This is a genomic window from Rhodococcus sp. IEGM 1366, assembly GCF_033142425.1.
In the GTDB taxonomy this organism is placed as follows: Bacteria; Actinomycetota; Actinomycetes; order Mycobacteriales; family Mycobacteriaceae; genus Rhodococcus_F; species Rhodococcus_F globerula.
Genome location: NZ_JAWLRZ010000001.1, coordinates 511,882 through 624,066 on the forward strand (window position 1 = coordinate 511,882; position 112,185 = coordinate 624,066).

Consider the following 112,185-nt stretch of genomic DNA (forward strand, 5'->3'; position numbering starts at 1 on the left):
TCTACGGAACGCTGAGTCACCAGATCACTTCACGAGTGCGTGGCCGTGTGGCGCGGGTCCAGTTGCTCAGCTTGCGATACCGGCGAGAACCCGACAGTCACAGGTGGGCGATCGTGCCAGGACACCGCTCACTGCGCGACGTCACTGAATCGCCCCGGTTCTTCGACAGAGAGGAGTCGATGCGTGACGACGTATACGAGGTGGATCGCGAAAGCGGGGCATGGATCGAACTCGACCTCGACGACGTCCCACCCCACAATGTTCGGCCGCGTTTCGTTCCGGGTGATGTGAGTGCGGCGGGAGATGTGCTGTGGACGGTCGACAGTGGACTCCCAATCGTGGCCAGTATCGACTCCGAACATGTTGCCACCGAACATGTCCTACCCGGGCCCATCGGAGTCTCACGGCACGTGTGGGCCACCCCGGGCGGATGCTGGGTGGCCGGTACAGACGGAACCTATCAATGCACAACAGGATTCGAACCTTGCCGCGTCAGCGACGTCCCGGTACACGCCGGTGCTGTCGTCGGGGAAATCTTGCTGGCCTGCTCACCGGGCGGACGGTGGTGGTTGCACACACCGGGGGCGGATCCGATTGCAGTGAAGGCTCCGGACGAGTACGTCAACAGTATTGCTGTAGAGGGTGATTCGTTTCTCGTACTACTCGAGGCGAGAGTATCCGATCGAGAATCGAGCAGACGGCTGATGCGGGTTACCACTGCTGGTGACGTCACCACAGGGCCCGTCCTGTCATCGGTTCCAGGCCCGCGTCGGCAGCGTCTCTTCCTCGCTGGATCCCCGCTGCGGCTGTTCAATCACGGTACGGCGTCGACGATCCTTCCCGACCTGTCACTGGGCGACGAGTACGATCTCGGTTGGGAACCGTTCCACGTCAAGCAGGTTGGCACCTATGTCTGTACGGTGGCTCATCCATCGAGCGACGCCTCTCCGATCGGACAGCGGCCGGGTGACTGTGATCCGACACGACGGTATCGACTGCTCACGCTCCTGGATGCCGCCACCCTCGAACCGGTGAAAAGCGCACCGATCTTCGCAATCCGACCGGCAATCACGGTCGACGCAACGGGCACAGTGTGGATCATCGCCGACGGCTTGCAGTCCCTTCCTGAGCAATCCATGCAGTGGCCGAATCCGCTGGATGTCGCGGCGCTACTCGACCACCCGTAGCGGCAATATTTCCACATCGGTGAAGGTGTCCGATCCGGACCCTAGCCGGCGTGTGTGGGTAATTCTGCACACAAGTCGTTCCCGGATGGCGGGGTGCGCCTCCCTGAGAGTGCTTGGGTGCATTCCGGCGCACTGATCTAGCGGACGTTGATCGGATCACGGCTCGCGAAGCCTGGCTGGGCAAGTCTCCACCAGAAGCCATCCGCCCTGCGACAATGACAACCTCACCACGAGCCGAGGAGATTTCCACCGATGACCGCCCGCACCTACACCTCACATGTCATCGTCCGGTGGTCCGACATGGACATCTTCAAACACGTCAACCACGCCCGCATGGTGACGCTCCTCGAGGAAGCCCGCATCGACTCTCTGCTCTCCGCCGGCCCCGAGATCGCGCACCTTTTCGAGACGTCCGTCGTCGCCGGGATCGAGGTCCGGTACCGCACCCCTCTCAAGCACTCCGACAGCCCACTCGCGGTCACCATGTGGATCGAGAAGCTCCGCGCCGTCGATGTCACCCTCCGCTACGAGGTTCGTTCCGCACACGCCGCGCCGGACTCGAAGCCCGCGGTCACCGCCACAACCCAACTCGCGTTCGCCGACCCTGACGCCGGTACGCTGCGTCGCCTGTCCGCGGACGAGCGGGCCGCGCTCTCGGCGTGGACCACCGAAGACTGACCCACGCATCATCGTTGAGCCCGGTTGCGAATCGCACGAGGCACGCCCAGACAATGACTTTCAGCGACATCTACGACACCACCGCATCGTCGCCGCTCAGGTGATCTCAACAACTTGACGGTGCCGCGTCGATACTTCCGGGCTGACGTAGCGTCTTCGCCCAGAAGTACGGCGGCGCGAGAACTCACTCTAGTAAGTGCTGACGTTCTCGAAGTAGCGGCGGGGAACTTCGAACAACATCGCCGTGATCTGCTCCTCGGTGACGCCTTGCTCACGCACGTACGGGAGGACCTCCTTTTCGATATGCAGGTAGTCGAACCCCGGCATCATGTCCTTGAGCGCAGGGTCCATCCAGTCGAAGAAGCAGTTCGCGTCGTGCGAGAGCACCATCTGCTCGGCGTACCCCCGTCGACACATCTCGACCAGCGTGTCCGCCCGCTCTTCGAAAGAGACATTGACGTTGAGACCGAATCGATCCATTCCTAGTATGAATCCGCTCTCCGCCAGTTCAGTCAAATGATCTAGATCCGTGCTATCGCCACTGTGGCCCAACACAATCCGCTCGGGCTTGACGCCTTCCTCGTCACACATCACTCGCTTGACGTCGAGGGCCGTCTTACTCTCCGGATGAGTGTGCACCGTAATCGGGGCGCCGGTCAGGTGGTGCGCCTTCGCCACTGCGCGCATTACCCGTTCCACACCCGGCCTGAGCCCTTCAGCATCGATCGCACACTTGAGCAATGCGGCACGGACTCCGGTGTCGGCAATGCCCACGGTGATGTCCTTGACGAAAAGATCGACCATCGGGTCAGGAACCTCCGCGCCCATCACTGCATTGAGTGCCGGCCCCCGATGTTGGAAGTAGAACGGGACGTCGGTGAAGGTGTAGCAGCCAGTGGCTACCACAATGTTCAACTCGGGTACCTGTTCGGCGATACGCTGGACCCGCGGTATGTAACGGCCCAGTCCCACCACTGTTGGATCTACAATTGTCTGCACACCTTGCGCCGCCAGGGCCCGCAACTTCGCGACCGCGTCCGCGACGCGATCGTCTTCGTCTCCCCATTCCTCTGGAAAGTTCTGTTGCATCTCTGTATTGAGAATGAAGATGTGCTCGTGCATATAGGTTCGTCCGAGCGCGGACGTATCAATCGAACCTCGAACGGTCTCAACCTGTGCCATTTCTGACTCCTCATCGGGGAATTACGCCGCACCTATTCATTTCAAGTGCAGGATTGAATACTTGTGCATGTGTTTGTTTCACCGGAGACAAGGCGAAGGAACGCAAACTTCGTCCAGACCTGGGAGCAAAATGCGGGTTCCGCTGTGCCGGAGCGGTTTTCACATTTTTGTGCTATCGAGACGGCGGATCCAACAGGAAGGGCCTGGCAGCAGCGAGTCGGCCACATCCGATCCGTAACTACAACCACCGCGCACACATGGACAGCAGCATCAGTCTCCATGAACTAGTACATAACGAGCCGAAACACCGCCATTCGCACAGACACTGGCGATCCGTCTGCGTCATGATTACGATCCAACGCATACCAGGGTGTCCCAGGTCTCACTCAGTGAGAACATGCCGCTAGGCCGGCCGGTCCGAGCATCAACCAACTGCCTTGAACGCTTTTGCCGGGGGCGCGCCCGAACGCCACCGTCGAGGTTGGTGACCACCAGGTCGCACGACGCCTCAGCTGGCACCCCGCGACGACGGCCGGTCTCAGCACGGCCATCGCACACACTTAGGCAGTCACTGGATTCGGTTCGGTCTTTCGCCTCGTTCAGGGACAGCTGTCCTGTCGAAAGTCGCTGCGCCCCGCACGGAATGGGAAACAACCCGCAGGCGATCGGGTCGTGCATGGGCAATTGCGTAGTTGAAGATTCGCCCTGACACGTCTCGGATGGTTTGTTCCAACAACAGCAAGGGCGCCCCCTCGGTGGTTCTCAATACCGACGCCAGAGTTTCATCTGAGAGCACCGCACTGACCGTGAAATCGGACCCGCCGATTTTCACTCCGGCACTCGAGAGGTAGGCATACCAGTCGACTACGAAGGGAGTGTCGATCAATCGCTGCGCTTCCGGGAACAAAACGTAGTTGGTGGCCGCAGCGTCTACGTCTCCACTGATCGTGCCCGCCGCGTAGTCCACGCGCAAACACGGTGTGCCGGTTTCCACCTCGAGCGCCCTCGATGCAGCAGCGGGCGCTGAGATCACTGTGCTCTCGAAGGATGTCAGAAGCAACCTCCCATTGAAGTGATTGCCGCTCTTCAATTCTGCGATGCCTTGAATGTCTTCGAGTCGCCTGTGAGCGGTAGGGGCGACGACGTGTGTCCCCACGCCCTGAGTCCGTGCGATCAACCCTTCGTCCCGAAGGAGCGTCAGAACTTCGCGGACGATCCCCCGGCTCACCGAATAGGAACCTACGAGTTCGCGCTCGCCCGGAAGGATGCCGTCGACGAAATCTCCACGCAGCACCGCTGCCCGGAGAAGATCCCTTGTTCGTCGAACCGAATCAGGTCTTGCCTTCATCCAACCTACCTCGCGCTCCAACTCTGACGAGTCTCGACGAAGTGTAGTACAGATTTTCAATTATATTGTTGCCCAGCATATTACGCCGTTGATGTATTTTTCATAACGCTGCGAGCTGGTGTTTTGATTCTCAGTTTCGCCGATACGCCGAAACTGTTCGGCGCAGCGCACTGAGCATTCCCATGCCGCTTCGGAGTTCGCTTGTCGCAATAGGTGTGATCACCTATTGTCGGCGTGAGGCGCTGCAGGAAGTGAACCCATCTGCCGAGAAATTTGACTGCGACACAACGATTTCCGAGAGATATTCTCTATAGAGTTTTGGCGGGGTTGCCATGGCATGCAATTCATCTTCTTGTATGAACTCTTCTGCGACGGTTTCCCAACCGATGCGCTGAGACGCTCCTCGCCTGTCGACACAACACCCGGGGCGTTGGCCCTCTTCCATCAAAATCAGTATCAATCGAAAGGACAGTGACGATGGTCAACTGGAACGAAGAATGCGACGTGTTGATAGCGGGTTCGGGTGGCGGCGGCCTCACCGGCGCATATACCGCGGCGAGAGAAGGACTCGAGGTGTTCTTGGTCGAGGCCACCGACAAGTTCGGGGGCACCACCGCCTACTCCGGCGGGGGCGGTGTGTGGTTCCCATGCAACCCGTCCTGCAGCGTGCCGGCACTGACGACACGATCGAAGACGCGCTCGAGTACTACCACGCGGTAGTTGGCGACCGCACCCCGCGCGAATTGCAGGACACGTACGTCCGGGGTGGAGCACCGCTGATCGAATACCTCGAACAGGATGAGAACCTCGAGTTCGAAATGCGGCCGTGGCCTGATTATTTCGGTAAAGCGCCGAAGGCCCGACTCGACGGCCAGCGACACATCGTCCCGACGCCGATTCCGGCAGTAGAGGTGGCAGACCTCCGCGCGTCCATGCGAGGACCTCTCGACACGGAACGTCTCGGGGCTCCGCTACCCGACATGCTGGTCGGGGCCCAGTCGCTCATCGGTCGACTCCTCAAAGCAATTGCGAAGTATCCGAACGCCGACCTGCGTTTGAACACACCACTTGTCGAGCTCGTAGTCGAGGAGGGTGTTGTCGTCGGCGCAAATGTCGATCACCACGGCGAGCGCCGCGCCATCCGGGCCCGCAAAGGCGTGTTGCTCGCGGCCGGCGGCTTCGAGTGCAACGATGAGCTTCGCCTGAAATACGGTGTGCCCGGCACCGCCCGCGACACCGTGAGCCCCCGGGGCAACCTCGGCGCGGCGCACCAGGCTGGAATGGCAGTCGGTGCCGACATCGACCTGATGAGTGAAGCCTGGTGGGCTCCGGGGATGACTCATCCGGACGGCCGCTCGGTGTTTGCACTGTGGTTCACCGGCGGCATCTTTGTCAATCAGGACGGTGAGCGGTTCGTCAACGAGTCGTCGGCCTACGACCGCCTCGGCCGTGATGTCATCGACCAGATGGAGGATGGCTCGATCACCCTGCCGTACTGGATGATCTACGACAACAAGGAGGGCGAGCGTCCACCGGTTCGGGCAACCAACGTCTCCATGGTCGAGACCGAGAAGTACGAGGCGGCCGGCCTCTGGCACACAGCTGACACCCTCGAGGAACTGGCCGAAAAGATCGGTGTGCCAGCCGATCACCTGGTCACGACCGTTGCCCGGTTCAATGCAATGGTCGCCAAGGGTGTCGATGAAGACTTCGGCCGCGGCGACAAGGCCTACGACCGTGCGTTCACGAACGGTGAATCACCCTTGGTGGCAATTGACCTCGGCCCGTACCACGCAGCCACCTTCGGCATCTCCGACCTCGGCACGAAGGGAGGGCTACGGACCGACACCGCAGCGCGGGTACTCGACACCGGCGGCAATCCGATTAAGGGCCTCTACGCGGCAGGCAACACGATGGCCGCACCCAGCGGCACCGTCTATCCCGGCGGCGGAAACCCGATCGGAACCAGCATGCTCTTCAGTCACCTCGCCGCTCTCGACATGGTCGGCCGTCAAGCTTGAGAACGGATCCCTCCGCCAACTGAACCATTTCGAATGAGAACGCGCTGGGGCCGCAAACGTCGCGACCCCAGCAATCTGCGAACGAAACCTGCGCCACATGATCACAGGAGCGTCGATAGGACGGCCAGTACACAGGCGAGGCCGGCGAGCTCGTGGTGGGTGTTCACGCTGAAAGCATTGTCTCATAACACTGTTCGTCCTTCCTGGAATCGGTATCGCAACCGATATTCACCCAGAATAAACTAGAACATGTTACATTTCGAAATATTCGAGCAGACGAGATGAACTGAAAAGGAAGTCGGCAACGATGGTCAGTTTCTTCACCAAACGCGGGGAGCTACTCATAGCGGAGCAGTTGGCGGTCAGCGCCTGGGCACCGACCCAGGTCGGCGGTCATGCCGTATGTGGTTTACTCGCTCGCCAGCTCGAGACTCACTGTCCGACCGGCTTCGTTCCGGCCCGGCTGACAGTGGACTTGTTCAAGCCGGTCTCGACTGCCCCGATCGAGGTACGCAGCGAGGTTGTCCGCCAAGGCACACGAATCACCGCCGCGGATGCTTTCATCGTGCAGGACGAGCAAGTGCGGGCACGAGCCTCGGTGGTGTTCCTGACTACTGGATCGGAGCCGGCCGGTCGTGTCTGGAGTCCGGTACTGGACCTTCCGGTGCCTCCGGAAGGATGCGTTTCGCCGCTGGGGTCGCCGCCGCTGTTCAAGAGTAGCGACCGTGAGTGGACACACGATTTTGCGACGAATCAGAATGGCGACCGCAAAAATGCGTGGCACAGCCTGCCTGCGCTCGTGGACGGGGAACCGATCTCGCCGTTCCAACGCGCCGCGGTGCTCGGTGACACCGCAAACCTCATATGCCATTGGGGATCCGAGGGTGCCGGGTACATCAATGCGGACATGACCCTCACGTTGTCGCGACTGCCTCTCGGTTACGAACTGGGTATTCGCGCAGACAATACTGTTGCCTCCGAAGAAATTTCGATCGGTACTGCGACCCTCTACGACAGGACCGGCCCGCTCGGCACCTGCGTGGTCACTGCGCTGTCCAACGCTCGCCGGCAGATCGACTTCGCTGCTTTTTCTCCACTTTAAGAGGTCATCGTCCACCAACGTGGTGGAGGTCCGACGCACTCGGCAGCAACGCACACCGGAAATTTTCCAGCGGCGGCAAGGCAGTTGTAAGTTCCGGGTCTGCTAGTCCGATCGACCCGCGACTTTCGAGAAATTCCGCGACAGTTGTCGGCGAAATTCCGGGCAAAGATGGCCTTGTCCATAGCTGAGAACAATCCCAGCAGCAGGCGGTCAACGCTGACCACTCTCCCTGGACCCGACGTGATGAATCCGTTAGGACGGAGCAATCAATGAGGCACGGAGTGTCAGGATTAACCAGTGGTCGATCCACCCGGGAGTGACTGCCGATAAAAACCGCTAAGCAAAACAATCAGATAACATCCAACGACGAAAACGAAACTACTGCAACAATATTCAAGTTAACCCAAATCGGGACTCACACCGCTCCGCCGGGCGCGCACGACTCCCCCACACTGCCAAGCCGGAGCCTCCGCGGCCCCAACCGTCGGCCCCTCAATTCGCCGGCGCCCCAAACCCCTACAACCACCCAGGGAATTGTCATCACCACAGTTCAAACCCTAAAACAGCCACCCAGAACCCACCCCTTCACATAAGGTTTCTAGGTGTCCACCAAGAACACGAACGAACCGCAACAGGTCGAACTCATCGGTTTCACCGCCGGGATGATGACGTACTCGATCGCCGGTGGCCTCATCCTGGCCGGGCCGATCGCCGGGTTGATCGACGGTTCACTCGCGACCGGCCTGTGGTGGGGAGTCTTCACCTTCCCGATCGGAATCGGGCTTGCAGTCAGTACCTACGGGTGGCGCTGGGATGAAAAGCGATTCCAGGCAGCCGGGATCGCAGCGACCGCAGAAATCCTCGCCGTCAACCGCATCCGAGACAGCGATGAGGGCCAAGACACCGCCGAACTGACCGTCCGTATCAGCGGCCCGGGTTTCGACACGTTCGACGCTGACTGCGAGGTGCCCACAGGTAGCGTGCGACCCCAGGTCGGTGACCGGCGCACGGTGATGGTGAATCCATCCGACCTCACCTTCGCCATCGGCTATGACCACCTATTCCAACAGGACTAGCACCGATCGTCCGTGCTCGATGATCCGTGGTGCTCCACTAAGCTCTCCTCCAGAAACGAGAAGTCCTGCTTCACTTTCCAGGCAGGTCAGTTCAAACTCGAAACACTTTGCAATAAAACGAGAAAGTGAGCGACGGACAGTACGCCACAGCCGCGCACGCCGGCAGGCTCTCGTGAATCGGGTACGGCTGTGGCACAACTGTATTCACAGCAGAAGAGTGACAGTCGCCGACAGGGATTTTTCCAGTCGGTGGTTCAGAGTTTTTCAGCGAGAACGTCGAGATGGCTGATTTCGGGCGGCGCAGCAAAGAGTTCGTCGGCGCGTTCGCCGAGGGCCTTGCCGACCGGACCATTGAGATGTGTCTCGCGGGCGGCCTGGTCGGGGAATGCGTCGATGATGCCGAATGACGAGGGCCCGAACCGCACCGCGAACCAGGGTTTCGTGCCTGGCTCCTGTTCGACGAGCGGCAGTGCCGATCGGAGGAATTCCTCGACCGCTTCTTCCTTGCCGGGCTTGGCTTCAAGTCGGACCAGCAGCGCCTTGGTGGCCATGTCGAGTCTCCTCTTCGAGGTGGTGAACACTGTCAAGCATCACACCATCCATGGGCTAATGGAAGGAACCCGAGCCCACCGATCGAGGAAAACCGATCCCGCCCCCTAGCGATCGTGGAGCCGAAAGAGGAGACTCCATGGTGAGGGAATGCGACGCCTGGAATACAGCCTCAGCTGCGGGCCGCGGCGGGAAAAATGTTGGTGCGCCGATATTTTGGCACGGTCTTGAGTTCCGTGCGCCGTGGGCCTACCCCGAACAGCACGATTCATTCGGTCGGTCGCTCACGCGTAATCACCTGTGACCGGACGACATCAACCGGAAATGCCGCAGCTAAGGGAGTGTCGCCATGAAAGCGCTTGTGTACGACGGGCCTCGTGAGGTTCGTGTGAAGGATGTGCCCGACGCGAGGATCGAGGCACCGACAGATGTGCTGGTGAAGATCACGAGCACCAATATATGTGGGTCGGATCTACACATGTACGAGGGCCGCACCGATCTGGAGCCGGGAATGGTCCTCGGTCACGAAAACTTGGGCATTGTCGCCGAAGTGGGCAATGCGGTGGTCAAAGTATCGCCCGGGGATCGAGTGTGTCTGCCGTTCAACATCGGCTGTGGTTTCTGCCGAAACTGCGAGGAAGGGTTGACCGCGTTCTGTCTGACGGTGCACCCCGATCCGAAGATGGCCGGTGCCGCATTCGGTTTCGCGGGGATGGGTCCGTTCTGGGGTGGACAGGCGGAATATCTGCGGGTGCCGTTCGGCGACTTCAACTGTCTGCGACTGCCCGAGGATGCCCAAGACAAGGAAACCGATTACGTGATGCTGTCGGACATCTTCCCGACCGGATGGCATTGCACCCGCCTGGCCGACATGCAACCCGGCGATTCGATGGTGGTCTACGGCGCTGGCCCAGTCGGTTTGATGGCCGCGTATTCGGCGATGATCCAGGGAGCGAGCAAGGTGATGATCGTCGACCGTCACCCCGACCGGCTGCGCCTGGCCGAAGAGATCGGCGTCGTACCCATCGACGACTCGAAGGGCGACCCCGTCGAGCAGGTCCTCGAGCAGACCAACGGTCACGGCGCCGACAAGGGGTGCGAGTGTGTCGGGTATCAGGCACACGACCCGCAAGGTCACGAGGACGCCGCTATGACGATGAACCGGCTCGTGGATTCGGTGCGCTTCACCGGCCACATCGGGGTGGTCGGCATCTTCCTGCCCCAGGACCAGAACGGCCCCGACGAACTCGAGCGCAACGGCAAGATCGCCTTCGACATGGGCAAATTCTGGTTCAAGGGCCAGAAGATCGGCACCGGACAAGCGAACGTCAAACACTACAACCGGCAGTTGCGCGACCTCATCCACGAAGACCGGGCAAAGCCCTCCTGGATCGTCTCTCACGAGCTCCCGCTGACCGAGGCCGAGTCCGGCTACCAGCACTTCGACGCCCGCGACGACGGTTGGACCAAAGTCATCCTGCATCCCTGAGGCGGCTCCGGACCGAGACAAACACAACCACGGCCAGACCTGGCACACCTGCGCCACGACGGGGGAGAGAGCAAACCGACCCTCGACCGAGTTCCTGCCAAACGATGTCGCACAGGAACAGACGAGATCCCACGTAAGTCCCGATCATGCGCGGTGATCGAAACTTGTTGAATTGCAAGCGTTCCCGATCATGTGGCCTGCTGATCAGTCCCAGAACTGGATGTTGATCTGTGCAGCACGCGAGCTGTCGCCCCCACTCGTAACCAGCTGGAACCGTCGAGATGTAGGTCATTGCCTCTCTACCACAACGAAATTCGACAGAGCCACAATGAATCTCGTCCAGGTTCAACGAAGCTACTGCCCACTGGCTGCGAAGATCTTTCACAAAGGGAGTTCTACTTGTGGATGCGCCGCGGTAGTGTGGACGTACCGCAGTAGCGGCCGACATTCGAGTTTTCGTGTAGCGGCCGATACTCGGAGTTTCGTGCGATGGCCGCCTCGATCGGGTTCCGGCGGGCATCTTCGACCAAGGGCAGGTGTGGTCGCCACTGCCCTGTTGCACCCCACCTATCAGGCGAATGTTGTTGGCGCCCTTTAGATGGACGAAAAGACTCATCATGGCTGGGCCGTTCGTGAGCTCAACCGGTTGACCGGCGGTCGGCCCTGTCGGTACGCACAGGCCCGGCGAACCCCACAACATCAACGCTGAGGGGCGTGATGTCAAAGCTCAGAATCCCCGCTGCGGCTGCTCTTGGGCCTCACGCCCGTCGTCCATGAATTGGCGTCGGGTGCCGTTGTCGGCGACCTGCTCGGCCCGCTCCTGCATGGGATGCAGGAGCAGGCAGCGTGATTCACCTCAATCCAGTCCTCAATCCAGTCTGCAATCCAGTCCTCAATCCAGTCATTGAAACCAGGTCACCACGAAGTCCTTGCCGACATCGAGGTCGCGGGCGGAACCGTGCACTTGCTCACCGGCCAGGCGATCGAAAGGAATGAGTCATGACAACTGCTGTAGGCATCGACTTGGGCACAACCAACTCGGTCATCGCAAGCTGGCAAGGCGGCGAGCCGGTGGTGATCTCCAATGTAGAGGGAGCACGGACGACGCCTTCGGTGGTGGCGTTCACCGAGAACGGTGAGCGTCTGGTGGGCCAGCTTGCCCGACGGCAGGCGATCTTGAATCCGAAGGGCACGATCTACTCGGCGAAACGCTTCATCGGACGTCACTACGACGAGATCTCCGAGGAGGCCAAAGCGGTCAGCTTCGACGTCGTACCGGGTGACAACGGTGAGGCCCGATTTGACGTGCGCGGCAAGAAATACGCACCAGAGGAGATCAGCGCTCTCGTGCTGCGCAAGCTCGTCGACGACGCGAGCAAGTTCCTCGGTGAGAAGGTGAAGGAAGCGGTCATCACCGTTCCTGCTTACTTCAACGACGCGCAACGAAACGCCACCAAGGACGCCGGCCGTATCGCGGGCCTCGAGGTTTTGCGGATTATCAACGAACCGACCGCTGCGGCACTCGCGTACGGCATGGACAAACAGACCCACGAAACCGTATTGGTCTTCGACCTCGGCGGCGGAACCTTCGATGTGAGCCTGCTAGACGTCGGCGAGGGGGTAGTCGAGGTTCGTTCCACGGCCGGCGACTCCCACTTGGGCGGCGACGACTTCGACCGACGCATAGTGGACTACCTTGCCGACGAATTCCAGAGCACGGAGAACATCGATCTGCGTAAGGATGCACAGGCGTTGCAGCGACTGTTCGAAGCCGCGGAGAAAGCCAAGGTCGAGTTGTCCTCAGTGACCCAGGCCCAGGTCAACCTGCCCTTCGTCACCGCCGACGCGAATGGTCCCAAGCATCTCACCACTACGATCATGCGATCGAAGTTCGATGATTTGACTGCGGATCTGGTGGAACGCTGCCTCGGCCCGGTGAAGCAGGCGATGAGTGATGCCAAGGTCGCCGCCAACGACATCGACGAAGTGATCCTGGTCGGCGGTTCGACACGTATTCCGGCTGTTCAGGCACTGGTTCGCCGGCTGACCGGCGGTAAGGACCCCCATATGGGCGTCAACCCGGACGAGGTCGTTGCACTCGGCGCCGCAGTCCAGGCGGGCGTGCTCAAGGGCGAGGTTTCCGATGTGTTGTTACTCGATGTCACCCCACTGTCCCTCGGCGTCGAGACGCAGGGCGGGGTGATGACCAAGATCATCGAGCGCAACACGACGATCCCGGCCCGGCGCAGCGAAGTGTTCTCCACGGCGGAAGACAATCAGTCCGCCGTGGACGTCGTGGTGCTGCAAGGCGAACGCGAACGTGCCGCCGACAACCGGGTGCTGGGTCGGTTCCGGCTGGAAGACATCCGCCCCGCGCCACGTGGCGAGGCCCAGGTGGAAGTTATTTTCGATATCGACGCCAACGGCATCCTGAACGTCACCGCTCGAGACAAGGACACCGGCAAGGAACAGAGCATCACGATCAGTGAACAGGGCAACCTGGATCAGGGTGAGGTCGAGCGCATGTTGGCGGAGGCCGAACGGAACCGGGGTGAGGACGAGGCGCTGCGCAAGGCGGTCGACGCGCGCAACGGGCTCGATTCGGTTGCGTATCAAGTGGAGCGGCGACTCGCCGAACTCGGTGACAGTGCCCCGCCGCATGAGAAGGCGCGGGCCGAGATGCTGATTGCCGACGCCCGAAAGGCCGTGCAGGACGGCGCTTCACCCGCGGAGGTTCAGCCACTCACCTCGGAGCTGCAACAGCTGCTCTACGGACTTGTGCCGGACCAGTCGGACGACGGCCAAGCAGGCGGCGCTGATGCTGCGTCGTCGGATGACGGCGACGTGATCGACGCCGAATTCGATCGAAGCTGAGGCGCACGATGGAAATGTCTGCAGATCATTCGACGACTGAGCCGACTACCAACAGCGCCGACACGGATCAGAGCAAGACCGCGTCCGATCGCGCCGAGACGGCAGACGAGCTGTCCCAACTCGAGGACCGTTGGCGCAGGGCCCTCGCAGATCTGGACAACCTGCGCAAGCGATACGCCAAAGATCTGGACCGTGAACGCGCCGCGGAAGTAGCGAAGGTTTCGGCGGCGTGGCTGCCGATACTGGACAACTTGGAGCTTGCGCTTGCACACGCAGGCAGCGATCCGCAGGCCGTCGTCGAAGGTGTGAAGGCGATCCGGGACCAGGCGGTACAGGTGCTCTCACGACTCGGCTTCGAGCGCCACGACGAGGTCGGTGTGCCGTTCTCCCCGGAACTCCACGAAGTGGTCAGTGTGGTAACCCAACCCGACCTTCCGTCCGGGACCGTGGTCGAGGTCTTGCGCCCGGGTTATGGAGAGGACGGGCGACAGTTGCGGCCCGCCGCGGTGGTCGTCAGCCGCCCAGAGGGGTGAGCACCGATGGCCCGTGACTACTACGAAGTACTCGGCGTACCGAAGGGCGCCGGCACCGACGAAATTCAGCAGGCGTACCGCAAGCTTGCCCGCAAGTACCACCCCGATGTGAACAAGGATCCCACTGCGGAGGACAGGTTCAAGGAGGTCAACGAGGCCTATCAGGTGTTGTCCGACCCGGACACCCGGAAACGCTATGACCGATTCGGTGACGACTTCCGGCATGTACCCGAGGACTACGACGAACGGGTGCGGGCAAACGCCGCCGGGTACGGCGGTGGCGGGAGAAGGGTGCACTTCGGCCACGGTGTCGGTGGTGAGGGTGCCGTCGACTTCGAAGACCTCTTCGGGCAGATGTTCGGCGGAGGCGGTGGGTTCGGACCGATTCCCGGCGCCGATCAGGAAGCCGAACTGGAACTGGCTCTGGAAGAGGCCTATCAGGGCGGAAAACGCACTCTCAGACTGGACGGACGGCAGTATGACGTCGACATTCCAGCCGGCGTCCTGGACGGCCAGCGAATCCGGTTGGCCGGGCAAGGAGGCCGAGGCAACGGTGACGCGCCGCCTGGGGATCTGTACCTCGTGGTGCGGATCAAACCGCATTCACGGTTCCGCGTGCAGGGTCGGGACATCTACGTCGATCTGCCCGTATCGCCATGGGAGGCGGTTCTCGGGTCGACAGTCGTCGTTCCCACACCGGGTGGAGAGGCGAAAGTCAAAGTGGTGCCTGGCTCTTCGACTGGTAGGAAGCTGCGCCTGCGCGGAGAGGGAATGCCCAATCCGCGCGGTGCCAACGGCAACCTCTACGCCGAAATCAAGGTGATGGTTCCGTCGAAACCGACAGCACGCGAACGTGAACTGTTCGAGCAGTTGGGCGCCGAATCGAACTTCAATCCGAGGAAAGAGACATGAGCACCTCAACGCCGATCACTCAGTACGTATTGGTTCGCCGTACCGGATTGTCGCCAGACGCCTTCGCCGAACGTACTGGGCTGCACCCGGATCTGGCACGAAAACTCGTGGCTCTCGGACTGCTCGACGCCCACCGCTACGCCGGCGGTGAGATGTCGTTCGACCCATCCGAAGTAACCCACGCCGCACGCATCCAACGGCTGCGGACGGGTCTGGGCCTTAACTACTCGGCAATCGGGCTCGTGCTCGATCTGCTGGATCGAATCGAAAGACTCGAAGCAGCGGCCCGCAGAAGGAGGACGTCCTCATGGACACCGGCAGCTTGACTGAAAAGTCACGAGAAGCCTTGCAGGAAGCCCAGAATGTTGCAACCAGAATGGGCCACACCGAGGTCGACGGAGAGCACCTGCTTCTCGCATTGGTCGATCAGCAGGATGGGTTGGTGCCCCGACTGCTCGAACAGGCCGGCGCGAACGTCGACGCACTGCGATCCGATCTGGATCGTGAACTGTCGCGTAGGCCGAAGGTCAGCGGCCCCGGCGCAACTCCCGGTCAGGTGATGATCACCCAGCGTCTGGCCAAGCTGCTCGATGCCGCAGAGCGGGAGGCGAAGAGACTCAAGGATTCCTACGTGTCGGTGGAGCATCTTGTGATGGCCCTCTCCGAGGAAGGGTCGGCAAGTGCGGCCGGGCGGGTCCTCGCCAGTCATGGGGTCACACGAGACGCCTTCCTCACAGCGCTGACGAAAGTGCGCGGCAATCAGCGTGTCACGTCGGCGACCCCGGAGGGGGCGTACGAGGCATTGGAGAAGTACGGGCGCGACCTCGTCTCCGAGGGGCGGGCAGGCAAACTCGATCCGGTCATCGGCCGGGATGCCGAGATACGCAGGGTAACTCAGATCTTGAGCCGGAAAACGAAGAACAACCCGGTGCTGATCGGCGACCCCGGTGTAGGTAAGACTGCGATTGTCGAGGGTCTCGCCCAACGGATCGTCCGCGGCGACGTGCCCGAGGGCCTGCGCGACAAAACGATCTTCTCGCTCGACATGGGTTCACTGGTGGCCGGTGCGAAGTACCGCGGCGAGTTCGAGGAGCGGCTGCAGGCCGTGCTGTCCGAGGTGAAGGCGGCCGAGGGGCGCATCCTGTTGTTCGTCGACGAGTTGCATACCGTGGTCGGCGCAGGATCAGTAGGCGGCGAGGGGTCTCTCGACGCCGGCAACATGCTCAAACCGATGCTCGCCCGCGGCGAACTGCACATGATCGGTGCCACCACTCTTGACGAGTATCGCAAGCACATCGAATCCGATGCGGCACTGGAGCGTCGATTCCAGACCGTTCTCGTCGACGAGCCCAGCGCCGAGGATGCGATCTCGATTCTGCGCGGACTTCGCGAACGCCTCGAGGTGTTCCACGGCGTGAAGATTCAGGACGGTGCATTGGTGGCCGCCGTGACCCTCTCGCACCGATACATCACCGACCGATTCCTTCCGGACAAGGCGATCGATCTCGTCGATGAGGCGTGCGCTCGGCTCCGTACCGAAATCGATTCGATGCCCGCCGAACTCGACGAGCTCACCCGGAAGGTGACCCGTCTGGAGATCGAAGAGGCCGCACTGTCCAAGGAAACGGACGCGGCTAGCAAGGCGCGCCTCGAAGAATTGCGCAAGGAGCTGGCCGACCTGCGGGCCGAGGCAGACGCCCGGCACGCTCAATGGGAGGCGGAACGGCAGGCAATCCGGCGGGTGCAGGAGCTGCGAGGAGATCTGGAACGGTTGCGCCTCGCAGCCGAGGAAGCCGAACGCAACTACGACCTCAATCGGGCAGCCGAGTTGCGATACGGCGAGATTACCGAGCTGGAACGCCGGCTAGAGGCGGCGGAGGAGCAACTGACCACCAGACAGGGCCAAAATCCGTTGCTACGTGAAGTGGTCACCGAAGACGAGATCGCCGAGATCGTGGCCGCATGGACGGGCATCCCGGTCGCCCGGCTGCAGGAAGGCGAACGGGAGAAGTTGTTGAAGCTCGACGAGATCCTCCACGAGAGGGTCGTCGGTCAGGACGAGGCGGTGCAACTGGTCGCGGACGCGGTGATCCGGGCAAGGTCCGGTATCCGTGATCCGCGTCGGCCGATCGGTTCGTTCATCTTCCTGGGCCCGACGGGCGTCGGAAAGACCGAGCTCGCAAAGACGTTGGCCAGCGCCCTATTCGACAGCGAAGACAACATGGTGCGCCTCGATATGAGCGAGTACCAGGAGCGGCACACGGTGAGTCGGCTCATCGGTGCACCTCCCGGGTACGTCGGGTACGACGAAGGTGGCCAGCTCACCGAGGCGGTGCGGCGCAAGCCGTACTCCGTGGTGCTCTTCGACGAGATCGAGAAGGCCCACGCCGACGTCTTCAATACCCTGCTGCAGGTGCTCGATGACGGCCGGATCACCGATTCTCAAGGGAGGCAAGTCGATTTCCGGAACACGGTGATCATCATGACCTCCAACATCGGATCCCAACATCTCCTCGAGGGGGTCACAGTCGACGGCGAAATCAAGCCGGATGCCAGGGAACGGGTGATGGCAGAACTGCGCGGGCACTTCCGCCCCGAATTCCTCAACCGGGTCGACGACATCGTGCTGTTCTCCCCACTCACCCTGCCCCAGATCGAGCACATAGTGGAACTGCAACTCACCGACCTGCGAAACAGGCTGTCGGAGAGGCAGATACACCTGGAAATCACGCCGGAGGCGCGCCGACTGATCGCCGAACACGGGTTCGACCCTGTCTACGGTGCTCGGCCGCTGCGCCGATACATCGCACACGAGGTTGAAACCAAGATCGGCCGTGCACTGTTGCGCGGCGAGATCAAACCGGACGGCACCATCAGCGTCACGGTGGACGGCGGCGAGCTTGCCGTCGCGTATGCCGAACCCGCCTTCGCGGCGGCCTGAGAAGAGGTAACTGGTCATGGGATCCGAAAAGGTGAAGTGCCCGAACTGCGGCAAGACCAACAACATCCCGGCAGCAGGGGAAGGAAGACCTCGCTGTGGGAACTGCCACGAGCCGCTGCCCTGGATCGCCGCAGCGGGAGACGGCGACTTCGCGGAGATCGTCGAAAAATCCTCGGTGCCTGTGCTCGTGGATCTGTGGGCGACGTGGTGCGGCCCGTGCCGCATGGTCAGCCCCGCGCTCGAGCAGCTCGCCAGAGAACACGCCGGCCAGATCAAGCTGGTCAAGGTCGACGTGGATGCCGCACCCCGGACGGCCGAACGATTCACCGTCCGCGCCGTGCCGACTCTGCTGGTGATGGACCGGGGTGAGGTTCTCGCTCGTCAGTCGGGCGCGGCTCCCGTGCCCCAGTTGCGCACGTGGCTCGATCAGGCGCTCTCGGAAAATGCCGGCGAGGAGGCGAAGTCATGAGTCCTGTCCACGCGGACCCACATGTAACCGCGATCCGGGCCGTGGTGCCCCGTACCCCGCAGGGTTGCGAGGAATGTCTTCGCCTCGGCACCCCGTGGGTGCATCTGAGGCTGTGTCTGACGTGCGGACACGTCGGTTGCTGCGATTCTTCGCCGGGCAGGCACGCGAGTGCTCACGCTCACGCCATCGGCCATCCGATCGTCCAGTCGATGGAGCCCGGTGAAGATTGGCGGTGGTGTTATGTCGACCAGAACTTCGTCTGAGCGCGCCTCACCCGTTGGGGACAGTCCGCCGGTCGACGACGAGACCGCGGACGAGGAGGGTGCTTTCCCGCGTCTGACGGACGACCAGGTCGCGACGCTCGAGCTCGGAGGCTCGCGTCGGTCGGTTCGCGCCGGCGAGGTGCTGATCCGAGAAGGCGTGCCCTGCAACGATTTCGTCGTGGTCCTTTCCGGCAAGGTCGCAGTCGTCGACGAGGGCGACGGGGACGGCGAGCGCCGGATACTGCGCGTCCACGGGCCCGGGCGCTTCCTGGGCGAACTCGGACTGTTGGAAGGCCAGGTGGCGTTCTTCACCGCCGAAGCGATCGAGGACGGCGAGATACTCGTCGTCCCGGCCGAGCAGGTGCGCGAGCTGATTACCCACGATCCCGTGCTCAGCGATCTGATCCTGCGCGCCTACCTGGTGCGTCGACACCTGCTGATCGGGCTCGGCTCGGGGTTCCGGATCATCGGCTCCTGTTTCTCCCCCGATACATTGCGGCTTCGCGAGTTTGCCATGCGAAATCGTTTGCCCCACAGGTGGTTCGACTTGGAGCAGGACGAACGGGCGGAGCAGCTGCTACGCAGCCTGAACGTCGCCCCCGAGGACACACCCGTCGTGATCTGGCACGGCGAGAAGGTGCTGCGCAATCCGACGAATGCGGAACTCGCACGCGTCGTCGGGCTTGCCGTCCCGGCATCCGTCGCGGACGCAGCCAAGGACGTATACAACCTCGTCGTCGTGGGTGCCGGACCGGCCGGTCTGGCCGCGTCGGTGTACGGCGCCTCGGACGGGTTGAACACGGTGACGTTGGAGCGGATCGCCGCGGGCGGCCAGGCCAGTACCTCCTCCCGGATCGAGAACTATCTGGGCTTCCCCGCCGGGGTCTCCGGCTCCGAATTGGCCGAGCGAGCCGTGCTTCAGGCCGGGAAGTTCGGCGCCCGCATCCTGGTGTCGGCAGAAGTGACCGGTTTGGGATCCGACGCCGGGAACCATGTGCTCCGACTGGCGGACGGCGGCACGGTTCACGCCCGGGCCGTTGTGCTCGCCGCCGGGGCGCGATACCGCAAGTTGGCCGTTCAGGGGATCGAGGCGCTGGAAGGAACGAGCGTGTACTACGCCGCAACCCACCAGGAAGCGCGGATATGCGGCACCGACCCGATAGCCATCGTCGGTGGCGGCAACTCCGCCGGCCAGGCTGCCGTCTTCCTCGCCGAGCATGTCTCACACGTGCACCTGCTCATCCGCGGCGATGACCTCGGAAAGAGCATGTCCCGTTACCTGGTCGACCAGATCGAACACCACCCGCGCGTAACCGTGCACCGGAACACCGAGATTCGTGCGGTCCACGGCGAGAAATACCTCGACGAAATTGCGGTCGAGGACAATCGCAGCGGCGAGCAGGACACGATCCGGGTGCGCGCCCTGTTCGTCTTCATCGGGGCAGTACCGCACACCGGGTGGCTGGCCGAAGCGATCGCACTCGACGACCACGGCTTCGTCCTCACCGGCATGGACGCGATCCACTCCCGAGCAGACGGCAACCTGCCGATCAGCGATGGCCTGTCCAGGACGCTCGAAACCAGCCTGCCCGGCCTGTTCGCGGCGGGCGACATCCGCCGAGGCTCGGTGAAACGAGTCGCATCCGCCGTCGGTGAAGGAGCGATGGCCGTACGCCAAATCCATGAATACTTCGAAAGGAGCTGACGACATGCCAGTAATGGGCACCGTGAAATTCCAGCGGTTCTTCAGGGCAGCAGCTGGACTGCAGGTCGACCGGAACGACCTCAAGCGCTATACCGATTTCATCGACGACAAGATCTACGACGTGCTCCTGATCGGCAAAGCCTCCGCAAAAGCAAACTTGCGCGACGTGATCGAACCGTGGGACCTGCCGATCACCAAGGGATTACAGGAGAGCATCCACCGGTTCGAAAAACTCGACGAGGAGATCGAACTTCAGCCGCTGCTCGATCAGCTCACGGCCCACCCACCCTTGGACGTGGCCCTCTCGGAAGAGACCGAGCAACGACTGCCGCTGATCGCAGGAGGCTTGAGCGTAGCGCTGGCGCATACCTTCGCCACGGTCGAACCGGACCGCAAGAACCCCGGCACAGCCCAATGGACCGTCGCCTTCGACATCTTCCACCTACTGCTGTGACTACCACCCGTCCCGGCGAACCAGTAGATCGCCGGGACACCACACCGTGGTCGGGAATCACGAACCACGGTTGTCGACACCACGCTTCCTGAAGCAGAGATGAAAATACGCAGTTCAGGGGCTTGCTTCGGTCGAAACCCTTGTTAATCTAGCGTCGCACTTTGTTAACTTCGCTGCATCTCGACAGGCAGTTGCTAGCCTCGCGCCATGTCCACGAACTTGGACAGGTGAAGTTGGTGCGCCACAGTGATTGTGGCGGTCGGACCGTTACGGTGCTTACCGAGAATCAGGTCGGCTTCACCGCCGCGAGGATCGTCGCGCTCAGTCGCATCGGGGCGGTACAGCAGGATGACCATATCGGCATCCTGCTCCAGCGAGCCCGATTCACGAAGGTCGGCAACCTGGGGGCGCTTGTCGGTTCGCTGCTCAGGACCACGGTTGAGCTGACAGATTGCGACAACCGGAACTTCGAGCTCCTTCGCCAAAAGCTTTAGGCTACGGGAGAATTCGGAAACTTCCTGCTGACGCGATTCGACCTTTTTACCCGAGCTCATCAGCTGCAGGTAGTCGATGACGATCAGGCGAATATCGTGTTTCTGCTTGAGCCGCCGAGCTTTTGCGCGAATCTCCATCATCGTAAGGTTGGGGGAGTCGTCGATGAACAGCGGCGCCTCACTGATCTCACTCATACGACGCGCGAGCTTGGTCCAGTCGTCGTCGGTCATCTTGCCGGAACGCATGTCACCGAGCTTGATCTTTGCCTCGGCGGAGAGCAGACGCATGACGATTTCGGTTTTGCTCATTTCCAGGGAGAACATGACGCTGGCCATGCCATGGGTGATGGAGCAGGAACGCAAAAAATCCATTCCTAGGGTGGATTTCCCGACTCCAGGTCTAGCCGCAACGATGATCATCTGACCAGCGTGAAGACCGTTGGTGATTTCGTCGAGATCCTTGAACCCGGTGGGCACGCCGAGCGAGATTCCGCCGCGGCTGGCGATGGAGTCGATCTCATCCATCGTGGGCTGGAGGAGTTCGGTGAGGGGCACGAAGTCCTCGGTGGTACGACGCTCGGTGACCTCGAAGATTTCGGCCTGCGCGCGGTCGACAACCTCGGCGACATCCTGGCCGTCGGTGCCGGCGTAGCCGTATTGAACGATCCGGGTGCCGGCGTCGACGAGGCGTCGTAGCACCGATTTCTCGGCCACGATCTCGGCATAGTAGGCGGCATTGGCAGCGGTGGGCACTGTCTGGGTGAGAGTCACCAGATACGAAGCGCCACCGATTTTGCGGAGCTCACCGCGACGGTCCAGTTCAGCCGAGACGGTCACCGGGTCGGCAGGCTCGCCGCGGCTGTAGAGGTCCAGGATCACGTCGTAGACGGACTGATGGGCCGGCCGGTAGAAGTCGCCCGGCCGCAGGACCTCGAGGACGTCAGCGATGGCATCCTTGCTCAGCAGCATGCCGCCGAGGACGGACTGCTCGGCAACCATGTCCTGGGGTGGTTGGCGGCCGAATTCCTGATCGGGCTCGGACTCGGGCGGCCCCGGGTAATCCTGTCCGGAGTAGTCGGAAGGCCCTCGATCATCCACAACAGCCATCAGAGAGACCTTCCCGTAAAACATTCGATGACACTGCGAGAAAAACGCAGGGCCCTCACTATTTGTACCTGCCCCCACCGACATCGTGCTGGTGGAAAATCACCGGTCGGTAGATAGACGCCGAGACGACGTTAGGGACTTGCCAGCCCACAAACAAACGGACCTGTGGATGAATCTGTGGAGCAATTGTGGAAACTCCTGAAAAACTGTGTGCACCATCTGGGGATAACCTGGGGACAACTTTTGGTGTTTCCCATAAAACCCCAGCTAGAGATACATGTGCAATTTCACACACCTGTTGATGAAAAAACTATCTCCGCAGTCGGCGCGTCGGCGTGTCGGGCGTGTTGCGGAGCCCAAATGATCATGGATCAACAAGTTGAACGTCACACTGTGACAGTTATCCCCAACCCCGGATCGAGTCGCTATGTGCACAAAAAGGTCGAGCCCCACACACCGAAGTGTGCGGGGCTCGCCCGGAGAACGAATCGACTATGCGCCGACGACGTTCAGGTTGAACTTGGCAACCACATCGGGATGCAGGTTCACGGACACGGCATGCTTGCCCGTGTTCTTGATGTGAGCCTTCGGCAACGCAATGGTGCGCTTGTCGATAACCGGTCCACCGGCAGCCTTGATCGCAGCAGCGACGTCAGCAGCGGTAACGGAACCGAAGAGCTTGCCCGAACCACCAGCGGTCTTGACCGACAGCGTTACGGACTCGAGTCCCTCGATAGCGGCCTTGAGCTCCTTGGCGTGGTCCAGGCCGCGCACTGCGCGCAGTTCCTGTGCACGACGGATTCCTTCGACCTGCTTCTCGGCGCCACGAGTAGCGACGATTGCCAGCCGGCGGGGGAGCAGGTAGTTACGGCCGTAGCCGTCCTTGACCTCGACGGTGTCGCCAGGCGCACCGAGGTTGTCCACGTCAGCGGTGAGGATGAGCTTCATGTTCTTTCCTCCCTTTCCTTAGCGAGCCACGGTGGCGTAAGGCAGCAGTGCTACCTCACGTGAGTTCTTGACGGCAATGGCAACGTCGCGCTGGTGCTGGACGCAATTGCCGGTGACACGACGAGCACGGATCTTTCCGCGGTCGCTGACGTACTTACGCAGCAACGTCGTGTCCTTGTAGTTGATCTGCGTGTTCTTCTCTTTGCAGAAGGTGCAGACCTTCTTCTTCATAACCTTGTCGCGCAAGGGCGGCTTCGGCATGTCTTTGCTCTTTTCTGGATGTCCCTGATCAGGTACGGATCAGAAAGGCGGTTCGTCGTTGCCGCCGCCACCGAAGGAGCCCGAAGCCGGAGGGGCACTGCCCCACGGATCGTCTCCACCGGAAGGTGCAGCGCTCGGACGTCCGCCGCCCGATCCGCCGGAGGAACCTCCGAAGTTGCCGCCGCCACCGCCGCCACCACGGTTGGCCTTGTTGACCTTTGCCGTGGCGTACTTCAGTGAAGGACCGATTTCATCAACTTCGAGCTCGACGACAGTTCGCTTTTCGCCCTCACGAGTTTCGTACGAACGCTGCTTGAGCCGGCCGCTCACGATTACTCGTGAGCCACGGGTCAAGCTCTCCGCGACGTTCTCGGCTGCTTCGCGCCAGATGTTGCAACGCATGAACAGCGCATCGCCGTCTTTCCATTCATTGGAATTACGGTCGAAGGTGCGGGGTGTGGAAGCAACCGTGAAGTTTGCCACCGCAGCACCCGCCGGGGTGAAACGAAGCTCAGGATCAGCCGTCAGGTTTCCGATGACGGTGATGATGGTGTCGCCAGCCATGTGGTTCCTCCTGCTTTTGATGTAAGTCTGTTGGGTGCGAGGTTAGAGTTCGCTACCGACAGAAATCACTTGTTGTGGCGCAGAACCTTCGTGCGCAGAACCGACTCGTTCAGACCGAGCTGACGATCGAGCTCAGCAACGGTGGCGGGAGTGGCGTTGATGTCGATCACCGCGTAGATACCTTCAGCATGCTTCAGGATCTCGTAGGCGAGACGACGCTTACCCCAGACATCGACCTTATCGATCGTGCCGCCGTGCTGGCGCACAACATTGAGGAACGTATCCAGCGAAGGAGCGACAGTGCGCTCGTCCAGGCTGGGGTCAAGGATGACCATCAATTCGTAATGACGCATAAGACCTCATCACCTCCTGTGGACTAAGTGAAAACGGCCACGGACTATCCGTGGCAGGAGGGTCGTTGCGTCAGCAACCCTCGTAGGTTACACGAGGTGCCCCTGACCAGCGAAATCGCGTCCCCGATCACAGGAAACGCCCAGAACGCTTACGGGCGCTCGTCGAACCGTCTTGCAGCGCGAGCCCCTAGGGTGGGCTTCATGCGAACGGACCGGAAAACCTCGGCGTCGATCCTGACGCTTGTCGTCGGTCTCTGCGGGCTGGCAATGACCCTGGGCTACTTCAACAAGGCACGGTGCGCCGGCGCGCCCTTTGCGCCGGACGGCCGGAGCCTTGCCTTCGATGTCGATAAGAACGTCCGTGTCTGTTACTCCGACATCCAGCTTCTGTGGCTCGGACGCGGCATCGACCAACACCTCTTTCCGTTTGTCACCGGCGGCATCACGCCAGAAGGTTTCCTCTACGGCGGAACCGTCGAGTATCCGGTGCTCAGCGGAATCCTGATGTGGCTGGGCGGAATCGGATCCCACAACGATGCCGAGTTCCTGCTGCATTCCGCGTTGATCCTGGCCCCGTTCGGCTTGCTGACGGCATGGATGCTTGGCCGGATGAGCGGCGCGTACGCGTTGATCTGGTCGGCCACCCCGCCACTGGTGTTGTACGCGTTCCACAACTGGGAGCTGCCCGTCGTTGCAACCAGCGTCGGCGCGATCTTCGTGATGACGTTCGAGCGCATACCTTTTCGGACGCGGGCGATACTGGCGTCGATCATCCTGGCCATCGGTTTCTGCCTGAAGTTGTATCCGGGAATCTTTGTTCTTCCGCTTCTCGCGTATGTCCTGACACGCGGCCGAGACGGCAAGAAGTACGACGTACGCGGCGCGCTGATGACGGGTGGTGCCGCGGTGGCGACGGTGGTTCTCGTCAACCTTCCGTTTGCCCTCATCTCGTACGACGGTTGGCGTGCGTCCTTCAGTTTCCAGGAGAAGCGCAGCGCCGACATCACCACCAATTCGCTGTGGTTCTGGGGTCTTCGACCGTTCTACGGCTTCGGTGTACGCGAACTCAACGCGGACTACGACGCATTGGTGAGCATCCTGTCCCCCCTGATGATCCTGTTGTCGTTCGCGTTGGCGATGTATCTGGGCTGGCGACGCTTTGTGCGCGACGGTTATTTCCCGTGGATCGCGGTGAGCGCGGCAATGTTGTGCGGATTCATCTTGCTGCACAAGGTGAACTCGCCGCAGTACACCTTGTGGCTGCTGCCGTTCCTGGTTCTGTTTCAGATCCGCTGGTTCTGGATCGCCGCGTATCTCGTGGCCGATGCCGCCTTGGGAATCGGGATCTTCCGCTACTTCTACCAACTCGACATGAATCTCGATCCGAGCAAGTACGAAGCCGTCGTACAGGCCAGTGTGTGGGGTCATGTCGTGTTACTGGCCGTGTTCTTCTTCCTGTTCTTGCGGGTACCGCTGCGCTATCCACTCGCCGGGATGGCTGTCGAGAAAATCCCACCGATACCGGAGCTCAGCAGATGACCGAAAGCTGGTTTCAATCACCGACATTGACCGGCACGCATGTCCGGCTCGAACCGTTGGTCCGTGAGCACGCCGACGCACTCATTGCCGCGTCGGACGATCCGAGCATCTTCCGCTGGACAGCCGCCCCGATCAACACTCACGCAGAGGCGGTCGCCTACATCGAGGCGGCCGAGTCGAATCCGGATCGGGTAGCGTTCGCCCAGATCGACACGCGCACCGACGCCGTAGTGGGCAGCACCTCGCTGTATCAAATCGCCCCGGCGTATCGCAGTCTTGCGATCGGATACACGTGGCTGTCGAAGTCCGCTCAGGGAACCCGGATCAATCCGGAGGCAAAACTTCTCCTGCTGCGTCGGGCATTCGACGATCTCGGCGCCGTCCGCGTCGAATGGCACACGGACGAGTTCAACGAACAATCCCGGGCCGCCATCGCCAAGCTGGGCGCGCACTACGAGGGCTTGCTCCGCAAGCACCGCCAGCGAACGGATGGCAGTTGGCGCACCACCGCCCTCTTTTCCATGACGGACGAGGATTGGCCGACGATCGCACCGCAGTTGGAGCGACGCGTCCGCAGCTAACCAACCGCCTGCGCGGTTTGCCTGACTTCGTACCGCAAAATCAGTGCATGAGCGAACCGGGCCCGTACGGATACCAGCAGCAGTACCCACAACAGAACTGGCAGCAACCGCAGCCAACGAACGTCTTGGCGGTCCTGGCGCTGGTATTCGCGTTCCTCTTTGCCCCACTGGGAATCGTGTTCGGCCACATCGCGCGCAGTCAGATCAAACGGACCGGTGAGCAGGGCGACGGCTTGGCACTCGCCGGCCTGATCCTCGGTTACATCTTCACCGCGATCGGCATACTCTTCTTCATCGCGTGGATCGCCTTCTGGGGACTGTTCGCGACCGCTGTCACGGAGGCTGCTGACGACGCCCGGTCGAACACCTACAGCTACACCACCGCGCAGTCGTACGCAGCGACCACGGCACCCCGGACCACAACGGTTCCACAAACAACCACCGCGCCCCGGGTAACCACGACCGTGTCCGGCCCCCTTCCCACCGTCACCGGGACGGACCGGCAAGGTTTCATCTCGAACGGTCCCCGCTGCAATGCGTCCAACCCCGCCGTTGCTGTTGCGATCACTACCGGTTCACGAATCGTCGTCTGTGAAACCGGTGTCGGCCGCTACTACTACAAGGGTGAAAGACTCAGTGACGGAGCAACAATCGAGATCGACGATCCGATCCGTACCAGGGAAGGCTTTGCCGCCCGCAACGACGACGTCACCTACCAACTCAGCCCCAGTGGATTACTTGTCCTGGACGGCGGAAGTGAACTGGGCAGCGAACCGGCCGTCGAGGTCTGGTTGAACTGAGAGGCTTCTAGGCCTCGCACAGATCTCGGTACGGCACACCGGGGAGGTATCGCTCCCATTCGGCCTCGGTGATGAGAGTTCCGGCGGTACTGCATATCCGCGCGGAGACAGCATCCGGATCGGTGCCCCACACGCGAATTGTCTTCTCGGTGCCACTACCCGCAATCAGGTCGGCCGCACCCGCGAATTGTGCATCGTTGACTCGCACGGGTTGCGCCGTCAACACTGCAAACCGCTCGGGGTCCTGCGGCGCCGTGATGTCCCACAACCACACCGTGCCATCACCCACGCCGGCCGAGAGCAACTCACCTGCCCGATTGAAGGACACTGAGTAGATCGCCGATTCGGGACCGACTATTCGTGCGAGTTGCCTTGGTTCCGAAGGATTCTCGACATTCCACAACTGCACACTGTGGTCCGCACTACCGGTCGCCATGAGCGTACCGTCCGGACTGAACATCACCGCCTGGGCATAACTTTCGAAACCGCCGACGCTGGCAACAATCCGCGGAGCAGCTCGATCGGATATGTCCCACAGATCGACCTCGTTCTTGGCGTTGGCAACGGCCAGCGTGGTTTCACCCGGCCGGAACGCCATCATCTGCGGGTACGACCCGGCATCGGTCCTCGACAGAAGCTCGGGCGCCGCAGGATCGGAGACGTCGACCAAGGCAAAGACGTTGTCATCCTGTGACGACACCGCCAACAGCGTTCCCGACGGGTCGAGTGCAACAACGGCCACGATGCCATCGACGTACTCCTGCCGGTCACTGGCGAGTCTCGGCGTCGTCGGATCGCTGATGTCCCACAAATACGCTCCACCCGTACCTGTTCCGGCCACCGCCAGCCGGCCATCTGCCGATATCGCCGACGCCCCGGTGAACCTGTCCTCACCGCGGGGTGTCATCTCGGGCATCAACACCGGATTGTCGAAATCCTCGGTGTTCCACGCCAGCAACGCACTACCCTTGGCGCCGACGCCAGCCAGAAGTCGCGAACCGTCACCGGCAAAAGGACTGGTGTAGATGGTGTCTCGTGCTCCCGCCCACACGGGCCCCGGCATCGACCACACGCGTGTCACCCCGTTGAGTCCGCCGGTGACCAGAATCTGCCCGTCCTCGCTGTAGTCGACCGTGGTGATGGCGCCGGAATCCGGCAGCACCTCGATCAGCGCTGCGGTACGCGGATCCCACACTCGCACGGTGTTGTCGGAACTACCTGCAGCAAAACGGGTTCCGTCGTTGCTGTAGTTGATTTCGTTGACGTAGCTGGAAAACCCGGTGAGCGCAGCCAATGGGCGCGGGCGAGCCGGATCTGCCATGTCCCAGCGCACCACTTCTCGCGCCGTAGATCCCGCAGCAAATTCCCGCCCGTCGGCGCTGAACGCAACACCCAGATAGTGATTGGTGGTGCCGTCGGGTTCGGTTGCAAAAATCGGTGGCGCAGTGGGATTGTCCCACTGCGTCACATCCCACACCCGCAGAGTGCTCTGGCGCCCACCGGCCACGAGCAAACGGCCGTCGGGACTGAACGTGGCAGTGACGGTTCCCGAAGCCGGATGCGGAAGCGGTGGCAGTGCAACCGCGTCGGCAGTGTCGTCGATGTTCCATCGCAACACGTCCGGCGTCGACGTGCCGGCAATCAACTTGGTTCCGTCCGGACTGAACTCCATGTCCTGCACCACGTGATCCGCGTCGACGAACAGTGTTCCGCGCACCGGGTTGGCCGGGTCCGACACATCCCACAGCGCGCCGCCGCCTGCTCCACCGGTCGACAGCAAACGCCCGTCCGGACTGAACGACGCCGCAAACAGAGCCGTCCCTTCCGCCACCCCGAAGAATTCCGACACCGGCGTTACCGACGCGGCACCCTCGACTATCGGATACAGGCGGACCATTCCGTCGGAACTTGCCACGGCCACAATGGTTCCCGCGGGATTGATTCGAGCTTTCATGGCACCGGGCGGGCCGACGATGCGCGTCGCCGCATGCACACCCGACGCGTCGAGCAGCGCCGAGCGGGCTTCCGTGGTCTCGCTGACGTCATACGCGGCCAGCGCAAGCTGCGCCGCCAACGACGGATCCTTGGCGCGCATCCGCGTCGCCTCGGTGGCAACCTGACGGGACATCGCTTCGTCACGGGCCGTATCTGCCTCGGCGCGTTGATGATTGGCACTGAACCCGGCGACCATCGCGACCACGGCCAGCACCAAGGCAATCACCGACGCGGCAGCCAGCGCCGAGACAAGCCGTCGTAGCACGCGGGTCCGTCGCCGATCTGCACTTTCCTGCTGATCCCGATACGCGATACTTGCGGCGAGAAATTCTCGCTCGGTCGCGTTGAGATCGGCGATGCGGGTCTCGCTTGGTTCCAGTTCGAGGCCCAATTCACCGGTACGTAGCCATTCTTCGGTCAGATGTAGGCGGGCAGCCCCGAGCAAAGCACCGGGGTCGCGGCCACTGTCTTCCCACACCTGCGCCGCATAGGTGAATCGGCGGTGGACCGCCAGACCGGCGCGATCCGAATCGATCCAATCGCGCAGCCGACTCCACGCCGACAGCAATACCTCATGCGAAACCTCGACGGTCTCCTCGTCCACAGTCAACAGACGCCTCAGCGCAAAAAGGTCGATGACGGTATTGACGTCGCCGAAGTTGTCGCCGAGAAAAAGCTCGGTACGGGGAGCTCGTCGACGCGTCTGCGTAACCTCGTCGACGTTGACCAACCGGAGGAAGATCCTGCGCGCCAACTTCTGCTGCCGCTCGGTCAGCTCGCCGTACACTTCCTCGGCGCTCTGCTGAACTGCACCCGCGATGCCGTCGGTTGCGTAGTAGTCGGACACCGTCAGGGTCTTACGCGTGGAGCGCTGCCAGGTTCCCAGCAGTGCGTGGGACAGGAGGGGGAGTGCCCCCGGGTCACTTGCCGTGTGCGAACCGCGCGGCGTCAGCTCACCGACCAGAACCTGAACCAGCTCACTCTGAACCGTCATCCCGGCCTTCACTGCCGGCTCGACGATCACGTCACGCAACTGCTCCTCGGTGAGCGGACCGACCACCATCGGCGAATCGTCGAGCAACGGAAGCAGCAACGGCTCCTCGGCCGCAAGCCCGTAGAAATCGGCCCGCATCCCGATCACGACGATCGTGTTCTCACCCAGATCAGCGAGCGCCCGAAGGAATTCCTCGCGACGATCACGATCGCGCTGCGTCCACAGTTCCTCGAACTGATCGACGATCAGGACCGTGGGAGTGTCGCCGATCGACGACGGAATGTCCTGCGAACCCGGGTGCAGAACCTCCACGTGCCAACCGTCGAACCGCGGATCGCGGTCGGCAATCTTCGGAGCCAAACCGGCCCGCAGCAACGACGACTTACCGGAGCCAGACGCTCCGATGACCATGAACTGACGGCTGCCCTCACCCCGCGTCGCCGCCGCGACTCGTTCCACCAGAGCAGTGGTGAGTTCACCTCGCCCGAAGAACCACTCGGCGTCCTCCTGACGGAAGGATTCGAGTCCGCGATACGGAACGACGGTGTCGCCGCGGCGGCGGGCAGTCAGTTGCCGCACGCGCTGGACCGCGCTGATCCAGCTCTCCTGTTGCTCGCCCGAATCGACTCCGCACGCTTTCAACAGCGCAACGAACTTCGGCATGCTGTTCGGTGTCGGAAGGTGCTGCCCGGAAAACCACCCGGCCACGGTTCCGTGGAGACCGCCTGACCGTTCGACGGCGTCGCGGACTGTCAGCCCCGCGGCCTTCCGCAACGCAGTTAGCGATTCAGCAAACTGCCCCCGCGACTCGATATTTGCGGGATCGACATGATTTTCGGTGCCGGATTCCGCCTTCGAGTTCATAGCGAGGCACTTTATCCGACCAGGTCAGAGAATCGCGCGTTGTATGGACTGTGTATTGATCGCGCCTTCGACCGGAATTTCGAGCGAACGCCTGGACATACTGATCACGTCGCATTTCGGCCCGCCCGCAGCCCTTCTGCAAAGTTGCGCCGATGCAGGCACTTCCTCCCTTGGAACCTCAGCCGAAAGGTGTCTTTGTCATGGAGCTTGTCCAGTCGACGCGAATGGCCCCAACGTGCATGGCTCACGTCAGGGGACGCCGCGTGAACTCCCGTACACCGCGCTTGAGCGCCCGCGAAATCGAAGTCCTGCTTACCTGGCTTCGGGCAGATTCCAAACAGGAAGTTGCGCTCGAGCTGAGAGTGGGCGTCGGCACTGTCAACACGCACATCTCCCGGATCAGAACCAAGTACATCAACGTCGGGCGCCCCGCACCGACCAAGGCGGCACTGTTCGCGCGCGCCATCCAGGACGGTCACACCACTCTCGACGAATGGTGATTCAGACGGGCGAAAGCTCCGGCTCTCGCACCGGTTTCGGACGCAGCCACCCCGGGAACCACGACGGCTGCTTGTCCGGTGCCTGATCGAGAACACCACCGGCCGGGTCGTCGATGAACCCGTACCGCACGAGGTCTTCGTCGGGGCGGTAGATCTGGCGAAGAATGACCGCGCACAGCACCAGAACCGCGATATCGCGCAGCACAACAGTTCCCGTGAACCACTGCTCGGGCAGACCCTTGTTCGAGACCCCGAGGTAGTACATCATCCGCGGAACCCACACCAACGCGTCGATGGTCATCCAGGCAAGAAGCAGTCTGCGATGCGGCAGCGCAAGAACCGCGAGCGGCACCAGCCACAGCGAATACTGCGGACTCCACACCTTGTTGGTCAGTAGGAATCCCGCGACAAGCAGGAAACACAGTTGCGCGACGCGGGGGCGGCGCTGCGCCGTCAAAGCGACGTAACCGATTCCCACGCAGACCACAGCAAAGAGAATGAACGACACGGCATTGAGATTCGACGGCGATTCACCCTGCGCCAGGGGACCGTCGAGGCCCGTCCACGACGTGAACGACGCGATTACGTTGTAGATCGAGTCCGGATCGGCGCCGCGCTCGGAGTTGAGCCGGAAGAACTCGTACCAACCGTGCGGGTAGAGCGCTGCGATCGGAAGATTCACCGCCAGCCACGCCGCGGCCGCGCTGAGCGCCGTCACCAGCCACTCACGCGTCTTGCCCGCCCGCAGGCACAGAACCAGCAGCGGGCCGAGCAACAACAGCGGATACAACTTCGCGGCGCCGCCCAACCCCAACAAAATGCCCGCGAGGACCGGTCGCTTACGCGCCCATGCCAACAAACCGCCCATGGCAAATGCCGTCGCCAACGGATCGAAGTTGGTGAACACATGCACGATCACGAGCGGCGAACACGCGACCAACGCGCCGTCCCACACCCGCCTGCCGGCTAAGAGCGTCGTCGCCCACACTGTCACCAACCACGCCAACGCCAAGCCGAACGCAACGACGTTGAAGTACAGGGCAACTTGAATTGCGCCCGGCAGCCACGTGATCGAATCCCACGCCTTTGCGACCTTCATGGAGCCGTACTGATAGAGCCCCGAGAGAACCGGATACTCCATGTACCGCGTCTGCACGGAACCGTCGGATCGGGTTTCCTCCCACGACTTCTTGTACGGGAACGCACCCTGATCGAGGCGCTCCGCACCGTACAGAGGAACCGTGTCCGAGTAACACAGGGCGACATACTGGCGGGAGCCTCCCCAGTCCAGACCCAGCTGCCCCTGCTCACCGAACGGCGCCTGTTGAATACACGCAGCCTTGGTCGACCACCCCAACGCCAGGAACACGACGGCCAACAGCAAGATGACCCGCATCGGGGTGAAAAAACGGGTCCGGCCGATCAGCGCATGCCGACCGACCGGACCACCTACCGTGCCTGACAACGCAGACACCATTACATCGTTACGACTGGGAACGTCACGCCAATCTGCCGACCGCGTGTCCTCCGCCAACGGCGCAGGAGACTCGATCGCCTGCGACTCCGCATCGTCTGTCACAGAAGTCGCATCGGCATCATCTACATTGGCGGCCACTCCGCGAGGCTACCGCCTTAGCGGCCGGGACTGACACCCGCCGGAGCCTCTTCCGTCGTGGTGACGGCGCCCGGTTCCTCGGTTTCCGTGGTCGGCCTCGAGATTCCCGGAATCGGAATCGTGATGCCCGGCAGGATCTCCACGTCCGTCGTGGTCACGACAACCGGCGGCGCCGTAGTCGTACTGGGCTCTGCCGTGGTTGTCGGCGGCGCCGACGTCTTCGGAGCAGCGGGAGCCGTGTACTCGGGAACACCACCGGCCTGGCCGTTGATCTTGCCCGGCTTGGGGAACGTCTCGTTGTCCGTACCGTCCAACGCACCGTCCATCGTGTCCTTCCAGATATCGGAAGGTAGCCCGGAACCGTAGATCAATCCGCCGTTCGAGTTGGTGATCGCCTGACCGTCCGCGGTACCGACCCACACAGCAGTCGACAGCGACGGCGTGTAGCCGACCATCCAGGCGTCCTTGTTCTGACCTGTGTCACCGAGCTGAGCGGTACCCGTCTTCGATGCGGACAGACGTCCACCGGCCAGGTTGTGGCCACGTGAGTACGCTGCGATCGGCTGCATCGCCGCAGTCACATTGTCCGCGACGGCCGGATCGATCCGCTGCTCACCGGTCGGCGTGCCACGGTCCAGGAGAACCGTTCCGTCTGCGGCAACAACCTTTTCCACGAAGTGCGGAGCGTGGAACGTGCCTGACGCCGCGAGAGTTGCATATGCCGACGCCATATCCAGTACCCGAGACTGGTACTGACCCAACACGATTCCGTTGTTCGGGCCGGAACCGTCGGGCTCGGTCAGCGACTCGCCGATACCCGGAATGTTCTCCGGGATACCTGCCTTGTGCGCGATGTCCGCAATTTCCTGCGGCCCGTTGCCGTCGAGGCTGAGCATCTGACGGTAGAAGCTGGTGTTCAGCGAACGCTTGAGAGCCTCTGCGATGGTGCAGGTTCCACAGCTTTCGCCTTCGACGTTGCCGATCGAGATGCCGTTGATCGTCAGCGGCGAGCTGTCGTACATCTGCGAGAGCGGAATTCCCTGGTCGAGTGCTGCCGCCAGACCGAAAACCTTGAACGACGAACCGGTCTGCAAGCCCGCATTTGCGTAGTCGAAGCCGATTCCGTCATCGCCGCCGTAGTACGCGCGGACGCCTCCGGTACGTGGATCGACGGAGACAACGGCGGTCCGAAGTTCCTCGTTCTCACCCTCCATATTGGTGCGCACGGCGTCCATCGCCGCGGCCTGAGCCTGCGGATCGATGGTCGTAGTGATCTGCAGGCCTTCGGTATTGAGCGACTGCTCAGTGATCCCGGCATCCGCGATCTCGCGGAGTACCTGGTTCTTGATCAGGCCCTCGGGCCCCGTTGTACCCTGACTTCCGTTCTCCACCTGGGAAAGTGGAATGAAACCTGGGTACTTCATGGGCGCACGGGCGGCTTGATCCAGCGTCCCCGCAGACACCATGCCGTCGAGCACATAGTTCCAACGCGATTCCGCGCCAGTCGGATTGGTCTCCGGATCGAGAAGCGACGGCAGCTGGATCGACGACGCCAGGACGGCGCCTTCCTCGACGGTCAGCTGGTCGACAGGCTTACCGAAATACGCGTTCGACGCGGCTTCGATGCCGTACGCACCACGACCGAAGTAAATGGTGTTCAGGTACGCGGCAAGAATGTCGTCCTTGGACCACTCGTTTGCCATCTTCGACGAGATGACAAGTTCCTTCATCTTTCGCGTCAGCGAACGCTCCGAACCGACAACCGCCGTCTTCACGTACTGCTGCGTGATCGTCGATCCACCACCCGCACTGTCTCGGCCGAGGACATTGTCACGGGCCGCGCGTGCAAAACCTGAAATCGAGAATCCGGGGTTCGTGTAGAAATCCCGGTCCTCGGCAGCAAGCACTGCGTTACGCACGTGCACCGGAATCTGATCGAGCGCCACCTCGCGACGGTTGCCTTCTTCCGGCGGAACAACGGTACTGAGCACCGAACTTCCGTCCGACGCGTAAATCGTCGCAACCTGATTGGTCGGGAGGTCGCCGGGTTTCGGTACGTCCTGCACGATGTACGCCGCCATGAAGGCCAGCACCGGCAGCACCAGGCCGAGCGCCACCAACACGTACGCCGAGCGGCGAACTGTGCGCCACTTCGACTTCTTCTTCACTGCTTTCTGTCCCTTCGGGGGCTCTCCACCATTGCCGTCGCCACCACCGGGACCGCCTGTCGGCGGCTTCGTCGGCGGGGGTCCAGCGGGCGGACGGGAACCGGCATCAGTGCGAGGCAGTGCCGCAGCGGCTGCGACGCGCTGTGTGGGTTCGGCACCGGGTGCCGGTCGATTCTGGGGTGCGCCCTGCTGCGGACGGCCCTGCTGCGGGCCTTGCGGCGGCGGGCCCATCGGGCGGCCCTGCGGCGGGCGTCCTTGCTGGGGCCCTTGCGGGGGTGGGCCCATCGGGCGACCCTGCGGGGGCGGGCCCATCGGGCGACCCTGCTGCGGCGGGCCCATCGGACGGCCCTGCTGAGGCGGGCGTCCTTGTGGGGGTGGACCCATCGGGCGGCCCTGCGGCGGACCTTGAGGCGGACGGCCTTGCGGGGGGCGCCCCTGCGGCGGACCGCTCGGACCACCTGGTCCCGAGGGACGGTCGCCGGGGGTGTTGTCGGGGGAACTCACGAAATCAAATCTCCAGTGGTCATGGACCGATCACATGGGACTTCGATCGGGCCCTTTTTCGGGTGTGGCGTTACTCGCTGGCGGTGCGCCGGCTCGCAGACTGCGTTCGTCTGCTCGGTGGACGTGCTCTCCGCGGGCGCGGCGGCGCAGGCACTGCGCCGAGCACATAGGACTGCACCAAATGGTTCCAGCTGCAGGAACGGCACACTTCTACGTCGTGCACCGTGAACTCCTCTGCTGTCTCCGCAAGCCGAGCGAGCTCGTCCGTCGTTCGGGCTGATCCCGAAACCTGGCCGAGCTTCTCGCCGAACACCCAGGACACGAGCGTCAACTGTTCCTTACGGCAGATGGGGCAGAGAACGTCACTGCCCCGGCCGTGGAACTTCGCGGCTCTGAGTAGGTAGGGATCGGCGTCGCATACCTGCTTGACGCCAGTCCTACCCGCAGACACTTCGGCCAGCACAGACCGACGCGCGAGCGCGTAGTCCACAACTTGCCGCTGTATCCGCACTTGACCAGAGTACGTGCGTCCAACCGGTCACGGACGGTTCGGGAGGGTCACGATGAACACATTTTGTGGTCCGGAGGCATGGCGACCAGCCATTACGATCACTTCCTGTGAAGTCATCCCGTTCCCCGATGACGCGTGCTCGTGATCTCGATCGCGTCGAAACGTGCAATGTGTTGGACGCCGCGTACGCCGAAGGGCAGTTGAGCGCGGAGGACTACTTCGAACGGACCGGGAAGGCGAAGTCCGCGAAGACCCTGCTCGAGCTCGCGCGCCTGGTCAACGATCTGCAGGTGCCGAAGATCGATACGACAACGGCACCTCGGACGTCGGTGACGCGCAAGGCTGTGTACATCGGTGGCGCTGCTCTGATCGTCGTCGGCGCCGTCGCCGCTGTGGCCTGGAGTCGCTCACCGTTGACGCCTTCGGAACACATCACCGCCAGTTATGCCAGCAGCACTTCGCTCGCGCCACCGTTGCCGACCACCACCCTGGTGCCGGAGCCGACCGTCGAACCGATCCTGATCGCACACATCGACACGTTGACTCCCGAGGGTATCGGCGCATTTATCGAGAGGTATCGAGACGAGTTCGGCGACATGTTCATCGATGACGCCAGCTTCCACGGCGACCACTCTCTGGTGAGCCGGGCGGTCCCCGATGCTCCAGCTCTCACCGAATCCATCAGTTTTCGCGACGGCTTCGAGCGAGATGTGACGTCCATTCCGCGGCGAACGGACCAGCCGACCTTCGATCTCGGTTCCATCCAGATCGACAAGCTCGCGCCGTACATGGTGAACATCGGCGGCTACATCAATGTGCCGGACGCCGCGATCACGCACTTGATCGTGGACGTGAACAACGGCGTACCGAAGATCAGGATCTACGGCGAGAACGGACTTGGCCACAAAGGTCGCATCGAGGTCACGCCATGGGGCGAGATCGCTCGTTCGTACCCGTACGAGAACTAGGGTGGGTGGGTGAGCGGGACATGACTACTAACTCTTCGCGTACGCGAGCGCGTGACATCGATCGTTCCGATACCTGCGCTGTGCTCGATGCCGCCCTGTCCGACGGCCAGATCACGGTCGACGAGCACACGACCCGAACGGCGTCGGCCATGACCGCGACCACGCTCGGACAGCTCGACCTATTGGTCCACGATCTGCAGAAAGCGACGCTGCGGAACGCCGTCGCGAAAGTTCGTCGTATCGACAAGATCTGGTACGTCGCGGCCGCGTCGGTTGTCCTCGCGGGCCTGGTCGGCTTCCTCACCGTGTCCGCCGACGATTCGTCCCCGGCGCCGTTGCCGCTTGCAGCCCAGGGGGCCGAACCACTTGCCCCCATCGTGAGTTCGACGCTGAACACGGTCACCGCAAGCGGAATACGGGAGTTCATAACCCGGTACAACAACAAGTTCGGCACAACGGTGATCGATTCTGCGAACTTCTTCGACGACCATGCAAGCGTCACTCGCGCAGCCGCCATCTCGCCGGATTTTGAGGAGGACATCGACTTTCGAGGCGGTTTCACGACCACCGAGGGCTCCACCTCCCGATTGGCCAGCACCACAACATTCGACCTCGCTACCGTCGACATCGACAAACTCGCCGGGTATCTGGCGGGAGCGTCGACAAATCTCAACGTCCCCGACGCCAAGGTCTCACACATCGGCATGAGTTCGTCAAACAAAGAGCCACGCATTTCCATCTACGCCAGCAACGACCTCGGCGCGAGCGGATCGATGGAGTTGACCCCGGATGGCCGCCCGATCCGCTTGTCTCCCTTCACTCCTCGATAGGCCCCGGACATGCCGAACGATCTGACCAGGACCACCCGTGCTCGCAATGCCGATCGCGAGGCCACTTGCGCAGTGCTGGACACCGCCTTCGCCGACGGGCAACTCACGGCGACCGAGCACGACGAATTGACCGAACTCGCCGCGGTTGCAGTCACTCTCGGCGATCTCGAAGATTTGACGTCCGATCTGCAGACCGAGGCGTCTCTGCCTGTTCTCCGGAAAGAACCTTCGCTCGACACGCGTTGGATCGCCCTTGCGATCATCGCTCTGTCACTGGTCTCGGCTATCGGTTTCGGAATCAAATACGCCGCGTCCGACGCCACGATCTTCTCGAGCCCCCAGCCACAGTTGCACACCGTGGACGGCCTGGGTGCGATGTTCCGTGCCATCGAAACGGAGTACGGCAGCGGACTGGTCGACGAGATGACCATCTATCCCACTTACGCACGCGTAACGCGCGCCGATCCTGCCGCACCTCGCAAGGCCCTCGACAGCTACTACCGAGGCGACCTCGAGGACACGACTTCGGGAGGATCGCGCGAACCCGACGTGGCACAGATCGACGTCACACAGCTCGATCCTCGCATCGTGATCGCACTGCTCGACGGCGCCGGAACCACGACGTCGGTGCAAAATCCGTCCACTCGGTACGTCTCTGTCGACGGCACCGAAACTGTGCCGACCATCGAGATTCACGTCCGCAACGACCTCGACGAAAGCGGGTCCCTGACCGCTGCCCTCGATGGGGAAATCATGTCGATCAACCCGTTCACCCCCTGATCTAGCCGTGACACCTTGGTACACGTATCGGGCCGCAGTATGGTTTTATATATCGGCGCGATATAGTTGGGTATCGCATCAAGCGGTTAGATCCACAGACTCGGGAGGTGTCAGTTGCTCGAACTCGCAATTCTCGGGCTACTCCTCGAGTCACCGATGCACGGATACGAGCTGCGTAAGCGGCTCACCGGTCTGCTCGGCGCATTCCGTGCGTTCTCGTACGGATCGCTGTACCCGGCACTACGGCGCATGCAGGCCGACGGCTTGATCTCGGAAGACATCGACAACACCACCGGCCCACTCAAGCGTCGGGCCCGTCGCGTCTACCAGCTCACCCCGGAAGGCCGGCAAAGGTTCACAGAATTGGTTGCCGACACGGGACCGCAGAACTACACCGACGACGGCTTCGGCGTTCACCTCGCCTTCTTCAGCCGCACCCCCGCAGAAGCGCGGATGCGGATCCTGGAAGGCAGACGACGCCAAGTCGAGGAGCGCCGCGAAGGCCTTCGCGACGCCGTCGGCCGGGCCAGCGGATCGCTGGACCGATATACCCGCCAGCTCCACCAGCTCGGACTCGAGTCGAGTGAACGCGAAGTGCGTTGGCTCAACGAATTGATCGCAGCCGAGCAATCGATACCAGGAACATCCAAGAAAGAAGGAGAGCCCGACCATGGGTGAGAACAGCACCGCGGTGCGCGTAGCAATTGTGGGCGTGGGTAACTGTGCCTCGTCCCTGGTTCAGGGCGTCCACTACTACAAGGATGCAGACGAGACCGGCACCGTTCCCGGCCTCATGCACGTCAAGTTCGGTAAGTACCACGTCCGCGACGTGCAGTTCGTCGCTGCTTTCGACGTGGACGCCAAGAAGGTCGGCTTCGACCTCTCCGAGGCAATCCTCGCCAGCGAGAACAACACCATGAAGATCGCTGACGTCCCGCCGCTCGACATCCCCGTCCAGCGCGGCCCGACACTCGACGGCATCGGCAAGTACTACGCCGAGACCATCGAACTGTCCGACGCCGAGCCCGTCGACGTAGTCCAGGCACTCAAGGACGCCAAGGTAGACGTCCTCGTGTCCTACCTGCCCGTCGGCTCCGAAGCCGCTGACAAGTTCTACGCACAGTGCTGCATCGACGCGGGCGTCGCGTTCGTCAACGCGCTTCCCGTGTTCATCGCCTCCGACCCGGAGTGGGCTGCCAAGTTCAAGGACGCCGGCGTCCCGATCGTGGGTGACGACATCAAGAGCCAGGTCGGCGCCACCATCACCCACCGCGTGATGGCGAAGCTGTTCGAAGACCGTGGCGTCGTGCTCGACCGCACGTACCAGCTCAACGTCGGCGGCAACATGGACTTCAAGAACATGCTCGAGCGCGATCGCCTGGAGTCCAAGAAGGTCTCCAAGACTCAGGCCGTCACGTCGAACCTCACCGGTTCCCTCGCCGGCAAGGTCCACGACCGCAACGTCCACATCGGTCCCTCGGACTACGTGGAGTGGCTCGACGACCGCAAGTGGGCATACGTGCGCCTCGAAGGCCGTGCCTTCGGTGACGCTCCCCTCAACCTGGAGTACAAGCTCGAGGTCTGGGATTCGCCCAACTCCGCAGGCATCATCATCGACGCCGTCCGCGCAGCCAAGATCGCCAAGGACCGCGGCATCGGCGGACCGGTTTACCCGGCATCCGCTTACCTGATGAAGTCCCCGCCGGTTCAGATGGCCGACGACAAGGCTCGCACCGAGCTCGAAGCGTTCATCATCGGAGCCGATGAGGCGTAGCTAGACGCCGGGCTGACGAGGCGTAGGTCTTTTCAGCTCACACGGATTCGGGGTCTTGCGCCACTGGCGCAGGGCCCCGATTTCTGTATCCCGCAGGGCGTTTCCGCAGCCACGCGGCTGATCACGCCTGCGGATGCGGAATCGCCGCGCGGGGCCAGGTGCCGGGCTGCGTGGAATGATGGACGGTAAGGACCATCACACGAATCGAGGACCCCATGTCGATTGCGTCCCTGCCTGTTCTCGACCTCGCACTGGCGGAGAATCCCGAGACTGCCGAGCAGTTCCGGACTCAGCTCCGCGACGCGACCCACGACATGGGCTTTTTCTACCTCGTCGGCCATGGAATTCCCGACGCTTTGCAACGACGCCTCCTCACGGTCGCTCGCGAGTTCTTTGCTCTCCCTTTGACGGAGAAGCTGGCGATCGAGAATCTGCGCAGCCCACACTTTCGTGGATACACACGCCTGGGCGGTGAACTCACCGAAGGTAAGCAGGACTGGCGTGAGCAGATCGACATCGGCGCCGAGCAACCTGCTGCCACGCGGACTGCCACGTCGCCGGACTGGGAGATCCTGCAGGGGCCCAATCAATGGCCAGACGCCCTTCCCGAATTACGCGAAGTCATCACCGAATGGAATGACGAACTCACCGGCGTCGCATTGCGACTGCTCCGGGAGTGGGCTGTCGCTCTGGGGCAGGATCCGCACATTTTCGATGCCGCGTTTGCGAAGGATCCGTCGATCCTGATCAAAGTGGTGCGCTATCCAGGCCGCCCGAAGGACGCGGGAACTCAGGGAGTCGGCGGCCACAAGGACGCCGGCGTACTGACCCTGCTGTACGTCGAACCCGGTAAAGCCGGCCTGCAGGTGGAGCACAACGGCGACTGGATCGACGCACCGCCACTCGAAGGCGCGCTGGTGGTCAACATCGGCGAACTACTCGAGGTCGCAACGGGCGGATATCTGAAAGCCACTGTGCACCGGGTTATTTCACCGGAAGGCGCAGGCGAGCGAATCTCCGTGCCGTTCTTCTTCAATCCGAACTACGCCACCCAGGTCCCGGAGTTCGATCTCCCACCGGAATTGGCGAAGCACGCTACCGGCGTCACCGTCGATGCGAACAACCCGATCCACGATTCCTATGGCGCCAACGCGCTCAAGAGTCGCTTGCGGGCGCATCCCGATGTTGCCGCACGATGGTGGCCGGACATTGTTGCTGTGCGCCTTTATTAACCGCCCGCGGTTACTAAAGGCGCACAGCAGAGGGCTCAGATATCCATCGCAGCTTTCCACGCGGTGTGCATGGCGCCCTCGATGTAGTCGACCTCGGAGGCGTCACCGACAACACGTACGTCAGGCACCACACCTGCCAATGCGTCGGCCAGCGGCGCCTGAGCCGACACACCCGAGGCGACGACAACCATGTCGGCCGGAGCTGTCAGTGTCTTGTCACCGGAACGGAATTCGACGTGTTCCTTGGTGATTCGCTGCACCGTCGAATTGCGGTGAATGTTCACACCGACATGCTTGGCGTGGCGCACAGCGGTCCAGCGGCGCGGCATCGCCATCGGAATGCCCAACTGCTGGCCTTCTTCGATCAGCGTCACGTTGCGACCGCGCTCGGCCAGGAACTCCGCAAGTTCAAGTCCGACAAGCGAACCACCGATGACCACGACGTCCTTGCCCATAGGCAGGAACTTGCGGGTCACCGCACGAATCGCGGCGGGGCTCTTGGTGATTCCGGAGAGCTTGCCCAGCTTGGCCATGGTCCGCAGGAACGGCGGAACCTGCGAGGTGTCGCCGGCCCCGGTCATCAAGGCGCGCAACGTATCACCGGTGTGCACGTGCGGCAGGTCGCCGCCGGGAACGGACGGGCGGTCACGAACAGCGCCGGTGGCCACCACAACCACGTCGGCGCCCAGGGCCTTGATCGAAGCGACCGTGGCCTCGGTGTTCAGCCGGATATCGACGCCCAGGCGCGAGGTTTCCACCTTGAGCCAATCCAGCAGACGACCGTTGTCCGGCGTCGTGAGGCTCGAGAACCAGAGCGTGCCGCCGAGTCGATCTGCCTTGTCCACCAAGGTGACTCGATGTCCACGTTCACTGGCGACTCGTGCCGTCTCGAGGCCACCCGGTCCGGCACCGACAATCACGACGTGCTTGGGTGTCGTCGACTTGACGAAAGGTACGAGCGCCTCGTTGCCGAGCGCGGGGTTGACAGCGCACAGCGGAGTCTCGTCCCAGAAGTTCTCCTGCACGCAGACGTAGCAATTGATGCAAGGTCGAACCCGCTCGGGTGTCCCGTCTTTGAGTTTGTTCACCAACTGTGGGTCTGCCAGGAGCTGACGGCCCATTGCGGCGAAGTCCGTGCGTCCTTCCGCGATCATCTTCTCGCCGACCTCGGGGAGCATACGTCCGACGGTGATCACGGGGATCGATATCGCCTGCTTGATTCGCGTTGCATTGTCGGTGTAATAGCCGACCTTGTCTGGCAGGGGGCCGTCTGTGAAGTTGGCAAAAGCATTCAGTGCGGTACCGGTGACGTGGATGGCGTCAGCGCCGGCATCTTCGAACATCTTGGCGGCAGCAACAGCCTCGTCGACGGTTAGCCCGTCGGTTTCGCCGTACTCTTGACCGGCCAGACGCACGATGACGGCAAGCGAACCGCCGACCTCCGCCTTGACTGCGCGAATAACTTCACAGGCCAGGCGAGCCCGATTCTCCATCGAACCGCCGTACTCGTCGCTGCGCTGATTCGTGTACCGACTCAGGAACGCTCCGAGGACGTAGTTGTGGGCGCAGTGAATCTCGACTGCGTCGCCGCCCGCCGCCTTCACTCGTCCGGCAGCCTCGGCGAACATGCGGACCAGCCAATCAAGATCTTCCTGGTCGGCCTCGTGGTAGGTCGCCCTCTTGCCCTCGTTGATGGCAGCCATCTTGCCCAGTTCTTCGGGTGTGCAATCGGCCATCGCACTCATGTCACCCGGCGGCTTCGGCATGGACGGCACCAGCTGCGGTCGGCCGTCAAGGGTGTCGATTCGCGCGACCTTGCCGTGGTGCGTCATCTGCACACACAGCTTGCTGCCGGCGTCGTGCACCGCGTCGGCCAATGCCTTGAGTCCGGGGATGAACCGGTCTTCCGAGAGCCCCGGTTCCTTGCGGCTGGTGCAGCCCAACGGATACGCAACAGCGCAGCAGCCGGTGATGATCAGCCCGGTTCCACCGGCCGCACGCGCCACGAAATGGTCGATGTCGCCCGTCTCGATTTCACCGTCTTCGCAGAGGTTCATGTCCATGGCGGGCAGAACAACGCGGTTGGGCACGGTGATGGGACCGATGGTCCCGGGTGCGAGCAAGTGCGGGAAGGTCTGGTTGCGGATCACGAGCAAACGCTAGAACCGAGAGCCGCACCTCGGGGCGCCGTTCCCGATCAACGGGATTCAACGCCGTGATCTGCGAGACAGTTAGCGATCACCTCGAGTGCATATTCCAGGTCGCGTGCGTCCACTCTGCCGTATCCGATCACGAGTCCGCCCGGGTTTTTGTGACTGCGCGCAGACTCCGTCAGAGTCGGTACCTCCACTCCGTATTCAAGCGCATGACGTGCGACGGTCTCGGCCACATCCGCATCCAACACCAGCGTCGTGTGCATGCCGGCTCCCAGCCCGCGCAGTTCCCCGAAGCGGGACAGCGCAGCGTGTACCAACCGATCGCGCTCCCGATATCGCCGACGCGCAGCCCGTACCGTTCTGTCCCATTCACCGTCCCGCAGGAGTGAAAGCAGAGCCCGTTGCAGCGGAAGAGACGGGAAATCCCCGATGCGAACCCGATGCGCCGCAATTCGACGGGCAAGCTCTTCCGGCGCAACCAACCAACCCAGCCGAATTCCGGCGCCGAGCGTCTTGGCGACCGTACCCAGATACACCACCCGATCCGGCGCGAGTTGCGCCAGCGCTGGCAAAGGCGCTACGTCGTAACGGAATTCGGAGTCATAGTCGTCCTCGAAGAGGAGGACGTCCCGAGCCCGCGCAAAGTCGATCAACTGATTTCGCCGACTCACCGGCAAAAGTCCACCGGTCGGATACTGATGTGACGGCGTCACGTACACACCACGAACATTCCGGGGCGCCGATTCCAGCTCGTCGACGCAAAGTCCGTGTGCATCTACCGGCACGTCGAGCAGTGACCATCCGGTGGCAAGCGCCGCCGTCGACGCGCTTCGATAGCCCGGATCTTCCATTGCCAGTAGAGCGTTGGGGGAGCGCAGCGCTGACAACGCCAGTCCGAGGCCGTGTGTAGCCCCGGAGGTAATGACGATGCGCTCGGGTTCGACGGCCATGCCGCGAGCCCGGCCCAACAGTTGCGACAGCGCAGAGCGCAATTCGACGTCGCCCGCCGGGTCAGGATCTCCGAAAGGTGGTGGCATGGAACCGACATCTCGCCAGGCCCGACGCCAGGCCGCACTCGCCCGCGGCGGAGTCCATGGCACTCCGGGGCGCAATTGAACCTGCGGCGGTGCGGGAGCGACTACCTTTGTAGGCTTGGGAGTAGACAGCACAACGGATGAAGGAGCTTCTGCCACAAAGGTTCCCGAGCCGCGCACCGCTACGAGCCAGCCCTCGGCAATCAGTTGCTCGTAGGCTCGTTCCACCACGGCGCGTGCAACGCCGAGTTCGGCAGCCAGTTTCCGCGAACTCGGCAGCCGCAATCCCACAACAGCCGATCCACCGCGAATGTCTGCTCGCAGGTGATCGGCAACCTGGATCGGCAAAGGTCGCCGATCGGTCCGGTCGAGCACTACCGCTACCGCCGAGGGCAGAAGCATCGTTTCCCTTTCCCTAAGTGGCCTACCAAAGTGCCCACAAATTGGACCATGACGCAAAGCCACTTGGCTAGGAGTATTGCTCACATGACACACACCGTCGCACTCGCCCCACTGTCCCCAACAGCACGTACAACCCATAAGCGCGCGCGTCATCACGGTGTCACCGATCGAGCAGCGCTCTTCGGCGTCCTGCGCTCCGCCAAGCTGTGCCACTTGGGCGTGTCCACCGACGGTGTGCCTCTCGTGCTGCCGACGGCGTACGGATTTGATCCCGAGGGCCCGGATCAAGACGGCACCCTCTACCTGCACGGTTCGGTAGCGTCACGTAGCCTCGCGCCCGACAGCGAGATCTGCGTAACCGTCACAGTGCTCGACGGACTTGTTCTGGCGCGCTCCGGTTTTCACCATTCGATGAACTACCGCAGCGCCGCGATTCTCGGTCGACCCCGGATCGTCACGGATCCGGACGAACGGCTCAGTGCACTGAATTTGATTGTCGATCAAGTAGTTCCCGACCGTTCCGGACACCTGCGGGCGTCAACACGCAAAGAACTGGCGGCAACAGTGGTGCTTGCACTGCCCCTGTTCGAGGCGTCGGTGAAGGCACGAACCGGCGGCCCCGGCGACGACGAATCAGATATCGGTGTCGAAAAGGTCTGGGCAGGTGTCATTCCGGCATCCGTACAGTTCGGTGAACCCATCCGAGCCGAAGACCTCGATGCGGATATCACGCTGCCGGAACATGTCTCGGCAATGATGTAGCCGAAGCAACGCTACCGCGGGATCGGCGGGGACAACGGCGGGCGAATATCCAGACCATTAGGTCGCGGCTCGGAAGTCACCGGCGTGGCCGATCCGGACTCGTCCTGCTTGTCCTCGCCCCGGTTCCCCAGGAACGGACGAACCAGGTCGAGGGGCAGCGGGAATACGACGGTCGAATTGTTCTCGGCCCCAATCGCGTGCAACGTCTGCAGGTAACGCAATTGCAGGGTGGTCGGGTTGCGGCTGATCACGTCGGCTGCGTCGGCGAGCGTAGCCGACGCCTGGAATTCGGCTTGCGCGTTGATGATCTTGGCTCGCCGTTCTCGTTCGGCCTCCGCCTGACGGGCGATGGCGCGCTGCATGTTGGCAGGAATCTCGACGTCCTTGATCTCCACCGTGGTGACCTTGACTCCCCACGGTTCCGTCTGTTGATCGATCACTTTCTGCAGGTCTTCGTTGAGACGTTCACGTTCGGAGAGCAAGGCGTCGAGGTCGGCCTTGCCGAGGATCGACCGCAGAGTTGTCTGCGCAATCTGCGACGTAGCTGCCAGGAAATCTTCGACCTCGACGATTGCGCGATCGGCATCGACCACTCGGAAATAGGTTACGGCTGTGACTTTTGCCGGCACGTTGTCGCGCGTAATGACTTCCTGCACCGGAATTTTCAGTGTCACGGTCCGTAGGCCGACCCGCTCCATCCGATCAATTGCCGGAATGAGGATTACCAGACCCGGCCCCTTCAACGCGATCAACCGTCCGAGCCGGAACACCACTGCACGCTCGTACTCTCGCAAGACCCGAATCGACATGCCGACCAGCGTCACGAGAAGCAGAACAACGATGCACAGGGAAATGAGAATGGTGGTCATAGCAACTCCCACGGTTCACGACGGCGCACTGTCAGGGTCAGACCCCGGACCTGCTCCACTACGACAGGATCGCCGGCCTTCGGAACAGAATCGTCACTGAACCCGAAATCCATTCGGGCGTTCCACAATCCACCCGCAGCCTCGACCTGTCCGCGCGAGCCGTCCCAACTGCGAACCGTCGCATCGGATCCGATCAGCGATTCCACTCCGGTGCGCACGGGCGCATGCCGGGCGGTCAGAACTTTCCGGCTCGCCACCGCGGTAACACCCAGGCCGACCACTGCAACCCCTGCCGTCACCGGAATTGCAATCACCTGGCCCGCATCGCCGGAGGTGAAGAGCAACCAGACACCCGCCCCGATCAGGAGCGCACCAAGACCGCCGAGCACCCCCGCAGTCGGGGCATGTGCCTCGACCACCATCAACAAGACACCCAACAGCAGGGCCGCGATACCCAATGTCGTCATCACTCGTCTCCACGCTCACGAGGACTCGGTCGCGTCGCGTAGCCATCGTGCGATCGGGCCCTCGACATCAACGGTAATCACGTTTGTCCGGATCTGCCACAACCTGAAGTGATCCACGTGACAGATACCGGACGGTCTGCCATTGTGAAGGCATGCGGCGGCGTGTGGGTGAGAGTTGGTCCACGCGACCAGTCTCAGGGGTAACCCCTGGGTCGGCCAGAAGAATTGGATACTGCGTCCGACGGCATTCGGCACGCTCCGCGTGCTCCCCGCCGCCCCGGACAAAGGATTTGGTCACCCCGCGCCGCCGCATCCCGGATATACCTCATGAGTGACTTCGAACTCGACGCCGAATTGGCGCGTCGGCTGGCAGACGCAGCCGACGACGCACCATGGACCCTCGGTGGCCTCGAGGAGGCATTCGGATCCGTCTTCGGTGTGTCCCCGACACTCCTGGCGGTCCGAGTCCTCGATCTCATGCCCGCCCCACCGTTCGAACCTCAGACTCTGTACCGATTGCTGCGCGAACTACCTCGCCTGCGACCTGTTCCTCTCTCACTGGACACCAATGAATCTTCGGTGTGGCGGTTCGACGTTCCCCGCTACAACACCAGTGCGGACCTGGCTCGTTCACTGGATCTGACGATCTCCGAACTCGAGTGGTTCGCCGATCGCGGTGAATGGCTACGCACGAAACCTCTCCCGCTGCGCCACTACCGGCCCATGCAGATCAGCAAGAAGGCCGGCGCGCGACTACTCGAGATACCCAAACCAAGGCTGCGCGAAATTCAGCGGAAGATCCTGCGCCGCATACTCGATCAAGTACCAGCACACGACGCGGCACACGGATTTGTCCGTGGTCGAAGTCCTCTGACTTTTGCAGCGCCGCACGCACAGTCGGAAATCGTGATCGGTGTGGACCTCGCTCAGTTCTTCCCGTCCATCACCGGCGACCGTGTTCACGCGATCTTCACCGCCCTCGGCTACCCGCCCGCCGTCGCCGGAGTTCTCACCGGATTGTGCACTGTTGCAACGCCTGCCGATACCCTGCGCGGAGTGCCATACGCACAGGCGTCACAGTTGCGAACGGCGCACCTGCCTCAGGGTGCGCCGACGTCGCCTGCGCTCGCGAATCTTGTAGCGCGGGGGCTCGATATCCGGTTGAGTGGGCTGGCGAAGACGAACTGGCTCACCTACACCCGCTACGCCGACGACCTGGCGTTCTCCGGAATCGAAGTGACTGACGTCGGCACCCTCCTGTGGACGGTCGAACAGATCGCCGGAGACGAAGGGTTCGCCGTCCATCCACGGAAGACAAAAGTGATGCGTCCGCACCGGCGCCAGCACCTCACCGGCCTGGTCATCAACAACCAACCGTCGTATCCGCGTGACGAATACGACCGATTGCGCGCCCTGCTCCACAACGCCGCCAATACCTCTGCCCAGGAACAGAATCGAGAGGGAGTCGGGAACTTTCGCGCTCACATCTACGGCCGGATCGCGCACATCGGCGAAACCAGCCCTACGCGCCGACGCACGCTATTGCGGTTGGCCGACCGTGTCGATTGGGGCGCCGAGATTCTCGAGTCGGACTGACCCATGAATTTCAGCGATTCGCGACCAACTCGGCGGCCGAGGCCAGAGGGACGATCGGATACAGCGGCGGCTCGTCCTCGGGCACCAGGGCGGTCGGCCCGTAAATCCAGTCGGTGTAGGTGTAGTCCTGTGTGCCGCGGGCTCGCAGCAACAGATTTCGCTGCTGCCGTTCCTCGCCGTCGAGGTGCCACAACTCGCCCCAGACGCGTGCCGTCGTCAGTACCCGGCGGCAGTGCTCAGGGCGAACGGCCTCATAGGCCGCGAGAGCTGCGTCCCAGTCGATCACGCCGTCGGCACTCCGCAGACGGGCAACATGTTCGGCGAGCACCCAGCCGTCTTCGATCGCCATGATCGCGCCCTGCGCCATGTACTGCAACGGCGGGTGTGCCGCGTCGCCGAGCAAAGCGATCCGGCCCGAAACCCACGTCATGATCGGGTCTCGGTCGTACATCCGCCACCACTTGTCACGCCACATGAACGGGATACCCTCGCGCACCTCCGAACAAGAATCAGCGAATGCCGCGTCGAGTTCATCAGGTGTGCCCCAGTCCTCCTCACCTGCAATTGCTTTGGGTGACTCGAAGACGGCAACCTGGTTGAGCATCTCGCCGCCGCGCAGGCCATAGTGCACAAAGTGATGCCCTGGCCCGACGTAGACCACGACCTCCGACAGATCGACGGGACGGTCGGCCAAATCCGCCACCGGCACCGTGCCACGGTAAGCGACGTAGGCGGACGACACAGGTTCGTCGTCGATCAACAGTTTGCGTGCAACCGAGTGCAGACCGTCAGCCGCGATGACCACACCGGCCTCGTGCACTTCACCACTCGAAAGACGCACCTGCGCACCGGTATCGGAGTTCTCGTAGGAAACGGCCTTGGCGTCGGTGACAAGCTCGACTCCGGCACGCTCGCACGCACGCAGGAACAGTCCGTGCAAGTCGCTGCGGTGGATGACCAGGTACGGAAACCCGTACCGGCGTTCGAGATCGGTCAGGTCCAGCTTCGTCAGCTCCGACGCGTCGACGGCATCACGCATCACCATCGACGTGGGCACAACCCCAAGGCTTTTGGCCTCGTCCAGTAGGCCGTACTCGTTCAAGATGCGGGTGCAGTTCGGTGCGAGCTGCAGGCCGGCGCCGACCTCACCGAACTCGGCGGACCGCTCGAGCACTCGCACGGTAAGACCCTTGCGCGTCAGGGCAAATGCAGCGCTGAGGCCGCCGATACCGCCACCGACAACAATGACGTCAGGTGTGTTCATGATTGCTCCGTTCACAGCCACGCAGGCAGTACCGGCACAGGAGATCCGTCAGTGGTCGACAGATCGTGAGGGCGGCCGCTCAGATAGGCGACAAGGTCGGCAAGCGGACCGGCGACGCCAACCGGTGCATCCACGCCGGGAAGGTCCCAGATCGCTGACGCGTCGGTGGCTTCGAGCCGAAGCGCCACGCCGGGCACCGCGCCGCGCTTGCCCACGATGTCATTGCCAAGTGCCACAAGGAAATCGGCCGGAAGATCGGCGAAGGTGACGCCCGTACCGAGATCAACGGCATGGACGCACACCTCCCGCGCCCGCATCCACGGGATCTCCGTGGCTGGGACGGTCCGACCCTGGGCCGTCACGATCAGCTGGGTCCACTGCTCGTCGGAGAGTGACGCCATTGCAACGTCAAGTTTCTCGGCTGAGGACCGCGGCCACGCAAGCAGAGTGGCCGCCGGCAACTGGGAACCTTCCTCGATCCCACGGGCGCGGGCGTCGGAGGAGGCGTACATCGGTGTCTCCTCGCCGGTTTCGGCCCAATGGACGAGATTACCGAGCGCTTCTGCGTTGGCGGCGACGTGCGCAAGGAGGTGGCGCCGACTCCAGCCCGGAAGCCCAGACGGCGCAGCCACACCGGCGTCATCGAGGCCGTCGACGCCGCTCAGGAACAGCTGCGTTCCGTGCTCCATCCAGCGCCGGGCGTCAGTCATTCCTTCACTACCTTGTTGGTGCACGCACCGAGGCCCGAGATAGCGGTTACGACGGTCTCGCCTCCGAGCAGGTAGACCTTCGGATCGCGGGCATGACCCACGCCTGCGGGTGTTCCGGTTGCGATCATGTCGCCCGGGTTGAGGCGCGTGATGGTCGAGATGTACTTCACGAGCGTGATCGGATCGAAAAGCAGTGTGCCGGTGTCGTCACGCTGCATGACCTCACCGTCGACGGTTGTCGTGACCTCGAGAGCCGGGCGGACTCCGCCGACCTCGTCCGGCGTCACGAGGAACGGCCCAACCGGAGTCGTGGAATCCCAGATCTTGCCCTGGGTCCACTCGATCGTGCGGAACTGCCAGTCGCGCACCGACACATCGTTCATGACGGTGAAACCGGCAATCGCAGCCTCGGCCTGAGCGTCGTCGGCGCGGCGCACCTGCTTGCCGATGACGATGACCAGCTCGACCTCCCAGTCGAAGGCCTCGGTCTCGTCGGGCCGGACGATATCGTCGTTCGCGCCGATCAGGCTGTCGGCGAACTTCGGGAACAGCGTCGGATACGACGGGAGTTCGCGGCCCATCTCCTTGATGTGATTCGTGTAGTTGTGACCGACGCAAATGACCTTCGACGGCTGCGGAACTACCGGCGCGAAGTCGGCACCTTCGAGCGGGTACGTGGTGGCATCGTCGGCGGACACAGCTTCTGCACGACGTTTCCAATCCTCATGGGCAAGAAAGATTCCCAGATCGCTCTCACCGAGGTCGACCAGGCGGTCGCCGTCGAGCTTGACTGCGCGCGTCGCTGCGCCGGTGCGAATTGTCGTGAGCCTCATCGTGAAATCTCCATTCGGTTGAGCTGCAGTGCTTCGAAGACGGGTGCGTCGCCGAAGCGGAAAAGGTCGAGTGCGCCGGAATCCGAGTCCGTTTTTCCCGCTTCGGATTTCGCGGAGAACGGCGTCCAGGACGGAACGACGAAGAGGTCGCCGCGGGTCACTGTCCAGGTGCGGTCGCCAACAGTCACCGTGCCGGAACCGTCGAACACCTGGTAGACGCTCGAACCGGTCTCCTTCACCGGAGCGGTTTCGGCGCCGCGGACGATGCGGTGGAACTCGGTGCGCATCGTCGGCAGGACGTCGCCGCCGGTGTGCGGGTTGGTGTAGCGAACCGCCGCGTGGCCGGGTTCGACTGTGCCGCCGTAACCTTCGGCTTCGATCGCGAGCTGATCGCGCAGTGCGCGGTCGGTGAACTCCCACTTGTACGAGAGCAGTGGGCTGCCGGGAGCGACCTGCGTGGCACTGAGCGGGCGCAGTCCGGGGTGACCCCACAACCGCTCGGACCGGGAGCGCTCGGGAGTGATGCGCTCGGCGTCACTGATCTCGTCGCGGCCGAACTCGAAGAACTGCGCTTCCGTCAGGTACTGGAACGGGATGTCCAGGCCGTCGATCCACGCCATCGGCTTGTCGGTGGCATTGTGGTGGGCGTGCCAGTTCCAGCCCGCCTGCGGCAGGAAATCGCCGCGGTTCATCGAGACGGCGTCACCGCCGACGACCGTCCAGACGCCGGAGCCTTCGACGACAAATCGGAATGCGTGCTGGGTGTGGCGGTGCTCGGGAGCATCTTCGCCCGGCATCAAGTACTGGATCGCCGCCCACAAGGTGGGGGTGGCGAAGGGTCGACCACCCAGCGACGGGTTCGCCAGCGCAATCGCACGACGCTCACCACCGCGGCCGACCGGGACGATCTCGCCGGCTTGCTCGGCAAGGCGTACCAGGTTCTCCCACTTCCACAGGTGCGGGACAGCGCGCGAGCGCGGATGAGCCGGCATGAGATCGCCGATCTCAGTCCACAACGGCACCAACAGTTCTGACTCGAAGCCGCGGTAAAGCTCCTCGAGCGCTGGGGTCACATCCGGCTGGCCTGGCGCGTCGACGGCGTGGAGCCGGACGGGGGAGTCGGTCGAAGTCATGACATAAGAGTGACTGGATTATTCAAGACAGAACACTAGATTCTGCTATACAGAATCATGGAGAAGCCACAGAAGACCCCGCCGGCGTATGCGATCGCCAGCGTCGACCATGCACTGAGATTGGCGACAATCCTGCAACTGGAGGGAAACCTGACCGTCGCGGAAGCGGCAGAGCGACTCGGGGTCGCCAGATCGACAGCACACCGGCTACTGCAAATGCTGGTCTACCGGGACTTCGCGGTGCAGCACCCCGGCCGTCAGTACGGCGCCGGACCAGTCCTGGAACTTGCCGAACACTCGCGCTCTGCGACCTCGTTGCTGCGATCGGCCGCGCTGCCGCACATGGAACTCCTGGTCCAGGCTGTCGGAGAGTCTGCCAATCTGACCATTCGCACCGGCATCGAGGCCCGGTTCATCGTCTCGGTGGAGTCCGCCCAGGTACTGCGCGTCGGATCACGCGAGGGCATGGTCTTTCCGGCACACCGCCTTTCCGGCGGGTTGCTATTGCTCGCCGAACTCTCCGCCGACGAACTGGGCCAGGCCTACGAGAGCAGGTCAGACGCGGATGTGACCGACCAGCCGGACCTGCCGAAACTACGTACCGAGCTGGCGCGGATCCACAAGCAAGGGTTTGCGGTCAACCAGGGCCGCTCCGAGCGCGGTGTCGTGGCCGTCGGAGTACCGGTGCGTGATGCCAACGGCAAAGCCCTTGCCGGACTGTCTGTTTCAATCCCGTCTGTGCGCTACGACCGGCAGCAGCTGCCGTCCCTGGTAGCGACCCTGCGCATGGCTGCCGATCGCATCGAGGCGGACCTGGCTCACTGAACATCAATTTGATGCATGTTTCTCTATGCAAAATATGAGTTGGATTTATGTGACTGCAGTCACTTCACTGGGTGTATGCCCAATTCTCCCGCCACTTCCACCGTCGACTTGTTCGCCGACGACGTCCTGACCGATCCTTATCCGATGTACGCCGAACTCCGCGAACTCGGCGCAGTGGTGCATCTGACCACCAATGACGTCTACGCCCTGACGCGCTACGACGCGATCCGCGACGCGTTGGCTGATCCCGGCACGTTCTCGTCCCGCAGCATCGGATTCAATCCGATGGTCAACGAGGCATTACAAGGCACGTCGCTGGCGTCGGATCCACCTGTTCACACCGAACTACGGGCGACACTGACGGAGAACCTCTCCCCGCGGGCGTTGCGCGGGCTCGCGGGCCAGATCCAGACCAAGGCCGACGCCCTGGTCGCGGACCTGGTTACCCAGGGATCGTTCGACGCCATCGATGCGCTGGCACGCGCATTTCCCCTCGAGATCGTCGCTGACCTGATCGGCTTCACCGGCTCGGTGCGCAACGACATGCTGCGCTGGGGACAAGCCGCGATGGAGGTTATCGGCCCGATGAACCAACGGACTGCCGAGAACTTCCCCATTGCCGGAGAGCTCTACGGCTGGTGCGCGCAAGTCCGCGCCGAGGATCTGGCACCAGAATCTGTGGGCCGCGGCATATTCGATGCCGAGGCCCGGGGAGCGATCCCGCCCGATACTGCCGGCAAGATCATCCACCAGTATCTGGGCGCGGGAGTCGATACGACGATCGCCGCGATCGGCAACATCGTCGCGCTGTTCTCAGCCTTTCCGAACCAATTCGATCTAGTCCATCAGAATCCCGAGCTGGCACCGGCAGCATTCAACGAGACGCTCCGATTCTGGGCGCCGGTGCATGCATGGGGGCGCTTTGTCACCAAGGATGTAGAGATCGACGGAACGCTGGTCCCGGCCGGATCCCAGGTTGCGATTCTCTTCGGCGCTGGCAATCGCGACTCACGGCATTACGAGAATCCCGACGCCTTTTCGGTCGAACGGAATCCGGTGGACCATCTCTCCTTCGGTTACGGCTCGCACGGCTGCGCCGGGCAAGGGCTGGCTCGCCTGGAAGGCCAGGCTGTCATCAGGGCACTGGCCAAGCACGCTCGACGGATTGTGGCTGCCGATCCGATTCTGTTGCCCAGCAACATTACTCGCTCTATCAATCAACTCGACGTCCTGAAAGTGATCCCCGCATGAGAATCGTGCTCGATCGGCCCCGTTGCGAAGGCCATGGTCTATGCGAAAGTGTTGCCCCCGCGTTGATGCACCTCGACGACGAGGGTGAACTGGTCCTCGACCTCGAAGAGTTCGCCGAGGGAAGCCGCGAGCTCGCCGACGCCGGCGCAGCTGTCCGGGTCTGCCCCGTCGCCGCACTCAAACTGGTATGAACGGCACTAACGCTCGTCGACGAATTCTAGTGGTCGGCAATGGAATTGCAGGCCAGACCGCCTGCGACAGCCTTCGGGCCGCTGGTTTCGACGGCAGCCTGACCATCGTGGGGGACGAACCCCGGACGGCATATTCACGGCCGGCACTCTCCAAGGCACTCCTGGTCGACGGCGGCTCCCCCGAACTGGCTTCGCCGATGCACCAGGCCACCGAGCTACTCGGGGTGGCGGCAGTCGGTCTCGACGTCGAATCACGCCGGGTACACCTCGACGACGGTACAAATTTGCCGTACGACGGACTGGTCATCGCGTCCGGTTCACGGGCTCGCCGGCTGGGAGGCGTGGATAGTGCGGAGCTGACGCTGCGCACGCTCGACGATGCCTGGGTTCTGCGCGAACGACTGGCCGCCCAGCCGTCCGTCGTAGTCGTCGGGGCCGGCCCGCTGGGCATGGAGATCGCATCAGCGGCCATGGCCGCGCGTTGCCAGGTCACAGTGGTGGCCGACGGCAGGCCGATGCTCTCGCATCTGGGTCCACACCTGTCTGAAGCGTTCACCGCGACCGCGATAGCGCAGGGACTGACCATCGTCGACGGGTCGGCCGCTCGCATCGACAGCCCTCGCGGAGTGATCCTGCGAGACGGAACGCGGATCGAGGCCGAGCTGATCGTCACTGCGATCGGCGACATACCCAACACGGAATGGTTGGCTACCAGTGGACTCGCAGACGGCCGTCTCGAAGCAGATTCACGAGGGCGGATTCGGCCGAACATCGTGGCAGCCGGGGACGTCACGGCCATCCCCACGCGTCAAGGAATGCGACGGATTCCGTTGTGGAGCAGCGCAATAGAACAGGCAAAAGTTGCCGCCGTCGCACTCTTGAGCGGCGATGACGCGCCGGAGCTCGACCTCGATCCGTACTTCTGGACCGAGCAGTTCGGGTTGAACCTCAAGGCCACCGGTCACCTGCCGGTGGTGGGCGAACCGGAGTTCCTCGTCGGCGAGCGCCCAGAAGGACCGTCGGTGATGCGCTGGACTCACGACGACGGCCGCGGTGTCGCCGTCGCGGTCAACCACCGCATTGCAATCCCGAGACTGCGACGCATGGCCTCGACCGCCGGATGACGCAGGCCGCGTAACTTCGTGTGGATGAACCAACCCCGGAACCACGAGGGCGATCTCGGCCTGGAGCGCCTCGGCGGGGTCAACCTCAACCTGCTGGTACCGCTTCTTGCACTGCTCGAAGAGGGTTCGGTCACGCGAGCCGCCGCAAGGGTGGGCATGACCCAACCCGCGATGCGTCATGCCCTTGGCAGGATGCGCCGGATGATCGGGGACGATCTGGTTGTGCGGCAGGGGAGCGGACTGGTGCTCACTCCGCGCGCGCTGGAGCTGATCGATCCATTGCGTGAAGTGCTACGCCAGACTGCGCGAGTGGTGAACTTCCCGGGCTTCGACCCCGCTCACGACAGCCGCACCATCACAGTTGCGATGACTACCAGCACCGCCTTCGTGGTCGGGGCGGAGTTGGCGAGACTGATCGCCGAGCGGGCCCCGAATGCGACGCTGCGCATCCGCAATTTTGTCGCGCCGCAGGCTGCCGACTTCACCGACAACGGTGTGGACGTCGTACTTCTGTCAGAAGCCTTTCATTCGCCGTACCCGCGCGAGCGTCTGTACGAGAACCGGTGGGTGGTGATCGCCCACCGAGACAGCGACCCCGAGGCATCTGCACTGGACCTGCTGACGTCATTGCCTCATGTCACCTACGACTCCCGTCACCGCGTGCCGCCGTACGCCTCGATGGACGCGCACGGAGTGGACTACCGCATCGGGACGTTGATCTCCGATCACCTGCTCATCCCGCACCTGGTGGCAACGGCCGGTGGCGTTGCCTTGCACACCTATCGCGTCGCGGTCGCGATGGCGGAGCGGGTTGACCTGCGGATCGAGGAGTTCCCGCTACCGGTCGCACCGCTCGTCGTCGACATGGTGTGGAACCCACGCCTGGCTGATGCCGAGTTCAAATCCTGGTTGCGGGGGATTCTCGTCGAAGTAGCCGCGCCCAGCTAGCACCCTTTTCCTCGAGTTCACACCCCTTTCAGCGCACTGGAAGGGGTGTGAACTTTGCCGAAAACATGCTCGCTCTGTCCACCATTACCCGCGATACAGAATTCGCTTGACAGAGAGTAAACCGATGTGACACCTTGCTCACTCAGTGCGTGACACGTATCACAAGCGCGCTCGGACTGCCGATCCGGCGGTTCGGAATCCTCGAGCAAGGAGCTCACAGAAATGAGTAACCCGACTGCGCGGCCATCGCGCTACGTAGCGACTCTCGTAGCCGCATGCCTGGCCGTCATGGTGGCCCAGGTGGCGTACTCGCTGCCCGGCGCCCTGAACGGAACCTTCCAGCAGGACTTCAACATCTCCGGCGCAGAACTCACGTGGATCAGCGCCGCTTTTGCCACGACGATGGTGGTGTTCGAACTGACCTTCGGCGTGCTCGGTGACATGTTCGGCCGCAAACGACTGCTACTCGGCGGAGCACTGCTGATCGTCGTCGGCGCAGCCCTGTGTGCAAGTGCGCAGGAAGTCCACCTGATGTGGATCGGCCAGGCCATCGCGGGCATCGGCGCCGGCGCGCTCTACCCGATCTCGCTGGCGATGATCGCCGCTGCAGCGCCCGACGCCCAGGCCCGCGCCAGGGCGATCGCACTGTGGGCGGGCTTCCTGTCCCTCGGTGCCGCACTCTCACCGATGATGGCCGCCATGCTCACCGAATTCGGCAGCTGGCGTTGGGCTTTCGGTGCAGTGATCGCCGCAGCACTGATCTCATTTGTCGTTTCACTGGGAGCGCAGGACTCGTCGTCGCCGGAAGGCCGCAAGCTCGACCTCCCTGGTCAGGCAACGTTGGCGGTCGGCCTGATCGCCCTCCTCTGGGCACTGACGCAGGGATCCGAGATCGGGTGGGGCAACACCACGATCGTCGTCGGCTTTGTCATCGGCGCCGTATCCCTGGCCGCGTTTGTCGTCATCGAATTGCGCACCGAAGTGCCACTGCTGCACCTGAATCTGTTTGCCAACCGGGTCTTCGCGATCTCGGGTATCACCGCCGTCGTCGGCATGTTCGCGTTCCTGGGCCTCTGCTTCTCGATGAGCATTTGGCTCGGTGCGGTTCAGCATGTCTCACCGCTCAAAATCGGCGTGTTGTTCCTGGTCATCCAGGGTCCCGCGTTCCTGCTGGTGCCGCTCGTATCCCGCCTGATCCACAGCGTTTCACCGCGTTGGGTGCTGACGTCGGGCTTTGCACTGATCGCGATCGCCGGCTTCATCTGCTCGCAGTTCGACGTCCAGACCTCGACGTGGACGGACTTCATCGTGCCGATGCTGCTGCTCGGCGTCGGGTTCGCCTTCACGGTCGCGTCGATCACCGCGGTGGCCATCAACACCGTGCCGTTGCGCTTGGCCGGCATGGCCAGCGCCACGACAAACCTGTTGCGTGACTTCGGCTTTGCCCTCGGACCCGTTCTCGTCGCCGCTATCGCGAACAGTGTCGCCAACAACGAAGTCAGGGACGGCCTTGGCGCGGCCGTCGGTGAGTCCGATCTCGGTCAGGCTCATGCAGGCGCTGTCATGGGGATCGGCGAGCAGGGCGGCGCGATGGCGCTCAACTCGATGCCGGTCATTCCGGTGCCGACCGATCCGAGCCTGGCACCCGGACCCGACAATCCAATGCTTGCAATGCCTTCCGCGATCAGCGATCTGGCGTTCTCGTCGCTCGGTAGCGGTTACAGCCTGGCGTTCCTGGTGTGTGCGCTGTGCGCTGCCGCGTCCGGTGTCCTGACCCTGTTCGGACTCTTCGGAAGCCGCCCGGAGTCCGAAGCCGCAGTCGATCTGGGCACCGACGTACTGCATGAGATCGCCAATGTGGCCGACGACGTCAACGTCCGATAAGGCCGGTGAACCTCAGTTGTCCGCTGCGAGCAGGTAGCACCAGGATTCGGTGATTTCGTCGAGGCAGATCTCGCGCGGGGTCCGCCAGCCGATGGAGAAGTAGCGCCGCGAGAGGTGCTCGAGCTGACCGAAAGCCAGCACGCAGCGGATCCGGCGCCGGTCGGCCGGCAGACGCTTTGCCGAGTCCAGCCCCGCGGTCATGTCCTCGACGGCGGACTCGAACCACTGCTCGGTCTTGGCCTCGACGTCCGGCTCGTACGACGCCTCGTAGGACGCGGTGAGGTAGGGCTTGATCTCGTCCCATTGGGAGAACTTGCGGTCGAGCCACGCGTGGATCTCGCCTCGCGAGCCGGAGGCAACCACCGCGGTCAGCGTGGGGTTGTCGGCCGCGGTGAGGATCGCGTCGACCTTTGTCAGCAGCGCACTCATCACGTCGGCCTTGGACGAGAAGTGCAGGTAGAAGGTAGTCCGGGTCGAACCTGCGGCCGACGCGATGTCGTCGATCGTGGTCGCGGAGTAACCCTTCTCGCCGAACAGTTCCAGCGCCTTGGCAAGGAAGAGCTCGTAGGTCATCTGTTTTTGAGCGGCGCGAAGCGACATGGCCACAGATTCTAGCCGCAGCAAAGCCACAAACCAGCGCGACAAGTCAGATGTCTGTTAACCAACTCACTTGACGCTTTGTAATGTTAATGGCTACTGTGATCGCTACCACGTCATGCCGGCATGACGATGACGAAAGGAAATGCCGATGAAGGTCGACCAGATCGCTGAAGGCAACACCGTCAACACCGTTCTCGGCCCCGTTCCCGCCGACCAGTTGGGTGTTGTCGCGGTCCACGAAGCACTGCTGTCAGTGCTTCCGGGTGCGGAATACGCATTCGACATCACGCTGGACCGCGCCGACATCTTCGAGACCCTGGCGGACAAACTGAAGGATTTCCGAGATCACGGCGGAGCGACGATCGTCGACGCCACCGGCATGTTCCACGGTCGCGACGTCAAACTGTACGAGGCTCTCTCACGCACCACCGGCGTGCACATCGTCACGTCGACGGGCCTCGGCCCGGAGGAGATGCTCGGCGGTTATTTCCTTACGCCGCAGACCAATCCGCCGACGCCCTGGCCGGCGGAGAAGTTCGCCGAGCTTTTCACTCAGGAAATCACCGATGGCATGGTGATTCCGCGCGTAGAGCGTCGCGGCATCCCCGGATTGGTGGCTACCGCCGCGAATCACGAGGGAATGACCGCCACCGAGGAAAGCCTGTTCCGCGGAGCGGCCCGCGCCGCGCTCGCCACCGGCGCCCCTGTCTCCATTCGCTACGGCAACGATGCGGTTGCCGACCTCGAGATCCTCGCGGACGAGAAGCTACCGGCAGAGCGCGTCATCGTCGGCGGACTCGACCGCAAGGATGCCGTCGCCGCCGGCGCCCCGGCCGAAATCGCCCGCCGCGGCGCCTATGTCGCGCTGGACCACGTAGGCACAGCAGATGACGTCCACATCACCGACGCCGAGCGTGCCGCTTTGGTTGGCGAGCTGGTCGAGGCCGGCTACGGAAACCGGATTCTGCTCTCCAGCAACGCAACCGGCGTCGCCAAGGGTCATCCCGGAAACGATCTGCCGTTCAGCTACATCCTGTCGACGTTTGTCCCCGCCCTCACTGCGCAGGGACTGAGCGAGCTGGATGTGCAGCGCATCCTCGTCGACAACCCGCGCGACTTGCTCAGTGCGTCAGGGGCTACGCCGACGCGAGCCGTGGGCTGACCCCACCGCGACAACGGATAACCATCCAATTTTCGAATCTTCTTAGAGGTGAGTGTTGTGTCGAGAGTGAACACCGTTCTGGGGTCGATCCCCGCCGAGGAACTCGGGATCGTGGCCATCCACGAGCACATCGGGTATGGCATGCCGGGCTCGGAGCTGGACACGAAGTGGTGGAAGACCCCCGAGGAGCGGTACTCCGAGACCGTCCCCAAGCTTCGGAAATTCCACGAGTACGGCGGCGGAACCTTCGTCGACGTCACCGGAATCTGCAACGGCCGTGACGTCGACTACTACAAGTCACTGTCCGCCAAGACCGGCGTCCACATCATCGCGTGCACCGGCTTTGTCGGCGGCGACACCGCACTTCCGTTCTTCGAACGAGCAAGCGTCGAGTACCTCACCAGTCAGTTCGTTCACGAGATCACCGTCGGTATCGGCAATACCGGCAGCAAGGCCGGTGTCATCAAGGTCGGCGTAAGCCGCGGTGGCCGGATGACGGATCTGGACAAGCGCATCTACCGCGCGGCCGCTCGCGCTGCGCTGAGCACCGGCGTGCCGATCCTGACGCACCTGGCTATCGACGCCGAGAACGCAATCAAAATCTTCAACGACGAGGGCTTGCCGCTGGATCGGGTGCTGTTCGGGCACGTCGACGACGGTGTGAACGCCGACAAGACGCGTGACACCTGGATTGCCGAACAGGGTGGACGGGTCGGCTTCGACACGTTCGGCTACGAGACCGAACTCCCGGACCCCCCGTTTTGGGCGCGCCCCCGCAAGGAGCGTCTTGACCACTTCCTGCGCTTCCTCGGCAAAGGCCACTTGGATCAGGCACTCGCGGGCGTCGACGCCAACTGCAGCCCGCTCGGATGGCCCGGCGTCAAGGGCCACACCCTGAACTACCTCTTCGAAGACCTCATTCCCGACCTGCGCGAAGCCGGGTTGGACGAAGCCACCATCACCAAGTTGTTCGTCGAGAACCCGGCCGACTTCTTGACCATCCAGAACTGACAAGGACAAGAACAATGCAGTCTTCAGAGCTCGAGAACCTGAAAATCGCCATCGTCGGCGCGGGATACGCCGGTGCTGCGGCAGCCAAGGCCCTGAGCCTGCTCGGCGCCGATGTCAACGTGTACGAGCAAGCAAGCCAGATCCGGGAGGTCGGCGCCGGCATCGGTCTGCGTCCGTCCACCATGGATCGCTTCCGCCAGTGGGGCATCTTCGACGCCGTCGCGCAGGTCAGCTCACCGAGTGACTACTTCGAAATCCTCACGGGCACAAATGATCCGATCATGAAGGAGGAGTGGCCCGCTGTCCCCGGCGACACCGAGGGCACCAAGACTCACCTGATCCACCGCGGCGACTTCATCGACGCTCTACTCGGCGTACTCCCCGAAGGCATGGTGCATCTCGGCCACAAACTCGAGACTCTCGAGGACAAGGGCGATCGCTCCGTCCTCACCTTCACCAACGGCACCATCGTCGAAGCCGACCTGGTCATCGGCGCCGACGGCATCAAGTCGGTTGTGCGTCAACAGCTTTTCAGCGACAAGGGCCCCGTGTTCTCCGGTGAGCACGCGTACCGCACGGTCATCTCGGTTGACGACGCCTACGGGATGGCAACGGACGACAACCTCCGCATGTACATCGGACGGGGCACCAAGGTCTACCTGCTGCCGCTGCGCCACCGCGGCCAGGTCTCCTTCGACATCACCGCGCTGTGCCCGGACAGCACGTGGGCGCCGACGATCACCAAGGAAGACATCCTGGCGACACTCGAAGGTTTCGACGAGCGGATCGTGAACATCGCTCGCGACCTCGACATGGACACGGTGAGCATTCGCGCGGTCTACGACATCGACCCGGTTGACGTGTGGCACACCGACTCTGTTGCCCTCGTGGGCGACGCTGCCCACTCGATGCTGCATCACCAGGGCCAGGGCGCGAACTCGGCGATCCTGGACGCCGGCGGTCTCGCCGACGCTCTGAAGGAAGCAGATTCCGTCAAGGAAGCACTGGCGTTGTACCAGGCAAACCGCAAGCCGGTGACGGACGAGCTGCAGCGCATCTCGCGTCAGGGCTGGACCGAAGACGAAGTCAACGACGTGTTCCCCGGCCAGAAGACGGCAGCTCAGCCGGCTGCGACCAAGTAAGGAAGCCACGACATGCCATTGCATCCCCAGATCGCTGAGCTCATCGCCACCCTGCCGGCCCCGCCCGAGGGACCGCTCGACCCGGCGCTCATGCGCGCCGGCGATGAGACGCACGTAGCTCCGCTGAACGAACGTCTGCCACTGCACGCTGTCGAGGACACGACCGCGGGCGATGTGCCCGTCCGGATCTACACACCGGTGGACGCCGATGCGTACGGACTGTTGGTGTACTTCCACGGCGGCGCGTTCTTCCTCGGCAGCCTGAACACGCATGACCACGTTGCGCGCAACCTCGCGAAGGAGACCGGACTCAAGGTCATCTCCGTCGACTACCGTCTCGCTCCCGAGGCGGCCTTCCCGGCCGGGCTCGAGGATTGCCACGCGGTAGTGCGCTGGGCAGCGGAGAACGGCGAGGCTCTGAAGTGGGACGGGAAGACGCTCGCACTGGCCGGCGACAGTTCTGGTGGCACTTTTGTTGCCGCCGTCGCCGCACTGGCACACGACGAGGGATTCGACCGCATCACGCACCAGGTACTGCTCTACCCCTCGCTGGATCTGGACTTCGACGTCGATCGCTACGAATCCCTGCGGGTGAACGCCGAAGGGTACGGCGTGGAGACGGCAGGACTGAAGGGCTTCAACAGTTTCTACTTCGAGAGCGGTGCGGACGCGGCGAACCCGCTCGTCTCACCGATCAAGCGTGAGGATCTTTCCGGGCTACCCCCGGCACTGATCGTCACGGCCGAGTACGACCCGATGCGTGATGAGGGCGAGTTGTACGGCCAGCGCCTGAAGGAAGCCGGCGTCGAGGTGACGGTGAGCCGTTATGCCGGTGCCAACCACGGGTTCGCGCAGAACTTCTCCTGGATCCCGGAGTACCACAAGGTGTTCGGGGAGACTGCTGCCTTCATTCGTTCCACCGGTGAGTGACATGACAGACGACGTGAAGATTCATCCGCTCGTCTCGCCGTGGGGCCGATTCGGCCTCTACAGCTTCCTGATCGACGCCCCCGAACTCGCAATCGTCGACACCGGGATCGCGTCGTCGCCGGCGCAGGGAATGGCCCCGGCGCTCGAGGCAATCGGACGCCGAATCGAGGATGTTCGCTGGATCCTGCTGACTCACGGCCACATTGACCACATCGGTGGCGCTCACGCTCTGTGGGAACTCACGGGCAGGCGTGCGCAGGTTGTGATCCACGAGGCCGACGCACACCTGTTGCGCTCGCGGCAGGCGCACGTCGACGAGTATCTGACGGGGCGTGGGCGATACCTCGACGACCCGCAGGGTGTGGAGAAGCAGATGGCGTCGACGAAAGCAGTCATCTCCGGCGAGATGGAGCCGTCCATCCTGGTTCGAGGCGGCGAAACCCTCTCCCTCGGTGGCGGTGTCACCGTATCGGTGCATTCCATCCCCGGCCACACGGCCGGATCTGTTGCCTACGTGGTTGACGGCCAGAACGATGTGTTCGTCGGCGACGCCGTGCAGGTCCACGGAGCGGCCAACGGCTTCCCCGGCTACGAAGATCCTCTCGCGTACCGGTCGAGTCTTCAGTACCTGCGTGACGAGATCCGCCCGAACCACCTGTATCTGGGGCATCCGTACCGTCGGGCCGACGGCGTCGCCTACGGCGTCGAACTCGACCGCGACCAGGCGTCGGAGGCACTGCGCGAGAGTGTCGACATCGAGGTCGGCGTCCGCGGCGCAGCGCACCAGTGCCTGTGCGGCGGTCTGCCGGAGACGGACTCGGCGTACTCACCGTTTGAACCTGTCGCCGACAAACTCGGCTACGAGGGCGACCCGACCCTCGAACCGTCCCCGTTCTTCACGACGATGCACGGCTACCGCACTCAGTACGACGAAGAAGAATAGGAGTCGTTGACCCATGGCCGAATTCGAAACATTCAACGCAGGTGGACAGGCAATCCACATCCGCAAAGATATCCGGATCCCGATGCGCGACGGGATCGAGTTGGCGGCAGACGCCTACGAGGGCGTCGACGGAAAACCGCGGCCGGCACTCGTTGCACTGAGCCCATACGGCAAAGAGCTGCAGGCGCTTGCCCTGACCACGCCGCCGCAACGACGCCCCAGTCCGATGTGGGACGGCTGCATCGAAGCCGGCGACATCGCGCGCATCGTCAGCGAGGACTACGTTCACGTCATCGGTGACCTACGCGGCTCCGGTGCGTCCGAAGGCGAGCACATCGGCAACTACAACGCCGGTGGCGTCTCGCTCGGACAGGATGCCTACGACTTCATCGAATGGGTTGCGGCACAGCCGTGGTGCGACGGAAACGTCGGCATGGTCGGCATCTCGTACTTCGGCTCGATGCAGGTGCTGGCCGCCGCCGAGCGTCCGCCGCATCTGAAGGCGATCTTCGTGAGCGGCGGCCACTACGACTTCTACGAGACCACCTACCACGGTGGCATCATGTGGTTCATGCCGCGCGCAGCCCGTGAAGGTCGCGGCGGCGACTCCGGCTGGGCATTCACCGACAACGTCAAGTCCCGCATGCTCGAGGCGTACAGCCCCGAAGAGGTCAAGAAGCGCGTCGCCGAGCGCCTCCAGGATCCCGACGTCGCCGCCTGGCCGAATCTGGTTCACGTGCTGAACTATCCGAAGAACCACGAAGCCTGGTTCGACATCGTGATGAACGAGTTGGACGGCGACTGGTACGAAGAGCGCAACCCGATCACCCTGGCCCCCAACATCGATATCCCGGTTTACCTGCAGATCGACCAGGGCCGCGGCTGGACGATGGACGGCACGATCGAGCTCTTCGACGCGTTGAAGGGTCCCAAGAAGCTGGATATCGGCCCGTACCCGCCGATGCAGTCGCGCCCCTTCATCGAAGAGCACGACAAGATGTTCCGCTGGTACGACTACTGGATCAAGGGCATCGACAACGGTGTCATGGACGAGCCGGCCGTGAGCGTCTTCGTCGAAGGCTCACGCGAACTGGCCACCGGAAACCAGTGGCCACCAAAGGATATCGAGTACAAGTCGCTGTACCTGCGCCCGCGTCACAAACTCGCTACCGAACCGGAGCCCATGGGCGCCGAGTACGCCGCCCCTGACGGCTTCTACCAGGCCCCACTCACCGTGACCGACAAGGTCGAGATCCTGGCCTGGAGCACACCGGTTTTCGAGGAGTCGACGGAGATGATCGGCACCGGAGCCGCGCACATCTTTGCGGAGATCGACCAGATCGATTCGAATTTCATTCTGCGCCTGTGGGATTACGCCCCGAACGGAAAGCGTCAGCTGATCACCTCCGGCTATCTGAAGGCCTCGCACCGCGAACTGGACGAGCGAACCACCGAGGGCAACCCGCACCACCCACACACCCGTGCAGTGCCGGTCGAGCCGGGCAAGATCGAGGAGTACGTGCTGCGCCTCTACCCGTTCGCGAATACCTTCAAGCCGGGCCACAAGCTCACAGTGGAGTTGTCCAACGCAGAGCCGTTGGCAGACGAGCACAACGCGCTACTCCCGCCGGACGCGTTCCACCTGCCCGTCGGTCGTCCCGTCACTCATAAGATCTACCGCGACGCGGCGCATCGCTCACGGCTCGTGCTTCCGTTCACGACCACGACTAGTTAGCCGCGCACGGCCAGCGCGATTGGCCAGCGCTGATTGGCCGAGTGAGCACCCTTTTCATCAAGCTCGCACCCCTTCCAGAGAGCTGGAAGGGGTGCGAACTTTGCAGAAGGGGTGCTCACTTCAGCAGGCTCTGACGGCTGCTTGATCCGACCACGCACTAGTAACAGAGCAGACGCTCTGTTACTGTGCGTTCATGCCTCGGCCACGCGTCCACGATCTCGACACACTGCTCGATGCTGCCGAAAATCTCGCCGCCACTGCCGGGCCGGCCGCAGTCACGGTCAGAGCCGTATCCGATACAACCGGCGTTTCCAACGGCGCGATCTATCACGCATTCGGTTCTCGCAGTGGCCTGGTCGGTAGCGCGTGGCTACGCGCCGCACAGCGATTTCTCGCACTCCAGCAGTCGAGAGTGGATGACACCCTGCGTAATCCCTCACCGTCCGCCGCAGTCGACGCAGTGGTCGCCGCCGCGGAAGTGCCGGCGATCTTCGCGCTGGATTACCCACATTCCGCACTCCTTCTGTTGACGATCAGGCGCGACGAACTACTCGGCACCGACGTCCCTGCCGATATCGCAGAGCAACTCACACAACTCGACCGGGCGCTCGTCGAGTTGTTCATCCGGTTGTCGACGGCACTCTGGGGCCGTAAAGACGGAAGAGCAGTCGAAGCAATCGAAGCCTGTGTTGTCGGCCTACCTACCGGACTGCTCATCCACCCGGCCAAACGCGCCGACGGTTGGCGAGTACCCGATACAGCAGCACGCGCGCGGTTGGATGCTGCTGTTCGAGCCGTTCTGCGTCTCGACCCACCACTCCCCAAGTCCCGCAACACGAAAGGCCAATCATGACCCCTACGCTCGGCTTCGAAAACAAGATCGCCGTCCTCGATCTCGGCGACGACGAAAATCGCTTCTCCCCGGATTGGCTCGACTCCGTCGACAAGCTGCTCGACCAGGCTCTGAGCGAAGGCGCACACGCACTGGTCACCACGGCAACGGGCAAGTTCTATTCCAACGGACTCGACCTCGACTGGCTTGGCGCACACACTGACAAGGCAAATTGGTATGTGCAGCAAGTGCAATCATTGTTCGCGCGGATGCTGACGTACCCGATGCCGACCGTCGCTGCAGTCAACGGTCATGCCTTCGGAGCGGGCGCAATGCTCGGGGTCGCGCACGACTACCGCGTCATGCGCGACGATCGAGGCTATTACTGCTTCCCGGAAGTTGACATCAACATCCCTTTCACCGAAGGAATGGCAGCGCTCATTCAGGCCAAACTCAGTCCTGCCTCGGCAGTCGTCGCCATGACCACCGGGCGGCGGTACGGCGGAAGCGACGCGCTTGCTGCAGGTCTGGTGGACGCCACGGCTTCCGCCGAAGCGCTGACCACCAAGGCAATCGACATCGTCGCACCGATCGGCCCGAAGAATCCGGGCACACTTGGCTCCATCAAATCGACGATGTTCGCTTCAGTGGTCACCGCTCTGCACACTGAGCGCCCGTAACGACGGATAATGCTCTCGCAGAGACGCTTCCACGTCATCGGCAACACTTTCGGGGTCTCGACCTTCGGTGCTGAGAACCAGGTCAACTCCGATCAACGACGGCATCGAACCGGCCAGGAGTCGTGACGCTTCCACCAGCTGCTCCAACCCTGCCCAGTTGGCCGGTTCACGCTCGATGATCCTGTTGCGCAACGTATCCGGATCGGCCTCTAGCCGTACCAGCAGGTGCCCGTCAGCCGCGGTCGCGGCCAGCAGAGCACGCCCGTAGTCGTCGTCTTCGACGGTGGCAGTGAGGAACAGGAGTTCATAACCCACCTCACGGTACGACGTGCACAGCATCTCGACGTGCGCGATGGCTCGTTCGGTTCCCAGTGGCGGGTAACACCGCTCCAGTTCGTCAACCTCGATCATCGCGTTTCTCACGCCGGCCACGCCGAGTCGATCGTGAAGCGCGGTCGAGACGGAACTCTTCCCCGCGCCCGGCGGGCCTGTCAGCAGCAGTACATACACGTCCTCCACTATTCCAGAGCCTTGTGCCCGGACTGAGCGACGAGAAAGCTGGAGATCACGGAATTACAGCCCTGATCGGAGCACAGCGATGAGCACAACGATCACCGAGATCGCCCCGGATATCTACCGACTCTCGACCTTCGTTCCGGAAGCGAACCTCGCGATGAACCAATTTCTTGTGGACGGTGAAGAACCACTGCTCTTCCACACCGGGCAGAGAGCACTGTTCACATCGTCGTCCGACGCACTGTCCCGTCTCCTCGACCCAGCCCGGCTGAAATGGATCACGTTCGGTCATGTCGAGGCCGACGAGTGTGGGGCGATGAATTCGTGGCTCGCCGCAGCCCCTGGCGCGCAGGTCGCGCATTGCGCAATGGGGTGCTTCGTCCAGGTCAACGATCTAGCCGACCGAATGCCAGTTCCGTTGCAGGACGGCGATGTTCTCGAAACAGGCCGCCGACGCGTACGCCATATCGACACTCCACACGTCCCGCACGGCTGGGACGCAGGTCTGATGTTCGAGGAGACAACGTCGACGTTGTTCTGCGGTGACCTGTTCACCGCGTTCGGACCCCCGCCCGCAACAACCGAACAGGAAATCGTCGGCCCCGCACTTGCGGCCGAGGATCTGGGGCATGCAACAGCCCTGACGCCGGCGCTCGCACCCACCATCCGCGCCCTCGCCGACCTCGAACCACGAATTCTTGCCACCATGCACGCACCGACCTTCTACGGCGACTGCGTCGGCGCCCTCCACGATCTGGCGACGGCCTACAAAGAACGATTCGACAACGAAACCGAAAAATTTTCTCGGATGGACTAAGCGCCTCGCTGAAGTTGTCGGCCCCAACCGCTACTCTCACGCCAAGGGCTTGACGGCAGGGGTTCACAAAACGTCGGCAAGCCCCTTGCCCGGTAAGAACCCCACCCGTGAAGGAGCGTCGATGTCGGAGCACACTTTCGATCTCGAGATCACTGCCGCATGGACTGCATTCGGGGCTCGTGTGTCTCGATACATCGCGGCAATGCAGGACAACGACACCCTGGTCGTGGAGTCGCAGCACGACTCGCAAGACAACCTCGACTACGCCCCCGCCTGCATCCAGTTCTTCGCGTGGGACCAGACCCGCGTCAGGTGCGAGGTACCGTCCAATCAGTTCCTGCACCCCTTGCGGATGCTTGAACCCGAGGATCACGAGTCGCTGATCGGCTGGGGATTCAATCGCCCAGACCAATGCGAGCACGACGCCACCGGCAACGGCTCCATGTCCTTCTACATCGACGTCGATCGTTCCCGGCCCGACGGCGTGGTCGCCCAAGCACTGCGGGTGCTCGGCGACATGTGGAGCATCGCGCACCCAAGTTTTCTCCGCGTACAGGTGAGCGGCCGCGAAGATATTCCAGCCTTCGACAGCGGTCAGACTCAGGCCAGCGAATACGATTCGCTGAACGAGTTGGTCGACAACGCCCTTGGCCGGCTTCTCGACTACACCCCCGAGCGTGACGACGACGGCGACATCCCGCTCGTTCGCGGCGAGCAGATCACGTATATCCGCGTGCTCGAAGACGACCAGTACGTAGAAGTGTTTTCGCGGGTTGTTCACTCGATACCCGACACAAACCATGCCGCTCTTGTTCTGTCCCAGCTCAATCGACAGTGGCCCACCATCAAGCTCATCCTGGTGGAACAGAGCGTCCTCGGCGTCGCCCGGGTCGATGCTGCTCCGTTTGCACCCGATCATCTACTGCGAACGATCCGATCCTTTGCCGAACTGGCCGACGCATCGGAAGAGCTCGCCGAAGAGCTTGGCGGGCAACCTATTCGAGCAGACGGGGAGTTCGCCGCCACCGATGGATCGGACAGCGACGGACTCAGCGCGGTTTTTGACGGATCGGCCGTCGAATGGCACGAGTGCTTCGAGTTTCCGCCCGCACTCATGTCCATCCTCGAACTCGACGCCGACCAAAGCGGGGGACTCACCGCCGACGACGTCGCAGAAATCTGCGGACGCGACCGCGACACCATCCTCGAGTATCTGCGCATCAGTCAGGAACAGGAAGCCGAGTGGCATAACGCCCTGACAAACGCTGTCGCAGTCGGCGGCGAAGATATCGAACTGTGCACCGGCGAGAAACTCGCGTGGACTAACACGATTGCCCACCTACGCCAAGCACTGCGCGTTGTCGTTCTTCCGCGAAAAGGTAGCGGCACGCAGTAACTCAGACGGAATCACTTGATGACCGAACCAGCGTCAACCGGCAATTGAACCCCGGTGACGTAGCGTGCGGCATCACTGACCAACCACAGAATGGCGTTGCTGACGTCGCTTGATTCGACCCACCGGACAGGGAGCGCATTCGAACTTCGGAACGCGTCACTGACATCATCGAGAGTGATCTCGGATGGCTTCTTGTCCGGGCGGAAAAGCGCGTACGTGTACTCGTTGTGAATCATGTCGGTGTTGACGCCCGTCGGGTGTACCGAATTGACCCTGATCATGTGCGGCGCAAGCTCGTTCGCCAGCGACTTCATCAGGCCAACCACGCCGTGCTTGGCAGCGGCATAGTGTGCCAGGTTTCCCAGGCCCTTGATCCCGGCAGTGGAACTGGTGAGGACGATCGCGCCACCGTCGCCGTGTGCCTCGAGGTGCGGCAGCGCGGCCCTCACTGTCTTGAACACACCGGTGAGGTTGATCGCGATCATGTCGTCCCACATGTCGTCGGTGAGGTTCTCGGCCGGAGCGAAACTCGCGATGCCCGCGTTTGCGAGCACGATGTCGAGGCGTCCGAGTTTCGACACACCATCGTCGACTGCGGCTCTCAAACCGGCTGAATCACGAACATCGGTGTGGGTGGCAATAATTCGACGACCCAGTGCTTCGACCTGCCGAACCGTCTCGTTCAAATCTTCGGCAGTGGCCAGGGGATATCCCACTGATCCCACCTGATCGCACAGGTCGATCGCGATGATATCCGCGCCCTCCTGCGCCAATGTTGTTGCATGAGAGCGTCCCTGACCCCGCGCGGCACCGGTGATGAAGGCAACTTTGCCGTCCAGCTGACCCATTCGACTGCTCCTTCGACCGTGCGACGACGCCCGAGTGCATTCTGCAACTCGCGCATCACGTTACGTCACCGCCTGTCGCCAGGTAGGCGATCTGCGAAGATCGCCGCTCTGCAAAAGGTCAGCCGGGCAACGGAATGACGATGCCGGGAAGGATCTCGATCGAACGGGGCCGCTGCGGGATCTGCGGAATCTCCACCGGCGGCAACCCCGGAATGTTCAGCGTGGTGGAAGGCGGGGTAGCTGCCCCAGTGCTGCGGTCGTTCGGCGACGTCGCACCGGAGTTGGCGGGAACACCGGCCTGTCCACCGATCGGATCCGGCCACGGGAAGGTCTCGACGTCGGACCCCTTGAGAGCGCCGTCCATAGTGCTCTTCCAAATATCGGCCGGAAGCCCCGAACCGTAGATCAAGCCGCCGTTGTAGTTGGTGATGGCTTGGGCATCGGAAGTGCCGATCCACACCGCCGTGGACAAGGACGGTGTGTAACCGACCATCCAGGCGTCCTTGTTCTGACCGGTGTCACCGAGCTGAGCGGTTCCGGTCTTCGAAGCAACGGCGCGACCACCGGCCAGCGCGTGTCCATTGGAGTACGACGCGATCGGCAGCATCGCCTGCGTGACGTTTTCGGCGACGGCAGCGTCGAGTCGACGCTCACCGGGGGAGACCGGACGATCGAGTAGAACTTCACCTTCCGCCGTCACCACCTTCTGGATGAAGTGCGGCTGCTGGTAGACCCCGGAGTTGGCAAGAGTTGCGTAAGCGGACGCCATGTCGATGACGCGGGACTGATACTGCCCGAGCACAATTCCGTTCTCCGGCGGGTCACCCTCCTGGGTCAGGGTGGGGTAGTCGAGCCCGGGAATTCGCTCGGGGATACCGGCCAGGTGAGCCGCGTCGGCGATCTTCTGCGGACCGTTCTCCATCGACAGCATCAGGCGGTAGAAGCTGGTGTTGAGCGAACGCTTCAGCGCTTCCGCGATGGTGCAGGTTCCGCAGGATTCACCGCCGACGTTTCCGATGGTCACACCATTGATCGTGAGCGGCGAACTGTCGAAGCGGGCCGAGAGCGGGATGTCTTCCATCAACGCGGCCACCAGTCCGAAGACCTTGAACGCCGAACCCGTCTGCAACGGCGCCTGGGCGTAGTCGAAACCAGCGCCGTCCGTGCCGCCGTAGTAGGCGGAAACTCCACCGGTCCGTGGGTTGATGGATACCGCCGCGGTGCGCAGTTCCTCCGGTTCTCCGTCGAGGTTCTTGCTCACCGCGTTGAGCGCGGCTTCCTGCGCCTGAGGATCGATAGTGGTCGTGATCTGTAGGCCTGCCGTGTTCAGCGTCTCGTCACTGATACCGGCTTCGGCAAGTTCCTTGAGGACCTGCGTCTTGATGTGGCCTTCCGGGCCGGGAGCCTGATTCAGATCAGTGGGGCGGTTGGCCGCGGCGACAACGGGAAACGTCATCGCGTCACGATCCGCCTTGGCGAGTGTCCCCAAGTCGGCCATTCCGTTGAGCACGTAGTTCCATCGCGCTTCGAGCGCGGGGAGATTGGTCTCCGGATCGAGGAAGGAGGGACTCTGGATCACGGAAGCGAGAACAGCGCCTTCGCCGACGGTCAGGTCGCTGACCGGCTTGTCGAAGTACGCATTCGACGCCGCTGCGATGCCGTACGCACCGCGTCCGAAGTAGATGGTGTTCAGGTACGCCGCAAGGATGTCGTCCTTGGACCACTCCCGCGCCATCTTGGCGGAGATGACAAGCTCACGCATCTTTCTGTCGATACTGCGCTTGTCGCCGACCAACACGTTCTTCACGTATTGCTGGGTGATGGTGGATCCACCGCCGGCGCTTTCCTTGCCCATGATGTTGTCGCGGGCCGCGCGCGCGAATCCCGAAATCGAGAAGCCAGGGTTGGTGTAGAAATTGCGGTCCTCGGCGGAGAGGACGGCGTCGCGAACATGAATCGGAATGGCCGACAACGCAACTTCGGTGCGGTTGCCCTCCGGGGGGACCACCTTCCCGAGCACGGTGGTGCCGTCGGCCATGTAGATGGTGGAGACCTGCTTGGTCTGCATGTCAGCGGGACGAGGAACCTCCGTGCGGCTGTAGGCAACAGCAAACACCGACGCGGGCACGATGATCATGAGCAGTACGAGCACGTAGATCGTCCGCCGGACGAACCGCCACTTGGAGCGCTTCTTCTTGGCCGGTTTCCCCGGGTTGCCGGAGCGACGCGAAGTCGATGCAGCACCACCTGCCGCATTCGATCTGTTCGATGGACTCACTTACACACTCCCGGTCGGGGACATGACCTCACAGCATCATTGCACCAGGGTGTTGTCTCGATCAGATAACTCCCGGCAACTGCGATACCGAAACGTCACACTACCGGGAGCTCTACTGCCGACGCTCCGCGCGAACCGCTTTCCGGTATCCGCGGTACGCAAAGCCCAGCGCAATGACGCAACCGAGCAGCACCAGCGATGGGGTCACCCCTGGGTCACCTTTGACGATTGCGACCACAGCGCTGATCAACGCCATGAGAGCAAACACCGAGATGAAGCCGGCGATGAGCTCCATTCGCTGGGCGCGCGAAGCCCGCCTCATATGCACCACGCGCGCGAAGCCCGCCTCATATGCACCACGCGCGCGAAGCTCGCATCACGACTTGACGCCGCCTGCGGTCAGGCCTGCGATGATCCGTCGCTGGAAGATCAGCACCATGATCACGAGGGGGATCATCACGAGGGTGCCACCAGCCATGATGGAGGTGTACGGCGTGACAAAGGGATCGGTGCCGGAGAATTTGGCCATCGCCACGGTGACGGGCGCTGTTTTGTCGCTCGAGAGCTGCAGTGCCAGCAGGTACTCGTTGACCGTCGCGATGAACGCGAGGATCGCGGTGGTGAACAGTGCCGGCGCGGCGAGCGGCAGCATGATCAGCCGGAAAGCCTGGCCGCGGGTGGCACCGTCGATGCGTGCGGCTTCTTCGAGTTCCCAGGGGAGTTCGGAGAAGAAGGAGGTCAGCGTGTACACCGTGAGCGGTAGGACAAACGAGATGTTGGGAATGATCAGCGCTTTGTAGCTGCCGATCCACCCGAGGTCCGTGAACATCTGGAACAACGGTGTCACGAGTGCGACGACGGGAAACATGGACGCGCCGAGGATGATTCCGGTGACGAAGTATTTGCCACGGAAGTCGAACCGTGAGAGTGCGTACGCCGTGAAGACACCGACGACCAGAGCGACAAGAGTGGTAGCGCCGGCGATGATGAGGCTGTTCATCAGAGCCCGGGTGAAGTTCACCTTGGCGTCTGGATCAAGCGCTGCCGTGAAGTTGGAGAATGTGAGGTTCTCGGGCCACAGTGAGGTCGAGAAGGTCTCAGACGGGTCACGCAGAGCCGTCACGATCATCCAGTAGCAAGGAGCCAGTCCCCACACGATGATCAGGACGACGCCGATGTAGGTGCCGATCTTGCCGCGTAGTGCCTTGTTCATACCGGCTCCCCTTTCCGCTGCTTTTCCTGCGTGCTGACCGCGTTGGCTCCGAGGAATCGGACCAGGATGAAGGCCACAGCGAAGATGATGAGGAACGTGATGGTGGACAGTGCCGATGCCGAATTGGCGCCGACGCGCATCTGATCGACCACCAGGACCGAGATGGTGGACGTGGCGGGATTGGATCCCATCATGATTGCGGGTAGGTCGTACATGCGCAGGGCGTCCATCGTGCGGAAGAGCACGGCCACCATGAGCGCGGGCTTGACCAACGGCAACGTGATCATGCGGAAGCGCTGCCACGCCGTTGCGCCGTCGACCTTGGCTGCTTCGTAGACGTCTGCGGGAATCATCTGCAGACCGGCGAGGATGAGCAGAGCCATGAACGGCGCTGTTTTCCAGACGTCGGCGACGACGATCGCGAATCGAGCCGGCCACGGATCGGCCGTCCACAGGATGTTGGTGCCGAGAATCTTGTTGGCGATGCCGTCGTTGGCAAAGATGAAGAACCACAACTTCGCGGTGACAGCGGTGGGGATGGCCCACGGAATCAGGACCGAGGCGCGCAGCAGACCGCGTCCACGGAAAGTCTTGGCCATGATCAACGCCATCGAGAGGCCGATCAGCGTCTCGAGCAGAACCGTCACGATCGTGAAACCGAAGGTATTGCCGATCGACTGCCAGAACTGCGAGCCGAGCGTGCCGGGAGGACACGGAATCGCGCCGTTCGCAGTGTTGCAGGACTGGGTGATCCAGTTCTTGTAGTTGTCGAACCACGTGAACTGACCGGTGACGAACATGCCGGTCTCTGGATCGAGCTTCTTGCCGTCGCTGTGCATCGACATCCAGATCGCGCGCCCGAGCGGGTACACGATGATGACTGCGAGCACGATCAACGACGGAGCGACAAACGCCCACGGCGGGACGCGTCGACGCTTTTTCGGCTTGTCGGCCGACGGTGGCGCCGGCATATCCGGAGGGGGCGGAGGTGTATCTGCAGAGTCAGGCAGAACCTTGGTCAGGGACATCCCTGTGCCCTCGGATACCGACGGCTCTTCGAGAGGTTCCGGCGCTCGGTGTCTCCCACCAACGCCCGAACGGTCGGGACCGGTTGACCCGGCCCCGACCGTGGGGTTGGCAGGCACAGCCGCGGAAGGATCCTGCGGTTCTGCCATTGCTTATTGCTCCTGGTAGATCAGTTACCGGCGGTTTCGATGCCGGCCTTGGTGTCCGCCAAAGCCTGCTCGACGGTCTTCTCGCCGCGAATAGCAGCGTAGGTGTTGTCGGAAATCGACTTCGACACCTGCGTGTAGTACGGCGTGACGGGACGCGGCTGCGCGGTGGCAAGCGCTTCCTTCAGTGTCGCGAAGTACGGGAACTCTGCAAGTACTGCCGGGTCGTCGTAGACAGCCGAGAGGACGGGCGCGCCGCCGACCGCGGTGAAGTACGTCTGCGACTTCTTGGTCTGCATGAATTCGAGGAAGTCGCGTGCCGTGGCCGGAGCGTCCGAGAAGGCACTGATGCCGACGTTGTAGCCGCCGACCGTCGACGCGCCCGGTCCGTCGACACCCGGAAGGACGGTGTAGCCGTACTTGCCGGCGACCGACGTCTCTTCGCCGTCGACCGAGAAGCCGGACCAGCTACGCATGAACAGGGCCTTGCCTTCACCGAAGGCGCTCTGCGACTCACCCTCGGAGTACGTCAGTGCTTCCTGCGGGATCGTGTTGTCGGCGAAGGAATCGACGATGAACTGCACGCCTTCCTTCGTCTTGTCGTCGATCGCCGGGGTGATGCCGTCAGCAGCGACCCACGGTCCGTCGTAGGCATTGGTGATCTCGGTGGTGTTGACCGTCAGGCCTTCGTAGTTCTTGAACTGACCGACGTAGCAGGAGATGCCGGCTTCGACAGCCTTCGGGCAGTTTTCCTTGAGCTCGGCCCACGTGGTGGGAGCCTTCTCGACGAGGTCCTTGCGGTAGTACAGGAACGCGGCGTTGGTGTTCTTGGGCGCTGCGTAGAGCTTGCCGTTGTACGTGCCCGACGCGACCGTGGACTCGAGGAGGCCCGACGTGTCGATCTTCAGGTCACCCTCGAGCGGAGCCAGCCAGCCGTTGGCAGCAAACTGCGCGGTGTTGACGACGTCGACGCCGATGAGGTCGTACTCGTCGCTCTTGGCCTGCATGCGCTGGGTGATGTCGTCGACCTGCGCGTTGGCTTCCTTCGCCAGTGGCTTCAGGGTGACCTTCTCGTCCGGATGCTCGGCATTCCAGTCGGAGATGATGTTTTCGAGCGCCTCATTCAGGGCATCCTGGCCCTCGACGATCGTGATGGGGCCGCGGCCTTCGCTGGAGGACGATCCCCCGGATGCGGCTGTGGTGGTGGTGTCGCCGCCGTTGTCCGAATCGGACGAACAACCGGCCAGTACCAGCATCGACACTGCCGACGCTGCAATTGCAGCCCGACGCATCGCCTTCGAGTTCAGAACCATGGATTCGCTCCCCGCTTGTATACGACAAAAGACATCCCGGTAGCCGACGTCACGGCATGCGCCATGAGTGCCGGCTCCCGGCATCGGCCCCTACTGTGGCACGAGACACCCCTACTTGTTGGTATTACGGCGAACCTGAATCGTTCATGTGTCGGATTAGAACGTCGAATCAGCCGAGGCGACGGCCGTCGCTGGATGCAAAAATGTGCACCTTGCCCGGGTCGACTCGAAGATTCACGCGATCACCCTTCTGCGGCGGATTACGCCAATCACCTCGCGCCACGATCTGTTGTGGGCTGCCACCGATAGTCGTGCGGCCGTAGACGTAGGCGTCGGACCCGAGTTCTTCGACGACGTCGACGTCCATCGGAATTCCCGCAGCGGCAATCTCGAGGTGTTCCGGACGAATTCCGAGCACAACTTCGGTCTCGGGTGTTCCGTTCAATGTTTCACGGGAAACAGGAACAACCACGTCACCGAACGCCACACCGCCGTCGGTGAGCGGAAGGGTGAAGAGATTCATCGCGGGCGAGCCCATGAAACCGGCAACAAACACGTTCTTCGGCCGGTTGTAGAGCTCCCGCGGCGACGCACACTGCTGCAGGATTCCCTTGTCGAGGACGGCGACGCGGTCACCCATGGTCATGGCCTCGACCTGATCGTGCGTCACGTAGACCATCGTGGTCGCGAGGCGTCGCTGCAATTGCGCGATCTGCGTACGCGTCTGCACCCGCAGTTTTGCGTCGAGGTTGGAGAGCGGCTCGTCCATCAGAAACACCTGCGGTTGGCGGACGATGGCGCGGCCCATCGCAACTCGCTGACGCTGGCCACCGGACAGCGCTTTCGGCTTGCGATCCAGGTACGGCTCCAGGTCGAGCATCTTGGCAACTTCCTCGACGCGAGCCCGGGTTTCCGTCTTGTTGGTGCCCGCCAACTTGAGCGCAAATCCCATGTTCTCGGCGACCGTCATGTGCGGGTACAGGGCGTAGTTCTGGAACACCATCGCGATGTCGCGTTCCTTGGGTTCCTGACCCGTGACGTCGCGGTCACCGATGAGAATGCGGCCACTGTGGACCTCCTCGAGACCCGCCAGCATGCGGAGCGTCGTCGACTTTCCACAACCGGACGGTCCGACGAGAACAAGGAACTCGCCGTCCTCGATCTGGAGGTCGAGCTTGTCGACTGCGGGGGAATTCGATCCGGGAAACAGGCAGGTAGTTCCCTCGAATGTCACTGAAGCCATGACGGGTTGATCCCTTCTACCGGCAGGAACGTGCCGGACGATCCAAGTTGAGGGTGAGTGTGTGCCCCAGCAGCATAAGCGCCGCTGTCGGTATCCGGGAGTACCCTTCTGCGGTGAGTTCGGAGAAGATGTTGACCCGCATCGGCGCTCTGCTTCGTCAGGCAGAATCCACCGATAATCCCCACGAAGGTGAAGCCTTCATGGCGGCCGCACAGCGGTTGGCCACCAACTCGGCCATCGACCTGGCGGTGGCCCGTGCACACACGGCGTCGTCCGAAAAACGGGCGACGCCCACCCAACGGCTCATCACGATCGGTGAGCCCGGCAAGCGTGGCTTGCGGACCTATGCTCAGCTGTTCATCGCCATCGCTGCCGCCAATGACGTGCAGTGCGACATCGCGCAGACGTCTGCGGTCATCTTCGCGTACGGATTTGCCGGCGACATCGACGTGTGTGAGGCCCTGTACTCGAGCCTTCTGTTCCAGATGGTGCGAGATTCCGACGCGTATGTGCGCTCCGGTGCGTACCGCGGTGAAACGTCCGTGCGGACGGTCGTCGAAACTCGCGGACGACGACGCGTCAGCACTCAGGTCCGCAAGCCTGTTGCCGGAGTGACCGCACGGCTCAATTTCCAGATGGCCTATGCGGCGCGCATCGGTGCCCGGTTGGCGGAAACGAAGAAGGAGACGGAAACAGTGTCGACTGCGTCATCCTCGGAAACCGCACTGGTGTTGCGTAACAAGGAAATCGAACTCAAGGACTACTATTCGTCAAATTCCAAGGCACGCGGTACATGGCAGGGCGGCGGCCGGGCAAGTGCCGGGCATTCGTCGCATGCACGTCAGGCAGGGGACAAGGCGGCCAGATCAGCACGGCTGGGAAACCTCCCGGAGATCGGTGGCGTCAAGGGGCAGATCGGACGGGGCGAGCGAAGGGACGGGGGTAGGTGAGCGGTGAGAGATAAGCAGCAGTCCGCCGTCTACGAGGCAGAAACCTTGGTGCGCACCATGTTCGACCGTGCGGACCAGCGGGGGACACGTAGCGTCGAAGTTCTGGGATCCACCATCACGCTGCCGGTCGAGCGCAAATTCGGATCCGTGGAGTCGGTACAAACGTATTGCAAGCAGGTTCTTGCACTGAACTGGGTGGGGGAAACCTGGCCCCGCGCAAGTGTTTCGGTAATGGTGCGCGCCCGCGCCGGAAACACTGCCGCTCACTACTCGAATGGCACCATCGCCGTCCCCGATGATCGAGACGGGCGCTGGGCGTTGCGCGAACTTGTTGTCCTGCACGAACTCGCACACCACCTCGGCAACCCCGACTCCGACGAGGCTTCCCACGGGCCCGAGTTCGTCGACCGATACCTCACGCTGGTCGACGAAATCATCGGGCCCGAGGCTGCCTTCGTCCTGCGTGCGATGTTTCTTGCCGGTGGTGTTCGAACCGACTGAGCCCTCTCTGCCCTCGGCGAACCCGGTAGTGGCCGCACTGGTCGGCTGGAATACTCGGCGTATGGATGCGCAGCGCAGATTGGTCCTGGTCAAGGGTGGGTCGGAACTGCCCAACCCGGATGCACCTGCGCGTAAGCCCCCACTGATCCGCGAAGCGTACGGACGAGTGTTGCGTGAGGTCCGACGCGATCAGGACCGGACACTCGGCGACGTAGCCGCCCAGGTCGGAATGTCGAAGCAATACCTGTCCGAGATCGAGCGAGGCAAGAAGGAACCGTCGTCGGAAATCCTGCGCGCGATCTGTGAAGCCTTGGGGATGCCGCTGGAGCACTTGCTGTTCCGATCGGGCAACAAGATAATTGCACTCAATTCCCTCACCTTCGGGCACTCTCCGACACCGATCTCCGGCCCCGTCCTGATGGCGGCCTGAGTCAGTTCCCTTCGATCAAGCTGTCAGCCAGGCCATAGGAGATCGCGTCGTGGGCGGTGAATATCCGGTCCCGATCGGTGTCCTTTCGAAGTCGCTCGACGCTCTGACCGGTGTGCTTACTCAAGATCGTCTCCGTCTGCTCGCGGATTCTCAGGATCTCAGCCGCTTGAAGCGCCAGGTCCGAGATGGTGCCGCTACCTTGCGTCGACGGTTGGTGCAGCAGCACCCGGGAATGGGCGAGAACATGCCGATGGCCCGGAGTACCGGCGGCGAGCAGCACCGCAGCAGCCGACGCCGCCTGCCCCATGCAGTACGTCGAAATCGTGGGTTTCAAGAACTGCATCGTGTCGTAGATCGCGAGCATCGCAGTGGTGGAACCGCCGGGAGAGTTGATGTACAAACCGATTTCGCGATCCGGGTTGTCGGCCTGCAGGTGCAGCATCTGAGCCATCACGACGTTGGCGACGCCGTCGTCGATCTCGGTGCCGAGAAAGACGATGCGCTCGTTGAGCAGCCTACTGAAGATATCGAAAGATCGCTCACCCGTTGGTGTTCGCTCGATGACGCTGGGAATCGTGTACTGGGACATGATGTTCACAATCCGATCTTGGGGAAGGTAGCCTGCGGTGCGATCTCGGCGAACGTCGTCACGACGCGGTCGACGATTCCGTATTCGCGTGCCTGCTCGGCGGTAAACCAACGATCTCGGTCGCTGTCTATCTCGATTTCTTCGACGGTCCGGCCCGTTTCGGCGGCCAGAATTTCCTGCGACTGACGCTTCATCAACTCGAGGCTCTCGGCCTGGATCGCGATATCCACCGCTGTGCCACCGATACCCGCTGACGGCTGGTGCATCATGATGCGACTGTGCGCCAGGCTGATTCGCTTGCCATGTGTACCGGAGCAGAGAAGCACCTGACCCATACTGGCGGCAAATCCCATCGCTACCGTCACGACGTCATTGGGGATGAGCTTCATGGTGTCGTAGATGGCGAGACCGGCAAACACCGATCCGCCGGGTGAATTGATGTAGAGCACGATGTCGCGCTTGGGGTCGGTAGTGGCGAGGAGCACCAATTCCGAGCACACGCGCTCGGCCATGTCGTCGTTCACCTCGCCGGTCAGCAAGATTGTTCGTTGACGAAAGAGCCTGTCTGTCAGCAGGTCACGATATCCGGTGTCGGTGAGGGTTGGAGTAGTCATGAATCCATTCCTACCGCCGCCGCGGCGCTGGAATCCAGATTGTCTGCTGTAGGCAGACCCGGACCTGAACCCGATGATTCGGACCAGCCTGAACTAAACCCGTGAGCAGCACTTTTCCGCCTTATCGACGGCAACCGCCATTGTCGTCGCCACGCAGTGGGGGTTATATGGGGTTATGCACATCAGTGCAGGTCAGGGTGTCGAGTTGCGAGAGAGGCCGGGGCAGATGCCAAAGATCAACGTCTATGTTCCGGACGACCTCGCGGCAGCGGTACGTGCCCGACAACTCCCGATCTCGGCGATCTGCCAAATGGCGCTTCGCGGCGCACTCGATCGCGAAGCACCCGATTCTTCGGTGCGCATCACCGAGCATATCGAGACCGATCTGCCGTTCAGCCCTCACCTGGCATCGGTGATATCCCTGGCTCCGGCCGCTGCGGCCAGAAAAGGTTCGTTGACAGTTGATTCCGAACACTTGCTGCAAGCTCTCCTCGACGAGGAAGAGAACCTCATACTGCGCGGTCTCGACCACCTCGGGCTGACCCGCGCATCCATACAGAAAACTCTCGATCTGGTGGTACCCGACAAGGCACCCGTCGACGACAGCGACGTCACGTACGGCCCCGCGGCCCGCGTGATTCTCGAAGCAGCAGTGGCCGATGCGCACTTGGCCGGAAACTCGGTCGTAAACGGCGCAAATTTGGTGTGGGCCTTGGCAAACGCTTCCACAGGATATGCCGCCGACGTCCTGGACCACCTCGGATTCTTCCAGGTGACCACTCACCAAGCCCTCGGCTTGATCGAAGTTGGTGTCGGCCACACAAACCGATATGCACCGGCCGGCCAAGCTGCGATCCTCACGGAACTCGCCAAGATCACCGACCGCCTCGCGCGCCTCGAGGCTTCTCTCTCGTCTTCGTGTAGCTAGAGCGAAAAACTCGTAGCCCCCTCTCTTCTCACGCATTCCAGAATGGAGGTGCGCTGTCATGGCGCGCTCACTCCCTCGCTTTCACGGACAGATAGTCACGGACGATTCCGAGAGTCTGCATGTGTCGACCGACGTGCTGATTGTCGGCGGCGGACCGGCGGCAACCTGGGCGGCAGTTGCCGCAGCGGAATCCGGCGCCAGTGTCATGTTGGTAGACAAAGGCTATGTCGGCGCAAGCGGTGTAGCCGCGACGGCGGGAGTCGGCCATTGGCTCGTGCCCCCGGTTCCGGAGCGTCGCGACGAAGAAATCTCGCGGCGCGAACGCTCCGGTGGTTTCATCACCGATCGAGTCTGGACCGAAGCGGTTCTCGACGAGGCTTGGGAGCGAACAGCTCTCATCCCGGAATGGGGATACAAGCCCAGTGCCAAGCCGCGCAGTCCCGGCTCACTGTTCGGCGCCCGTCCCGGCGAGCGATCATTTTCCGGCGCCGCCCCGGACTACCTCCGCTTCCTGCGTGGGAAGGTCAAGAAATCCGGAGTCCATGTACTGGACCACAGCCCGGCACTGGAACTTCTCGTGGATTCCAACGGAACTGTCTCCGGGGCAACGGGTTACCAGCGTCAGGTCAAACGGCCCTGGCGCGTCGACGCCGGCGCCGTGATCCTCGCGACTGGCGGCACCACGTGGAAGAGCCACTCACTCGGCGGTGACGTGAACACTGGCGAGGGGCACTTGATGGCCGTCGAAGTCGGCGCCCATCTCTCCAGCATGGAGTTCTCGAACTTCTACGGAATGGTGCCCTTCGGAACCAGCATGGACAAGAACGGATTCTTCGTCTCCGCGTCGTACTAGGATCACCGCGGTGAACCGATCCGGTATCACGACCTTCACCAAAGCCGCGCAGAGCTTCTCGGTGCTTCTCTGCGCGGCACGATCACCGCACAGTTCACTCAGTTCGACAAAGAAATGTGGCCGGCGCTGCGCGCTGCGATGCCCAACTTCTTCATGGTGACGGACAAACTCGGGATCGATCCCTTCAACGAACGGTTCCCGATGGATTGGGTCCAAGAAGGAACTGTCCGGGGTACGGGCGGAATACACATTCTCGACTACGAGGCGTCGACGGGAGTGTCCGGCCTCTACGCGGCAGGCGATATCGCGGCGCGCGACCGCATAGTCGGCGCTGCCACCGGAGCGGGTGGCCCCAACCTGTCGTGGGCCATTGCGACCGGGACGTGGGCTGGACGCGCTGCGGCCGGATTCTCCGCACATCGTGGATTACCAACCCGATTCGATGTCGAACCGTCCGGAACCCTCGGTGTTCGTGGTCGAGGTGTCAACAACGTCGACGACGCTGTTCGCTCGATCCAGTCCGAAATGCTGCCGATCGACAAGGCAGTTTTCCGCAGCAACGACGGACTTGCCGACTCGGCTGCTCGCCTCGATCGACTGTGGGAGAGCACATCTTCCGCCCCGATCGTCGAATACTCCGGCATGGAGGCAATCGCGCAACGCGAGAGCGCCGGAATGCTGGCGATGGGCCGGTGGGCGGTACGTACGGCCATGGCGCGCACGGAAACCCGTGGCATGCATACCCGCACCGATTTCCCTGACACGGATTCGAGCCAAGCTCACCGACTACTCAGTGGCGGGCTTGACGATATCTGGGTGGAGCCGGATACCGAATTACCCCGTGTTGGTATCACATTGGCCACGCAGGGGAGTGCGTCATGATCGAGATCATCAACGCCGACCGCTGCACTACGTGCGACATCTGCGTCCGGATCTGTCCGATGAACGTCTTCGAAGCCGTCCCGGACGCCCCTCCCGTGATCGCCAGACATTCGGACTGCCAGACGTGTTTCCAGTGTGAGGCGTACTGCCCGGCCGACGCCATGTTCGTCTCGCCCTCACGCACACCGGAACCGCAGGGCTCCGAGTTCCTCGACGAAGAGCACCTTCTCGGGCAGAACCTGCTCGGGATGTACCGCGAACGCGTCGGGTGGCGCAAATCGTCCGCCCGCCCGACACAATCCACAGCCGACTATCACCAGCTTGCCCAGAATGCCAGGAGAACACCATGACCATCCGCACTCGCACCAAAAGCCTTGCCGCACTGCTGGGAATCGTACTTCTCGCAACGGTGACCGCGTGCTCGTCGACCTCGGAAGCCACCGAGGGTACGTCGGCGTCACTGATTCCGTTGACAGTGGGCGCTCCGTGGAACGGTGCGGCCGGTAAATCCCCCACGGACACAACCTCGTTCGGTTACGCCGTCCACGAGGGTCTGGCACAACCGATTCTCGAGAAGTACGGATTCGAGTACAAAGCCTTCGTCGGCTTCAACAACGGTCCGCCGGTGGTGCAGGCATTGCAGACGGGCGACGTACAGGTCGGCCTGATCGGTGACACACCGGCCGTTCAGGCCAAGGCCAGCGGAATCGACGTGCCCGCCTTGGTGATCGACAAGCCCGCGTCCGATATCTGGTTCCTCGGCCGAGAAGGTGGAGTGTCGAAGATCGAAGATCTTGCCGGAAAGAAGGTGGGACTCCAATTCGGCTCCAACTTCGACAAGTACGGACGCGCCGTACTCGAACGGGCCGGTGTTGCAGATCAGGTGGAGTTGGTGAATCTGCTCTTCGCCGACGCGCTACCTGCCCTGCAGCGCGGCGACATCGACGCCGTTCCACTTCCCGCGACGACGGCCGGCATCTGGCGCAAGCAGATCAACTTCCCCATTCTGTCCAAGGCGAGCGTCGACGACCCCGATCTGCTGGCCACCAGCGTCGCCCTGACTTCGCGTGAGACTTTTGTGGCGAATCCCGAACTGGCAAAGGCGGTTTGGGAGGTCATTCAGGCCGGAGACAAAGCAATCGATGCGGACCACGACGCCTATGCTCAGTTCGTTTTTGATGCCACCGGCTCACCGGTAGATGTGGTCAAGGAAGCAACACTGTGGAATTTCCAGAGCGAACCAGTTGATCCGGACGGATTGAACACGGTGCGTTCGACGCTCGACTTCCTGGTCAAGTCCGGTAAGGCCCCTAATGCCTTCGACGTCACGACCTGGGCAGTGTCATGAGTGTGGAAGCACCGGCACTGCCCACGGTGAGAGCGCCTGAGCATCTCGCGCCGGCACCTACCCGTCGGCGGCGACGCTCACGATTGACCGATGTCGCGCTGCGCGCAAGCGTCCCGGTTGCACTGCTCGCCTTATGGGCAGTGGGATCGGCGACCGGCAAGATCGACGAGAAGACCTTCCCGTCGCCGTGGTCGGTGTGGTCCGCATTTGTCGAACTGCTGACGACAGGGGTTCTGTGGGAGAACCTTTCGGTATCGCTTGTCCGTGTTGCCATCGGATTTGCCATCGGCGGGGCACTGGGACTATCGCTCGGCATCATCTCCGGCCTGTTTGCTCTGGCCGACAAACTCCTCGACCCGACGCTGCAAATGCTCCGCACCATCCCGTTTCTCGCAATCACTCCGTTGCTGATCCTGTGGTTCGGCATCGACGAACGCCCCAAGATCATCATCATTGCGGCAGCAGCGCTGTTTCCGCTGTACATCAACACTCACAGCGGCGTGCGAAACGTGGATCGCAAGGTCATCGAAGCCGGACGAGTGTTCGGGCTCCGTGGCATCGGGTTGATCCGTCAGGTGATCCTGCCGGAGATGATTCCGTCGGTGCTTGTCGGACTGCGGGTCTCGCTGTCGGTGTCGCTTCTCGCGCTCATCGTCGCCGAGTTGAGCAATGCCCCCAAGGGCCTGGGTTTCCTGATGACCTCAGCTCAGCAGTATTTCCAGACCGACATCCTGGTGGTTGTCGTGATCATCTACGCAATCTGGGGGTTGTCGGTCGACCTTCTCGTTCGAGCTATCGAGCGAATCCTGATGCCGTACAAGCAATGGGGGAAGTCCGCATGAGTATTCGAGACACCGGTGTACGCGCCAGTGGCATCGTCAAGACTTTTGGTGATCGCACAATCCTGGACGGTTTCTCGCTCGACGTGCAACCGGGGGAGTTCGTTGCACTCCTCGGAGCCAGCGGCAGTGGCAAGACAACCTTCCTGCGAATTCTTGCCGGCCTCGAGGGATACGACGCCGGGGAGGTGCACGCACCGGATGCGCGGACGGTCGTCTTCCAGGAGCCTCGCCTCATTGCGTCGAAGCGCGTCCAGGACAACGTCATACTGGGTCAGCGCGCTACCCGGAAGAATCGCGAAGCCGCAACCGCTGCGTTGGCCGAGGTGTCACTAGCGGGGCGCGAACGGGCTTGGCCCACAACCTTGTCCGGTGGCGAAGCGCAGCGCGTCGCATTGGCCCGGGCGTTGGTACGCAACCCACAATTGTTGCTGCTGGACGAGCCGTTTGCGGCACTCGACGCGCTCACCCGACTCCGCATGCAGGCCTTGGTGGCGGAACTGTGTCGCAAACATCGTCCGGCAGTGCTGCTGGTGACTCACGACATCGACGAGGCAATCCTGCTCGCGGATCGTATTGCGGTGTTGCGCGACGGTCGTTTGAGCATCCTCGAAAACGTCTCGTTCGCGCAACCGCGCAATCCAGCGCAACCGGGGTATACAGCTCTGCGCACTCGCCTACTCGAAGAACTGGGGGTCCACGAGTCGGTTGGTGCTGCCCACACGTAGCGGCAACCGGGTCTTCCCGGCCATGATGAAGGGAGTAACCATTTCCTCTCGGCAGGAGCGCGGCATGACTCGTCCGGTACGCATCGGTGTTCAACTCCAACCCCAGCACGCACCCGACTACGGGCTGATCCGCGACGCGGTTCTGCGATCAGAAGACGCGGGGGTCGACATCGTCTTCAACTGGGACCACTTCTACCCGTTGACCGGCGATCCCGACGGAGCCCATTTCGAATGCTGGACCATGCTCGGGGCCTGGGCCGAGCAGACCGAACGTGTGGAGATCGGTGCCCTGGTCACGGGGGGTGGCTACCGCAATCCCGATCTGCTGGCCGATATGGCGCGAACCGTCGACCACATGAGCGGTGGACGCCTCATCCTCGGCATCGGCGCCGGCTGGTTCCAGAAGGACTACGACCAGTTCGGCTACGACTTCGGCACCCCAGGTTCACGGCTGAAACTGCTCGGCGAGTACCTGCCTCGCATCACACGGCGACTGGCCGGTGGCAACCCGCCGCCGACGCGCAATATCCCGGTTCTGATCGGCGGTGGCGGAGAGAAGAAGACCCTGCGACTGGTCGCCGAGTATGCCGATGTGTGGCACAGCTTCGGCGACCGCGAGACGCACCTGCGCAAGTCCGACATCCTGGCCGATCACTGCGCCGCTGTCGGACGCAATCCCCTGGATGTGGAGCATTCCGCCCCGTGGCCCGGATTGGAGAACGCCGCCGACCTGGTGGCCGACGGCGTCACTCTCTTCACAGTCAGTTCGAGCGGACCGGATTACGACCTGACAACCCTCGTCGAGGCAATCGGGTGGCGCGATGAGAATACCGCTCCTGCGTTGAGTGGGTTGGCCTGAAGGCCTGTGCGCCTTTTTGGTAGCGGGAACTACCAGAAAGGCGCACGGGGCGGTTACGCCCTAGCGAGAATCCCTGCGAAATCAGTTCCCACCGGCAGGGTTCCGTACTCGTGACCACGATCCTCGCCCAGTCGAGCGGCAATGAACGCCTCCGACGACGCGGCCGGCGCGTAACGCACCATCAGCGACGCCTGAAGCGCGAGCGCCATGGCTTCGACGACGGTCCGAGCCCTCAGCTGCGCGTCAGCGGGTGCCATCGTGGCGAGCTCACCGAGCTGGCGTCGTACCCGGTCGAGGTGCTGATCGAGAACCGGGTTGTTGCCACGGGCGAGGTTGACCTCGTGATCGAAGGCGGCGACGGAATCGGGTTCACGAGTCATCGCGCGCAATACGTCGAGCGCGATGACGTTGCCTGAACCCTCCCAAACGGCCATGACGGGCTGTTCGCGGTAGCGACGAGCCAGCGGGAAGTCCTCGGTGTACCCGTTGCCACCCAGGCATTCGAGAGCCTCGTACGAGTGATGCGGGCCGCGCTTGCAGATCCAGTACTTCGCGACGGCTGTCGCGAGGCGACGGAACGCCTTTTCCTGCTCGTCTGCGTCGTTGTCCTGCGCACGAGCCAAACGCAGTGCGGTGATGGTCGCGGCCTCGGATTCAAGCGCCAGGTCCGCGAGCACCGACGTCATGGCAGGCTGATCCGCCAGGACGGCACCAAAAGCGCTGCGGTGACGTGCGTGCCACACTGCCTCAGCGACCGACTGCCGCATTCCGGCGGTACTGCCGAGAATGCAGTCGAGACGCGTCTGCGACACCATCTCGATGATGGTCCGCACACCACGGCCTGGCTCACCGATCATGGTGCCGACGGTGCCGTCGAGCTCGATCTCGGATGACGCGTTGGACTTGTTGCCCAGCTTGTTCTTCAGACGCTGGATGCGGAAGACGTTGCGCGTGCCGTCGGGCAGGATGCGCGGGAGCAGGAAGCACGAAAGACCTTCGCCTGCAGCACCTTCAGCCTGAGCCAGCACGAGGAAGGCGTCGGACATCGGTGCCGAGCAGAACCACTTGTGGCCGGTGAGCAGATAATCGGCACCCGGACCGCCGCGGCCCGCGGGCTTCGCGATGGTGGTGTTGGCGCGTACGTCGGAGCCGCCCTGCTTCTCCGTCATGGACATACCGAAGATGGCGGATGCCTTTCCGGGGGCGTCCAACTCGGGCGTGTAGCTGCGTGAGAGTGCGCGCGGCGTCCAGATGGCGGCGACATCAGGCTGCAGCTCGAGCGAGGGGATTACGGCATGTGTCATGGAGATGGGGCACGCATGACCGGGTTCGACCTGGGAGAACAGCATGAATGCCGCTGCGCGAGCAACATTGGCACCGGGCTTGGGGTTCTCCCACGCCGAGGTATGCGCTCCGTGAGCGACCGCGGCCGAGATGATGCGGTGGTACGACGGGTGATATTCCACCTCGTCGATGCGGTTACCCCACCGGTCGAAGGTGTGCAGTTCGGGGATGACGGTGTTTGCCAACTCGGCATCGTGCTGGAAGCCAGCACTGCCGACAAGTTCACCGATTCCGGTCAGTTCCTCTGTTGCCCAGTTTGCATCATGGCGTACGACGCCTTCCGCAAGCACGGTGTCGAGAAGGAACTCGTTGACGTCGGTACGCGGCACCGACTGATTGAGCACCGCATGCGTGCGATGCGGGGCCGGATGCGTGACGGTGTTTTCGGAAAGTTCAGTCATGACAAACCTTTCAGCTCGCGCTGCGGATGAGGTGCTTCTGGATCTTGCCGGTGGGTGTACGCGGGAGCACGGTCACAAATTCCACCTCACGCGGAATCTTGTAGCGCGCCAGCTTGTCCGAGAGGTAGGTCTTGATGTCGTCGGCATCGATGACGCCAGGTTCACGCCACACGACATGCGCAACGACGGTTTCGCCCCACTCCTCGTTGGGCTTGCCGACAACGGCCACGTCGACAACATCGGGGTGCCCGGAGATCACATCCTCCACTTCCTTGGAGTAGACATTCTCGCCGCCGGTGATGATCATGTCCTTCGCGCGATCGACGATGAAGAGATAACCGTCGTCGTCGGTGCGCGCGAGATCGCCTGTGCGGTACCAATCTCCGTCGGCAAACGCGGCCGCAGTGGCTTCGGGATCATCGAGATACCCCTGCATGACGGTGTCGGCACGCAACCAGATCTCACCGATCTGCTCGGGCTCCACGTCGCTACCATTGTCACCAACGACCCGCAGATCCACACCGGCAAGCGCGAACTTGCCGATAGACCCGGCCTTGGTCAATTGCTCTTCTGGGTACAGCACCGTGCCGACAGGACCGGTCTCGGTCATGCCGTAGACCTGGCGGAACTCGGTGGTGCCGTAGGACTCCACGAGTCGGCGGGCAACATCGGCGCCGATGGGGCCACCACCGTACAACCACGCACGGACGCTACCGAGGTTGTAGTCGGCGAAGTTCGGCACCATGTTGAGGGCTGTCGTATAGATGACCGGAGGACCAAAGCAAAGCGTAATACGTTGTTCCTGAACCATTTCCAGGAATGTCACCGGATGGTACTCACGAACCAGCACAACCGTTCCGCCCATGTAGAGCGTGGACATGAACCAGTTGTTGAGCGGTGACGCGTGCCAGATCGGAACAGCCATGAGCAGTCGCTCATCCCGCGTCGTCGAGACGGCAAGGCCGGCAGTGATCGCCACCCCGACCACGTTGCGGTGGCTGTGGACGCAGCCCTTCGGAGCGCCGGTTGTACCCGAGGTGTACAGGATTTCGGCCGGATCGTTTTCGTCGATCTCGACGCCGTCCACACCGTCCACGCTGCTGATGGCGTCATCGAAGAAGTCGAAACCGTCTGCGGCAGAGTCTGTACTGACCAACTTTGCGGTGGTTTCGAGGCGACTGACGACGGGTGCCAGTTCACCGTCGAAGACACACACCGACACCTTGGCGTGTCCAAGCACGTAGGCGACTTCGGGCGTCTGCATCTTGTGATTGATGGGAACGACGACGGCGCCCAGACGCCAGGCTCCCAGCATCGCGTAGACAAAACCTGGCGTGTTGAAGCACATCAGAGCTACACGATCGCCACGCCCCACACCCAGATCTTCCAGATACGCGGCAGCACGCCGGCTTCCGTCCTGAACCTGCTGATACGAGTGTTCGTGGCCGCCTGCGATCAGGAACGGCTTGTCGGGCGTCTTGGTGACATTGCTGTCGAATACGCGAACGATGTTCATCGGCAAATCCTTAAAAGTCCTGATGGAGAGAGAGTTTCACTCCATCGAGCTGTTCAGTACTGCGTCGGGTATCTGAAGGGTGGCGAAGATGACGGCTACCGCTTCCTCGAGCGAGTAGCCGAAGCTCTCGCCGGTTGCGGTCTTCTGAATGACGAGGCCGAAGATCGCGGACCAGAAGGCTTTCGATTCGACGTCGATGCCCGCGCGCAGCTGCCAACCGGTGCGGACCAAAGTTCGGAGGAGGGCAGTTTCGCCTGAGGAGTGCAAGGTGCGGAGCGTCTCGGAGATGAGATCGCGTAGCTCGCCGCGTCGGCCCGTCATCATCATCGCTTCGACAAAGATCTCGACACTCGGAGCTCCCGCACCGAGCAGCGATCCGACAAGTTTCTCGGTGTAGTCACCGACGGTAGCGGCGTCCGCGGCATCAACCTCGGCGCGTTTACCCGCCCGGAGAACAGCAGCGCAGGCGACCTCGACAAAAAGCTTCTCTTTGGATCCGTAGTAGTACGTCACCTGATTGGGATGAGCGCCGGCGGCCGCGCAAATCTGGGCGATGGATACGCACTCACCATGCTCGAGAAACAGTTCCGTGGCCGCGTCGAACAGAGCCTGACGGGTCTGCTTCCCGGATTGCCGTGTTGCTCGCGCTGCCGGTACTGCTTCGGTGGCCATGGACGCACTCCTACTTGTTTGTATGACAAACAATAACTTGGTGTTGTTTGTATGGCAAACAATTTTTTCGAACGCGAACGCCCGAGTGAGAATTACGAGTGATGTCGATCGACACCTCACACACAGCGGACTACTCTTCTCCCACAGAGCGAAGCCCGTTCCTACTCGATCGGGATGAACGCCAGACTAAGCACATTCGATGTTTAGCCAACCGAACAACTCGATTCTTCTCCGAGGAGGTGCCCGTCAATGCTCGAGAATTCTGATGTTCCGCTTGCCACTCGGGCAACTATCGCCGGGGACTGGGCAGATCTGCTGCGCGAACATTTTGTCGCTCTGGACGTATCCGATATCGACGACCGCACACGTTTCACCGGCGCTGTCCAATCGGCTCAGCTTGCCCACGTCAAGGTTGCTGCCGTTCAGTCGATGGAACAACGAATAGTGCGCAGCAACAGTTTGATCAGGGACGACGGCGCCGACTACCTGCAAATCGGGATGATCCGCCGCGGTAGCGCGATAGTGCGGCAGGACGAGCGAGAATGCGTACTGCGATGCGGTGACTACGTGCTGTACGACACCACCCGTCCATTCGATTGGCAATTCGAGGGACATCCCAACGACGGGTTCTGGGGACTCGAGGTCTTCACCTGGCCAAGGCCGTCTCTGGCGCTCGCGGACGCTGAAATCCGGAGCCTCACCGCCATTGCGTTTGACGGTCACACCGGCGTGAGTGGACTTCTAGGTCGCTTTCTTCACGATCTTGCGTCAGTCCGCATGGCCTCTGATGTCGCCGGAGCCGAGGCTGAGATCATCGAGGAAATCAGCGATTTGGTGAAATCGTTCCTGCACACCACAATCCGTCCGGTCGCCTCGCATCGTAACGACCTTTACGAGATGGCACTTTCGGTCATCGACGACCGCATCGAGGACCCGTCGCTGTCGCCGGTAAACATCGCCGAATCGGTCGCGGTTTCCATTCGACAGTTGCATCGGGTCTTCGCCGAACACGGCACGACTGTCTCACGCTCGATTCGACGTCGTCGCCTGGAAGTCTGTCGCCGAGAGATGGTGCGACACGGGACCGCAGAGCGGTCGTTGACTCAAATTGCTCACCGATGGGGATTTACGGACCCCTCTACCTTCAGTCGAGCGTTCAAAGCCGAGTTCGGGATGAGTCCTCGCCGATACCGCTCGGAATCACTCGCTGCGTCACTCGATTCCGCGAACCCTGCCTCACCCCGGTAACAAACGGTAACGCGCACGTAACCTACTGCGCTACTTATCTATTCGAGATCGCCGCGATAATCCGGCACTGCAGGAACAATCCGAGGTTCTTGGCACTGTGGTCCATGTTTCTGGCATTTCTGGTCAAGTTTGCCGGGCGTTGCGGGCGTAGATTTTCGATACGCCGTTGCCGAAGCGTCAGGCAACCGATGACCTACTCGGATGGAGTGCTCATGGAATCTGCGATCAGTGAACATCTCAAATGCCCACGGACCTTGACTCGTAGGGTTCCGGATACGTACGCACCGCCGTTTCCCATGTGGGTGGGACGCTCGGACGAGAAATTGCACCAAGTGGTGATGGGCTACTTCGGCGTCCAATTTAGGGGAGACGAACAGCGTTCGGACGCACTGGCAGCCATGCGCCACATAGTCGCCAGTCTCGATCTGGCTGACGGCGCGCTACACCACGATCTGACCCACCACCTCGACCACCAAGGCTACGAGAACTTGATTGTCGCAGGGTACTGGACGGACCCTGTGTCCCAACAACGTTGGAGCAATTCCCGAGCGGTGGCGGACTGGTGGGAATCTGCTGACCGCCTGTCTGACGGCTTGGGTTTCTTCCGCGAGATCGTGGCACCGCGGGCCGAGCAGTTCGAAACGCTGTACGCGTTCCAAGATAATCTCCCCGGTGTCGGAGCGGTGATGGACGGCATCAGCGGCGACATAAACGAACACGGCTACTGGGGTTCGATGCGCGAACGATTTCCGATCTCCCAAACCGACTGGATGCAGCCGTCCGGCGAATTACGTGTGATCGCAGGCGATCCCACAGCAGGTGGCCGTGTAGTGGTGCGCGGGCACGACAACATCGCATTGATTCGATCCGGTCAAGATTGGGCCGATGCCGAAGCAGACGAACGCAGTCTGTACCTGGACGAAATCCTGCCGACTCTCGAAGCGGGAATGGACTTCCTCCGCGACAACGGCCAGGCAGTGGGTTGCTACAGCAACAGGTTTGTGCGCAACATCGACATCGACGGCAACTTTCTCGACCTGAGTTACAACATCGGACACTGGGCCTCGCTCGACAATCTCGAACGCTGGTCGGAGTCCCACCCGACCCATCTACGCATTTTCACCACGTTCTTTCGTGTAGCCGAAAATCTGGAGAAACTCCGCCTCTACCACGAGGTCTCGGTATTCGACGCGGACGCACAGCAGTACGAGTACATCAACTGTCATCCACACACCGGAATGCTGCGCGACGCCACACACTGATCAGATCAGGAGCACACTTCTCATGGCAATAATTCGACCAGATGACGACGCAATAGATTCTGCTGCACAGCATTACGGAATCGACCTAGACGATACGGCCAAGCGGGAGTGGCCGGCCCTGATCGACGGAGCGCTCGGCTCCTACGATGCAGTCGATCAACTGTATGCCGACGAAGCAGCACCAACGCCGATCTCCCGCGAATACCGGACACCCGAATCTGACGAAAATCTTTTGGGCGCTTGGTATGTGACAACCGAGATTCTTCCGACATCGGACGGCGTCCTGGGCGATCGTCGGGTAGCGATCAAGGACAACGTCAGTGTGGCGGGCGTGCCGATGATGAACGGGTCACGGTCGGTCGAAGGATTTGTTCCCTCCCGCGACGCCACTGTCGTCACTCGACTACTCGCAGCCGGGGCGACGGTTGCCGGCAAAGCAGTGTGCGAAGACCTGTGCTTCTCCGGTTCCAGTTTCACGCCGGCTAGCGGACCCGTCCGCAATCCATGGGACCCGCACCGTGAAGCCGGTGGATCATCGGGTGGCAGTGCAGCTCTCGTGGCCAATGGTGACGTCGACATTGCCATCGGCGGCGACCAGGGTGGATCGATTCGTATCCCTGCTGCATTTTGTGGCGTCGTCGGGCACAAGCCCACTTTCGGACTTGTCCCCTACACGGGCGCTTTCCCTATCGAGCGCACCATCGACCACCTCGGGCCGATCACTCGCAGCGTCGACGACGCTGCACTGATGCTTTCGGTCATTGCAGGCCGCGACGGCAACGACCCCCGACAGCCCGAGAATCTCGAGACGGGCGACTATTTGTCCAACCTCGGCTCCGGCGTAGCGGGGATGCGAATCGGTGTTGTGCGAGAAGGATTCGGTCAGGCCGTCTCACAACCAGAGGTCGACGACGCCATCCGTTCAGCGGCGTACAGCTTGACCGAGGCCGGATGCGTTGTGGAGGAAGTGAGCATTCCCTGGCACGTGCACGCCTTCCATATTTGGAATGTCATTGCCACTGACGGTGGCGCCTACCAGATGCTCGACGGCAACGGGTACGGACTCAATGTCGAAGGTCTCTACGATCCGGAACTGATGGCACACTTTGCTTCTCGCCGTGTTCAGCATGCGAATGACTTGTCGGAAACTGTCAAACTGGTTGCGTTGACCGGCCATCACGGTGTTACCACGCTTGCAGGTGCCACCTACGGCAAAGCCCGCAACCTGGTGCCCCATGCCCGTGCCGCCTACGATGCCGCGCTGGAACAGTACGACGTGCTGGTGATGCCTACTCTGCCGTATGTCGCATCCGAGTTACCCGCTGCGAATGTCGACCGCGCCACCTTCATCACCAAGGCCCTCGGCATGGTCGCCAACACCGCACCATTCGACGTCACCGGCCACCCTTCTCTCTCTGTCCCGGCAAGTCTGGTGAACGGTCTGCCGACCGGAATGATGATCACCGGCAAGCGTTTCGACGACGCAAAGGTACTACAGGTCGGTCGCGCATTCGAGAAGATTCGCGGTGCATTTCCGGCGCCGGCCCGCCACACGTCCACAGTCCTTATTCCACCGATTCACACGTGATCAGCCCCCACAGGAAAGGTGAAACACAATGTCAGTAACGGTCGACCACACAACGGAGAATGCGGCACCAGCCCAGGCACCTGTCTCCGACCGCGCGTGGGCGTTGTTCCGCGCACTCGACGGCAAGGGATTGGTCCCTGCCGGTTACGTCGAGGGATGGAAGAAGACCTTCGAAGAGGACTTCAGCCCCAAGCGCGGCGCCGAGTTGGTCGCGCGAGCCTGGACCGACCCCGAATTCCGGCAGTTACTCCTCACCGACGGTACTGCGGCAGTGGCTCAGTACGGCTATCTGGGACCTCAGGGTGAGTACATCGTGGCCGTCGAAGACACTCCGACGCTCAAGAACGTGATCGTGTGCTCACTGTGTTCGTGCACCGCCTGGCCGATTCTCGGTCTGCCGCCCACCTGGTACAAGAGTTTCGAATACCGTGCGCGGGTGGTCCGTGAGCCACGGAAGGTTCTCTCCGAGATGGGAACCGAGATCCCGTCGGATACCGAGGTTCGCGTCTACGACACCACCGCCGAAACTCGCTATATGGTCCTCCCACAACGCCCCGCAGGCACCGAGGGCTGGAGCCAGGCGCAGCTGCAGGAAATCGTCACCAAGGACTGCCTGATCGGGGTCGCAATCCCGCAGGTCCCCACAGTCTGATCACACCGACAAGAAAGAAGCACACCATGGATGGAGTACACGATCTTGCCGGAGTTCAAGGCTTCGGCAAAGTCCCGCATACCGTCAACGCCGCCATCGGCCCCACATTCCATGCCGAGTGGGAACACCTGCCGTACAGCCTGATGTTCGCTGGTGTCGCCGAACTCGGGGCATTCAGCGTCGACGAAGTTCGATACGTCGTCGAGCGGATGGAACCCCGGCATTACATGATGACCCCGTACTACGAGAGGTACGTCATCGGCGTCGCTACTCTGATGGTCGAAAAAGGGATCCTGACGCAAGACGAGCTCGAAACTCTTGCAGGCGGACCGTTCCCGCTGTCACGACCCAGCGGATCCGAAGGGCGGCCTGCACCCGTCGAGACGACCACCTTCGAAGTTGGTCAGCGAGTACGCGTGCGCGACGAATACGTTCCGGGGCATATTCGAATGCCTGCGTACTGCCGTGGACGGGTGGGAACCATCTCTCATCGGACCACCCAGAAGTGGCCGTTCCCCGACGCAATCGGTCACGGGCGCAACGACGCCGGCGAAGAACCCACTTACCACGTGAAGTTCGCCGCGGAGGAACTGTTCGGCCGCGACACCGACGGCGGAAGCGTCGTTGTCGATCTCTTCGAGGGGTACCTCGAGCCGACGGCCTGATTTTCCACCAACCCTGATCTTCCCGCAACGCCAGGCGGCGGTCATGCGATCGCACCGTTTTGCACGACCGCCGCCAAACCACAGCGATCCACTCATCCGGAAGGACTCTGGAAATCATGGTCGACACACGACTTCCGGTCACGGTGCTCTCAGGCTTCCTGGGAGCCGGGAAAACGACACTCCTCAACGAGATTCTGCGTAACCGTGAGGGTCGACGAGTGGCGGTGATCGTCAACGACATGAGCGAAATCAACATCGACAGTGCAGAAGTCGAGCGCGAGATATCGCTGAGTCGCTCCGAGGAGAAATTGGTCGAGATGACCAACGGCTGCATCTGCTGCACTCTGCGTGAAGACCTTCTCGCTGAGATTGCGACGCTGGCCGCCGACGGTCGCTTCGACTACCTTCTCATCGAATCTTCGGGCATTTCCGAACCGCTGCCCGTCGCGGAAACGTTCACTTTCATCGACACCGACGGTCACGCTCTGGCGGACATCGCTCGCCTCGACACCATGGTGACCGTCGTCGACGGACACAGTTTTCTCCGTGACTACGCGGCTGGGGGTCGCGTCGAAGCCGAAGCGCCGGAAGACAAACGCGATATCTCGGATCTGCTGGTCGATCAGATCGAATTTGCCGACGTCATCCTGGTGAGCAAAGCCGATCTCGTGACGCCACAACACCTGATCGAACTGACAGCGGTCCTACGATCTTTGAATGCGACTGCCGCGATAGTGCCGATGAGTCATGGCCGAATCCCACTCGACACCATTCTCGATACCGGTTTGTTCTCCCTCGAGAAAGCTGCGCAGGCCCCTGGCTGGCTACAAGAACTCCAAGGTGAACACACGCCCGAAACCGAAGAGTACGGAATCAGTTCGGTGGTGTACCGCGAGCGAGCACCCTTCCACCCACAACGGCTACACGACTTCCTCACGAGCGAGTGGACAAACGGAAGGCTACTTCGGGCCAAGGGATATTTCTGGAATGCCTTCCGGTTCACCGAGATCGGGAGTATTTCTCAGGCAGGACACGTCATCCGGCACGGATACGTCGGACGATGGTGGAAGTTTCTTTCCGACGATCTCTGGCCCGCCGATGACTACCGTCGTTCGGGAATCCTCGACAAGTGGGAAGAACCCGTTGGCGACTGCCGGCAGGAGCTCGTCTTCATCGGCCAGGGCATCGACCCGGTTCGACTACGCAGAGAACTCGATGCCTGCCTACTCACCACAGCGGAGATCGAACTCGGGCCAGACGTGTGGACCACGTGGCAAGATCCACTCGGAGCCGGACACAGCGAGTCAACCGCTGCGGCCCCCTGAGCCGTCACCGAGGGTTGCCGGATCAAGGGCTTGCAGCACTACCCGAATCGCCGGGCTGGAATCCGCGCTTCGGCGCCACGCTGCATGCACCTCACGCTTCGGCGCCCGCGCCAGTGGCCGCGACACCAACTCTTCCCCCAACGGCGGACGGGCAAGGCGAGGAATCAAAGCGATTACCTCTCCCGAAGAAACCAGCGACAGCTGCGTGGCAAAATCGTCGACCAGATGTCGCACATCGGCATCCTCGCCCACGTCGGCGAACAACCGTCGGAACCACTGGTGACACACGGTCCCCGGCGGACTTGTCACCCACGCGTGACCCGCTAGGTCGGCACTGGTCAGAGGTCGGTCGAGCTGCGCAAGTGCATGCGTCCGATTCATCACGACATCACCGACATCAGTGTGAATGTGACGCTCGGCCAGCGATGAAGGAAGCGAAGGCGGCAATCCATCGGCATCGTGAACAACCGCAAAGTCCGCTGTACCGGCGTCGACGCTGTGCAGCGCCTGGTCCGGGTCCTGCTCGGTGACGCGCACCTGTAAGTCCGGGCACTCGGTCGACAATCGCACGATCGCCGGCGCAAGCAGCCCCCGGATTCCTGTCGAGAATGCCGCTACTCGGAGTACTCCGCGCGGCGCACCGTCCGAAACCGACTGTGCTGCTTCGACGCAACGCTCCAGCGCGTCGAACACATCAGGCGCCGAATCGACGATGGCCTGCCCGGCGGGCGTGAGCACAACTCCGCGGCCTGCAGTCGCAAGCACCGGTACACCGACTTGACGCTCGAGCCTCTTGATCTGCTGCGAAATCGCCGACGCTGTGAACCCGAGTTCCTCTGCGGCTCGCGCCAGCGTTCCGAGAGCGGCCACCGACCGCAGCGCCCGCAAAGCTCCGACATCGATCATGAAGCCAGACTACGCAATATCGCGAAAAAACCATCGCTGGACCGGAGGTATCGCCAAAGGCACGATCACTTCATGACCATCTCGCAGCACCGCGCCGAACTACTCTTCGGCACCAACCTCGTCGCCATGGTGACTCCGATGCGCCCCGACGGAACGCTCGACGAAACGGGCATCACCAGTCTCGTCGACCACCTGTTGAGTACCGGATGTGACGGCATCGTCGTCGGTGGAACCACCGGCGAGTCGCCCACCTTGACCGAACCCGAAATGACGCGATTGGTCAAAGCAGTGAGCGAACAGTCGAACAATCGGGCTCGGGTGATCGCTGGTGTCGGCACCTACAACACTGCCGACAGCATCCGTCGTGCCCGCGACGCCGAGGCAGCGGGAGCGGACGCATTGCTACTCGTCTGCCCCTATTACTCCAAGCCGACTCAGGCCGGAATCGTGGCCCACTGCGTCGCGGTTGCAGACGCCACCGAACTGCCCGTAATGCTCTACGACGTTCCCGCACGGACGGGCGTCGCCATGGAAACCTCCACACTCATCGAACTCTCCGACCACCCCCTGATCCGGGCGGTCAAGGATGCCAAGGGCGATCTCTTCGAAGCAATGACGGTCATGTCCCGAACATCGCTGGCCTATTACTGCGGTATCGACGAGCTCAACTTGCCCTACCTCGCGTGTGGCGCCACCGGCGTGGTCAGCGTCGTGGGCAACGTCCTCGCCGACCGCAACGCCGAACTCATCAGCGCCGTCCGGGTCGGCGACCTCAGCTCCGCGAACGCTGTCCAAAGCTCGTTACTCGAGATCGTGGACGCCATCATGCGCACGTCCCAAGGTGCGGTCATGGCCAAGGCCGCCCTGGCAGAACTCGGAATCATCCCGTATGCCGGCGTGCGCCTTCCACTGATCGAGTCGCCGCCCGCTCACCTGCGTCGCCTCACCGAAGCAATGGATACTTTGTCGATAGCAGTCTGACTATTTCCCGTACCCGCTGATACTTAAAATCATGCTGATTTGAACGCGTGCGCCCAGTGCAGAAGCCTGATGTCCAAAATCTGCAAGCGTTCTTCCACCCGGAGATCGCTACGGTTAGGACTACGCTGCTCGCATGTTTTCCTCCGTCGCAGCGAAGATCCGCTTGGTGGTGGCACTGCTCCTCACCGCACTCTTGGCGCTAACTCTGTCATCGTGCTCGAGCAGTTCGGAATCATCGGCAGCCCCCACAGACCTGTGTGCGCCTCCCGGAGTGGGAGCTGCAACCGCAGCGCCCACAAACCTGGACGCAGCCGCAGGTGCAGGCGCCGAAGACCGATACACCACGGCCACCGTCACCCCGATCGACCAGATCGACATCTCGAAACTCAACCTGATCAAACCGGGTGTCATCACCGTCGGCACGCTCGGCGACGCGCCGCCGAGCATCTGCGTCAACTCCGAGAATCAGTACACCGGTTATGACAACGAGCTCCTCGAAGCCATCGCAGACAAGCTGGGCCTGAAGGTCGAATTTGTCGGCACCGAGTTTGCCGGTCTGCTCGCGCAGGTCGCCGGACGCCGCTTCGACGTCGGCTCCTCGTCCATCACCACCACGGATGAGCGTCGCAATACCGTCGGCTTCACCAACGGCTACGACTTCGGCTACTTCTCCCTCGTCGTACCCAACGGCAGCCCCATCACCGGCTTCGGCGATCTGGACGCGTCCAAACGCATCGGCGTCGTGCAGGGAACGGTTCAGGACGATTACGTCGTCAACACCTTGAAGCTCGATCCAGTGAAGTTCCCCGACTACGCAACCGCGTACGCGAACCTCAAATCCGGCCAGATCGACGCCTGGGTCGCACCGTCACAGCAGGCCGAAGGCGCCATCGCCCCGGGTGATCCCACGTCGATCATCCAGAACACCTTCTCGGTGAACAACTTTGTCGGCTGGGCAGTGAACAAGGAAAACCAGCCGCTCATCGACGCCCTGAACTCGGGTCTCGACGCCGTCATCGCCGACGGAACCTGGGCCGAGCTTTACTCCGACTGGGTTCCGCGCGAACTTCCCGAGGGTTGGAAGCCCGGCTCCAAGGCCGCCGCGACGCCTGAGTTGCCGGACTTCGCCGCCCTCGCGGCCGAGAAGCCTGCCACGACGGACGAGACGACGACCTACCAGCCCAAGTCGACGTTCCAGCAGCTCAAGGACACGTTCTTCGACTGGCAGCTGTACAAGCAAGCGTTCCCGGATCTCCTGAAGACCGGTCTGCCCAACACCATCATTCTGGCGCTCGCGTCCGGCGTTATCGGCACAGTATTGGGCATGCTGCTGGCAGTCGCGGGAATCTCGCGGACGCGTTGGCTGCGCTGGCCGGCGCGCGTTTACACGGACATCTTCCGCGGCCTGCCCGCCGTCGTCATCATCTTGATCGTCGGCTTGGGCGTCGGCCCCATCGTCAAGAACATCACCGGCAGCAACCCGTACTGGCTGGGCGTCGCGGCGCTGTCGCTACTCGCGTCGGCGTATATCGGCGAGATCTTCCGATCGGGTATCCAGAGCGTCGAACCTGGCCAGCTCGAGGCCTCTCGCGCGTTGGGCTTCAGCTACCGCAAATCCATGTCGCTTGTGGTCATTCCTCAGGGTGTACGACGCGTTCTGCCTGCATTGATGAATCAGTTCATCTCGCTGATCAAGGACTCGTCGCTGATCTACTTCCTCGGACTGCTCGTCACACAGCGCGAACTTTTTGCCGTGGGACGCGACCTCAACGCCCAGACCGGAAACCTGTCACCGCTCGTCGCGGCCGGCCTGTTCTACCTCGCGCTGACCATCCCGCTGACCCACCTCGTCAACTACATCGACAATCGCCTCCGGACGGGACGCGCCGACACTTCCGGCACGTTGGATCCGCTCGAGCAGGCCATCGTCGTGGAAAGGGGCTGAGGACATGACCAGCTCTGAACTGAAATCCGTCTCCCTCACCGGCACGGACCTGCACCTGTCCTTCGGTACCAACAAGGTCCTGCGGGGCGTCAACCTCCACGTCGACGCCGGCAATACCGTCACCGTCATCGGGCCGTCCGGATCGGGCAAGTCGACGCTCTTGCGCGTGCTGAACCGCCTGCACGAGCCCGAGCAGGGTGACGTTCTCCTCGACGGGAAGTCCGTCCTGAAGGACAACCCTGACGAGTTGCGACAGCGCATCGGCATGGTGTTCCAGCACTTCAATCTGTTCCCGCACAAGACGGTGGCCGAGAACATCGCGCTAGGTCCGAACAAGCTCAAGGGACTGTCCAAGGACGCGGCACGCGCATTGGCCCTCGAGCAGCTCGAACTGGTGGGACTGCGGGAGAAGGCGGATTCCCGCCCGGGCAACCTGTCCGGTGGCCAGCAGCAACGTGTTGCTATCGCCCGGGCCTTGGCAATGAAGCCCGAAGTCATGTTCTTCGACGAAGCGACATCGGCCCTCGACCCCGAATTGGTCAAGGGCGTGTTGGCCCTCATGGCAGACCTCGCGAAATCCGGCATGACGATGGTGGTCGTGACCCACGAAATGGGCTTCGCCCGTTCCGTTTCCGACAAGGTGCTGTTCATGGATCGTGGCGCCGTTGTCGAAACAGGAACTCCGGAACAGCTTTTCGACGATCCGGAAACGGAACGATTGCAGGCGTTCTTGTCGCAGGTGTTGTAGGGGCCTTCGGCCCTAAATCCACCCCTGTCGGCGGGCGATCACCGCAGCCTCATGTCGATTGGCCGCACCGAGTTTGGTGACGGCTGAAGACAAGTAGTTGCGTGTGGTGCCCGCCGACAGGTGTGCGCGGGTCGCGATCTCTTCTATGGATGCACCGTCGGCCGCGTACTCGAGCACATCCGCTTCCCGCGGTGTCAACGGTGAATCGCCAGCGCCGATCGCTTCGGCTGCCAGCGACGGGTCGACGTATCGGCCGCCGGAGTGAACGCTGCGGACCACTTCCGCGAGGGTCGTTGCCGACGTCGTCTTGGGAAGGAATCCCCGGACACCGGCCGCGAGCGCCTTCTTCAAGTAGCCCGGACGGCCGTGGCTCGTCACAATGATCGACGCACATCCCGGCACGGATTGTGCGATCTCCTGCGCCGTTTCGATCCCGTCGATACCGGCCATCTGAAGATCCAAAACGGCAACGTCCGGCTGAAATTCCACAGCGGCGACAACGGCTGCTTCTCCCGATTCCGCTTCGGCCACAACAACTATGTCGTCCTCGAGCGAGAGCATCATCGCAAGTGCGGATCGGATGAGATTTTCGTCGTCGGCAAGCAATACCTTGATCGGCTCGGTCACCGAGACTCCTTGATCGGGGAAGAAAAATGTGCGGTCAGCGTGAAGGTACCTTCATCGTGGATGACCTCGAGGATGCCACCAACAGCTGTGACGCGTTCCCGTAGCCCATTCACACCGGTACCGTCACCTGCGCGTTGTTGCACTGCACCGTCGTTGGCTATCGACACGGATTCACCTGTTACCTCGATAACTGCCTGCTGCGCGGAAGAATGACGCAGTATGTTCGTCACGCCTTCGCGGACAACCCACGCTGCGGTTTCCGCCAATTCGATGGGCAGGGCATCTGCAGATCCGCGAATGTCGGTGGTAATTCCCGCCGCCTCGAGCAGTGATCGCGCACCCGCCAGCTCCGACGCCAGTGCAATGGATCGGTAGCCGCGCACCAACTCACGTGCCTCGGCGAGGGATTCCTGTGCGAGATCACGCACTTCGTCCATCTGCTGGGCAGCGCGATCGTCCCCGCGACGCGACAATGTAGCTGCCAGATCACTTTTCACCGCGATTGCCGACAGCGCACGACCGACCACGTCGTGAAGGTCACGCGAAAAGCGGAGGCGCTCTTCGGCTACCGACAGTGCGGCCGCGGCTCCGCGTGCCTCGTCAAGTTCGGTGACCATCCGCAAAAGCCATACCGACAGCTGCACCGTGAAGGTCATGAAACCCGCCACACATGCCACCAGGATGCCGATCTCGGGTCGCCCGGCAAGCGCACACACGCCGGCAGCAACGGCTGCTCCCAGCATCACCCATCGCCACGACACCAAAGCCGCAAACGGCACCGGGACGATCATCGCCAGCCAGAAATACGGACCCTGCCCCGCATCGTCAGCCGGTAAGGCAATAACCGCAGAGCAGAGCGCCGCCACGGTCATGACCACCACTGGCACCTTCACCGATGCGGTGCTGGTCCCACCCAACTCGGGGATGCGATCCACTGCGACAACGGCTGCGGCCGCGCTGATCACAACGAAGAGCGCTCCGAGGTAGCGATGCATGGCCGCTTCGGTGATACCGCCGAATATCCCGAAGAAAATGCCGAGGACAAAGAACGACTGACGCGTGTACAGGCGAACCTTGTCGACACTGGACGCCGTTCGCCACGTTCGGGTCGGATTCCAGCGTCCGAAGCTCTCCGCAATCATGCCTACTACCTTCTCAGAGTTCTAGGAGCGAGGTTCCCAGCGGAAGTACACGTTGGCGATCAGTACCGACCCGACGATCCACGCGACCAGAACCAATAGCGGTTGACCGGCCGATACGAAAGTGTCTGCAAAACTCGCTGCGACGGCGCCGTCGTCAGCCAGTTCGGACGACGTACGCCCTACCCATCCCAGATTCACGAGATCGAGAATCGCAGCCATCGGCGTGAAGTCGAGAACGCGAGCGATGTTGTCCGGCACGACATTTCTGATGCTCGACATCCCCGCAGTTGCAAGAATGAGGATCGGCATGCACGTGATCTGCGCGGCTTCGGCATTGCGAGTTACCGCCGAGGTGATGAGTGCCAACGCAGTGAACACGGCAGCGCCACCGATGAACGCCACCAGCACCAGTACAGGATTGACCGGCACCCGCCCACCCAGAACCACCACGGCAATCCCTACAACCACCGTCAGCAGGCCCGTCAGCACCCAGGACGGCACTGCAGGGCCGGCCAGAATCTCGGCGTCACTGCACTCCCCGGTGCGCAGACGCTTGAGCACCAGTTCGTCGCGCCGCGTCGAATACACCGACAGCAGGTTGTAGAACACGACAAACACGAGCAGGAAGAGAGCAAAGATCTCGAGGCCCGACGCTACCGCTGTGTCGGACAGACCATCCTCACGCGAGATGATCAGAATTCCGATCGGGAAGATCAGAGGTAGGACTATAGCGTTGAAGAGCAACAGACGGTTTCGGCCCAGAAGGGTGAACTCCGCACGAGAGAGAGTTGCTATGCGGTTCATACCGGCGCCCCTTCGAGTTTGACGTGATGGTCGAATTGATCTGCTATGGACAGAAATACGGTCTCGAGGGATGCTGCCCGCGCATCCAGCCCGGACAAAGCCACGTTGTTGTGCTGAGCCCAGATCAGAAGATCGGTGAGCGTTTCCTGCACGGTGGCAGTAGTGATGACTACCACGTCACCTTCGACGCGCATCTCGGCACCAGGCAGGTTCGGAAGCAGGAGATCCGGCCTGCGCACCTTGATCTGCGCAGGATGATCCGCCACCACCTCGGCAACCGTCCCACTGCGCACTACGGTTCCGCGGTGCATGATCGCCAACTGATCACACAACGACTCGGCCTCGTCCAAGTAGTGCGTCGTCAACATGATAGTGACGCCAGAGGCCTTCAACTCCGCGATCAATTGCCAAGTATTACGCCGACTTTCGGGGTCGAGACCAGTCGTCGGCTCATCCAGGAACAGCACGAGCGGTTGGCCGATAATGGCGCAAGCCAAGTCGAGTCGACGTGCTTCGCCGCCGGAGAGGAACTTCACGCGGGTGTCGCTGCGATCGCGCATGTCGACTCGCTCGAGCACCTCGTCGACCGGCAGGGGATTGGAGCAGGTTCCGGCCCACATCGACAGACTCTCGCGAGCTGTGAGATCTTGAGGGAGGCCGCCCTTTTGGAGCATGATGCCCAAGCTCGGACGGAGTTCTCGGCGCTCCCGAACCGGATCCATACCCAGCACGCGCACCGATCCGTCCGTTGCCCGCGAAAGTCCTTGGATTACTTCGAGACTGGATGTCTTTCCGGCGCCGTTAGTTCCGAGCAGTCCGAACAGCTGACCCTCCGCGACAGTCAGTTCGAGATCGCGGACCGCGTAGAACGCGTCTTTTCCGGAACCGTAGCGCCGGGACATGGCCTCAACCTCGATAACCGGATCGCCCTTCATCGCGCAGCCTCCGATCGGTTCCAGCCGCGCAGCCCGATGGCGAATCGGATACCCGCATAGACAGCAAGAGCAGCAACAAGAATCCAGAACACGGGATTGGAGCCGATGATCGCGAACACCACTCCGATGAGCGCGATATTCACAACGATCACAACAAGTTCACGGCCCATCGTGGGCGCTGGTCCGATGTCCATCAGGTCCGTCAGGAGGCTTCCTTCATGTGGTTCTCTCATGCCACCAAGCCTCGCGGAAAGTCTGAGCCAAAAACAGTGCAGAGCATCATCACCTACGGTGACACTGTCACGGATCGGCGATGACAAATGTCATGAGGCGTCCCCGCGGGGACGCCTCATGAATTACAGGTAAGGGTCGCCTCGTTGTTTTGCCGTTCATTATTACGTTCCTTTACCCTCGCTTACGGCTTCTACGGTTCCCGAGACCATTCAACGAATCTCGGGAGTTCACGGTGGCTATCAAGCCTTTGGCACTGTTTGTCAAACACGACGGTGTGTCCTCACGCGCGTCGATCACCTGCCAGTACAAGTGTGGAAACGCCTGCTCGCACGAGGTGCCCAACACCTCGGAAGGTGCGTACTTCCGCGATATCGCCCGCGCTGCCCTGAGCCGACGCGGCATGTTGCGCGGCAGTGGCATGGCTGTGCTGGCAGTCGGGGCGGGTAGCGCACTCGCCGGCTGCTCGGACGGAACAGCCGAAGCTGCGCCCGGAACCGGCTCGGCAGGCAGCAGCGACGGTGGCACCGGGAGCACGCCGGCCGGCACCAAATTCACCGCCGTCGCCCCCAACAAAGCGGATGCGGTTACCGTCCCGGAAGGGTACGAACAGGGCGTCGTCATCCGCTGGGGTGACGCCGTTCTCGCTGGAGCACCGGCCTTCGACTTCGAGAACCAGACCGCGGCAGCACAGGCGCTGCAGTTCGGATTCAACAACGACTTCGCCGGCCTCCTGCCCGTCGAGGGGCAGCCGAACACCTATCTGCTCGTAGTCAATCACGAGTACTCCACGGAACCGGCAATGTTCCGCGGCTACGACGCCGAGAACCCCACCGAAGAGCAGGTCAAGATCGGCCTCGCCAGCCACGGACTCTCCGTCGTACAGGTCAAGGGCGACTCCGGGTCCGGCAAGCTGGTTCCCGAGATCGGCGCCAACAACCGTCGCATCACCGGGACAACCGAATTCCTTGTCACTGGACCTGCTGCAGGCAGCGATTTCCTCAAGACAAGCGCCGATCCGACCGGCACCAAGGTACTGGGCACGCTCAACAACTGCGCCGGCGGCGTAACCCCCTGGGGCACCGTGCTTTCCGGCGAAGAAAACTTCAATCAGTACTTCGCCAATGCGGAGGCCGTCACCGATCCCATTGTCGCGCCACGTTTGAAGCGATACGGCCTGGCCGGCGGTGCGTCTGAACGTAAGTGGGAACGCTTCGACAAGCGCTTCGATCTGGTGGCAGAACCCAACGAGGTGAACCGCTTCGGATACGTCGTCGAGGTCGACCCGTGGGATCCGTCTTCGACTCCCGTCAAGCACACCGCGCTCGGCCGCTTCAAGCACGAAGCCGCCACCATCTACATCACCTCCGACGGCACAGTCGTGGCTTACAGCGGTGACGACGAGCGCTTCGACTACATGTACAAGTTCGTCTCGAGCCGAAAGATGCAGGACGGTAAGAGCCAAGCGGCCATGCGCCACAACATGACCCTGCTCGACGCCGGAACACTGTACGTCGCAAAGCTCAGCGGAAACTCTGCCGGCGAGATCGACGGAACCGGCAAGCTTCCGTCGGACGGTAAGTTCGACGGAACCGGCGAGTGGGTAGCCATCCTGCGAACCGGTGACGACGGCAAGGGCGAATCGCTCGTCGACGGCATGAGCGCGGAAGAAGTAGCCGTTTTCACCCGCCAGGCCGGTGACAAGGTCGGGGCAACGAAGATGGATCGCCCCGAAGACTTCGAGGCAAACCCGAAGAGCGGCAAGGTATACGTCGCGCTGACCAACAACACCAAGCGCGGAGTCGACGGCGGCGCAGCGGCCGATGAGGCAAACCCCCGGAACAACAACAAGAACGGTCAGGTCCTCGAAATCGCCGACGATCACGCCGGCACCACCTTCGGCTGGAATCTTCTTCTCGTCTGCGGAGATCCGGCTACAGCTGATACCTACTTCGGTGGATTCGACAAGAGCAAGGTCAGCCCGATCTCGTGCCCGGACAACCTTGCTTTCGACCCACACGGCAACCTGTGGATCTCGACGGACGGTAATGCACTGAAGTCCAACGACGGACTGTTCAGCGTCGTCCTCGAAGGCGAAAATCGGGGTGAGACAAAGCAGTTCCTCACTGTTCCCGTCGGCGCCGAAACCTGCGGTCCCATCGTGGACGAGAAGCGCGTCATCGTCTGCGTCCAGCACCCCGGTGAAACCGACGATGCCAGCATCGAAAGCCCCGCTTCCCATTGGCCCGACGGCGGCGCCTCCCAGCCTCGCCCGTCGGTAGTCGCCGCCTGGAAGAAGGACGGCTCTCGGATCGGCTCGTAACACTCCACGAAAACGACTGTGGGGCAGATCGCATACTCTGCGATCTGCCCCACATCGTTTACCTCAGATTCTCACGAGAATCAGTTGTCACCATCCTCGCGACGCCTACGCGTCAGGAGAACAACACCCGTTCCCAGCGCCAGCAGCAGAACCAATCCGCCCGCTGCAAGCAACGTGGTGTTCACGCCACTCTCACCAGCGCCACCACCCGAGTTGATCGTTCCACCCTTAGGAGCAGGCGTCGTCGCCTTCGGCTGACCCGGGGTTGCTGTCGGCGGCTTCGGCTGTCCCGGAACCGTGGTCGTAACCGGCTGACCCGGAACCGTCGGCGGGATGACGATCGGAGGAACAACGACGATCGGGGGAATGATGATCGTCGGCGTAACCGGCACCGTCGTGGTCGGCGGCGTCGTGGTCGGCGGGTCCGTCGTGACCGGTGTCGTCGGCGGCGTAGTTGTCGTCACGCCACACGGATCCACAATCTCTTCCGCGACAACTTCTTCTGTCGTGGTTTCGTCCGTGGTGGTCTCCTCCGTAGTGGTGGATTCCTCCGTACCGGTCACATCAGCATCACCGGCAGTGGTCGCGCTAGCCGTCGTCGTCGCAGCCGTGGTGGTCGGAACCACCGTGGTCGTCGTCGGAGGGACACAAGGCTCCGTCGTGACCGGCGGCGTCGTGGTGGTCGTCGGCGGCACCGTAGTGGTGGTCTCCGGCGGGTCTATCGGGTGTTCGGTGCAGAGAGCGTCGCCCGGGACACAGTCCACCGGCGGGTTCTCGCCACCAACCACCAGGTAGTTGTTCAGAACACCCGGAGTGAATCCGGGACCCGACAACGTTCCGATCTCAGGATTGACCTTGACGGTGTACGTCACTGTCGCGCTCTCACCCTTGGCCAGCTTTCCGGTGACCGTGAAGACGTTGTCAACGACACCCGAAACAACCAGCGTGGAAGTGGTAGCCGGATCCTTCGTCATTACTGCATCGTCGAGAACATCGGTCAGATCGTCGTAGAAGCTGATCTCACCATCCGCGGTGCCCACATTCTTGAACGTGAGTGTGTACGTGATCTCCTGGCCGCCAACCACACGGTTTGTGGTGGACGGATCAGAGGACTTCAGTACCTCAATTGCGGGAGTGCCCTCCACAGGATGCTCGGTCGTCACCGGCGGAGGAGTGATCTCCGGACCGGTCGGCGGCTTCGCAGTACCGGTGACCTTGTTGTTGATCAGAACCCCGCCGGCAACACCGTCGTTGATCTTCACCTGGTAGGTCAGAACAACCGACTTACCCGCCTCGAGTGCACCGGTCCACGAGAGCGTGGTGCCCTCGAGGGTCGGAGCAGCACCGTCGACACCGTCAACAGTTGCCTTGAGCGAACCGTCCACCAACACCGCGTTGTCGAGAACCTTCGACAGATCATCGGTCAACACCACCGGATCAAGGGTCGTGTTACCCGTGTTCGCACCCGTCACCGAGTACGTGATCGTCTGACCAGCAGCAACATTCGTACCCGACACCGGATCCGCAGTCTTCGCGACCGTGAAACCCGGAACCTTCACCGGATGCGTCGTGCACAGCTGAGTCGCCGGATCACACACCTCCGGAGGATCAACCGGAGGAGTCGTACCCGGAACAACGAAGTTGAGCACCGTGTTGTCGGCATTCGCCGCAACGCGATCGGCATCAGCCTTGACCGTGACGGTGTACGTCACCGTCTTGCTCTCGCCGGCCGCAAGGGTTCCCGTCACCGAGAAACCATCCGTACCGACCATCGCAGCAGTCAACGGAGCATCAGCAGTCAAGCTGCCCGCAACCAGATCAGCATCGTCGAGCAGACCACGCAGATCGTCGAAGTGCGCGACCTCACCCGCACCGTTACCGGTGTTCGTGAACGTGAGCGTGTA

General features: G+C 62.2%; 104 protein-coding genes and 1 pseudogene (1 of these 105 only partly in view). 64 read left to right on the forward strand and 41 right to left on the reverse strand.

Translation table 11 applies throughout. The annotated features are described in order from the left end of the window. Window positions 1-1,187, forward strand: the 3' portion of a protein-coding gene (locus tag R4P64_RS02550; RefSeq protein WP_317819140.1) for a DUF6578 domain-containing protein. It extends 310 nt beyond the left edge of the window; the window shows 1,187 of its 1,497 coding nt (coding positions 311-1,497); its start codon lies beyond the left edge, outside the window; it ends in the stop codon at window positions 1,185-1,187. 252 nt (window positions 1,188-1,439) lie between these two features. Next, window positions 1,440-1,865 (forward strand): acyl-CoA thioesterase, encoded by a 426-nt coding sequence (locus R4P64_RS02555; RefSeq protein ID WP_033233801.1) that lies wholly within the window; start codon window positions 1,440-1,442, stop codon window positions 1,863-1,865. 189 nt (window positions 1,866-2,054) lie between these two features. Here the strand turns inward: R4P64_RS02555 and R4P64_RS02560 are convergent, their stop codons facing one another. Beyond that, window positions 2,055-3,047: a phosphotriesterase gene (locus R4P64_RS02560; protein ID WP_233365518.1), complete on the reverse strand. Its 993-nt coding sequence runs from the start codon at window positions 3,045-3,047 to the stop codon at window positions 2,055-2,057. Between the two features lie 568 nt (window positions 3,048-3,615). After that, the gene (locus R4P64_RS02565) at window positions 3,616-4,395 is read right to left on the reverse strand and encodes a GntR family transcriptional regulator (protein WP_317819141.1); all 780 of its coding nucleotides are present in this window, start codon (window positions 4,393-4,395) and stop codon (window positions 3,616-3,618) included. A gap of 477 nt (window positions 4,396-4,872) precedes the next feature. Between R4P64_RS02565 and R4P64_RS02570 the strand changes: the two are divergent. From R4P64_RS02570 to R4P64_RS02580, 3 genes and pseudogenes are all read left to right on the forward strand, one after another. Beyond that, window positions 4,873-6,416 (forward strand): annotated as a pseudogene (locus R4P64_RS02570) (FAD-binding protein). A gap of 307 nt (window positions 6,417-6,723) precedes the next feature. Beyond that, window positions 6,724-7,518 carry a thioesterase family protein gene (locus R4P64_RS02575; RefSeq protein ID WP_317819142.1) on the forward strand — a complete coding sequence of 265 codons (795 nt, stop codon included), beginning with the start codon at window positions 6,724-6,726 and terminating at the stop codon, window positions 7,516-7,518. 602 nt (window positions 7,519-8,120) lie between these two features. Further along, a complete protein-coding gene (locus R4P64_RS02580; RefSeq protein ID WP_233365515.1) occupies window positions 8,121-8,594 on the forward strand; it encodes a hypothetical protein in 474 nt (157 codons plus the stop codon). 254 nt (window positions 8,595-8,848) lie between these two features. On the opposite strand, the gene R4P64_RS02585 is transcribed toward R4P64_RS02580, so the two are convergent. Continuing rightward, window positions 8,849-9,145: a putative quinol monooxygenase gene (locus R4P64_RS02585; protein ID WP_045065850.1), complete on the reverse strand. Its 297-nt coding sequence runs from the start codon at window positions 9,143-9,145 to the stop codon at window positions 8,849-8,851. Window positions 9,146-9,492: 347 nt separating this feature from the next. Here R4P64_RS02585 and R4P64_RS02590 point away from each other — a divergent pair, with 347 nt between their 5' ends. The 10 genes from R4P64_RS02590 (at window position 9,493) to R4P64_RS02635 (ending at window position 20,783) form a co-directional block, all read left to right on the forward strand. After that, entirely contained in the window at window positions 9,493-10,632 is a 1,140-nt protein-coding gene (locus R4P64_RS02590; RefSeq protein WP_045065852.1) for a glutathione-independent formaldehyde dehydrogenase, read from the forward strand. A 999-nt stretch (window positions 10,633-11,631) separates the two neighbouring features. Continuing rightward, complete coding sequence (gene dnaK / locus R4P64_RS02595; protein ID WP_045065853.1) at window positions 11,632-13,506, forward strand: molecular chaperone DnaK; 1,875 nt, start codon at window positions 11,632-11,634, stop codon at window positions 13,504-13,506. Between the two features lie 8 nt (window positions 13,507-13,514). After that, window positions 13,515-14,039 (forward strand): nucleotide exchange factor GrpE, encoded by a 525-nt coding sequence (locus R4P64_RS02600; protein WP_045065856.1) that lies wholly within the window; start codon window positions 13,515-13,517, stop codon window positions 14,037-14,039. A gap of 6 nt (window positions 14,040-14,045) precedes the next feature. After that, window positions 14,046-14,951 (forward strand): DnaJ C-terminal domain-containing protein, encoded by a 906-nt coding sequence (locus tag R4P64_RS02605; protein WP_007735552.1) that lies wholly within the window; start codon window positions 14,046-14,048, stop codon window positions 14,949-14,951. Continuing rightward, window positions 14,948-15,277 carry a chaperone modulator CbpM gene (locus tag R4P64_RS02610; RefSeq protein WP_045065861.1) on the forward strand — a complete coding sequence of 110 codons (330 nt, stop codon included), beginning with the start codon at window positions 14,948-14,950 and terminating at the stop codon, window positions 15,275-15,277. The genes R4P64_RS02605 and R4P64_RS02610 overlap by 4 nt, the downstream gene beginning before the upstream one ends. Continuing rightward, entirely contained in the window at window positions 15,259-17,892 is a 2,634-nt protein-coding gene (gene clpB / locus R4P64_RS02615) for an ATP-dependent chaperone ClpB (RefSeq protein WP_045065864.1), read from the forward strand. The genes R4P64_RS02610 and clpB overlap by 19 nt, the downstream gene beginning before the upstream one ends. A 16-nt stretch (window positions 17,893-17,908) precedes the next feature. Further along, window positions 17,909-18,361: a thioredoxin gene (gene trxA, locus R4P64_RS02620; protein WP_045065867.1), complete on the forward strand. Its 453-nt coding sequence runs from the start codon at window positions 17,909-17,911 to the stop codon at window positions 18,359-18,361. Next, on the forward strand, window positions 18,358-18,624 hold the full coding sequence (locus R4P64_RS02625) for a UBP-type zinc finger domain-containing protein (RefSeq protein ID WP_007735548.1): 267 nt from the start codon (window positions 18,358-18,360) through the stop codon (window positions 18,622-18,624). Before trxA ends, R4P64_RS02625 begins: the two co-directional genes overlap by 4 nt. Continuing rightward, window positions 18,602-20,329, forward strand: a complete 1,728-nt coding sequence (locus R4P64_RS02630; protein ID WP_045065869.1) for an FAD-dependent oxidoreductase — start codon at window positions 18,602-18,604, stop codon at window positions 20,327-20,329. The genes R4P64_RS02625 and R4P64_RS02630 overlap by 23 nt, the downstream gene beginning before the upstream one ends. A gap of 13 nt (window positions 20,330-20,342) precedes the next feature. Further along, a complete protein-coding gene (locus tag R4P64_RS02635) occupies window positions 20,343-20,783 on the forward strand; it encodes a DUF1931 family protein (RefSeq protein WP_172937240.1) in 441 nt (146 codons plus the stop codon). 194 nt (window positions 20,784-20,977) lie between these two features. Here the strand turns inward: R4P64_RS02635 and dnaB are convergent, their stop codons facing one another. The 5 genes from dnaB to rpsF all read right to left on the reverse strand — a co-directional run bounded on the left by dnaB (window position 20,978) and on the right by rpsF (window position 24,510). Next, window positions 20,978-22,384, reverse strand: coding sequence for a replicative DNA helicase (gene dnaB / locus R4P64_RS02640; protein WP_080711886.1), 1,407 nt, complete (start codon window positions 22,382-22,384; stop codon window positions 20,978-20,980). 492 nt (window positions 22,385-22,876) lie between these two features. Further along, window positions 22,877-23,332 carry a 50S ribosomal protein L9 gene (gene rplI / locus R4P64_RS02645; protein ID WP_033237098.1) on the reverse strand — a complete coding sequence of 152 codons (456 nt, stop codon included), beginning with the start codon at window positions 23,330-23,332 and terminating at the stop codon, window positions 22,877-22,879. A gap of 18 nt (window positions 23,333-23,350) precedes the next feature. Further along, the gene (rpsR, locus tag R4P64_RS02650; RefSeq protein ID WP_003941245.1) at window positions 23,351-23,593 is read right to left on the reverse strand and encodes a 30S ribosomal protein S18; all 243 of its coding nucleotides are present in this window, start codon (window positions 23,591-23,593) and stop codon (window positions 23,351-23,353) included. A gap of 39 nt (window positions 23,594-23,632) precedes the next feature. After that, window positions 23,633-24,157: a single-stranded DNA-binding protein gene (locus tag R4P64_RS02655; protein WP_033237097.1), complete on the reverse strand. Its 525-nt coding sequence runs from the start codon at window positions 24,155-24,157 to the stop codon at window positions 23,633-23,635. A 65-nt stretch (window positions 24,158-24,222) separates the two neighbouring features. Further along, window positions 24,223-24,510, reverse strand: coding sequence for a 30S ribosomal protein S6 (rpsF, locus tag R4P64_RS02660; protein WP_003941237.1), 288 nt, complete (start codon window positions 24,508-24,510; stop codon window positions 24,223-24,225). 201 nt (window positions 24,511-24,711) lie between these two features. On the opposite strand from rpsF, the gene R4P64_RS02665 reads away from it, so the two are divergent. From R4P64_RS02665 to R4P64_RS02675, 3 genes are read left to right on the forward strand one after another with little or no spacing between them, the layout of a single operon-like run. Next, entirely contained in the window at window positions 24,712-26,049 is a 1,338-nt protein-coding gene (locus tag R4P64_RS02665; RefSeq protein WP_317819144.1) for a hypothetical protein, read from the forward strand. Then, a complete protein-coding gene (locus tag R4P64_RS02670) occupies window positions 26,046-26,630 on the forward strand; it encodes a GNAT family protein (protein ID WP_317819145.1) in 585 nt (194 codons plus the stop codon). Before R4P64_RS02665 ends, R4P64_RS02670 begins: the two co-directional genes overlap by 4 nt. Before the next feature lie 47 nt (window positions 26,631-26,677). Continuing rightward, entirely contained in the window at window positions 26,678-27,430 is a 753-nt protein-coding gene (locus R4P64_RS02675) for a DUF4190 domain-containing protein (RefSeq protein ID WP_033237111.1), read from the forward strand. Window positions 27,431-27,437: 7 nt separating this feature from the next. On the opposite strand, the gene R4P64_RS02680 is transcribed toward R4P64_RS02675, so the two are convergent. Continuing rightward, window positions 27,438-31,283, reverse strand: a complete 3,846-nt coding sequence (locus R4P64_RS02680) for a hypothetical protein (RefSeq protein ID WP_317819146.1) — start codon at window positions 31,281-31,283, stop codon at window positions 27,438-27,440. 263 nt (window positions 31,284-31,546) lie between these two features. Between R4P64_RS02680 and R4P64_RS02685 the strand changes: the two genes are divergently transcribed. Beyond that, window positions 31,547-31,783, forward strand: a complete 237-nt coding sequence (locus R4P64_RS02685) for a LuxR C-terminal-related transcriptional regulator (protein ID WP_307718111.1) — start codon at window positions 31,547-31,549, stop codon at window positions 31,781-31,783. A gap of 1 nt (window position 31,784) precedes the next feature. Here the strand turns inward: R4P64_RS02685 and R4P64_RS02690 are convergent, their stop codons facing one another. The 3 genes from R4P64_RS02690 to R4P64_RS02700 all read right to left on the reverse strand — a co-directional run bounded on the left by R4P64_RS02690 (window position 31,785) and on the right by R4P64_RS02700 (window position 36,581). After that, the gene (locus R4P64_RS02690) at window positions 31,785-33,398 is read right to left on the reverse strand and encodes a glycosyltransferase family 87 protein (RefSeq protein ID WP_375128702.1); all 1,614 of its coding nucleotides are present in this window, start codon (window positions 33,396-33,398) and stop codon (window positions 31,785-31,787) included. A gap of 17 nt (window positions 33,399-33,415) precedes the next feature. Continuing rightward, window positions 33,416-35,566, reverse strand: coding sequence for a transglycosylase domain-containing protein (locus R4P64_RS02695; protein WP_033237093.1), 2,151 nt, complete (start codon window positions 35,564-35,566; stop codon window positions 33,416-33,418). A 574-nt stretch (window positions 35,567-36,140) separates the two neighbouring features. After that, window positions 36,141-36,581, reverse strand: a complete 441-nt coding sequence (locus R4P64_RS02700) for a DUF5318 family protein (protein WP_072782680.1) — start codon at window positions 36,579-36,581, stop codon at window positions 36,141-36,143. Between the two features lie 107 nt (window positions 36,582-36,688). On the opposite strand from R4P64_RS02700, the gene R4P64_RS02705 reads away from it, so the two are divergent. From R4P64_RS02705 to R4P64_RS02730, 6 genes are all read left to right on the forward strand, one after another. Beyond that, window positions 36,689-37,549, forward strand: coding sequence for a DUF1707 domain-containing protein (locus R4P64_RS02705; RefSeq protein WP_317819148.1), 861 nt, complete (start codon window positions 36,689-36,691; stop codon window positions 37,547-37,549). 20 nt (window positions 37,550-37,569) lie between these two features. Then, on the forward strand, window positions 37,570-38,379 hold the full coding sequence (locus R4P64_RS02710; protein WP_317819149.1) for a DUF1707 domain-containing protein: 810 nt from the start codon (window positions 37,570-37,572) through the stop codon (window positions 38,377-38,379). A gap of 9 nt (window positions 38,380-38,388) precedes the next feature. Next, entirely contained in the window at window positions 38,389-39,159 is a 771-nt protein-coding gene (locus tag R4P64_RS02715; RefSeq protein ID WP_317819151.1) for a DUF1707 domain-containing protein, read from the forward strand. Between the two features lie 114 nt (window positions 39,160-39,273). After that, window positions 39,274-39,837, forward strand: a complete 564-nt coding sequence (locus tag R4P64_RS02720; protein WP_033237088.1) for a PadR family transcriptional regulator — start codon at window positions 39,274-39,276, stop codon at window positions 39,835-39,837. Continuing rightward, a complete protein-coding gene (locus R4P64_RS02725; protein ID WP_033237087.1) occupies window positions 39,830-40,933 on the forward strand; it encodes an inositol-3-phosphate synthase in 1,104 nt (367 codons plus the stop codon). Before R4P64_RS02720 ends, R4P64_RS02725 begins: the two co-directional genes overlap by 8 nt. 215 nt (window positions 40,934-41,148) lie before the next feature. Then, a complete protein-coding gene (locus R4P64_RS02730) occupies window positions 41,149-42,165 on the forward strand; it encodes an isopenicillin N synthase family dioxygenase (RefSeq protein WP_317819152.1) in 1,017 nt (338 codons plus the stop codon). A 35-nt stretch (window positions 42,166-42,200) separates the two neighbouring features. Here the strand turns inward: R4P64_RS02730 and R4P64_RS02735 are convergent, their stop codons facing one another. Together R4P64_RS02735 and R4P64_RS02740 are read right to left on the reverse strand one after the other, a co-directional pair. Further along, the gene (locus R4P64_RS02735) at window positions 42,201-44,321 is read right to left on the reverse strand and encodes an NAD(P)/FAD-dependent oxidoreductase (RefSeq protein ID WP_317819153.1); all 2,121 of its coding nucleotides are present in this window, start codon (window positions 44,319-44,321) and stop codon (window positions 42,201-42,203) included. Window positions 44,322-44,362: 41 nt separating this feature from the next. Beyond that, window positions 44,363-45,757, reverse strand: a complete 1,395-nt coding sequence (locus R4P64_RS02740) for a PLP-dependent aminotransferase family protein (protein WP_317819155.1) — start codon at window positions 45,755-45,757, stop codon at window positions 44,363-44,365. An 84-nt stretch (window positions 45,758-45,841) separates the two neighbouring features. Here R4P64_RS02740 and R4P64_RS02745 point away from each other — a divergent pair, with 84 nt between their 5' ends. Next, entirely contained in the window at window positions 45,842-46,519 is a 678-nt protein-coding gene (locus R4P64_RS02745; protein WP_317819156.1) for a pyridoxamine 5'-phosphate oxidase family protein, read from the forward strand. A gap of 11 nt (window positions 46,520-46,530) precedes the next feature. Here R4P64_RS02745 and R4P64_RS02750 read toward each other — a convergent pair whose 3' ends face one another. Both R4P64_RS02750 and R4P64_RS02755 read right to left on the reverse strand, forming a co-directional pair. Beyond that, window positions 46,531-47,388 carry a slipin family protein gene (locus R4P64_RS02750; RefSeq protein ID WP_080711885.1) on the reverse strand — a complete coding sequence of 286 codons (858 nt, stop codon included), beginning with the start codon at window positions 47,386-47,388 and terminating at the stop codon, window positions 46,531-46,533. Next, window positions 47,385-47,855 carry an NfeD family protein gene (locus R4P64_RS02755; RefSeq protein ID WP_033237083.1) on the reverse strand — a complete coding sequence of 157 codons (471 nt, stop codon included), beginning with the start codon at window positions 47,853-47,855 and terminating at the stop codon, window positions 47,385-47,387. Before R4P64_RS02755 ends, R4P64_RS02750 begins: the two co-directional genes overlap by 4 nt. Window positions 47,856-48,182: 327 nt before the next feature. Here R4P64_RS02755 and R4P64_RS02760 point away from each other — a divergent pair, with 327 nt between their 5' ends. Next, entirely contained in the window at window positions 48,183-49,451 is a 1,269-nt protein-coding gene (locus tag R4P64_RS02760) for a reverse transcriptase family protein (protein WP_317819158.1), read from the forward strand. Window positions 49,452-49,461: 10 nt separating this feature from the next. Here R4P64_RS02760 and R4P64_RS02765 read toward each other — a convergent pair whose 3' ends face one another. From R4P64_RS02765 to R4P64_RS02780, 4 genes are read right to left on the reverse strand one after another with little or no spacing between them, the layout of a single operon-like run. Then, a complete protein-coding gene (locus R4P64_RS02765) occupies window positions 49,462-50,715 on the reverse strand; it encodes an FAD-dependent oxidoreductase (protein WP_317819159.1) in 1,254 nt (417 codons plus the stop codon). 11 nt (window positions 50,716-50,726) lie between these two features. Next, window positions 50,727-51,425, reverse strand: a complete 699-nt coding sequence (locus tag R4P64_RS02770) for a maleylpyruvate isomerase family mycothiol-dependent enzyme (protein ID WP_317544385.1) — start codon at window positions 51,423-51,425, stop codon at window positions 50,727-50,729. Then, on the reverse strand, window positions 51,422-52,258 hold the full coding sequence (locus tag R4P64_RS02775; protein ID WP_092805015.1) for a fumarylacetoacetate hydrolase family protein: 837 nt from the start codon (window positions 52,256-52,258) through the stop codon (window positions 51,422-51,424). Before R4P64_RS02775 ends, R4P64_RS02770 begins: the two co-directional genes overlap by 4 nt. Further along, window positions 52,255-53,391, reverse strand: a complete 1,137-nt coding sequence (locus R4P64_RS02780; protein WP_219110434.1) for a cupin domain-containing protein — start codon at window positions 53,389-53,391, stop codon at window positions 52,255-52,257. The genes R4P64_RS02775 and R4P64_RS02780 overlap by 4 nt, the downstream gene beginning before the upstream one ends. Window positions 53,392-53,448: 57 nt before the next feature. Between R4P64_RS02780 and R4P64_RS02785 the strand changes: the two genes are divergently transcribed. The 6 genes from R4P64_RS02785 to R4P64_RS02810 all read left to right on the forward strand — a co-directional run bounded on the left by R4P64_RS02785 (window position 53,449) and on the right by R4P64_RS02810 (window position 59,614). Next, window positions 53,449-54,216, forward strand: a complete 768-nt coding sequence (locus tag R4P64_RS02785) for an IclR family transcriptional regulator (RefSeq protein WP_317819164.1) — start codon at window positions 53,449-53,451, stop codon at window positions 54,214-54,216. 75 nt (window positions 54,217-54,291) lie between these two features. Further along, the gene (locus R4P64_RS02790) at window positions 54,292-55,467 is read left to right on the forward strand and encodes a cytochrome P450 (protein ID WP_317819166.1); all 1,176 of its coding nucleotides are present in this window, start codon (window positions 54,292-54,294) and stop codon (window positions 55,465-55,467) included. Then, window positions 55,464-55,658: a ferredoxin gene (locus R4P64_RS02795; RefSeq protein WP_317544395.1), complete on the forward strand. Its 195-nt coding sequence runs from the start codon at window positions 55,464-55,466 to the stop codon at window positions 55,656-55,658. Before R4P64_RS02790 ends, R4P64_RS02795 begins: the two co-directional genes overlap by 4 nt. Then, window positions 55,655-56,782 (forward strand): NAD(P)/FAD-dependent oxidoreductase, encoded by a 1,128-nt coding sequence (locus R4P64_RS02800; protein WP_317819169.1) that lies wholly within the window; start codon window positions 55,655-55,657, stop codon window positions 56,780-56,782. The genes R4P64_RS02795 and R4P64_RS02800 overlap by 4 nt, the downstream gene beginning before the upstream one ends. A gap of 24 nt (window positions 56,783-56,806) precedes the next feature. After that, complete coding sequence (locus R4P64_RS02805) at window positions 56,807-57,730, forward strand: LysR family transcriptional regulator (RefSeq protein ID WP_317819170.1); 924 nt, start codon at window positions 56,807-56,809, stop codon at window positions 57,728-57,730. Window positions 57,731-57,952: 222 nt separating this feature from the next. Then, window positions 57,953-59,614, forward strand: coding sequence for an MFS transporter (locus tag R4P64_RS02810; protein ID WP_317819172.1), 1,662 nt, complete (start codon window positions 57,953-57,955; stop codon window positions 59,612-59,614). A 12-nt stretch (window positions 59,615-59,626) separates the two neighbouring features. On the opposite strand, the gene R4P64_RS02815 is transcribed toward R4P64_RS02810, so the two are convergent. After that, the gene (locus tag R4P64_RS02815) at window positions 59,627-60,214 is read right to left on the reverse strand and encodes a helix-turn-helix domain-containing protein (RefSeq protein WP_317819174.1); all 588 of its coding nucleotides are present in this window, start codon (window positions 60,212-60,214) and stop codon (window positions 59,627-59,629) included. Between the two features lie 148 nt (window positions 60,215-60,362). On the opposite strand from R4P64_RS02815, the gene R4P64_RS02820 reads away from it, so the two are divergent. From R4P64_RS02820 to R4P64_RS02855, 8 genes are all read left to right on the forward strand, one after another. Beyond that, complete coding sequence (locus R4P64_RS02820) at window positions 60,363-61,376, forward strand: phosphotriesterase (RefSeq protein ID WP_317819176.1); 1,014 nt, start codon at window positions 60,363-60,365, stop codon at window positions 61,374-61,376. 57 nt (window positions 61,377-61,433) lie between these two features. Further along, a complete protein-coding gene (locus R4P64_RS02825) occupies window positions 61,434-62,387 on the forward strand; it encodes a phosphotriesterase (RefSeq protein ID WP_045066811.1) in 954 nt (317 codons plus the stop codon). A 14-nt stretch (window positions 62,388-62,401) separates the two neighbouring features. Then, on the forward strand, window positions 62,402-63,529 hold the full coding sequence (locus R4P64_RS02830; protein ID WP_092805029.1) for an FAD-dependent monooxygenase: 1,128 nt from the start codon (window positions 62,402-62,404) through the stop codon (window positions 63,527-63,529). A gap of 12 nt (window positions 63,530-63,541) precedes the next feature. Continuing rightward, window positions 63,542-64,459, forward strand: coding sequence for an alpha/beta hydrolase (locus tag R4P64_RS02835; protein ID WP_317819180.1), 918 nt, complete (start codon window positions 63,542-63,544; stop codon window positions 64,457-64,459). A 1-nt stretch (window position 64,460) separates the two neighbouring features. Next, complete coding sequence (locus R4P64_RS02840) at window positions 64,461-65,402, forward strand: MBL fold metallo-hydrolase (protein ID WP_317819181.1); 942 nt, start codon at window positions 64,461-64,463, stop codon at window positions 65,400-65,402. Window positions 65,403-65,415: 13 nt separating this feature from the next. After that, window positions 65,416-67,137 carry a CocE/NonD family hydrolase gene (locus R4P64_RS02845; protein WP_317819182.1) on the forward strand — a complete coding sequence of 574 codons (1,722 nt, stop codon included), beginning with the start codon at window positions 65,416-65,418 and terminating at the stop codon, window positions 67,135-67,137. Window positions 67,138-67,330: 193 nt separating this feature from the next. Next, window positions 67,331-67,990 (forward strand): TetR/AcrR family transcriptional regulator, encoded by a 660-nt coding sequence (locus R4P64_RS02850; RefSeq protein ID WP_045065926.1) that lies wholly within the window; start codon window positions 67,331-67,333, stop codon window positions 67,988-67,990. Beyond that, a complete protein-coding gene (locus R4P64_RS02855) occupies window positions 67,987-68,649 on the forward strand; it encodes an enoyl-CoA hydratase-related protein (protein ID WP_317819184.1) in 663 nt (220 codons plus the stop codon). The genes R4P64_RS02850 and R4P64_RS02855 overlap by 4 nt, the downstream gene beginning before the upstream one ends. Here R4P64_RS02855 and R4P64_RS02860 read toward each other — a convergent pair. After that, the gene (locus R4P64_RS02860; protein ID WP_317819185.1) at window positions 68,614-69,159 is read right to left on the reverse strand and encodes an AAA family ATPase; all 546 of its coding nucleotides are present in this window, start codon (window positions 69,157-69,159) and stop codon (window positions 68,614-68,616) included. The two genes, R4P64_RS02855 and R4P64_RS02860, sit on opposite strands and share 36 nt — an antisense overlap. Before the next feature lie 88 nt (window positions 69,160-69,247). On the opposite strand from R4P64_RS02860, the gene R4P64_RS02865 reads away from it, so the two are divergent. Beyond that, a complete protein-coding gene (locus tag R4P64_RS02865) occupies window positions 69,248-69,982 on the forward strand; it encodes an MBL fold metallo-hydrolase (protein ID WP_033237071.1) in 735 nt (244 codons plus the stop codon). Between the two features lie 121 nt (window positions 69,983-70,103). Beyond that, window positions 70,104-71,378, forward strand: coding sequence for a YbjN domain-containing protein (locus R4P64_RS02870; RefSeq protein WP_258956989.1), 1,275 nt, complete (start codon window positions 70,104-70,106; stop codon window positions 71,376-71,378). An 11-nt stretch (window positions 71,379-71,389) separates the two neighbouring features. On the opposite strand, the gene R4P64_RS02875 is transcribed toward R4P64_RS02870, so the two are convergent. From R4P64_RS02875 to R4P64_RS02905, 7 genes are all read right to left on the reverse strand, one after another. Beyond that, window positions 71,390-72,226: a mycofactocin-coupled SDR family oxidoreductase gene (locus tag R4P64_RS02875; protein WP_317819188.1), complete on the reverse strand. Its 837-nt coding sequence runs from the start codon at window positions 72,224-72,226 to the stop codon at window positions 71,390-71,392. Window positions 72,227-72,344: 118 nt separating this feature from the next. Then, on the reverse strand, window positions 72,345-74,504 hold the full coding sequence (locus R4P64_RS02880; RefSeq protein ID WP_033237068.1) for a transglycosylase domain-containing protein: 2,160 nt from the start codon (window positions 74,502-74,504) through the stop codon (window positions 72,345-72,347). 112 nt (window positions 74,505-74,616) lie between these two features. After that, window positions 74,617-74,826, reverse strand: coding sequence for a hypothetical protein (locus tag R4P64_RS02885; protein WP_095887504.1), 210 nt, complete (start codon window positions 74,824-74,826; stop codon window positions 74,617-74,619). Between the two features lie 54 nt (window positions 74,827-74,880). Beyond that, window positions 74,881-75,717 carry a carbohydrate ABC transporter permease gene (locus tag R4P64_RS02890; RefSeq protein ID WP_033237066.1) on the reverse strand — a complete coding sequence of 279 codons (837 nt, stop codon included), beginning with the start codon at window positions 75,715-75,717 and terminating at the stop codon, window positions 74,881-74,883. Then, window positions 75,714-76,892: a carbohydrate ABC transporter permease gene (locus tag R4P64_RS02895; protein WP_033237065.1), complete on the reverse strand. Its 1,179-nt coding sequence runs from the start codon at window positions 76,890-76,892 to the stop codon at window positions 75,714-75,716. The genes R4P64_RS02890 and R4P64_RS02895 overlap by 4 nt, the downstream gene beginning before the upstream one ends. Before the next feature lie 20 nt (window positions 76,893-76,912). Beyond that, on the reverse strand, window positions 76,913-78,202 hold the full coding sequence (locus tag R4P64_RS02900; RefSeq protein WP_033237064.1) for an ABC transporter substrate-binding protein: 1,290 nt from the start codon (window positions 78,200-78,202) through the stop codon (window positions 76,913-76,915). Between the two features lie 169 nt (window positions 78,203-78,371). Further along, complete coding sequence (locus R4P64_RS02905) at window positions 78,372-79,445, reverse strand: sn-glycerol-3-phosphate ABC transporter ATP-binding protein UgpC (RefSeq protein WP_317819192.1); 1,074 nt, start codon at window positions 79,443-79,445, stop codon at window positions 78,372-78,374. A 113-nt stretch (window positions 79,446-79,558) separates the two neighbouring features. Here R4P64_RS02905 and R4P64_RS02910 point away from each other — a divergent pair, with 113 nt between their 5' ends. From R4P64_RS02910 to R4P64_RS02920, 3 genes are all read left to right on the forward strand, one after another. Continuing rightward, entirely contained in the window at window positions 79,559-80,395 is an 837-nt protein-coding gene (locus tag R4P64_RS02910; protein ID WP_317819194.1) for a DUF2786 domain-containing protein, read from the forward strand. Window positions 80,396-80,398: 3 nt separating this feature from the next. Further along, window positions 80,399-80,896: a TIGR04338 family metallohydrolase gene (locus R4P64_RS02915; protein WP_317819196.1), complete on the forward strand. Its 498-nt coding sequence runs from the start codon at window positions 80,399-80,401 to the stop codon at window positions 80,894-80,896. Window positions 80,897-80,957: 61 nt separating this feature from the next. Further along, window positions 80,958-81,326 carry a helix-turn-helix transcriptional regulator gene (locus R4P64_RS02920; RefSeq protein ID WP_317819198.1) on the forward strand — a complete coding sequence of 123 codons (369 nt, stop codon included), beginning with the start codon at window positions 80,958-80,960 and terminating at the stop codon, window positions 81,324-81,326. 1 nt (window position 81,327) lies between these two features. Here R4P64_RS02920 and R4P64_RS02925 read toward each other — a convergent pair whose 3' ends face one another. Together R4P64_RS02925 and R4P64_RS02930 are read right to left on the reverse strand one after the other, a co-directional pair. Continuing rightward, window positions 81,328-81,915, reverse strand: a complete 588-nt coding sequence (locus R4P64_RS02925) for an ATP-dependent Clp protease proteolytic subunit (protein ID WP_033237105.1) — start codon at window positions 81,913-81,915, stop codon at window positions 81,328-81,330. Between the two features lie 5 nt (window positions 81,916-81,920). Next, window positions 81,921-82,529, reverse strand: a complete 609-nt coding sequence (locus R4P64_RS02930; protein WP_033237059.1) for a ClpP family protease — start codon at window positions 82,527-82,529, stop codon at window positions 81,921-81,923. Between the two features lie 226 nt (window positions 82,530-82,755). On the opposite strand from R4P64_RS02930, the gene R4P64_RS02935 reads away from it, so the two are divergent. The 8 genes from R4P64_RS02935 to R4P64_RS02970 all read left to right on the forward strand — a co-directional run bounded on the left by R4P64_RS02935 (window position 82,756) and on the right by R4P64_RS02970 (window position 88,966). Beyond that, on the forward strand, window positions 82,756-83,457 hold the full coding sequence (locus tag R4P64_RS02935; RefSeq protein ID WP_033237058.1) for a Clp protease N-terminal domain-containing protein: 702 nt from the start codon (window positions 82,756-82,758) through the stop codon (window positions 83,455-83,457). A 58-nt stretch (window positions 83,458-83,515) separates the two neighbouring features. After that, entirely contained in the window at window positions 83,516-84,310 is a 795-nt protein-coding gene (locus R4P64_RS02940) for an FAD-binding protein (RefSeq protein WP_317819202.1), read from the forward strand. Between the two features lie 114 nt (window positions 84,311-84,424). Continuing rightward, on the forward strand, window positions 84,425-85,192 hold the full coding sequence (locus R4P64_RS02945) for an FAD-binding protein (protein ID WP_317819204.1): 768 nt from the start codon (window positions 84,425-84,427) through the stop codon (window positions 85,190-85,192). Further along, window positions 85,189-85,542: a ferredoxin family protein gene (locus tag R4P64_RS02950; protein ID WP_033237056.1), complete on the forward strand. Its 354-nt coding sequence runs from the start codon at window positions 85,189-85,191 to the stop codon at window positions 85,540-85,542. The genes R4P64_RS02945 and R4P64_RS02950 overlap by 4 nt, the downstream gene beginning before the upstream one ends. Beyond that, window positions 85,539-86,540: an ABC transporter substrate-binding protein gene (locus tag R4P64_RS02955; RefSeq protein WP_317819206.1), complete on the forward strand. Its 1,002-nt coding sequence runs from the start codon at window positions 85,539-85,541 to the stop codon at window positions 86,538-86,540. Before R4P64_RS02950 ends, R4P64_RS02955 begins: the two co-directional genes overlap by 4 nt. After that, window positions 86,537-87,382 carry an ABC transporter permease gene (locus R4P64_RS02960; RefSeq protein ID WP_045065957.1) on the forward strand — a complete coding sequence of 282 codons (846 nt, stop codon included), beginning with the start codon at window positions 86,537-86,539 and terminating at the stop codon, window positions 87,380-87,382. Before R4P64_RS02955 ends, R4P64_RS02960 begins: the two co-directional genes overlap by 4 nt. Further along, window positions 87,379-88,107, forward strand: coding sequence for an ABC transporter ATP-binding protein (locus R4P64_RS02965; RefSeq protein ID WP_033237053.1), 729 nt, complete (start codon window positions 87,379-87,381; stop codon window positions 88,105-88,107). Before R4P64_RS02960 ends, R4P64_RS02965 begins: the two co-directional genes overlap by 4 nt. A gap of 64 nt (window positions 88,108-88,171) precedes the next feature. Next, complete coding sequence (locus tag R4P64_RS02970) at window positions 88,172-88,966, forward strand: LLM class F420-dependent oxidoreductase (RefSeq protein WP_033237104.1); 795 nt, start codon at window positions 88,172-88,174, stop codon at window positions 88,964-88,966. Between the two features lie 53 nt (window positions 88,967-89,019). Here R4P64_RS02970 and R4P64_RS02975 read toward each other — a convergent pair whose 3' ends face one another. From R4P64_RS02975 to R4P64_RS02985, 3 genes are read right to left on the reverse strand one after another with little or no spacing between them, the layout of a single operon-like run. After that, window positions 89,020-90,711, reverse strand: coding sequence for an acyl-CoA dehydrogenase family protein (locus R4P64_RS02975; protein WP_141485280.1), 1,692 nt, complete (start codon window positions 90,709-90,711; stop codon window positions 89,020-89,022). Window positions 90,712-90,721: 10 nt separating this feature from the next. Beyond that, on the reverse strand, window positions 90,722-92,227 hold the full coding sequence (locus R4P64_RS02980; protein WP_317819213.1) for a long-chain-fatty-acid--CoA ligase: 1,506 nt from the start codon (window positions 92,225-92,227) through the stop codon (window positions 90,722-90,724). Between the two features lie 36 nt (window positions 92,228-92,263). Further along, complete coding sequence (locus R4P64_RS02985; RefSeq protein WP_045065966.1) at window positions 92,264-92,899, reverse strand: TetR/AcrR family transcriptional regulator C-terminal domain-containing protein; 636 nt, start codon at window positions 92,897-92,899, stop codon at window positions 92,264-92,266. A 249-nt stretch (window positions 92,900-93,148) separates the two neighbouring features. Here R4P64_RS02985 and R4P64_RS02990 point away from each other — a divergent pair, with 249 nt between their 5' ends. The 6 genes from R4P64_RS02990 (at window position 93,149) to R4P64_RS03015 (ending at window position 99,639) form a co-directional block, all read left to right on the forward strand. Next, a complete protein-coding gene (locus R4P64_RS02990; RefSeq protein ID WP_317819216.1) occupies window positions 93,149-94,147 on the forward strand; it encodes a helix-turn-helix domain-containing protein in 999 nt (332 codons plus the stop codon). A gap of 212 nt (window positions 94,148-94,359) precedes the next feature. Next, entirely contained in the window at window positions 94,360-95,409 is a 1,050-nt protein-coding gene (locus R4P64_RS02995; RefSeq protein WP_317819740.1) for a phenylacetaldoxime dehydratase family protein, read from the forward strand. 22 nt (window positions 95,410-95,431) lie between these two features. Further along, complete coding sequence (locus R4P64_RS03000) at window positions 95,432-96,997, forward strand: amidase (RefSeq protein WP_317819218.1); 1,566 nt, start codon at window positions 95,432-95,434, stop codon at window positions 96,995-96,997. 28 nt (window positions 96,998-97,025) lie between these two features. Continuing rightward, window positions 97,026-97,649 (forward strand): nitrile hydratase subunit alpha, encoded by a 624-nt coding sequence (nthA, locus tag R4P64_RS03005; protein ID WP_095887512.1) that lies wholly within the window; start codon window positions 97,026-97,028, stop codon window positions 97,647-97,649. A 26-nt stretch (window positions 97,650-97,675) separates the two neighbouring features. After that, the gene (gene nthB / locus R4P64_RS03010; protein ID WP_317819221.1) at window positions 97,676-98,314 is read left to right on the forward strand and encodes a nitrile hydratase subunit beta; all 639 of its coding nucleotides are present in this window, start codon (window positions 97,676-97,678) and stop codon (window positions 98,312-98,314) included. A gap of 116 nt (window positions 98,315-98,430) precedes the next feature. After that, entirely contained in the window at window positions 98,431-99,639 is a 1,209-nt protein-coding gene (locus R4P64_RS03015; protein ID WP_317819222.1) for a GTP-binding protein, read from the forward strand. On the opposite strand, the gene R4P64_RS03020 is transcribed toward R4P64_RS03015, so the two are convergent. Next, window positions 99,619-100,545, reverse strand: coding sequence for a LysR family transcriptional regulator (locus tag R4P64_RS03020; protein ID WP_095887514.1), 927 nt, complete (start codon window positions 100,543-100,545; stop codon window positions 99,619-99,621). The genes R4P64_RS03015 and R4P64_RS03020 overlap by 21 nt on opposite strands. Window positions 100,546-100,617: 72 nt before the next feature. Here R4P64_RS03020 and dapA point away from each other — a divergent pair, with 72 nt between their 5' ends. The 3 genes from dapA to R4P64_RS03035 all read left to right on the forward strand — a co-directional run bounded on the left by dapA (window position 100,618) and on the right by R4P64_RS03035 (window position 104,219). Next, window positions 100,618-101,526, forward strand: a complete 909-nt coding sequence (gene dapA / locus R4P64_RS03025; protein ID WP_317819223.1) for a 4-hydroxy-tetrahydrodipicolinate synthase — start codon at window positions 100,618-100,620, stop codon at window positions 101,524-101,526. A gap of 133 nt (window positions 101,527-101,659) precedes the next feature. Beyond that, window positions 101,660-103,471, forward strand: coding sequence for an ABC transporter substrate-binding protein/permease (locus R4P64_RS03030; RefSeq protein ID WP_219110474.1), 1,812 nt, complete (start codon window positions 101,660-101,662; stop codon window positions 103,469-103,471). Between the two features lie 4 nt (window positions 103,472-103,475). Then, window positions 103,476-104,219 carry an amino acid ABC transporter ATP-binding protein gene (locus tag R4P64_RS03035; protein WP_033237041.1) on the forward strand — a complete coding sequence of 248 codons (744 nt, stop codon included), beginning with the start codon at window positions 103,476-103,478 and terminating at the stop codon, window positions 104,217-104,219. A gap of 12 nt (window positions 104,220-104,231) precedes the next feature. Here R4P64_RS03035 and R4P64_RS03040 read toward each other — a convergent pair whose 3' ends face one another. From R4P64_RS03040 to R4P64_RS03060, 5 genes are read right to left on the reverse strand one after another with little or no spacing between them, the layout of a single operon-like run. Further along, a complete protein-coding gene (locus R4P64_RS03040; RefSeq protein ID WP_033237040.1) occupies window positions 104,232-104,846 on the reverse strand; it encodes a response regulator transcription factor in 615 nt (204 codons plus the stop codon). Beyond that, window positions 104,843-105,988, reverse strand: coding sequence for a sensor histidine kinase (locus R4P64_RS03045; RefSeq protein WP_141485286.1), 1,146 nt, complete (start codon window positions 105,986-105,988; stop codon window positions 104,843-104,845). The genes R4P64_RS03040 and R4P64_RS03045 overlap by 4 nt, the downstream gene beginning before the upstream one ends. A 21-nt stretch (window positions 105,989-106,009) precedes the next feature. After that, window positions 106,010-106,792: an ABC transporter permease gene (locus tag R4P64_RS03050; RefSeq protein ID WP_045065990.1), complete on the reverse strand. Its 783-nt coding sequence runs from the start codon at window positions 106,790-106,792 to the stop codon at window positions 106,010-106,012. Beyond that, window positions 106,789-107,727, reverse strand: coding sequence for an ABC transporter ATP-binding protein (locus R4P64_RS03055; RefSeq protein ID WP_172937224.1), 939 nt, complete (start codon window positions 107,725-107,727; stop codon window positions 106,789-106,791). The genes R4P64_RS03050 and R4P64_RS03055 overlap by 4 nt, the downstream gene beginning before the upstream one ends. Continuing rightward, window positions 107,724-107,960: a hypothetical protein gene (locus R4P64_RS03060; protein WP_239654660.1), complete on the reverse strand. Its 237-nt coding sequence runs from the start codon at window positions 107,958-107,960 to the stop codon at window positions 107,724-107,726. The genes R4P64_RS03055 and R4P64_RS03060 overlap by 4 nt, the downstream gene beginning before the upstream one ends. A 233-nt stretch (window positions 107,961-108,193) precedes the next feature. On the opposite strand from R4P64_RS03060, the gene R4P64_RS03065 reads away from it, so the two are divergent. Next, window positions 108,194-110,281 (forward strand): PhoX family phosphatase, encoded by a 2,088-nt coding sequence (locus R4P64_RS03065; RefSeq protein WP_317819226.1) that lies wholly within the window; start codon window positions 108,194-108,196, stop codon window positions 110,279-110,281. 80 nt (window positions 110,282-110,361) lie between these two features. Here R4P64_RS03065 and R4P64_RS03070 read toward each other — a convergent pair. Next, a partial coding sequence (locus R4P64_RS03070) for an isopeptide-forming domain-containing fimbrial protein (RefSeq protein WP_317819227.1) occupies window positions 110,362-112,185 on the reverse strand: 1,824 nt, incomplete at its 5' end.

Excerpts from the sequence above, each read along its gene's own strand:
- R4P64_RS03015 (WP_317819222.1), top strand. The coding sequence starts at position 98,431 with ATGGTCGACACACGACTTCCGGTCACGGTGCTCTCAGGCTTCCTGGGA.
- clpB (WP_045065864.1), top strand. The coding sequence starts at position 15,259 with ATGGACACCGGCAGCTTGACTGAAAAGTCACGAGAAGCCTTGCAGGAA.
- R4P64_RS02820 (WP_317819176.1), top strand. The coding sequence starts at position 60,363 with ATGAAGGTCGACCAGATCGCTGAAGGCAACACCGTCAACACCGTTCTC.
- dnaB (WP_080711886.1), bottom strand. The coding sequence starts at position 22,384 with ATGGCTGTTGTGGATGATCGAGGGCCTTCCGACTACTCCGGACAGGAT.
- rplI (WP_033237098.1), bottom strand. The coding sequence starts at position 23,332 with ATGAAGCTCATCCTCACCGCTGACGTGGACAACCTCGGTGCGCCTGGC.
- R4P64_RS02590 (WP_045065852.1), top strand. The coding sequence starts at position 9,493 with ATGAAAGCGCTTGTGTACGACGGGCCTCGTGAGGTTCGTGTGAAGGAT.
- R4P64_RS02745 (WP_317819156.1), top strand. The coding sequence starts at position 45,842 with ATGACACACACCGTCGCACTCGCCCCACTGTCCCCAACAGCACGTACA.
- R4P64_RS02865 (WP_033237071.1), top strand. The coding sequence starts at position 69,248 with ATGAGCACAACGATCACCGAGATCGCCCCGGATATCTACCGACTCTCG.
- R4P64_RS02890 (WP_033237066.1), bottom strand. The coding sequence starts at position 75,717 with ATGAACAAGGCACTACGCGGCAAGATCGGCACCTACATCGGCGTCGTC.
- R4P64_RS02625 (WP_007735548.1), top strand. The coding sequence starts at position 18,358 with ATGAGTCCTGTCCACGCGGACCCACATGTAACCGCGATCCGGGCCGTG.
- R4P64_RS02850 (WP_045065926.1), top strand. The coding sequence starts at position 67,331 with ATGCCTCGGCCACGCGTCCACGATCTCGACACACTGCTCGATGCTGCC.
- R4P64_RS02930 (WP_033237059.1), bottom strand. The coding sequence starts at position 82,529 with ATGACTACTCCAACCCTCACCGACACCGGATATCGTGACCTGCTGACA.
- R4P64_RS02925 (WP_033237105.1), bottom strand. The coding sequence starts at position 81,915 with ATGTCCCAGTACACGATTCCCAGCGTCATCGAGCGAACACCAACGGGT.
- R4P64_RS02945 (WP_317819204.1), top strand. The coding sequence starts at position 84,425 with ATGTGGCCGGCGCTGCGCGCTGCGATGCCCAACTTCTTCATGGTGACG.
- R4P64_RS02635 (WP_172937240.1), top strand. The coding sequence starts at position 20,343 with ATGGGCACCGTGAAATTCCAGCGGTTCTTCAGGGCAGCAGCTGGACTG.
- R4P64_RS02585 (WP_045065850.1), bottom strand. The coding sequence starts at position 9,145 with ATGGCCACCAAGGCGCTGCTGGTCCGACTTGAAGCCAAGCCCGGCAAG.
- R4P64_RS02955 (WP_317819206.1), top strand. The coding sequence starts at position 85,539 with ATGACCATCCGCACTCGCACCAAAAGCCTTGCCGCACTGCTGGGAATC.
- R4P64_RS02900 (WP_033237064.1), bottom strand. The coding sequence starts at position 78,202 with ATGGTTCTGAACTCGAAGGCGATGCGTCGGGCTGCAATTGCAGCGTCG.
- R4P64_RS02725 (WP_033237087.1), top strand. The coding sequence starts at position 39,830 with ATGGGTGAGAACAGCACCGCGGTGCGCGTAGCAATTGTGGGCGTGGGT.
- R4P64_RS02830 (WP_092805029.1), top strand. The coding sequence starts at position 62,402 with ATGCAGTCTTCAGAGCTCGAGAACCTGAAAATCGCCATCGTCGGCGCG.
- R4P64_RS03000 (WP_317819218.1), top strand. The coding sequence starts at position 95,432 with ATGGCAATAATTCGACCAGATGACGACGCAATAGATTCTGCTGCACAG.
- R4P64_RS02600 (WP_045065856.1), top strand. The coding sequence starts at position 13,515 with ATGGAAATGTCTGCAGATCATTCGACGACTGAGCCGACTACCAACAGC.
- R4P64_RS02835 (WP_317819180.1), top strand. The coding sequence starts at position 63,542 with ATGCCATTGCATCCCCAGATCGCTGAGCTCATCGCCACCCTGCCGGCC.
- R4P64_RS02950 (WP_033237056.1), top strand. The coding sequence starts at position 85,189 with ATGATCGAGATCATCAACGCCGACCGCTGCACTACGTGCGACATCTGC.
- R4P64_RS02610 (WP_045065861.1), top strand. The coding sequence starts at position 14,948 with ATGAGCACCTCAACGCCGATCACTCAGTACGTATTGGTTCGCCGTACC.
- R4P64_RS03055 (WP_172937224.1), bottom strand. The coding sequence starts at position 107,727 with ATGAAGGGCGATCCGGTTATCGAGGTTGAGGCCATGTCCCGGCGCTAC.
- R4P64_RS02710 (WP_317819149.1), top strand. The coding sequence starts at position 37,570 with ATGACTACTAACTCTTCGCGTACGCGAGCGCGTGACATCGATCGTTCC.
- R4P64_RS03030 (WP_219110474.1), top strand. The coding sequence starts at position 101,660 with ATGTTTTCCTCCGTCGCAGCGAAGATCCGCTTGGTGGTGGCACTGCTC.
- R4P64_RS02905 (WP_317819192.1), bottom strand. The coding sequence starts at position 79,445 with ATGGCTTCAGTGACATTCGAGGGAACTACCTGCCTGTTTCCCGGATCG.
- R4P64_RS02885 (WP_095887504.1), bottom strand. The coding sequence starts at position 74,826 with ATGAGGCGGGCTTCGCGCGCCCAGCGAATGGAGCTCATCGCCGGCTTC.
- R4P64_RS02970 (WP_033237104.1), top strand. The coding sequence starts at position 88,172 with ATGACTCGTCCGGTACGCATCGGTGTTCAACTCCAACCCCAGCACGCA.
- R4P64_RS02775 (WP_092805015.1), bottom strand. The coding sequence starts at position 52,258 with ATGAGGCTCACGACAATTCGCACCGGCGCAGCGACGCGCGCAGTCAAG.
- R4P64_RS02785 (WP_317819164.1), top strand. The coding sequence starts at position 53,449 with ATGGAGAAGCCACAGAAGACCCCGCCGGCGTATGCGATCGCCAGCGTC.
- R4P64_RS02965 (WP_033237053.1), top strand. The coding sequence starts at position 87,379 with ATGAGTATTCGAGACACCGGTGTACGCGCCAGTGGCATCGTCAAGACT.
- R4P64_RS02795 (WP_317544395.1), top strand. The coding sequence starts at position 55,464 with ATGAGAATCGTGCTCGATCGGCCCCGTTGCGAAGGCCATGGTCTATGC.
- R4P64_RS02815 (WP_317819174.1), bottom strand. The coding sequence starts at position 60,214 with ATGTCGCTTCGCGCCGCTCAAAAACAGATGACCTACGAGCTCTTCCTT.
- dapA (WP_317819223.1), top strand. The coding sequence starts at position 100,618 with ATGACCATCTCGCAGCACCGCGCCGAACTACTCTTCGGCACCAACCTC.
- R4P64_RS02920 (WP_317819198.1), top strand. The coding sequence starts at position 80,958 with ATGGATGCGCAGCGCAGATTGGTCCTGGTCAAGGGTGGGTCGGAACTG.
- R4P64_RS02780 (WP_219110434.1), bottom strand. The coding sequence starts at position 53,391 with ATGACTTCGACCGACTCCCCCGTCCGGCTCCACGCCGTCGACGCGCCA.
- R4P64_RS02670 (WP_317819145.1), top strand. The coding sequence starts at position 26,046 with ATGACCGAAAGCTGGTTTCAATCACCGACATTGACCGGCACGCATGTC.
- dnaK (WP_045065853.1), top strand. The coding sequence starts at position 11,632 with ATGACAACTGCTGTAGGCATCGACTTGGGCACAACCAACTCGGTCATC.
- R4P64_RS02980 (WP_317819213.1), bottom strand. The coding sequence starts at position 92,227 with ATGAACATCGTTCGCGTATTCGACAGCAATGTCACCAAGACGCCCGAC.
- R4P64_RS02760 (WP_317819158.1), top strand. The coding sequence starts at position 48,183 with ATGAGTGACTTCGAACTCGACGCCGAATTGGCGCGTCGGCTGGCAGAC.
- nthB (WP_317819221.1), top strand. The coding sequence starts at position 97,676 with ATGGATGGAGTACACGATCTTGCCGGAGTTCAAGGCTTCGGCAAAGTC.
- R4P64_RS02960 (WP_045065957.1), top strand. The coding sequence starts at position 86,537 with ATGAGTGTGGAAGCACCGGCACTGCCCACGGTGAGAGCGCCTGAGCAT.
- R4P64_RS02935 (WP_033237058.1), top strand. The coding sequence starts at position 82,756 with ATGCCAAAGATCAACGTCTATGTTCCGGACGACCTCGCGGCAGCGGTA.
- R4P64_RS02855 (WP_317819184.1), top strand. The coding sequence starts at position 67,987 with ATGACCCCTACGCTCGGCTTCGAAAACAAGATCGCCGTCCTCGATCTC.
- R4P64_RS02870 (WP_258956989.1), top strand. The coding sequence starts at position 70,104 with ATGTCGGAGCACACTTTCGATCTCGAGATCACTGCCGCATGGACTGCA.
- R4P64_RS02680 (WP_317819146.1), bottom strand. The coding sequence starts at position 31,283 with ATGAACTCGAAGGCGGAATCCGGCACCGAAAATCATGTCGATCCCGCA.
- R4P64_RS03045 (WP_141485286.1), bottom strand. The coding sequence starts at position 105,988 with ATGATTGCGGAGAGCTTCGGACGCTGGAATCCGACCCGAACGTGGCGA.
- R4P64_RS02755 (WP_033237083.1), bottom strand. The coding sequence starts at position 47,855 with ATGACGACATTGGGTATCGCGGCCCTGCTGTTGGGTGTCTTGTTGATG.
- R4P64_RS02975 (WP_141485280.1), bottom strand. The coding sequence starts at position 90,711 with ATGACTGAACTTTCCGAAAACACCGTCACGCATCCGGCCCCGCATCGC.
- R4P64_RS02665 (WP_317819144.1), top strand. The coding sequence starts at position 24,712 with ATGCGAACGGACCGGAAAACCTCGGCGTCGATCCTGACGCTTGTCGTC.
- R4P64_RS03020 (WP_095887514.1), bottom strand. The coding sequence starts at position 100,545 with ATGATCGATGTCGGAGCTTTGCGGGCGCTGCGGTCGGTGGCCGCTCTC.
- R4P64_RS02845 (WP_317819182.1), top strand. The coding sequence starts at position 65,416 with ATGGCCGAATTCGAAACATTCAACGCAGGTGGACAGGCAATCCACATC.
- R4P64_RS02750 (WP_080711885.1), bottom strand. The coding sequence starts at position 47,388 with ATGACCACCATTCTCATTTCCCTGTGCATCGTTGTTCTGCTTCTCGTG.
- nthA (WP_095887512.1), top strand. The coding sequence starts at position 97,026 with ATGTCAGTAACGGTCGACCACACAACGGAGAATGCGGCACCAGCCCAG.
- R4P64_RS02810 (WP_317819172.1), top strand. The coding sequence starts at position 57,953 with ATGAGTAACCCGACTGCGCGGCCATCGCGCTACGTAGCGACTCTCGTA.
- R4P64_RS02555 (WP_033233801.1), top strand. The coding sequence starts at position 1,440 with ATGACCGCCCGCACCTACACCTCACATGTCATCGTCCGGTGGTCCGAC.
- R4P64_RS02985 (WP_045065966.1), bottom strand. The coding sequence starts at position 92,899 with ATGGCCACCGAAGCAGTACCGGCAGCGCGAGCAACACGGCAATCCGGG.
- R4P64_RS02840 (WP_317819181.1), top strand. The coding sequence starts at position 64,461 with ATGACAGACGACGTGAAGATTCATCCGCTCGTCTCGCCGTGGGGCCGA.
- R4P64_RS02565 (WP_317819141.1), bottom strand. The coding sequence starts at position 4,395 with ATGAAGGCAAGACCTGATTCGGTTCGACGAACAAGGGATCTTCTCCGG.
- R4P64_RS02675 (WP_033237111.1), top strand. The coding sequence starts at position 26,678 with ATGAGCGAACCGGGCCCGTACGGATACCAGCAGCAGTACCCACAACAG.
- R4P64_RS02995 (WP_317819740.1), top strand. The coding sequence starts at position 94,360 with ATGGAATCTGCGATCAGTGAACATCTCAAATGCCCACGGACCTTGACT.
- R4P64_RS02655 (WP_033237097.1), bottom strand. The coding sequence starts at position 24,157 with ATGGCTGGCGACACCATCATCACCGTCATCGGAAACCTGACGGCTGAT.
- R4P64_RS02895 (WP_033237065.1), bottom strand. The coding sequence starts at position 76,892 with ATGGCAGAACCGCAGGATCCTTCCGCGGCTGTGCCTGCCAACCCCACG.
- R4P64_RS02560 (WP_233365518.1), bottom strand. The coding sequence starts at position 3,047 with ATGGCACAGGTTGAGACCGTTCGAGGTTCGATTGATACGTCCGCGCTC.
- R4P64_RS03060 (WP_239654660.1), bottom strand. The coding sequence starts at position 107,960 with ATGAGAGAACCACATGAAGGAAGCCTCCTGACGGACCTGATGGACATC.
- R4P64_RS02630 (WP_045065869.1), top strand. The coding sequence starts at position 18,602 with ATGTCGACCAGAACTTCGTCTGAGCGCGCCTCACCCGTTGGGGACAGT.
- R4P64_RS03050 (WP_045065990.1), bottom strand. The coding sequence starts at position 106,792 with ATGAACCGCATAGCAACTCTCTCTCGTGCGGAGTTCACCCTTCTGGGC.
- R4P64_RS02605 (WP_007735552.1), top strand. The coding sequence starts at position 14,046 with ATGGCCCGTGACTACTACGAAGTACTCGGCGTACCGAAGGGCGCCGGC.
- R4P64_RS02715 (WP_317819151.1), top strand. The coding sequence starts at position 38,389 with ATGCCGAACGATCTGACCAGGACCACCCGTGCTCGCAATGCCGATCGC.
- rpsR (WP_003941245.1), bottom strand. The coding sequence starts at position 23,593 with ATGCCGAAGCCGCCCTTGCGCGACAAGGTTATGAAGAAGAAGGTCTGC.
- R4P64_RS02770 (WP_317544385.1), bottom strand. The coding sequence starts at position 51,425 with ATGACTGACGCCCGGCGCTGGATGGAGCACGGAACGCAGCTGTTCCTG.
- R4P64_RS02940 (WP_317819202.1), top strand. The coding sequence starts at position 83,516 with ATGGCGCGCTCACTCCCTCGCTTTCACGGACAGATAGTCACGGACGAT.
- rpsF (WP_003941237.1), bottom strand. The coding sequence starts at position 24,510 with ATGCGTCATTACGAATTGATGGTCATCCTTGACCCCAGCCTGGACGAG.
- R4P64_RS02800 (WP_317819169.1), top strand. The coding sequence starts at position 55,655 with ATGAACGGCACTAACGCTCGTCGACGAATTCTAGTGGTCGGCAATGGA.
- R4P64_RS02730 (WP_317819152.1), top strand. The coding sequence starts at position 41,149 with ATGTCGATTGCGTCCCTGCCTGTTCTCGACCTCGCACTGGCGGAGAAT.
- R4P64_RS02740 (WP_317819155.1), bottom strand. The coding sequence starts at position 45,757 with ATGCTTCTGCCCTCGGCGGTAGCGGTAGTGCTCGACCGGACCGATCGG.
- R4P64_RS03035 (WP_033237041.1), top strand. The coding sequence starts at position 103,476 with ATGACCAGCTCTGAACTGAAATCCGTCTCCCTCACCGGCACGGACCTG.
- R4P64_RS02765 (WP_317819159.1), bottom strand. The coding sequence starts at position 50,715 with ATGAACACACCTGACGTCATTGTTGTCGGTGGCGGTATCGGCGGCCTC.
- R4P64_RS02805 (WP_317819170.1), top strand. The coding sequence starts at position 56,807 with ATGAACCAACCCCGGAACCACGAGGGCGATCTCGGCCTGGAGCGCCTC.
- R4P64_RS02990 (WP_317819216.1), top strand. The coding sequence starts at position 93,149 with ATGCTCGAGAATTCTGATGTTCCGCTTGCCACTCGGGCAACTATCGCC.
- trxA (WP_045065867.1), top strand. The coding sequence starts at position 17,909 with ATGGGATCCGAAAAGGTGAAGTGCCCGAACTGCGGCAAGACCAACAAC.
- R4P64_RS02875 (WP_317819188.1), bottom strand. The coding sequence starts at position 72,226 with ATGGGTCAGCTGGACGGCAAAGTTGCCTTCATCACCGGTGCCGCGCGG.
- R4P64_RS02790 (WP_317819166.1), top strand. The coding sequence starts at position 54,292 with ATGCCCAATTCTCCCGCCACTTCCACCGTCGACTTGTTCGCCGACGAC.
- R4P64_RS02575 (WP_317819142.1), top strand. The coding sequence starts at position 6,724 with ATGGTCAGTTTCTTCACCAAACGCGGGGAGCTACTCATAGCGGAGCAG.